We start from the raw sequence: 104063 nt of genomic DNA, 5'->3' as shown, positions 1-104063 counted from the left end.
GCCCCCTGGCTCGAGCACTACAACACTCAACGCCGTCACAGCGCACTCGGAGGCCACCCCCCAATCAGCCGCCTGCTACCAACGTGATGGCCGGGTACAGCTAGGGCGTGTCTCCTTGTCCTCGGCCGTCGCGAGCGCCGACGGGGCGGCGCGCAGCAGGCCATGGGATGAGGAGACACGCCCGAGGCCATCACCGGAAGGCGTTCTTGGCCCAGCTCGCCGAGAAGTTCCGCGGCGGCAGGTCGACGTACTCGCTGACGCGGTAGAGGTCGGGCGTGCCGACCCGCCAGGCCAGGACGCGGTACGCGCCGTCGGGCGCCGAAGCGGAGAAGAGCACGAAGTCGTGGCTGAACCACGCCATCGGTACGCAGCACATCTTGCTGCGGCCGTCCCCGAACGCGAGGAGCTCAGGGGCATCCGGCGTTCCGGCGGCCAGGAACTCCGGGTTGGCGTACTGACCGGGCTCGTTCGCCGTCGGCGCGCTCACCCCTTCGGCCATCCAGTCCAGCTCGGCGGCCGTGGCGTCGGGTCCGGCGACGGGGAAGGTCCACTGGTGGTCGCCGCGGTCCCACGGGTCGGGGCGACCGGAGCTCCTCGCCAGCCCGACGTGACCGTCGAGTGTCCACACGGATCTCTCGACGTCGTCGAGGCTCATCGGGACGGAGTCCCAGCTGTTCGTCGCCAGACTCCATACCTCGAGCCCGTCGGGCTGCCTGAAGAACACCCGGGTGCCGTCGGGCGAGACGCTCCCGTCCCCGAGGGGGCTGAACTCGTTGCCGCCCTCGTCGGCGACGGGTCCGAGCCGCCCGGACAGGTCGACGGAGACGAGCTGCTCGTCGGAGAACAGCAGGTACTGCTGCTTGCCCATCCCGAAGACGGCGTCCACGTGGTCCGGTGGGTTGTCGGCGTAGGGCGCCGTGCCCATCGACAGCTCCTCGGGAAGCCCGGGCACCTGGAGGACGGGCAGGTCGCCGTCGAGCGCCGCCGGCGGTGCCCACCAGAACGGCGCGCCGCGGAACTCGCCGGCGAGGGTGGCGCGCGGAGTCTCCGGGGCGGGTTCGGGAGTCGGCGGGGTGCTCGTCGGGCGACCACTCGGCGATCGCTCGATGGAGTCGCGCTGGTCCACCACGGCGACGGTGCCGGCCACCGCGACCATGGCCAGCGCGGCCACGCCCACCGCGACGGCCCGGCGCCGGCGGCGTACGCCGTCCGCCCGCTCCCACGCGAGACCGGCGAGGTCCGGGACGTCGATGTCGGCGACCCGCTCGTCGAGCAGGTCACGCAGCCGTTGGGTGGTCATCGGACCTCCTCGCCCAGGTACTCGGCCAGCTCCGGCGCCGCCTCCGCGAGCCGGCGCAGCGCCAGGTGGGTCTGGCTCTTGACGGTGCCGACGGCGACGCCGAGGGCGTCGGCGGTGGCCTGCTCGGTCAGGTCGTCGTAGTAGCGCAGCACCACGACCGCCCGCTGCCGCGGCGTCAGGGCGGCCAGCGCGCGGTCCAGCAGCAGCCGCCGTTCGGTGGAGTCGGTGAGGTCGACGGGCCTGCCCTCGGGCGGCTCGACCAGCACCTCGCGCCGGTGCTTGCGCCACCAGGAGATGTTGTCGCGCACGATGACCTGGCGGGCGTACGCCTCGGGCCGTCCGTCACGCAGGCGCCGCCAGCGCAGGGCCACCTTGACCAGGGCCTCCTGGACCAGGTCCTCGGCGCGCTGGTGGTCGCCGGTCAGCAACACGGCCGTGCGCAGCAGGCGGCGCTGCGCGGAGGCCGCCCACGCGCTGAACGCGTCCGCGTCGCCCGTCGCCCCGTCGGCGACGCGATCCGTGATGCCTCCTGGCACGACCTCCACACTCCCAGAACGCTCCGCGCCGGGTGGATGGTTGGAGGGTGCGCGGGTCAGAGCTGCGCGGTCGTCACGGTGTCGACCGCCTCGACGCGGTGCCGCGGGATCAGCAGCACCAGCGCGGCGGCGCCGATGCACATCCCCCCGGCGGTCATCCAGGCCGCGAAGTAGTCGCCGGCCTCCTGCCGCACCCACCCGGCGTACGACGCCGCGATCCCGGCGCCGACCATGTGGCTGGCGAAGACCCAGCCGAACACCACGCCCGCTCTCTCGACGCCGAAGTGCTGGCGACACAGGGCGACGGTCGGCGGCACGGTGGCCACCCAGTCCAGGCCGTAGAACACGATGAACACGAACAGGCTCGGGTGCACCGCGTCGGCGAGCAGCCACGGCACCACGAGCAGGGAGAGCCCGCGGAAGAAGTAGTAGGTGAAGAGCAGGTAGCGGCTGTCGACCCGGTCGGTCAGCCACCCGCTGGCGACGGTGCCCACGATGTCGAAGACCCCGATCAGCGCCAGCAGCGTCGCGCTGGTCGTCTCGGGCATGCCGTGGTCGTGGGCAGCCGGGATGAAGTGGGTGCCGATGAGGCCGTTGGTCGACCAGCCACAGATCCAGAACGACAGGAAGAGGCACCAGAACACCCGGCTGCGACTGCTCTCGCGCAGCGTCCGGATCGCCACCCGGGCGGCCGACTCGGTCGGGGGCGGTGGCGGTAGGTCGGCCTCGGTGGCGCCGTACGCCGTGGTGCCGGCGTCCGCCGGACGGTCGCGGAGCACCAGCCAGACGAGCGGCGCCAGCACCAGTGCGAACACACTGACCAGCCCCGCCGCCCAGCGCCAGCCAGGACCGTCGGCCAGGTGGGCGATCGCCGGCAGGAAGACGAGCTGGCCGGTCGAGGATGCCGCCGAGAAGACCCCGACGACCACGCCCCGGTGCGTGACGAACCAGCGGTTGGCGACGATCGCGCCGAACACCAGGGCCAGCGAGCCGGTGCCGATGCCGACCGCGAACCCCCACAGCACCCACAGCTGCCAGGCGCTGGTCATCAGGAGCGTCAGACCCGAACCGAGCGACACCAGGAACAGGGCGAGGGCGACCACGCGGCGTACGCCGAAGCGCTCCATCAGCGCGGCCGCGAACGGCGCGGTGAGACCGTAGACGACCAGGTTCAGGCTGACGGCCCCGCTCGTGGTGGCCCTCGACCAGCCGAACTCCGCCTCGAGGGGCTCCAGCAGCGCGCCGGTCGACGAGCGGAAGCCGGCCGCGGCGACCAGCGCGGCCATGGTGATGCCGGCGACCCACCAGGCCCGGTGGATGCCGCGCTTGGTGCTCGGCTCGAGGGTCGCGGTCACCGACGGATTCTATTTCCGCCGGCGGTACGTCGCCGCGCGCGATCCGGCCAACGGTCATCGACTCCCCGCCAGCATCACCCCTAGATTCCCGCCATGACCGCCGCGATCGACCGTCACCGCCTCGCCGCCCTGCGCACGGACGAGGAGGGGCGGTTCGCCCAGACGCACCCCCGCTCGGCCGCGCTGGCCGCCCGGGCGCAGGGCTCACTGCTCGCGGGCGTGCCGATGCCGTGGATGACCCGGTGGGCCGGCTCGTTCCCGGTGTTCGTGGACACCGCGAACGGCGCGCGGTGCGTGGACGTCGACGGGGTCGAGTACGTCGACCTGTGCCTCGGCGACACCGGCGCGATGACCGGGCACGCCCTGCCCGAGGTGGCCGAGGCGGTGGCGCGACGGGCGCGCAACGGCATCACCACGATGCTGCCGTCGGAGGACGCGATCTGGGTGGCCGACGAGCTGGGCCGCCGGTTCGGACTGCCGCGCTGGCAGTTCGCGATGTCGGCGACCGACGCGAACCGGTTCGTGCTCCGGTTCGCCCGGCACCTGACCGGCCGGCCGCGGATCGCGGTGATGGACTGGTGCTACCACGGCACGGTCGACGAGACCCTGGCCGTGCTGGACGGCGACCGCGTGGTGCCGCGCCCGGGCGCGATGGGCCCGCAGGTGGACGTGGCGATCACGACCGCGGTCGTGCCGTTCAACGACCTCGACGCCCTGGACCGGCGGCTGGCGCAGGGCGACGTCGCCTGCCTGCTGATGGAGCCGGCGCTGACCAACATCGGGATCGTGCTGCCGGACGAGGGGTACTCCGAGGGGGTCCGCGAGATCACGCGCAAGCACGACGTCCTGCTGGTCATCGACGAGACGCACACGCTGTGCGCGGGTCCGGGCGGCTGCACGGCCGCGTGGGGCCTCGAGCCCGACCTGCTCGTCGTGGGCAAGCCCATCGCGGGCGGGGTGCCGCTGGCGGCGTACGGCATGACCACCGAGGTCGCCCACCGGCTCGTCGGTCCGATGCTCACCGCGGAGGCCGACGTCTCCGGCGTCGGCGGCACGCTCACCGCGAACGCCCTCGCGCTGGCCGCGTCCCGGGCCGCGCTGTCGTCCTCGCTGCGCGAGGAGGACTTCGCCGTGGCGATCCCGCTGGCCGAGCGGTTCACCGCCGGCGTGGCCGGCGTGATCGAGAAGCACGGGCTCCCGTGGCACGTGCAGCGGCTCGGCTGCCGGGCGGAGTACGTGTTCTGCCCGCCCCCGCGCGACGGCGCCACCGCGGCCGCGGCCGTCGACGAGGAGCTCGAGGCGTTCCTGCATCTCTGGTGCCTGAACCGGCAGGTGCTGCTCACGCCGTTCCACAACATGGCGCTGTTCTCCCCCGCCCACTCCGAGGCCGACGTCGACCGCCACACCGAGGTCTTCGGCGAGGCGGTCGACGCGCTGGTCGGCTGAGCGGTCACGACGTCACGGCAGGTAGCGGAAGCAGACCGGCCGCGGGCCGTCCAGCGAGGTGTTCCAGCTGACGGGCCTGATGTAGCACGCGGTCGAGATCCGGGTGCTGTGGGAGGACTGCCCGACTCCCGTCTCGTCGACCCGCGTCGGAGCCGCGGCGGACGTGGCGGCCGTGGCCGCCACCAGGGTGGCGACGAGCCCACCCGCCAGGAGTCCGGTGACGGTGCTGCGGAAAGCGGTCGTGGTGGTGTTCATGGTGCTGCTCCCTCTGGTTGGGTCGGCGCCCCTTGTCGGTCCGACCCCCGAGTTGTGCACCCGCCCGGTATCTCGGTGCCGCCTCACCGGTATCTCGCCGGTATCTCCTCGCTTGACGGCACCTGGGGGCAGGTCGACAGTCGAGGAATGCGGATCTCCGTACTGGGTCCGCTGGAGATCGACGGCAACAGCGACAGCCTCGGGATGCGCGACCGGGTGGTCCTGGCGGCCTTGTCCATGAAGCCCGGTGCCGTGCTGACCGCCGAGCAGCTGTCGGACGCGATCTGGGGCGAGGCGCCGCCGGCGTCGGCAGCCAAGAACCTGCAAGGCTGCGTCAGCCGGCTGCGCAAGCGCCTGGGCACCGACGCGATCGAGACCACCGAGCTCGGCTACCGGCTCCGCCTGTCGGCCGACGACGTCGACACGAGCAGGTTCGTCCGCGAGGTGTCCCGGGCGCAGGAGCTCGCCACGTTGCGCGAGTGGGAACGGGCCACGTTCGTGGCCCACGAGGCACTGGACCTGTGGCGGGGTCGCCCGTTGGCGGACCTCGAGGAGTGGGAGCCTGCGATGGCCGAGGTGGCCCGCCTCGCCGAGCTGCGCACCGAGGTCGAGGAGCTCGCCGTGGTCGCGGCACTCGAGGCCGGGCACCACCACGAGGTCACGGCCCAGGCGCGTGCGCTGGTCGAGGCGGCACCGCTGCGCGAACGCCGCTGGATCCTGCTCGCCCGGGCCCAGTACCAGTCGGGGCGTCAGGCGGAAGCGCTGCGTACCCTGCGCCGGGCGCGCGTGGTGCTGCGCGAGGAGCTCGGCCTGGACCCCGGGCCGGACATCGTCAGCCTGGAACAGGCCATCCTCCAGCAGGACCCGGCGCTCCTCGTCGACGACGCCGCCGCTGCGTCCGAGTCCTGCCCGTACCCCGGCCTCGCGTCGTACGACGAGGAGGACGCCGACTCCTTCTTCGGCCGCGACGACGACGTGGCCGGCGCCCTGTCACGGATCCGGTCGGGCTCCCCGCTGGCGGTGGTCGGTCCCTCCGGGAGCGGCAAGTCGTCGCTGGTGCGCGCGGGGATCGCCCCAGCGTTGCGCCGCGACGGGCTGGACGTCCGCATCATCACGCCGGGGCGGCACCCGATGGAGGCGATCTCGGGGCTGCCGCCGCGGACCCGCGGCTCGGCCGCTCTGGTCGTCGACCAGGCCGAGGAGGTCTTCTCGCTCTGCCCCGACCAGCAGGAACGCCAGGAGTTCCTCAGCGCGGTCGCCAGGTACGCCGAGCACGGCCACGTGGTGGTCTGCTTCCGCGCGGACCGGACCGGCGACCTCGTGGCCCACCCCGAGTTCGCCCGGCTGGTCGAGCAGGGCCTGTGCCTGCTCGGTCCCCTGGGTCGCGACGACCTCCGAGCCGCCATCGAGCGACCCGCCCTGCAGGCCGGCCTCGTCGTCGAGCCCGGGCTGGTCGACCTGCTCGTGCGGGAGGTCGAAGGAGAGCCGGGGGCGCTTCCGCTGCTCGCGCACGCGTTGCGGGAGACGTGGCTGCGCCGTGAGGGCAGGACGCTGACCGTCGCCGGTTACCAGGCCTCGGGCGGCGTGCGCGGAGCGGTCGCCCAGTCGGCCGAGCACCTGTACGCCGACACCAGGGCCGAGGACAGGAACGCCCTGCGGGAGCTGATGCTGCGGCTGGTCGTCCCCGGGCCCGACGGCGAGGCGACGCGCGCGCGGATGTCGCGGCGTACGGTCGTCTCCCGCCCGGCCCAGGACGAGCTGGTCGACCGGCTGGTCGCCGCCCGCCTGGTGACCAGCGACGACGGCGTCGTGACGCTCGCCCACGAGGCGGTCGTCCGGTCCTGGCCGCGGCTCCAGGGCTGGCTCGAGGACGACGTCGAAGGCTTGCGGATCCTGCACCACCTGGCCGCGGCGGCCGACGCCTGGCAGGGACTCGGCCGGCCGGACAGCGAGCTGTACCGCGGGGTGCGACTCGAGCGCGCCCTCGCGTGGCAGGAACGCACGAACCCCGAGCTGACCGCGACGGAGCGCGACTTCATCGAGGCCGGCCACGCGGCGGCGGCGTCGGCGGCGCGGGTCGCCGCGGACCTCGCCCGGGCCCGCGGCGTGATGATCCGCCGGTTGCGGGTGGCGCTCGTGGGGGCGGCGGTGCTGCTGCTCGTCGCGCTCGGGACCGGGTTCGTCGCGGTGTCCCAGGGCCAGAAGGCCCTCGACGCCGCCACCGCCGCGCAGGCCCGGGGGCTCAGCACCGAGGCGCTGCGCAGCCGCGACCTCGCCGTCGGTGCGCTGCTGGCGGTCGAGGCGGTGCGCCTCGACGACTCCCCGCAGACCCGGAGCACACTCTCGACCTTCCTGTCGGGGCACCCGGACCTGCTGTCGACCAGCGACCGCGTCGGCCCTCTCGTGGGCGGTCCCCAGCTCAGCCCCGATGGCTCGGTCGTCGCGGTCTACGACGACGACAACGTGGTCTCGGAGGTCGACGCCGCCTCCGGCCACGTCCTCGCTCGCTACGACACCGACGGCGAGCAGCCCGACCTGCAGTTCTGGCCCACGCGGCCGCTGGCCTTCGCCCCCGACGGCGCGCAGCTCGCGGTCGGCCTGCAGACCTTCGGCACGACTCCCCTGGTGCTTCTCGACGCGAACACCTGGCAGCCGTCACCGGAGCAGCCGGCCGGGTTCCCGTCTGGAGAGACGAAGGCGATGAGCGTGACCTTCTCGGGCGACGGCAGGTACGTCGGGCTGGCCGTGAGCGAGCGCCGGCCGGGCAGCGTCGGTGACGCGGAGGCCGAAGGCGGCCCCCAGGTCGCCGTCGTCTGGGACCGCACCGACCTGCGGCACCCGGTCGCGACGGTCAGGTTGCGCAGGAGCGGGGAGTACTACCCCTTCCAGCGGGTCTTCTTGGACCGGCACGGTCACGTGCTCTACGGGAGCGACCCGATGACGGCATACCGGGTCCGTCCCCGAGCCGGACAGCCTCGCGAGGTCTGGCGCGCCCCCGGGATCAGCGCCGCCGACGTGGCCGACCTGAGCCCGGACGGCTCGTCGCTCCTCGTCTCCCACGGCGGGGACCACCCTGACCGGGTGGTCACCCTCGACGCGCGACGTGGTGCCGTGACCGCGAGGGCCGATCTCGACGGCGACGTCCAGGCCGTGGACTACGCGCCGCGAGGCAACGCGGTGCTGGTGGGGATCTGGCGAGGGTCGGCAGGCGGGGCCGTCGAGGTGCTCGACGCGAGGACGCTGGAGCAGCACAGCACCGTGGCCACCCAGCCCAGCGACTACGTGCAGCTCTCCGGCGACGGCACCGCCGCGGTGACGACGGCGGACACCGACCAGACGGTGGTGACGTGGGACCTGCGCGGCGACCGCGGCTTCCTGCGCGCCCTCCCCGTCGAGGCCGACGACACCTTCAGCTCCTCGTCGTTCCGGATGTCCTCGCCCGACGGGACCAGGATGGCCGTCTTCGGCGTCGACGGACGGTTCGGTCTGGCCGACCTCGCCACCGGGCACGTGACCCGAACACTGCTCATCGACGCCGGAGCCTTCACCCCGGGCGCGTGGGCGCCGGACGGCGAGCGCTTCGTGCTCGGCGCGGCCGACGGGTCCGTGCGGACCCTCGACCAGGACAACCGGGTCATCCGCAGCGCCAGCTTCTCCACGGACATGATCTCGGGGCTGGACTGGTCGGCCGACGGTTCGCGGATCGCCATCAGCGACATCCAGGGGTCGGTGCGGCTGGTCGACGCGGACACGTTCAGCCCGCTGGGTCACGCGGTGCACCTCCCCGGCTACGCCTCAGGCCTGACCCTGGCACCGGACGGGCGACGTGCCTTCGTGGTCGTCTCCAAGACCCGGAGGAACCCCGGCCAGCTGCCGCACTTCGACCAGTGGGCGCTGCTCGACCTGGAGACGGGGACGCAGCTGAGGTCCGGCACCCTTCCCGACACGGTGGTGAACATGGCCGACTTCTCACCCGACGGTCGCCACGTCGCGCTGGCCCTCTACTCCGGGAACATGAATGTGCTGGACACCGAGACCGGTCGGTTCGTCAGCGCTCCGGCTCCCCCCTCCTCGATCGGCGGTCAGGCCTGGTTGACCTACTCAGCCGACGGTGCGCACGTGGTGACGTCGGACTACGGCGGCTTCATCCGCCTGTGGGACCCCGACACCGCGGTCGTCGAGAACACCGTGCAAGAACCGCACGAGTCGTTCGCGTCCGCCCAGATCCGGCCCGGCACCTCGGAGGTGTGGTTCTACGGCTCGGGGACCCAGGCCTACGTCTGGGACACCCGCCTGGATCGGTCCATCGACTACGCCTGCCGGATGGCGGGACGGGACCTCACCGCCGACGAGTGGACGACCTACCTCGGCGACCGCGAGCACGAACAGGCCTGTCCCGGCTAGCGCCGCACGTACATCAGGTCGGTGATCGACCGGCCGGCCGCCAGGCCCTTGCGCTCGAACTTCGTCACCGGCCGCTCCTCCCAGCGGGGGACGACGCCGCCCTCCAGGCCAGGCTCGTCGTCGAGGACCTCGACCATCTGCTCGGCGTAGTCGGCCCAGTCGGTCGCCAGCCGCCACACCGCTCCGGGCGTCAGCCGGGACGTCGCCAGCGCCGCGAACTCCGGCGTCACCAGGCGACGCTTGTGGTGCTTCTTCTTGTGCCACGGGTCGGGGAAGAACGTCCACAGCTCGACCAGTCCCTCGGGCGCGACCAGGTGCTCCATCGACCAGACCGCGTCGACCGAGCAGAAGCGCACGTTGGTGGCGCCGGCCTCGGCGACCCGCCACAGCGCGTCCGCGACACCCGGGCGCCAGACCTCGAAGGCCAGGACGTCGTACGCCGCCCGCGACGGCGCCAGGGCGGCCGTCGCCTCGCCGACGCCGGAGCCGATCTCGACCACCAGCGGAACCTCGCGACCGAACCACGCGCTCCACGTGAACCCCGGCTCGTCGACCGCCTCGTCCGGGATCACCCAGTCCTCGTGGTGGGCCTCCCACGCCTGCTGCTGGCGCGGGGTGAAGCGGGCGCCGCGCCGGGAGTACGTCAGCACCTCGCGCATCCGCCGGCCGTCGGGGGTCAGCCGCTGGTGCGGACGCGCCGGGCGCACGCCACCCTCGTCAGCCATGCCCTCATCCAACCAACCAGGGGCACTAGTTTCGGGGCGTGGTGTGGATCAAGGCGCGCGTCGAGGTGGTCCACGCCGACCTGGAGCGCGAGACGGCCTTCTGGACCGGGGTCGTGGGCGGCCCGCTGCCGCCGCACCTGACGGTGCAGATGCCGGACCCGCCGTACGACTGGAGTGGCGGTCCGGGCGTCAAGGTCGAGGTCGTCCGCGACATCCCGGAGCCACCTGTGCCGCCGCCCGCCTCGTTCCCCGGGGTCCTTCGGACGCGGGTCTACCAGATCTGCGTCGACCGGCCCCACGACTGGTACTACGAGCACGGCGCGGAGGACTGGTCGCGGATGACCGGCGGGACCCTGGAGCCGTTCGACCGCCGACCCGAGTTCACCTGGGTGCGCATCCCCGGAGGCCCGCACCCGCTCGAGCTGCTCCTGCAGCGGGTGGGGACGAACGACCCGCTCCGGGCGCACCTCGACGTCGGTACGTCCGACCGAACGGCCGAGGTACGCCGTCACCTCGACCTCGGTGCCACGCACGTCGCCGACGAGGAGTTCTGGACGGTCTTGAACGATCCGGCGGGCTTCCCCTACTGCGTCACCGACCGCGACCCGGCGACGGGCGAGCTCACCGGATGATCCCGGCGGCACGCGCCGGACCGGCGTACGCCGCCGCCAGCGAGTCCACCGTCTCGTGGGCGTTGAGGCCGCTGGGATTGGGCACCACCCAGAGCTCGGCGGGGCCCATCGGCTCGGGTTGACGACCGGGCGCGGCCTTCGGCTTCCCGAACGCGGTGCGGTACGCCGTGATGCCCAGCATCGCGACCACGCGCGGCCGCACGTCCTCCACCAGCGCGAGCAGCCGCCGGCCGCCCTCGCGCAGCTCGTCGGCGGTGAGCTCGTCGGCACGGGCGGTCGCGCCGCGGACCAGGCTGGCGATGCCGATCCCGCGCTCGAGCAGCGCCGCCCGGTCGGCGTCCGTCATCGGGTCGCGCACGTCGACCGGATCCTCCACGATCCCGGCCTTCAGCAGCGCCGGCCAGAAGCGGTTGGCGGGGTTGCCGAAGTGGGTCTGGGTCGCCGCTGTCCGCAGGCCCGGGTTGATGCCGACGAAGAGCAACCTCGTGCCGGGGCCGACCAGGTCGGGCACCTCGACGCCGCGGTACGACGCCAGCTCGGCGCGGGTGAAGCTGACCACGGACCCACCCTGTCAGCCATTCCGGTTGTGGGCGTCGGTGGGCAGGCCTACCGTCGATCCATGAACGGCGGCGTGGTGCTCGGCATCGCGATCGTCGTCGCGCTCAGCTTCGCGAGCGCCGTGATGCTGCGGCTGCTGCTGAGCTCCCCGTCGATCATCGGCTGGGTCGGCGACAAGGGCGTCCCGGCCCTGCGGCGTCGCCTGCGCCGCCGCCGCATGGAGCTGCCGACCAGCCGCCCCATCGAGGAGATCGCGCACAACATCCGCCGCCTCGGCGGTGGCTACCACGGTGGCCACCCCGGCCGCTCGTGGGTGAAGTCGGAGGCGCTGCGCCGGGCCTACGACGAGGCGCTGGACGAGGGCTGCCGCGCCCTCGACATCAGCACCGACCTGCTCGACCTCGAGCCCGGCACCGAGCGCGACGCCGAGCGGATGCGCGTCGAGCACCTGCTGGCCACCGCCGGCCTGGTGATGCGACACCGACCGGCGGCATGATCGGGGACGCGCCAGCGGACCCGATCGTCGGTGGTCGAGCAGCGACCGCGCCCGAGCCTGCGAGGGCGCGACGGAGCGTGTCGAGACCCGGTGAGACGACCGCCGACAGGTGGCGAGGTCTCGACGCCGGCTCGACCACCATGCGACACGACGAGGCCCCGCCTCCCTGACGGGAAGCGGGGCCTCGCATGTGAAGCGCTAGATCACTTGGTGATCTTGGTGACCCGACCGGCGCCGACGGTGCGGCCACCCTCGCGGATCGCGAACCGCAGACCCTCGTCCATGGCGATCGGCTGGATCAGCTCGACGGCCATCTCGGTGTTGTCACCGGGCATGACCATCTCGGTGCCCTCGGGGAGGGTCACCACGCCGGTCACGTCGGTGGTCCGGAAGTAGAACTGCGGACGGTAGTTGTTGAAGAACGGCGTGTGACGGCCGCCCTCCTCCTTCGACAGGATGTAGACGTTCGCGTCGAAGTTGGTGTGCGGGGTCGTCGTGCCGGGCTTGATCACGACCATGCCGCGCTCGACGTCCTCGCGCTTGGTGCCGCGGAGCAGCAGCCCGACGTTCTCGCCGGCCTGGCCCTCGTCGAGCAGCTTGCGGAACATCTCGACGCCGGTGACGGTCGTCTTCTGCGAGCCCTCGCGGATGCCGACGATCTCGACCTCCTCGCCGACCTTCACGATGCCGCGCTCGATACGGCCGGTGATGACCGTGCCGCGACCGGTGATCGTGAAGACGTCCTCGACGGGCATGAGGAACGGCTTGTCCGTCTCACGCTCGGGGGTCGGGATCGACTCGTCGACGGCGTTCATGAGATCGAGGACCGACTGGCCCCACTTCTCGTCGCCGTTCAGCGCCGGGAACGCGGCCACGCGCACGACGGGGATGTCGTCGCCCGGGAACTCGTACTCGGAGAGGAGCTCGCGCACCTCCATCTCGACGAGCTCGATGAGCTCCTCGTCGTCGACCATGTCGCACTTGTTCAGCGCGACGACCAGGGCGGGCACGCCGACCTGGCGGGCGAGCAGCACGTGCTCACGGGTCTGCGGCATCGGGCCGTCGGTGGCGGCGACCACGAGGATCGCACCGTCCATCTGGGCCGCGCCGGTGATCATGTTCTTGATGTAGTCGGCGTGACCGGGGCAGTCGACGTGCGCGTAGTGGCGCGCGTCGGTCTGGTACTCGACGTGAGCGATCGAGATCGTGATGCCGCGCTGACGCTCTTCGGGCGCCTTGTCGATCTCGTCGAACGGCGTGAACGGGTTCAACTCCGGGTGCGCATCGTGCAGGACCTTGGTGATCGCCGCGGTCAGCGTGGTCTTGCCGTGGTCGATGTGCCCGATCGTGCCGATGTTCACGTGCGGCTTGGTCCGCTCGAACTTCGCCTTAGCCACTGGGGCTCCTCCTGGTTGTGATTACTTGTTGACTCGTAGGACTGATGAATGCCGAGGATCCGGACGAGAGCTACTCGCCGCGGACCTTCTTGACGATCTCGTCGGCGATGCCCGCGGGGACCTCGGCGTACGAGTCGAACTCCATCGAGTACGACGCCTGGCCGGAGGTCTTCGACCTCAGGTCGCCAACGTACCCGAACATCTCGGACAGGGGCACGAGGGCGTTGATGACCATGTCACCGTGACGCTCCTCCTGGGCCTGGATCTGCCCGCGACGGCTGTTGATGTCGCCGATGACCGTGCCGAGGAAGCTCTCGGGCGTGGTCACCTCGACGGCGAACATGGGCTCGAGCAGGACGGGCTTGGCCATCCGCGCGGCCTCCTTGAACGCCTGGTTGCCGGCGATCTTGAAGGCGAGCTCGGAGGAGTCGACGTCGTGGTACGCGCCGTCCTCGAGCGAGACCTTCACGTCGACCATCGGGTAGCCGGCGAGCACGCCGAACTCCATGGCGTCCTGGGCACCCTGGTCGACCGAGGGGATGTACTCCTTGGGGATGCGACCACCGGACACGTTGTTCACGAACTCGTAGCCGGCACCCAGACCGGTCTCGGGGTCGATGCTCGGCTCGATGCTGATGAGCACCTTCGCGAACTGACCCGAACCACCGGTCTGCTTCTTGTGGGTGTAGGAGTGCTTCTCGACCTTCTGCTTGATGGTCTCGCGGTAGGCGACCTGGGGCTTGCCCACGGTGGCCTCGACGCGGAACTCGCGCTTCATCCGGTCGACGAGGATCTCCAGGTGGAGCTCGCCCATGCCGGCGATGATCGTCTGCCCGGTCTCCTCGTCGGCCTTCACCGTGAAGGTGGGGTCCTCGTCGGAGAGCCGCTGGATCGCGGTGCCGAGCTTCTCCTGGTCGCTCTTCGTCTTGGGCTCGATCGCCACCTCGATCACCGGGGCGGGGAAGCTCATCGACTCGAGCACGACCGGGTTGTTGATGTCGCACAGCGTGTGGCCCGTCTTGGTGTCCTTCAGACCCATGACGGCCACGATCTGGCCGGCGCCGACCGACGCGATCTCCTCACGCTTGTTCGCGTGCATCTGGTAGACCTTGCCGATCCGCTCCTTGCGGCCGGTGACCGAGTTGAGCACGGTCGCGCCCGCCTCGAGCTTGCCGGAGTAGACGCGCACGTAGATCAGCTTGCCGAGGTGCGGGTCGCTCGCGATCTTGTAGGCCAGGCCGGAGAACGGCTGGTCGTCCGCGGGCTTGCGCTCGACCTTGACGTCCTCGTCGTTGACCTTGTGGCCGACGATCGCGTCGATGTCGAGCGGCGACGGCAGGTACTTGACGACCGCGTCGAGCAGGGGCTGCACGCCCTTGTTCTTGAACGCGGTGCCGCAGAGCACCGGGTTGAGCTTGTCGGCGAGCGTGGCGCGACGGATCGCCGCCTCGATCTCGTCGACGGAGAGGTCCTCGCCCTCGAGGTACTTCTCCATGATGTCGTCGTCGGCCTCGGCCAGCGTCTCGAGCAGCTTCTCGCGGTACTCGTCGGCCTGCGCCTGCAGGTCGGCCGGGATCTCCTCGATGGTGTAGTCCTCACCCATCGTGGTCTCGCCACGCCAGGTCAGGGCCCGCATCTGGACCAGGTCGACCACGCCGAGGAAGTCGTGCTCGGCGCCGATCGGCAGCTGCAGCACGAGCGGGGTGGAGTTCAGCCGCTCGACCATCATGTTCACGCAGCGGAAGAAGTCCGCGCCGGTGCGGTCGAGCTTGTTGACGAAGCACATCCGGGGCACGGAGTACTTGTTGGCCTGACGCCACACGGTCATGGTCTGCGGCTCGACGCCGGCCACGCCGTCGAAGACGGCGACCGCGCCGTCGAGGACGCGCAGCGAGCGCTCGACCTCGGCGGTGAAGTCGACGTGACCAGGGGTGTCGATGATGTTGATCTGGTGGTTCTTCCACCAGCAGGTCGTCGCGGCGGACGTGATGGTGATGCCGCGCTCCTGCTCCTGCTCCATCCAGTCCATCGTGGCTGCGCCCTCGTGGACCTCACCGATCTTGTAGGTGATGCCGGTGTAGAACAGGATGCGCTCGGTGGTGGTGGTCTTGCCGGCGTCGATGTGCGCCATGATGCCGATGTTGCGGACCTTGTTGAGGTCCGTGGTGATGTCGACAGCCACTGTCAGCGTTCCTTAGAAGAGTGGGTGAAACTGGCACCCCTCAGTACGCCGGCCGGTCGGGCCGGCGTACTGATGGAAGTCACCAGCGGTAGTGGGCGAAGGCCTTGTTCGACTCGGCCATCTTGTGCGTGTCCTCGCGCTTCTTCACAGCGGCGCCGAGGCCGTTGGAGGCGTCGAGGATCTCGTTCATGAGGCGCTCGTGCATGGTCTTCTCGCGGCGGGCCTGGGCGTAGCCGACCAGCCAGCGCAGCGCGAGCGTGGTGCCACGCGTGCCCTTGACCTCGATCGGGACCTGGTAGGTCGCGCCACCGACGCGGCGGGACTTGACCTCGATGGCCGGCTTCACGTTGTCCAGCGCACGCTTCAGCGTGACCACCGGGTCAATGCCGGTCTTCTCGCGGCAGCCCTCGAGGGCGGTGTAGACGATGCGCTGGGCGACCTGCTTCTTGCCGTCCATGAGCACCTTGGAGACGAGCTGGCTCACCAGCTGCGACCCGTAGACCGGGTCCATGTCGATCGGCCGCTTGGGCGCGGGTCCCTTGCGCGGCATGTCAGCTCTTCTCCTTCTTCGCGCCGTAACGGCTGCGGGCCTGCTTGCGGTTCTTCACGCCCTGGGTGTCGAGCGTGCCGCGGATGATCTTGTAGCGGACACCGGGGAGGTCCTTCACCCGGCCGCCGCGGACGAGCACGATCGAGTGCTCCTGGAGGTTGTGGCCGACGCCCGGGATGTACGCCGTGACCTCGACGCCGCTCGACAGGCGCACGCGGGCGACCTTGCGGAGGGCGGAGTTCGGCTTCTTCGGGGTGGTCGTGTAGACGCGGGTGCAGACGCCGCGGCGCTGCGGAGAACCCTTCAGGGCAGGCGTCTTGGTCTTCGACGCCTTGTCCTGGCGGCCCTTGCGGACCAACTGCTGGATGGTGGGCACCTGGGTGGTTCCCTTTCTGTTCTGCTCTCAGTACCCAGCGCCTTGCCGGGCACGATCGTGCTGCTACTACTGGTGTGCCTGTGATGGTGGGCACCGCACGAGCCTCTGAGCCGGAAACGCCCAGGTCACGCGGGCACGCACAACGGTCTGGTCGTCCCAGACACAAAGGTTGAGATTACTCTCGCGCGCCAAACAGGGTCAAAACGCGGGGTGAAGGTCCTTCTCCTCCGCGGCGCGCGCGTTGCTGCGGGCCAGGACCGAGCTCGCCAGGCCGGCGCCGACGATGACGAGGACGCCGCCGAGGATGAGCGTCCAGCGGGCGCCGAACGTCTCGCCGACCCAGCCGATGACCGGCGAGCCGATGGGCGTGCCGCCCATCACGATCGTCATGTAGAGCGCCATGACGCGGCCGCGGTACGCCGGGTCGGACTCGAGCTGCATGGTGGCGTTGGCCGAGTTGAGCAGCGTGATCGTGCAGAAGCCGATGAGCGGGCACATGACGGCGAACGCGACGTACGTCGGCATCAGCGCGGCGGCGATCTCGGCGCTGCCGAACCCGAGGGCGGCCAGCACCAGCAGCCGTACCCGGATCCGGGACCGCCGGGCCGCCATCAGGGCGCCGGCCAGCGAGCCGATCGCCATGAACGAGCCGAGCAGCCCGAACTCGCCCGCGCCCTTGCCGTAGACCTGGGTCGCCATCAGGGCGGAGGTGATCTGGAAGTTCATGCCGAACGTGCCGGCGAAGAACACCAGCACCAGGACCATCAGCATCTTGGGCTGGCTCCGGACGTACCTGACCCCGTCGAGGAGCATGCCCGGCGTGCGGGCGACCGGCTTCGGGCTGTGCAGCAGCGAGACGTCCATCCGCTGGAGCTGGGTGATGACGGCGGCGTACGACACGGCGTTGATGAGGATGACCCAGCCGGTCGCGTCCGCGCCGCTGCCCAGCGCGCCGATCATCAGGCCGGCCAGGCCGGGACCCATGATCCGGGCGACGTTGAACGCCGCGGAGTTGAGACCGACGGCGTTGGTCAGGTCGTCCTGGTCGACCATCTCGGAGACGAACGACTGGCGGGCCGGGGCGTCGAACGCCGACCCGATGCCGAAGACGAAGGCCAGGACGTACACGTGCCACACCTGCACCACACCGAGCACCGTGATCGTGCCGAGCACCAGCGACGCCGCGGCCATGGTGAGCTGGGTCAGCTGGAGCAGCCGCCGCTTGGGGAAGCGGTCGGCGATCACGCCGGCGTACGGCGACAGCAGCAGCACCGGCAGGAACTGGAGGCCGGTCGTGATGCCCAGCGCCGAGCCGCTGCCGGTGAGCTGGAGCACCAGCCAGTCCTGGGCGACGCGCTGCATCCAGGTGCCGGTGTTGCTGACGACGCTGCCCGCGGCGTACTTGCGGTAGTTCGGGTTGTGCAACGCCTTGAAGGTCGGTGACGTCGGTATCAGTCCTTGCGGGAGAGGGAGTCGATGATCGGGGCGGCCTGCCGGAGGACGGCCCGCTGCTCGGGCGTCAGCTCCGCCAGCCGGCGGGACAGCCAGGCGTCGCGGCGGGCGCGGTCCGCGCGGACCGAGGCGAGGCCGGAGTCGCTCAGGCTGATGACGACCTGGCGGCCGTCGGTGTCGTGCTTGCGGCGGGCGACGTAGCCGCGCGCCTCGAGGGTCTTGACCGTGCGCGTCATGCTCGGCGGCTGGACGCCCTCGGCGGTCGCGAGGTCGCCGACGGTCAGGTCCCCGTTGCGGTAGAGCTGGCCGAGCACCGCCATCTGGCTGAGGCTCAGCTCGTTGTCCGGGTGCCGTTCGGCCACCAGGCGTCGCCGGAGCCGCATCACGGAGATGCGCAGCTCGCTCGCGAGCCCGGAGTCGCTCCGGGCGGCCTTCTCGACGGTGGGCATGTCGTTAGCATAACTCATTAGCCGTGCTAACGATTCCTCGGCGACGGTTGTCCGGGCGACGCCCGGCGGCAGCGTCAGGTCAGCAGCTCGGTGACCGGGTGGATCGCGAAGTACACCAGGAACAGCACCGCGACGACCCACAGCAGCGGGTGCACGCTCCGGGCCTTGCCGCGGAACAGCTGGATCAGCGCGTAGGCGAGGAAGCCGGCGCCGATGCCGACGGTGATGGAGTAGGTGAACGGCATCAGCACGATCGTCAGGAACGCCGGGATGGCGATCTCCAGGTCGTCCCAGTCGATGCCCCTGACCTGCTGCATCATCAGGAACCCGACGAGCACGAGGGCTGGGACGGCGGCCTCGCTCGGGATCACGTCGACCACCGGCGACAGCAGGATCGAGATGAGGAACAGCACGCCGGTCACGACCGAGGCCAGGCCGGTGCGCGCGCCCTCCCCGACACCGGACGCGGACTCGATGTAGGAGGTGTTCGACGAGACGCCGCCCAGCCCGCCGGCGGCCGCGGCGACCGAGTCGACGATGAGGATCTTCTGCACGTCGGGCGGGTTGCCGTCGTCGTCGAGCAGGCCCGCCTCGGCGCCGATGGCGGTCATCGTGCCCATCGTGTCGAAGAAGTCGGCCAGCATCAGCGTGAAGATGAGCAGCAACGCAGCGACGACGCCGACCCGGTCGAACGAACCCAGCAGGTTGAACTCGCCGAGCGTCGAGGCGTCGGGGATGTCGATCACCTTGTCGGGAAGGGTCGGGATGTTGAGGCTCCAGCCGGTGGGGCTGTCCACGCTGGACCCGAGGTCGCCGATCGCCTCGACGATGATCGCCAGCACGGTCGTCGCCAGGATCGAGATCAGGATCGCTCCCTTGACGCGCAGCACCCACAGCGCGACGACGAGTGCCAGCCCGACGGCGAACACGACCGTCGGCCAGCCCGCGAGCTGGCCGTCGGGGCCGAGCTGGACGGGGACCGTGGTGCCGGCGACGTCCGGGATCCGGCGTACGAACCCGGCGTCGACGAACCCGATCAGCGCGATGAAGAGGCCGATGCCGACGGAGATGGCGATCTTGAGCTGGGCGGGTACGGCGTCGAACACCGCCTGCCTGAAACCGGTCAGCACCAGCACCAGGATGAGCACGCCCTCGATGACGACCAGGCCCATCGCGTCGGCCCAGGTCATCTGGCTGGCGACCGCGAACGCGATGAACGCGTTGAGTCCCAGGCCGGTGGCCAGCGCGAGCGGGTAGTTGGCGACGACGCCCATCAGGATCGTCATCACGCCGGCCACCAGAGCCGTGCCGGCGGCGATCGCCGGGAGGTTCGGGCCGTCGCCGCCGCCGAGGAAGTTGCCGTCCGCGTCCTGGGCGAAGCCGAGGATGAGGGGGTTCAGCACGATGATGTAGGCCATCGTGAAGAAGGTGACCACCCCGCCGCGCACCTCGCGCTCGATGGTCGAGCCTCGCGCGCTGATCTTGAAGTAGCCGTCGAGCCCGCCCCGCCGGGGCGCCTCGCTCCGTGTCTCCTGCTTGCCGCCAGCTGCATTCTGGTTGCTCACGAACGCAGCATGGCACTAGGCGAGCGCGTCCGGGAGTACGTCGGCTAGCGTGCCGGTGTGGAGCCGTTGCCCGAGCCGATCCAGCACGACATCGGCAACCGGACGTACTTCGTCGCCAACGTCGAGCCCCTCGACGTCGACGGCGTGCGCACCGTCCAGGTGGGCCTGGCGATCTGGTTCCTCACCTTCCTCGGCCTGCTCCCCTTCTGGTCTGCGCTCGCCGACGCCGACCGCACCTGGTGGCTGTGGACCTGCCTCGCCGGCTCCGGACTCGGCCTCTTCGGCCTCGAGTACTGCCGGCGCCGCCGGGCCGCGCGGGCCGAGGGACGCCCGTACCGGAATTAGGCCAGCGCTGGTCGAGGAGGTCGCGCAGCGACCGTCACGAGACCCGGTGAGAGGTACGCGGTCCGGTCACCGGGTCTCGTGACGGTTCCTAGCGGAACCTCCTCGACCAGCGGGCACGTTCTAGAACCCCTCGAACTCGTCGTCGGTGAGGGTGTCGTGGACGGGGTCGGGCAGGGGCTGGGGCTCGTGCTTGCGGGCCAGGCGTACCTCGGAGTGGGCGCCGCAGCCGTGGTCGAGGGACACCGCCCGGCCGTCGTCGTTGGCGTCGCCGTTGGCGCACACGCCGAAGGAGTCGGCCAGCGGGCCGGCGATGCGGATGAGGAAGCCGCAGCTGCGGCAGGTGTCCGGCGCGGCCTGGGCGAGGGGGGACGTGGGGCCGCCGTCGCCTTCGTACCAGCGCTGGGCGGCCAGGTCGCGGCCCTCGACGGACAGGGTGCGGACGCGGCCGAGGCCGAGCTCGGAGGCGACGCGGCGTACCTGGGCCTTCTCGTCGGTGTCCAGCGGGTCGTCGCCGAAGGAGTACGTCGGCACCAGCCGCGGGTCGTCGTCGGAGACGGGCAGCAGGTCGCCGGGCGAGAGGTCGCCGGGCTGGATCCGCTCGCGGTAGGGCACCCACTCGGGGGCCACGATCGCCTCGTCGCCGGGGATGAGCACGATCTCGCAGACGGTGACGGTCTTCTGCCGGCTCGCCCGCGTCACGGTGACCGACCAGCGCCAGCCGGCGTACCCGCGCCGGGTGCACGCGAACTGGTGGGTGACCAGACGCTCGCCCTCGACGACCGCGCCGAGGTGGTCGCCGACGTCCGCGGCGTCGACGTCCTCGAGGAGGGCGTCGCGCGCCGTGTCCACCGCAGCCATCGCCACGGAGTCGGGCTTGGCTCGCACCGTCGGTGCGGTCTTCAGTGCCGTTCCCTGGGCCGCGTTCACCGGCTCATCATCACTCATCGGGGCGTCCGTCGTCAGATCGGGCCAATGGTGGGTCGGTCGCGGCAGGATAGGCACATGAGCACCGCCGGGGGAGGTACGCCGACCGGGCGCGACCGCGCCCGGCGGGTCGGCCGCGCCATCGGCACGGGGGCCAAGGTCACCGGCCGGGGCGTCGCGGGGTTCGCGCGCGGCACCGGCAAGTTCAGCCGGTTCACGTTCCGGCAGGCGCGCCGCGCCGCCAACGCCCAGGGCGCCGACCGCTCGGGGCTCTCGCGGCTGATCGAGATGCACGCGTTCAACACCGCCGGCGACGCGGCGGTGGCCATCTCGCTGGCCGGCAGCCTGTTCTTCAAGGTGCCGTCGGGCGAGGCGCGCGACCAGGTCGCCCTCTTCCTCGCGCTCACGATGCTGCCGTTCGCGGTCGTGGCGCCGCTGATCGGGCCCTTCCTCGACCGGTTCGCGCACGGCCGGCGCTGGGCCATCGGCGGCACGATGGCGCTGCGGGCCTTCCTCTGCTGGGTGCTCGCCTCGTCTGTCGACAGCGGGTCCGCGCTCGTCTTCGCCTCCGCGCTCGGCGTGCTGGTGGCGTCCAAGGCGTACGGCGTCACCCGCGCCGCCGCCGTACCTCGCCTGCTGCCGGCCGACTTCACCCTCGTGAAGGCCAACGGCCGGGTCTCGTTGTCGGGCATCGTCGGGGCGTCGGTGTCCGCCCCGCTGGCCGGCCTGGCCTCGCTGTTCGGGTCGGAGTGGTCGCTGCGCTACGCCTTCCTGCTGTTCGTCATCGCCACCATCTGTGCCATCCGGCTGCCGGCCAAGGTCGACTCCAGCGAGGGCGAGGGCGAGATGAGCTGGCGCACGGGCAGCACCTCGCGCCGCGGCCGGACACGGACGCCGATCCCGGCGCCGGTCGCGTTCGCGCTCCGGGCGAACTGCGGGCCGTGGTTCATGTCGGGCTTCCTGCTGATGTTCGTGGCCTTCCTGCTGCGCAACGAGGACGTGCGGCCCGACAGCGCGTTCGGCGCGGGCGTGATGATCGGCATCGTCGTCGGCGCCGCCGGCCTCGGCCGGGTCCTGGGCACGCTGGCCGCCTCCGGCCTGCGCAAGGTCACGCCGATGGTCGCGGTCGTGCTGGCGCTCGTCGCCGACGCGGCGGCCGCACTGCTGGCCGCGCTGTTCTACGGCGTCTGGACGCTGGCCCTCCTGGGGCTGGTCGCCGGACTGTCGCAGGCGATCTCCAAGTTCTCCCTGGACGCCACCATCCAGCGGCACATCCCGCCGCGCGTGCAGGCCAGCGCGTTCGGACGCAGCGACACGACGTGCCAGCTGGCGTGGGTGCTGGGCGGTTTCGTCGGCATCGCGATCCCGCTGGACCCACCCCGGCTGGGGCTGTTCGTGGCGTTCGTGGTCGTGACCGCGTGGACCGGGTTCGTGCTGACGACCGTGCCCAAGAAGCGCGCGGGGGCCGGCACCGCCGTGACCCGGGTCGACCAGAGCGAGGTCGACACCCAGCCGATGAGCAGGCCCTAGGACTCGAGCTCGTCGGCGAGCGCGCGCAGCAGCTTGGCGGTGGGCGCTGCCGTGCGGCGGTCCGGGTGCCGGCCGTGGCGGTAGGCCTCGCCGACCTCGTCGAGGAGCCGGATCAGGTCCTCGACGATCGTGACCATCTCCTCGGGCTTCTTGCGCTGGGCGTTCCGCTGGGCGGTGCGCTGGTTGCGCGACACCGACGCGGGCGCCTCGAGCACCCGCACCTGCAGCGCCTGGTCGCCACGGCGGCCCTGGGCGATCCCGAACTCGACCCGCGTGCCGGGCTTGAGCGAGGTGGTCCCCTCGGGCAGGGCGTCGCTGCGCACGTAGACGTCGGGGCCCTCCTCCTGCGAGAGGAAGCCGAAGCCCTTCTCGGCGTCGAACCACTTCACCTTGCCAGTGGGCACGAGGGCACGTCCTTCGTCGGAACCTGTGGGGGGAGCCGCTCGTTGCGGCCCTCGGAAGCCTAGGCGGCCCACCCTGATCACCGCCAACGGGTTGGCGTGCCGTCAGACGCTCACGTACGCGTCCAGCCAGTCGGGGAAGACGGTGAGGTCGGCGAGCACCACGTCCGTGCCCGCCTCGACGAGCTCCTCCTCGGTGCAGCCGCCGGTCAGCACCGACACGCTGACCACGCCGGCCGCCTTCGCGCCCTCGACGTCGTGGACGTGGTCGCCGACCAGGATCGAGGCACCCTCGCGGCGCAGCACGTCGGCCTTGCCTGGTCCGACGACCATCCCGTGGACCAGGTCGACGTCGAGGGCGAGGTGCTCGACGTGGCGGCGGGCGTTCGGCTCGTACTTGCCCGTGACGACGAGGACCCGGCCGTCGTGGCGGCGTACGGCGGCGATCGACTCGGCCGCCCCCGGGAAGGCCTCGACGGCGTGGATCGCGTGCTCGACGTACAGGACGCGGAACCGGTCGACCGCCGCGCTCATCTGCTCCGCGGGGACGTACCCGTCGAGCAGCACGTCCAGCGGCGGACCCAGCCGCGCCGTGAGCTCCTCGACGGGCAGGTCGACGCCGAGCTCGTCGGCCAGCGCCGTGAGGGTCGTGGACATCCCGGGCGCGGTGTCGATGAGCGTCATGTCGAGGTCGAAGGCGACGACGAGGGACATGGGCCCACCTTAGGAGCGCCGCTCCTGGGCAGGCTCTGACACCATGGACGCTTGACCAGGTCCTGGTACTCCCGACGCGCGCTCGCCGGAGCGCTGACGGCTGCCGCCCTGCTGGCGAGCGGAAGCCTGGCCGTCACCGCGTCCGCCACGGAGAGCACCCGGGACCACGGCACCGACCTGTACCTCGTCACGCTCGTGGGACCGGGCACGGCCGGTGACCGGTCCGGGACCCCCGCCTACGACGTGCGGCTGGCCGAGACGGCCGCCCAGGACGCCACGCTGGCGGCCGTCGGCGCGGCCACGCCGGTGTACCGCTGGACGACCGCGCTCAACGGCTACGCCGTCCGGCTGACCCGCAGCCAGGCCCGGGCACTCGCGGAGAACCCCTCGGTGGCCGCGGTCGAGCGCAACCGGGTCCGCCGGCTCGCCGGCGTCCGAGCCCCGGCCGGCCTCGGCGTCCAGGACGTGCCCGGGCTCGGCGGGGCCGGCACCGTCATCGGCCTGGTGGACTCGGGCCTGTGGCCCGACAGCCCGCTGTTCGCCGACGTCCGCGGGCTGGGCCGGGCGCCCACGGCGTTCCGAGGCTCCTGCGCCTCCGGTCCGGGCTGGGCCACCGAGGTCTGTGACCGGAAGATCGTGGGGGCGCACTGGTACGTCGACGGCTTCGGCGCCGACCGCCTGCGCACCGGTGCCAGCCTCTCGCCCCTCGACGACAGCGGCCACGGCACGCTGGTCGCGTCGATCGCCGCCGGCAACAGCGGTGTCAGCGTCCATGTCCCGGGCCAGCGAGCGGGCACCTACTCGGGCGCGGCCCCGCAGGCCCGGCTGGCGGTGTACAAGGCGTGCTGGACCGCCCCCGACCCCCGCGACGACGGCTGCGCGAGCGCCGACCTGGTGACCGCCATCGACCGGGCCGTCGCCGACCGCGTGGACGTCCTCAACCTCTCGGTCGACGGCGGCCGCGCGGTCGACACCGTGGAGCGAGCCCTCCTCGGCGCGGCCGAGGCCGACATCGTCGTGGTGGGCGCCTCGGGCAACGCCGGCACGCGCGAGTACGCCGCGCACGCCTCCCCGTGGGTCACCTCGGTCGGCGGCACCACCGGCGTCACCCGCCGCGGCGAGGTGACCGGCGCCGGGCTGAGGCTCACGGGCGCCATGGCCGCGCGTCGCGCGACCCATCCGCGTCGCGTCGTGCTGGGCGCCCGGGTGCCCGCCGCCGGCAGCACCCCCGACAACTCGCGGTACTGCCTGCCCGGCAGCCTGGACGCGGGACGAGTGGCCGGCCGCATCGTGGTGTGCGAGCGAGGTCAGGTCGGCCGCGTCGACAAGTCCGCCGCGGTCCATCGTGCCGACGGCGCCGGGATGATCCTGCTGAACGTCACGCGCGGGCAGGTGGCCGCCGACTTCCACGCCGTACCGACCGTCCACCTGGCCAAGGACGACGGCCGGCTCCTGCGCGCCTGGCTGCGCGAGCACCCGCGTGGCCGGCTGTCACTGCGACCGGACGGTGTCAGCCGCACGCCCGACCGACTGGTCGCGTGGAGCAGCGCGGGCGACCCGACCGCGTCGTTCCTCAAGCCCGACGTCGTGGGCACGGCGGTCGGCGTGCTCGGGGCCACCCCGCCGTCGCCGTACGGCCGGCGCTGGGACCTCGGCTCCGGCACGTCGGTCGCCGCGGCGCGTACCTCGGGCATCGCGGCCACCCTGATCAGCCGGCACGACTGGACGGCCGCCGAGGTCCGCTCGGCCCTGGCCACCACCGCCGGCAACGTCGAGGGCGACCCGTCGCTGATCCGCCTCGGCGCCGGCCGCACCCGCGCCCGCGCCGCCGACCGGCCGGGCCTGGCGTTCGCCGTGCCGCCCGGCGACTACCGGGCGTGGCTCGACGGCGACCTGGCGGCGACCGACCTCAACACCCCGTCGCTGCTGCTGCACGGCACCGGCACGGTCACCCGCACCGTGACCAACGTCGGCACCCGCGGCATGTACTACTCCTCGGCGGCGCGTGGCTTCAGCAGGTACGACGTCTCGGTGACCCCGGCGGCGTTCAGCCTGGCGCCCGGCGAGAGCGCGACGTTCACCGTGACGGTCAACGGGCCGGCGGGAGCGCAGCCGATCGACGACGGCTACGTCATCTGGCGCGGGGCCAACGGCAACCGCGTGCGCGTGCCGGTCGTCATCGCGCGCTGACCCGATCCGATCAGGCCCAGCCCTCGCTGACCTCCGCGGCCATCCGCTGGCCCTGCTCACGCCCGGCGCGTGCCGCGCCCATCCGCATCGCGGGGTCCAGGACGTTGCGGCCGATCGCCCGCAGCGAGGGCTCGTCGGGCGCGATCCAGGCGGTCCGGCGGGCGCCGGTACGCCGCAGCTGCTCGGGCATCGAGTGCTTCTTGCCGAACGAGCGCCACAGCGGCACCACGGCGAGCACGACGTCGCAGCCGGTCGCCAGGTCGGCGTTGGCCGCGGAGCGCATCCCGCCGTCGACGTAGCGGCGGCCGCCGATCTCCACGGGCGGCCAGACGAGCGGGACCGCGCAGCTCGCGGCGACCGCGTGCACCAGGTCGACGTCGCCGTGCCGGTCGAACACGGTGAACGACCCGCTGTCCGCGTCCACCGCCGTGATCTTGAGGTCGCGCTCGGGCCAGGACGGGAGGGACCCGTCGGGCAGGCGCAACCGGTTCGCGAACACCGCGACCTGGTCGTCGGCCGGCCCGGGGTGCGCCCTCAGCGCGGCCCGGCCGATCCGGCGCCGCTTCGCGCGACCGTTGCCCGGAAGCAGCATCAGCCCGAGCAGGGTCACCGCCTCGCGCGTCCCGAACACCCCACCCGCGTCCTCCTTCGACGGCGGGCTGGTCTGCTCGGCGTACAGCTCCTCCAGGTCCTCCCCGCTGGCCACCACCGCCCCGACGGCCGAGCCCGCCGAGGTACCGACCACCAGGTCGGCGCCGCTGACGTCCGCGCCGCCGTCCCTCAGCCCGGCGAGCAGCCCGACCTCCCAGGCGATGCCGGTGACGCCGCCACCGCCGAGGACGAGTCCCGTTCGTGTCACGGTGGCGAGCCTAGGAGGCGGCTTCGGGTGGGACCTCAGAGGCCGAGCTGCTCGGCGGTCTCCTCGCGCATCTGCACCTTGCGGATCTTGCCGGTCACGGTCATCGGGAACTCGTCGACGACCAGGACGTACCGCGGGATCTTGTAGTGCGCGAGCTTGCCGGTCGCGAACGCCCGGACGGCGTCGGCGTCGAGCGGCTCCGCGCCGGCCCTCATCTTGACCCAGGCGGCCAGCTCCTCGCCGTACTTCTGGTCCGGGACGCCGATCACCTGCACGTCCTCGATGTCGGGGTGCTGGTAGAGGAACTCCTCGATCTCGCGCGGGTAGATGTTCTCGCCGCCGCGGATGACCATGTCCTTGATGCGGCCGACGATGTTGCAGTAGCCGTCCTCGCGCATCTCGGCGAGGTCGCCGGTGTGCATCCAGCCGTCGGCGTCGATGGCCTCGGCGGTCTTCTCGGGGTCGTCCCAGTAGCCGAGCATCACGGAGTACCCGCGGGTGCAGAACTCGCCGGTCTCGCCGCGCCCGACGGTCGCGCCGGTGTCGGGGTCGACGATCTTGATCTCGACGTGCGGGTGGGCGCGGCCGATGGTCGCCGTACGCCGGTCGAGGTCGTCGTCGGCCCGTGTCTGGCAGGAGACGGGCGAGGTCTCGGTCATGCCGTAGGCGATCGACACCTCCTCCATGTGCATGTCGGAGATGCAGCGCTTCATCACCTCGACCGGGCAGATGGAGCCGGCCATGATCCCGGTGCGCAACGTCGAGAGGTCGTGGTCGCGGAACGTCGGGTGGTTCTGCATGGCGATGAACATCGTGGGCACGCCGTACACGCCCGTGCAGCGCTCCTCGGCGATCGTGCGGAGGGTCGTCTCGGGGTCGAAGCCGGGCGCGGGGATGACCATCGTCGCGCCGTGGGTGGAGCAGCCGAGGTTGCCCATCACCATGCCGAAGCAGTGGTAGAAGGGCACGGGGATGCAGAGCCGGTCCTCGTGGGTGAAGTTGATGGTCTCGGTGACGAAGTACCCGTTGTTGAGGATGTTGCGGTGCGACAGCGTCGCGCCCTTGGGGTAGCCCGTGGTGCCGGACGTGTACTGGATGTTGATGGGGTCGTGCGCGTCCAGCTCGTAGGTGAGCGCCTCGGCCAGCGTGATGCCGGGGTCGTGGACGTTGTGGTCGGTCCACTCCTGGTCACCGAGGAACCAGACCTGCTCGACGGGCACCCGGTCGCGGACCTCCGCGACCATCGACCGGTAGTCGCTGGTCTTGAACTCCGGCGCCGAGATCAGCAGCTTCGTGCCCGACTGGTTGAGCGCGTAGGCCAGCTCGTGGGTCCGGTACGCCGGGTTGATGTTGACCAGGATCGCGCCGATCTTCGCGGTCGCGAACTGGACGATCGTCCACTCGGCGCAGTTGGGCGACCAGATGCCGACCCGGTCGCCCTTGGTGATCCCGGCACGGAGCAGGCCGAGGGCGAGGTCGTCGACATCGGAGTCGAGCTCGGTCCACGTCCAGCGTCGTCCCGACGCGACCTCGACCAGCGCCTCGCGATCCGGGTACGCCGCGACGGTGCGTTCGAAGTTCGCCCCGATGGTCTCCTCGAGGAGCGGGGTGTCGGTCTCGCCGGCCGCGTAGGACTCCACTCTGGGAACCTACGCCCGCACTCATCCCTCGCGGGAGACCCGCATGGTGCGGTCGCCGAACCGGACCACGTCGCCGTCCAGCAAGGTGGCCGGCTTGCCGCCGGACAGCGGTCGCGAGACACCCTGGCGGACCAGCACCGAGCCGTTGGTGGACCCGCGGTCCATCACGACCAGCGCGCCGTCGCCGGCCAGCCCCACCTGCGCGTGCGTCTTCGACAGCGACATGTCCGGGGAGGGGAGGGCGACGAGGCGGCGCACGGTCTCGCCGCCGCGGCCCTCCGGACGCCGGCCCACGAGGACCAGGCCGTCGACGGGGACCCGCTCGCCGGTGTCGAACGTGAGCACCCACCCCGAGGGCGGCCCGGTCGGCGCGACGACGGGAGCCCTGCGGGCGGTGCGGTTGGCGTCAGCCACGCCGGCCGGTACGGGCACCGGGGGCTGCGGCTGCGGCACCGGCACCGTGGACGGGGTCGGTGCGGCCCGCGGTGTTCGACGGGGGGCCTCGGGCTGCGGGGCGGGCGGAGCCGGGACCAGGCGCATCGCGGTCAGGTTGACGACGTGCCGCGGCCCGCTGTGCGCCCGGTCGACCTCGACCGGCTCGGGCCGCACGTCCACCTCGATCGAGCGGGCGACCTGGTCGTGCCAGCCCCGTCGCTGTCGGCGTGGGTCCATGAGCGCGGTCCAGGCCAGCGTGGCCAGGCCGATGCCGAACGTCGGGATCGTGGCCACCCCGAGCACCAGCCCTCGCAGCAGCGCGCGGCCCACGCCGATGGGGGCCCCGGTGCCCACACCGACCACCCGCAGCCCGACGGCGGCCTTGCCGGGGGTCGCGCCACTGGCACCGAGGGCGACCGCGAACAGCAGCCACACGAGCAGCACCGCCCCGGCGACGAGAGCGACGCCGCCCCAGACCGCGTCGTCGCGGAAGAAGAGGGCGTATGCCGCCCAGCCGGCGGCCCCGATCAGCGTCCAGCCGACCAGCCGGTCGATCACGAACGCGTAGAAGCGCCGGTCCAGCCCGGCCACCGGGTAGCCGGCGGCGGGTCGGTCGTGGGCGGGCTGCTCGCTCAGCTGTTGCCGACCTGGATCGTCACGCCGTCCCCGAGGTCGATGATCGCGCCGGGGATGAGCTGGACGGCAATGCCGGGCTGGAGGTCCTCCGGCGGCAGGCCGGGCTGGACGAGCACGGTGCCGTTGGTGGAGCCGAGGTCGGTGGCCACCGCCGACCCGTGGTCGGCCCCGGCGCCCGGACGGATCTCCAGGTGGGTGGAGGAGATCTCCTGGTTCGGGCTCGGCACCGTGACCAGGCGCGGCTGCTCGGTCGAGGTGAACCGCCGCGCCTCCGGCGCCCGGCCCACGATCACCGCCCGGTCGACCTCGACGACGTCGCCGCTGGAGAACGTCAGCTTCGCGACGGGGGCCGACAGCACGCTCGGCGCCGGCGGCTGACCGGGGATGCCGGGCTGGCTGCGCGCGAGCTCACCGGGCTCCCAGCTGCCGCCCTGGGTGTGCCCGTCATGCTCGGTCGACCCGGGTGACGGCGCCGACGCGGGTGCCGGGACCGGCTGGGGCGTCGGCTGGGGCGTCGGCTGGGCCCAGCCTGCCTGCTCGGTCAGCGAGGGCTCCTGCCGGTGCGTGGGCGGGTCGTCGAGCGGCGTCTCGAGGCCGAGCGGGTCGGCGCCGGGGATCGCGGAGTAGAACGCCGTCTCCTCCTCCGCCGAGGGCTCCGGCTCGGGGGTCGGCTCCGGGGTCGGCTCCGGCGCGGGGGTCGGCTCGGGAGTGGGCTCGGGATCGAGCGCGGGCTCGGGGGCGGCCGGCTCCGCGGCGTACGCCGGCCGGTCGGTGCGCCCGATCCGCACCAGGCCGCCGGGGATGGGCAGGTCGTCGGTGCCGTCGGTGTCCGCGACCTCGATGCGCATGGCGCGCACGTCACGCAGCGAGCGTTCGGCCCAGGTCGTCGCCGAGGACCCCTCCACCGTGACGGTCTCCTCGCCGCAGGTGAACTCGGCCTTGGCGGCGCCGCGGATGACGACCTTGGTCTCACCGTCGTCCTCGCTGACCAGCACGAACCCGGGCAGCTCGCGGAGCCCGTCGGAGATCAGCGCGTCGAGCACCTCGTCGAAGCCGGCGCCGTCGTCGACCAGGGCCCAGATCGCGGCGACCCGGGCCTTCTCGGTGGGTGGGAGGACGACGGTCGCGTGCTCGCCGAACACCCCGAACCAGTCGCCGGGGCGGTACGAACGAGACTCACTCACGGCAGGTCCCTCATGGCCGGGCTCCTAGCTTCATCTCCAGACTCACGCGCTGGCGCTCGGAGTCGTACCCGCTCTCGCTCTCCAATCCCATCACATCGACGACGACCGCCGTCGCGTTGTCACGCCCGCCGGCCGCGACCGCCGCGGCGACCAGCCGGTCGGCCGCGTCGCGCGGGTCCGTGGCGTCGGCGAGGATCGCCGCGACCTCCCGGTCGCCGATCATCTCGTTGATCCCGTCGGAACAGAGCAGCAGGCGTTCGGCGCTGGCCAGCGGCAGCAGGAAGTAGTCGGCGTCCTCGAGCTCGGGCCCGCCGAGGGCCCGGGTGACGACGTGCCGCGCGGGGTGGCTGGACATCTCCTCGCGCGTGATCGTGCCCTCGTCGGCCAGCTCCTGCACGAGGCTGTGGTCGACGCTGACCTGCTCGAGGTCGCCGTCGACGAACCTGTAGATGCGGGAGTCGCCGACGTTGGCCAGCAGCCACTTCGGCGCGCCGCCCTCCTGCGCGTCGTCCTCGACGAGCAGCGCGACCACGGCGGTGGTGCCGGCCTGGAAGTCCCGGCCGGTGTGGCGCGACTGCTCCTCGGCGTACTCGGTGATCCGGCGGTGGCAGGCGACCAGGGTCTCGGCGACGGCGATGCTGCCGCGTCGTGGGTCGTACCCCTCCTCGGCCAGCCGGGCGAACTCCTCGACCACGATCCGGCTGGCGACGTCGCCGCCGTCGTGGCCGCCCATCCCGTCGGCGACGACGAACACCGGCGGCGCGGCCAGGTACGAGTCCTCGTTGACCTCGCGCACACGGCCCACGTCGGTGGCCGCGCCGTAGTGCAGCTCGACGCGACTCATCGGACCGGTCCCGGACGCCCCGGTAGCGTGGTCGCGATGGCCAGATCGACCCCCAGGACGGGCAACCGGTCGTTGGCCGACCAGCTGCGAGGCTGGCCGGACGACCGGCTCTCCCGGCTGCTCCGCGAGCGTCCCGATCTCGCCACTCCTGCCCCTCAGGACTCGGGCCAGCTCGCGTCGCGAGCGGCGGCCCGGTCGTCCGTGCCTCGTGCGCTCGACCTGCTCACCAAGCTCGAGCTCTGTGTAGTGGATGCCCTCGTAGCCGCGGGTCAAACCACCCAAGCCGATCTGGTGTCACTGGTCAACGCCTCCGACGACGCCGTACGCCGGGCGGTCGAGCGCCTGGTCGACCTCGGCCTGGCCTGGGAGTCGACCGGCGGCCTGCGCGCGGTGGCCGGCATCGCCGAGCTGCCGCGCGGCACCGCGCTGTCCTCCTCGCTCGGCGGGCTGCGGCCGTTCTCCCCCGACGCGCCGTCGCCCGAGGAGGTCGCCGAGCGGCTGGCCGCGATCAGCCCGGCCGCGCGGGCGCTGCTCGAGCACGTCGACCAGAGCGGCGGCGAGGCCACCGCCGGGTCGGCCCGGCACACCGTGCTGCCCGACGATGCCACGACACCGGCCGAGGAGCTGCTGGCGCGCAAGCTGCTGGTGCCTCGGTCCGGCGGCCAGGTCTGGGTGCCCGGCGAGGTGAGCGTCGCGCTGCGCGGCGGCCACACGACGGTGGCGCCCGTGGACGACGTACCGGCGCTGGCCACCGCCGACCGCGACGCCGCGCTCGTCGAGCGGACGGCCGCCGGAGCCGCGTTCGACGTCGTGCGCCGGGTCGAGCTGCTGCTGGACCACTGGGGCGCGCAGCCGCCCGGCGAGCTGCGGGCCGGTGGTCTGGGCGTCCGCGAGCTGAAGGCGGCCGCCGCGCACCTGCACGTCGACGAGCGCCAGGCCGGCCTGCTCGTCGAGGTGGCCGCGGAGGCACGGCTGCTGGCCTCGCGCTACGACGAGGACGGCAACGCCGTGTACGCGCCCACCGACGCCTTCGACGGCTGGACCCGGCAGGCGGCCGCCGAGCGGTGGGCGACGCTGGCGACGGCGTGGCTCGGCACCCCGCGGTTGCCGGGTCTGGTCGGCCGCCGCGATGCCTCCGGACGGGCGATGGTGGCGCTGGCCCCGGAGAACACCAGCGCACACGCCGCGGAGACCCGGCGAGCCGTGCTCACCGAGGTCGCCGCCCTGCCCGACGGGCAGGTGCTCGCGACGGGCACCGGCCCGCCCACCCTGGTCGAGCGGCTGGCCTGGCTGCGACCGCGCCGGCCGCGTACGCGTGCGGACCAGGCGGTGTGGGCCCTCGACGAGGCGACCACCCTGGGCCTGGTCGCCCTCGGCGGCGTGCCGGCGTACGCGCGCCTCCTCCTCGACGGCGAGGTGGCCCGCGCGACCCTGGCCCTGGTGCCGCTGATGCCCGCACCCGTCGACCACGTGCTCCTGCAGGCTGATCTCACGGCCGTCGCGCCGGGGCCGCTCGAGCCGGACCTGGCCCGCCGGCTGCAGGTGGTCGCGCAGGTCGAGTCGCGGGGAGGTGCGACCGTCTACCGCTTCACCCGCGACTCCGTACGTCGCGCGCTCGACCTCGGCTGGAGCGCGGCGGAGCTGCACGGCTTCCTCGCCGAGGTCTCGCGGACGCCGGTCCCGCAGCCGCTGACGTACCTCGTCGACGACACCGCGCGGACCTTCGGCACCGTCCGGGTCGGCCACGCCGAGGCGTTCATCCGCGCCGACGACGAGACCGCGCTCTCCGAGCTGATGGCGCACCCCCAGGCGGCCTCGCTCGGCCTGCGCCGGCTGGCGCCGACGGTCCTGGTCAGCAGCACCCCGCTCGACATCCTGCTGCCGCGGCTGCGCGAGATGGGGGCCGCGCCGGCCGTCGAGGCGCCGGACGGCACGCTCCACGTCGCGCGCTCGGACCTGCTCCGCGCCCGCACGCCGAAGGAGCGGGGGTCGGCCGAGCGGGCGACCCGCGAGTCGGCGTCCCTCGCCCGGGTGGTGGCCGCGATCCGGGCCGGCGACCGGGCCGTGGCCGAGCGCCCGTCGGACCTACCGGCGTTCACGCCGACCGACTCGATGACGGCGCTGCGCCAGGCGGTGGCCGGCCGGGCGTCGGTGCTCATCGCCTACGTCGACAACCACGGCGCGAGCACCGAGCGTATCGTCGACCCGCTGGGCCTCGAGGGCGGCTGGTTGACGGCGCTGGACCACCGCAGCGAGGAGATCCGCACCTTCGCGGTGCACCGCATCACCTCGGTCAGCCCGGTCGCCATCGACTTGGGGGACATGCCCTAGCGTCTCGGGGTGCGCTACCTGCTGAGCGTCCCGCCGTTCACCGACCCCCGCGTCGTCGTCGACCTCGCCGTGCTCGCCGAGGAGAGCGGCTGGGACGGGTTCTTCCTCTGGGACCACCTGCGCTGGGACGACAAGCAGGAGGTGCACGACCCGTGGGTGCTGCTCGGCGCGATCGCGGCGCGCACCTCGCGCCTGGTCCTGGGCACCCTGGTGACGCCCCTGTCGCGGCGGCGACCCTGGGTGGTCGCCAAGCACCTGGTCACCCTCGACCACCTCGCACCGGGTCGGGTCGTCCTCGGTGTGGGCCTGGGGGACCCGCCCGACCTCGACTTCTCCGACCTCGGCGACGAGGGCGACCACCGCACCCGGGCGGCGATCCTCGACGAGGCGCTCGAGGTGGTCGCGGGGCTGGTCGCCGGCGAGCGGGTCGACCACGACGGCGAGCACCACCGCGTCCACGCGGCCATGCGGCCGGCCGCGAGCCGGGTGCCGATCTGGGTGGCCGGGCGGACGCCCAACAAGCGGCCGCTCGAGCGTGCGCGTCGCTGGGACGGCTACGCCCCCATCGGCGACGGCCTCGATCCGGCCTCCCTCGTCGAGCTGGTGGGCCCGCCACCCCGGCCCGGCTGGGACCTGGTCGTGCCCTGGGAGGACGATGCGCCGGCCCTGGACTACGAGGCGGCCGGGGTGACCTGGCTGGTGAAGTCCGTCTGGCCGACCGACGAGGGCTGGGTCGAGGAGCTGCACGACCTCGCCGGCCGTGACCCTCGAACCTAGGCTGGGTCCGTGGACTTCGTCAGGTACGCCGAGGCGTCGGCGCGGCTGCTGAACGCATCGCTCGACGGGCCCGAGGCGCTGGTCGCGATCCTGCCGGGACGCGAGTGGCTGCACCCGCAGGTGACCGAGCGCGACATCACCACGCTGCGCCGGTTCCAGAAGGAGCTGCGCCCGGTGTTCGACGCCGCCGACGCCGGCGACGTACGGGCCACGATCGACGGGCTGAACGACGCGATGGTGCGCCACCCGATCACCCCGCGGATCTCCGACCACGACGCCGACGACCTGCACCTCCACGTCGCCACCAAGTCCGCCTCGGTCGCCGAGCTGCTCATCGGGGAGGCCCTGCTCGGCCTCGCCACGCTGGTCTGCGACCTCGGCCCCACCCGTCTCGGCGTCTGCCAGGCCTCGCCCTGCACCAATGTCTTCGTCGACACCTCCCCCAACCACTCCCGCCGCTACTGCTCGGACCGCTGCTCCTCGCGCGCCAACGTCGCGGCGTACCGGGCGAGGCAGAAGGCCGCCGTTTCGCCGGTCGAGGAGGGACGAAGTCCCGTCACGAGACCACGCTGAAGGTCACGGGGGTCTCGTGACAGGCGCTGGCGCGCCTTCCTCGACCAGCGAGGCGGCGAACGTCAGTGCTTGCCGTTCCAGCTGTCCCAGAGCGCGGCGTACGAGCCACCGGCCTCGACCAGGTCGTCGTGGGAGCCGAGCTCGCTGATCTTCCCGTCCTCCACGACGGCGACCCGGTCGGCGTCGTGGGCGGAGAAGAGGCGGTGCGCGATGGCGATGACGGTGCGGCCGTGCAGGACGGCGGCCAGCGAGCGCTCGAGGTGACGCGCGGCGCGGGGGTCGATCAGCGACGTGGCCTCGTCGAGGACGAGGGTGTGGGGGTCGGCGAGGACGAGGCGGGCCAGGGCGACCTGCTGGGCCTGCGCGTCGGTGAGGTGCCGGCCGCCGGAGCCGACGACCGTGTCGAGGCCGGAGGGCAGCAGGTCGACCCAGGCCAGCGCGTCCACGGCGTCCAACGCGTCGCGCAGGGAGTCGTCCGCGGTGCCGGGCGGGGCCGCCAACGCGAGGTTCTCCCGCAACGTGCCCACGAACACGTGGTGCTCCTGGGTCACCAGGGCGACGTGGCCGCGCAGGTCGTCGAGCGGCAGCTCGACGAGACCGACGCCGCCGACCGTCACCGAGCCGGTGCGCGGCGGGTGGATGCCGGCGAGCAGCCGGCCGAGCGTCGACTTGCCGGCCCCGGACGGGCCGACCATCGCGATCCGCTCCCCCGGCGCGACCTGGAGGTCGACGCCGTGCAGGACGTCGCGGCCCTCGACGTAGGCGAACCGCACGTCGTCGGCGTCCAGCCGCTCACCCGAGGGCACCCGCCCGGTGGGCGTGCGGTCGTCGGGCACCATCGCGACTCCGAGCAGCCGGGCCAGCGAGGCCTGCCCGACCTGGAGCTCGTCGAGGATCGAGACGATGCGGTCGACGGGGTCGATGAGCATCTGCACGTACAGCGTCGCGGCCGTGACCTCGCCCAGCGTCGCCGAACCCTGCGTGTAGAGCCAGCCACCGAGCAGCAGCGTGCAGACGGTCGGGATGAGGTACGACAGCTCCATGTTCGGGAAGAACACGGTGCGCAGGTACAGCGTGTAGCGCTCCGCGGCGTACGACTCCGCGATGTCCCCGTCGATCGCGGCGACCCGCTCGCGCCCGAGCCCCAGCGCCTCGACCGTGCGCGCGCCCTCGACGGTCTCGGTGAGGGTCGCGTTCATCCGTGAGTAGGACGCCCCTTCACGGAGGTACCCCGCCTTCGCGCGCCGCAGGTACCAGCGCAGGCCGGCCGCCAGCGGCGGCAGGCCGAGCAGGCACGGCAGGATCACCCACCAGCCCACGCTGATCGCGGCGACGAACGTGACGACTGCCGTGACGACGGCGATCGTCCACTCCGGCAGCGCCCAGCGCACCGACCAGCCGAGCTGGTCGACGTCACGGCTGGTGCGGGTCAGCAGGTCGCCGGATCCCGCGGACTCGACCGTGCCGACCGGCAGCGACAGCGCGTTGCCGACGAAGTCCTCGCGCAGCCGGGCGAGCACCTGCTCGCCGAGCGCCTGGCTGACGTACCGGGCGTACCTGGTCAGCACGGTCTGGGCGACGAGGAACAGCGCGAGCACCAGCACGATCCGGTCGACGTGGCCCGTGGTGGTGCCCTCCTCGACCGCCTGCACCAGCCCACCGAGCAGCCGTGGCGCCGCCAGCGAGGCGAGTGCCGCACCGATGTGCAGGACCAGCGCGCCCCACAGCATCCGCGGGTACGTGCGCGCCAGCTGACGCACGTACCGGCGCAAGGTCGGCGCGTCGGCCACCGGCAGCGCCGTCGTCGCGCTCATGCCGGGACCTCCGTCTCGCGGGTGACGACGGCGCGGAAGTCCGGGCGCGTCGCCAGCAGGTCGGCGTACGTCCCCACCGCCGCGACCTGTCCACCGCTGAGGAACACCACCTCGTCGACGGCGTCGAGGACGAGCGGGCTGGAGCTGACCACGACCGTGGTGCGTCCGGCCCGGTGCGCCCGCAGCCGCGACGCGATCCGGGCCTCGGTGTGCGCGTCGACCGCGGACGTCGGCTCGACGAGCACCAGGACCTCCGGGTCCACCGCGAGGGCGCGCGCGAGCACGAGTCGCTGCCGCTGTCCGCCGGAGAACGTCCGCCCTCGCTCGGCCACGATGCTGTCGAACCCGTCGGGCAGGGCTTCGAGGATGTCCTCGGTCGCCGCGGTCGTCAGGGCCGCGTCGACGGCGCCGGACCCGCTGACGTCGAGCCGGTCCCGCAGCCGGCCCGAGAACAGCGTGGCGCCCGTGTCGGAGACGACGATGCGGCGGCGTACGTCGTCGCGCGCCAGCGAGGTCAGGGGTACGTCGCCGAGCGTGACGTCGTCGTCGACCTCGGCCGCGCACAGCCCGAGCCGGTCGGCCAGCGCGGCCGCCTCGTCGGGCAGGTCGCTGACGACGGCGGTCAGCAGCCCGGGACGGACGACCAGGCCGGTGCGCGCGTCCGCGAGCACGGCGCCCAGCGGCGGCGCCGGGGAAGGCTCTGCCGGGTCGAGGTGGTCGGGCGTCAGCGCCAGCACCCGGCAGACCCGGCGTGCGGCGACCCGGCCGCGGATCAGCTTGTTGGCGTACTCGGTCGCGGTGCGCAGCGGCATCATCAGGAACGCGGCGTACCCGTAGAACGCGACCAGCTCGCCGGGCGTGATCCGGCCCTGCACGGCGTACCGAGCCCCGAGCCAGACCACGACCACGACGAACAGCCCGGGCAGGAACACCTGGAGGGCGTCCAGCACCGACTGCACGCGCGCGACCTCGACGCCGGCGCGGCGGGTGGTCTGCGACTCGCGGCGGTACCGGTCGTGGAAGACCTGCTCCCCGCCGATCCCGCGCAGCACCCGCAGCCCGCCGACGATGTCGGTGGCGGTGTTGGACAGCTCGCCCATCAGGTGACGCTGGTGCGCGCTGCGGGCCTGCAACGGCCGCAGCAGCGGCGCGATCAGCAGCATCAGCACCGGGACGCCGATCAGCACCAGCAGGCCGAGCGGCACCGACGTGCCGAGCAGGATCACGGCCACCAGCACGAACGAGACGACGGCGCCGCTGAACCGCGCCGACACGTCCATCACCTGGCCGATGCTGGAGAGGTCGTTGGTGCCGATCGCGACGACCTCGCCGGTCGACACCTTGCGGGGCAGGGTGCCGCCGAGGTGCACCGTCTGGCGCGCGACCAGCTGCACGGTCCGGTACGCCGACGTCAGCCAGTTGGTCACCGCCATCCGGTGCCGCATGATCCCGCTGACCGCCTGCACGATGCCGATCAGCAGCATCAGCCCGGCGTACTCGAGCAGCGCGTGCCCGTCCTTGGCCGCGACTCCGCGGTCGATCGCGCGGCCGATCACGGCGGGCATCACGGCCTGCGAGCTCATCCAGACGATGCCGAAGCACATGCCCAGCACGAGGGTGTGCCACTGACCTTTGGCCATCCACCAGAGGAAGCGACCCGGCGACCGGACGTCGGCCGTCCCGGGGTCGTCGAGAGGGAGGCGGCGCACTCCCCCCAATGTAGGGACCACCGACTACAGCAGGCGACCGAGTTTTCGCTGGTCGAGGAGGGACGAAGTCCCGTCACGAGACCTGGCGAGGTCTCGTGGCAGGCGCCAGGGCGCCTTCCTCGACCAGCGGTACGGACGCGTCCGTAAACTCGGCGGGTGAACGACGGCCCCCTGATCGTGCAGAGCGACAAGACCCTGTTGCTCGAGGTCGACCACGAGCAGGCCACCGACTGCCGCAAGGCGATCGCCCCGTTCGCCGAGCTGGAGCGCAGCCCCGAGCACATCCACACCTACCGGCTCACACCGCTCGGGCTCTGGAACGCACGCGCCGCCGGCCACGACGCCGAGCAGGTCATCGACACCCTCCTCGCGTTCAGCCGGTACGCCGTTCCGCACGCGCTGCTCGTCGACGTCGCGGAGACGATGGCGAGGTACGGCCGGCTGCGGCTGGAGAAGCACCCCGTGCACGGACTCGTCCTGGCCTCGAACGACCGGCCGGTGCTCGAGGAGGTCCTGCGGGCCAAGCGGGTGCAGGGGATGCTCGGCAACCGCATCGACGAGGACACCGTCGTGGTGCACGCGAGCGAGCGCGGCAACCTCAAGCAGGCGTTGCTCAAGCTCGGCTGGCCGGCGGAGGACTTCGCCGGGTACGTCGACGGCGAGGCACACCCGATCGAGCTCAAGGAGGAGGGCTGGGCGCTGCGGGCCTACCAGCGCGAGGCCGCCGAGTCCTTCTGGCACGGCGGGTCCGGCGTGGTGGTGCTGCCGTGCGGAGCCGGCAAGACGCTGGTCGGTGCCGCCGCGATGGCCGAGGCGAAGGCGACCACCCTGATCCTGGTCACCAACACGGTCTCCGCGCGGCAGTGGAAGGACGAGCTGGTCCGGCGTACCTCCCTCACCGCCGACGAGATCGGCGAGTACTCCGGCTCCGTCAAGGAGGTCCGGCCGGTCACCATCGCGACCTACCAGGTGATGACCACCAAGCGCGGCGGCGTCTACAAGCACCTCGAGCTGCTCGACGCCCGCGACTGGGGCCTCATCGTCTACGACGAGGTGCACCTGCTGCCCGCGCCGATCTTCCGGATGACCGCGAACCTCCAGGCCCGTCGGCGCCTCGGCCTGACCGCGACACTCGTGCGCGAGGACGGCCGCGAGGGCGACGTGTTCTCGCTGATCGGGCCGAAGCGGTACGACGCGCCGTGGAAGGACATCGAGGCACAGGGCTGGATCGCGCCGGCCGACTGCGTCGAGGTGCGGGTGTCGATGACGTCCTCGGAGCGGATGGCCTACGCCACGGCGGACCCGGACGAGCGCTACCGCCTCGCGTCGTGCACGCCGTCGAAGACGCGCGTCGCCGAGCTGCTGGCCGAGAAGCACGCGGGCGAGCCGACGCTGGTGATCGGTCAGTACCTCGACCAGCTCGACGAGCTGGCCACCTACCTGGATGCCCCGGTGATCAAGGGCGAGACCCCGGTCAAGGAGCGTCAGCGGCTCTTCGAGGCCTTCCGCACCGGGGAGATCAACCTGCTCGTCGTCTCGAAGGTCGCGAACTTCTCCATCGACCTTCCCGAGGCCGCGGTCGCCATCCAGGTGTCCGGCTCGTTCGGCTCGCGCCAGGAGGAGGCCCAGCGCCTGGGCCGGCTGCTACGGCCGAAGTCCGACGGACGCACGGCCCGCTTCTACGCCGTCGTCGCCCGGGACAGCGTGGACGCCGACTTCGCGCAGAACCGGCAGCGCTTCCTCGCCGAGCAGGGTTACGCCTACCGGATCACCGACGCCGACGACCTCCTGACCTAACGGCCTATTGCCCTCCCGGTATCAGCGGAGGGAGGCTCTGCTCCTCACCAGCATCTCGGGTCCAGCCACGCATGCACGAAGGAGATGTCATGAGAGCACGTAGGGCCCGGTCATTCAGGGCCTCGGGAATGCTCGTCGCGGGGGTCGCGACCTTCAGTCTCGTCACGGCGGCGGCCGCCAACGCCGTCATCACCACCACCAACGACGCCCCCACGCTGGCGGGCGCCCTCGCGCCGGCCGGCCTGGTCACCGGCAGTGGGCTGGCGCAGGCCTACCCCTGCGTCGCCGACGACCCGGGCACGACGGACTTCGACGAGTCGCTCTGCCCGTCGGCGGTCTCGGACACCCCCTTGGCCGGCTTCCCGACCGAAGGCACGACGTACGACATCCTGACCACGGGCAACGCGGCGCTCGCCGACGACCCGAACGTCAGCCCGGACGACGGCTACGCGTGGACGACGTCCAACCCCGCGATGGGCTCGTCGGTGTACGACTGGCAGACCTACCGCTTCGACCTGGCGCCGGCGACCACGGGCTGCCTGGCGTTCGACTTCAAGTTCTTGTCCGACGAGTTCCCGGAGTTCATCAACTCGCAGTTCAACGACGCGTTCATCGCCCAGCTCGGTGGGGCGAACGTCTCCGTCGACCCGACCACCGGTGTCATCAACGCCCCGGGCAACTTCGCCGCGGGTGCCGGGGACATGATCTCCGTCAACGCCTCCGGCCCGAGCGCCACCAGCGCCGCCGCGTCGGCCGGCACGATCTACGACGGCTCGACGAACCTCCTGATCGCCCGGACCCCGGTGACCCCAGGTGCGCCGGTCTCGCTCTACCTGACGCTGTTCGACCAGGGCGACCACATCTACGACAGCGCCGTCTTCCTGGACAACCTGCGCTACGAGACGATCGCGCCGACCAAGTGCAAGTCGCTGGCTCTCGACCCCTACGAGGGGCTGACCGGGGTGACGCCCCTGGCCGCAGGGCCCGCTTTCACGGCCGGCTACACGGCGCTCAACCTGCCGCTCAGCTGCGACCTGCCGCCCGGCTCGGTCCAGTGCACGGTCAACGGTGCCGCGGCCTTCACCGCGACCGCCGGACGCACGGTCGCCCGCACGGGTCGTGACGCCCGGGCGATCATCCTCCCGGTCGCGCTGGCCGCAGGTTCGGCCACCATCCCGGCGAACACCAACGGCGTGCTGTCGATGCCGACGACGCCCGCGGGCGTCGCGGCCGTCAAGGCGGCCATCGCCAAGCCGGCACTGCTGAAGCACCAGGCCAAGCTGCTGAAGAAGAAGGCCAAGAAGCTCCTCAAGAAGGCCCAGCAGCTCCGCGCCGAGGGCAAGATCGCCAAGGCCAAGAAGCTGGAGAAGCAGGCGGCCAGGTTGATCAAGCGCGCCAAGCGGCTGATCAAGCGGGCGAACATCCTTCTGACGAAGCCGCTCGGCACGATCACGACCACGGTCACCAACCCCAGCAACGGAGCAGCTTTCACGATCACGTCCGTGCTGCCGCGTCCGTGACCTACGCTCGCTGAACCGCTCGACACGAAGGGCGGCTCCCGGCCGACAGGCCGGGGCCGCCCTTCGTGCGTCCGCTGGGAAACCGCCCGCCCCTCCTGACCGTCCGAGGTGTCATGGACTTCCTGCTGCTCTGGCTGCTCGGCTTGCTCTCGATCTTCTCCGCCTTCGGGCCGGCCGAGTACGAGGAGTCCTCGTCCTCGGAACCGAGCGTGAGCGCAGAGCCGTCGCCGGCGGCGTCGCCGGTGATCGACCCCATCGCGGAGCAGTTCTTCCAGCGCGCTCCCCTGCCGTCGTGCGGCGAGTACCAGGTGGAGCACGGCTACTACGAGCAGTCCGCCCAGCCCGGGTGGCAGTGCCTGCAGGACTCGGCGCAGGCCCAGGGAGCCGAGGCCACGTTCATCGCCCAGCTGACCGGGCAGGCTCCGACCTACTCGTACGTCCGGGTCGCCGACGGCGTCATGGAGATCTACGTCAACGACCCGTCGAAGGGCGACATGGGGCTGTGGACCTACGACACCTGCTCGGTCGCGGACTCGTCCTTCCGCCAGGGCTGCCCGTAACCCCCCGCCGTACGCTCGGGCCATGACCCCGGTCGCGCGCGTCCGGCACCGACTCGGTGCCGAGCTGTTCCGGCGCGTCGCCGGGCCGGACGGCGCGCGTCACCGCGAGCGGATCCACGGCACGCCGGGACCGCGGTGGTTCGAGGCGGGCAGCCCGATCGCGCGGGTGCACGGCGACGCGTCGATGTTCGTCGGCGGCATCCGGGCGGTGCTGCTGCAGACCATGCACCCCGCGGCGATGACGGCCGTGGCCGAGCACTCCGGGTACCGCGGCGACATGTGGGGCCGGCTGGCGCGCACCAGCCGCTTCATCGCCGTCACCACGTTCGGCACCGAGGCCCACGCGCAGCAGGCGGTCGACGCGGTGCGTGCCATCCACGAGCGGGTCACCGGCACGCTGCCCGACGGCACGCCGTACGTCGCCTCCGACCCGCACCTGCTGCTCTGGGTGCACGTGGCCGAGGTCCAGAGCTTCCTGCTCGCCCACCAGGTCTACGGCAAGCACCCGCTCGACCAGGCCGGCCGCGACGAGTACGTCGCCCAGACCGCCGTGGTCGCCCGCAGGCTCGGCGTCCTCGACCCGCCCACGACCGAGGCGGAGCTCGACGCCGCCGTCGAGTCCTTCCGGCCGGAGCTGGACGCGACCGACCATGCGCGCGAGGCCGTGTCGTTCCTCGTCTGGCACCCACCGCTGCCGATCGCGGCCCGGCCGCCGTACGGCGTGCTGGTCGCCGCCGCGGTGGGGCTGATGCCTGTCTGGACCCGGCGTCCGCTGCGGCTGCCGTGGCTGCCGGTCAGCGAGCGGACCGTCGTGCGCGCGCTCGGCAAGGCCGCGACCGGCACGGTCCGCTGGGCGCTGCGGCCGCCTCCCGAGTCTCAGCCGCCGGCGGCGACGAGCGCGTCGCCCAGCGCCGTCCGCCAGTAGAGGACCTCGCGGCCGGAGCGACGGCGGAGCACGACACCGGCCTCGAGCAGCACCTTGAGGTGCCCGCCCACCGAGCCCAGGGCCTGGCCGCTCAGCGCCACGAGCTGTGAGGTGCTGCGGGGCACGTCGAGCAGGGTCAGCAGCTCGGCGCGGTTGGCGCCGACGAGCGGGGCCAGCCCGGCGCTGCTGTCGGCGTCGACCTGGGCCAGCCGGCCCGAGACGGGGTAGTAGAGGGCGTAGCGGTCGGCGTGCCACCCCACCCACGTCCCGGCGGCGTGGGTCGGCACGAACAGCAGGGTGCTGCCCTCGTCGATGGTGTGGGTCGGCAGGTCGTACCGGTTGATGCGCAGCTGTCCGTCGCCGACCCACTCCCGGTCCCGGCCGAGGTCACGCAGCACCGCGCCCCAGCCGTGGCGGGCGAGCTGGGAGGTACGGGCGACGATGTCGGCGCGCAGGATGCGCTCGCGCCGGGCCCAGTCCGACTCGAGGGTGTGGGACCACAGCCAGACCGCCAGCTCCACCGCGACGTCGACGACTCCGGGCGCCATCAGCGTGGCGGCGAGCGGGGCCTGCGTGGTCTCCCGCAGGTCCGCCCTCAGCTCGTCGTCGGTCAGCCCCCGCAGGTGCGCGAGGCCCTCCTCGAACGTCTCGTCCACGCCGATCGGCGGGATGCTGAGGTAGTCGGCCAGCCAGCCGATCACGCCGGGCCGGGCAGGACGGTGGCTGGCGGCGACCAGGTCGGCCACGTCGGGGCGCCGGGCCAGCCAGGACCCGAAGGCTGCGCCGTGCGCCTCGCGGAACGCCCGCTGGTCCGGGCCGCTCGGCCGGGTCAGCGCGCTCAGTGCGCCGGTCACCTCGGCCATCGCCGATATCGCGAACCTGGTGCCCGCCATCACGTCCGCGGGCACCCGCCAGGTCCCCATGATGTTTCGCCTCCTCGCGAAACATTATGCGGTCACCTGCCGACCTGGGGAAGGTGTCGTCATGCGCACCTACCGCGAGCTGTTCTCGATCGGCGAGTTCCGGGTGCTGTTCACCACGACCTCGCTCAACGTGGCGGCGGGGTCGGTGGCCAGCCTGGCGCTCGGCACCCTGACCTACACCGAGACCGGGTCGCCGCTGCTGGCCGCGTTCGTGATGTTCGGCGGCCCGCTGGTCCGGCTGGCGACCTCCTGGTTCCTGCTCAGCCTGTCCGACCTCTGGCGCCCGAGGACCGCGCTGGTGCTTGCCGCCGGCATCGGGGTCGTGGCGGACCTCGCCCAGGCCGTCCCGGAGATGCCGATGGCGGTCCGCCTCGTCGTCCTGGTCATCCCGTGGATCCTGCTGTCCGCGATGGGCGGCAGCATGATCGCCCTCGTCTCCGACGTGGTGCCCGAGGGGACGTTCATCTTCGCCCGCGCCACCATCAACATCGCCGTCGGCGTGATGCAGATCGTGGGCTACGGCCTGGGCGGTCTGCTCCTGCTGGCCTTCACCACCAGCCAGCTCTTCCTGGGGGCCGCCGCCTGCTCGTTCCTGGCCCTGCTGCTCGTGCGCTTCGGGCTCGGCGACCACCCGCCGCGCGCGTCCGGCAAGGCGGTGGAGCGCAGCCGCGCGGTGAACCGGCTGCTGCTCGGCTCCCCCGTGCTGCGCCCGGTGTACCTCGCGCTCTGGGTCCCCAACGGCCTCGTCGTCGGCTGCGAAGCGCTGATCGTGCCGTACGCCGGGGAGCGGGCCGGCTTCCTCTTCGCCGCGACCGCCATCGGCATGCTGGCCGGCGACGTCCTGATGGGCCGCGTCATCGCGCCGGACCGGCGGGACCGACTGGTCGAGCCCGCCCGGTTCCTGCTGGCGATCCCGTGGCTGTTCTTCCTGCTCCAGCCCGGCCTGGTGGTGGCCTGCCTGCTGGCTGCGCTGGCCTCGGTCGGGTACTGCGCCAGCCTGCCGCTCCAGGAGCGGCTGGTCGGCCGCACCGCGCCCGACATCCGCGGCCACGTGCTCGGGCTGCACGGGCTGGGCATGATGTCGATGCAGGGGGTCGGCGCCCTGCTCGCCGGCGGCGTGGCCACCCTTCTCGGTTCGGATTCCGAGGCGGCGGGCATGGCGATCGGTGTGATGTCCGCCGGATCGGTGCTGGTCACGTTGTCGCTGGTCAGAGGCCTGCAGCGCAGCCGCGACGGCCGGTCACCCGACGTCATGGCGCTCCCCGTCCCGGCAGATCACTAGACCGGTCCAGACAAAAGCTGCGAAATCCGTCGTCAGATCGGCCGAGCCTCATAGCCCGAACGGGCCATCCGGAGCGTGTCGGGCCACGCCGCGGCGTTCGCGCTCCCACACTCGTGTCATCCCCCCACCAGCACCCCCCAAGCAAGAAGGTGACCCGCGATGACGATGACGCCGATCCGCCGGCACATGGAGCCGACGTACTCCGGGCTGCGTCCGCTCCTCGGCAGCGAGGTCACCGTGAGCGCGAGCGTGCTCGACGGCGGCGGCGTGGTGCCGCTGACCCTGGAGTACCTGTCCGACCCGGTCAGCTGGGGCGGCGCGATGACCTACAGCCTGCGCCTCACCGGCCCGGTCGACGCCCGCCTCTCGCCCGGCCGCTACGAGGTCGTGCACGCCGCGTGCTCGTTCGTGCTCTCGCTGTTCCCGGTGGCCGACGAGGTGCTGCACGTCCACTACGAGTCGTACCTCAGCGAACCCGTCTGACATCCCCCCGGTCGTCGCGCCGGCGAGGACTCCCCCCGACCTCGCCGGCGCGTACCGGCCACCCGTCACCATGGGCCTGTGGACCGCCAGTTGGCCGCCCTGGTTGCGGACCGCTTCGACCTCGGCCCCGACGCCCGGCTCGAGGTCGAAGCGGCGCGCGGTGAGCAGGGCCAGGTACGTCGCCTGGTCACCGCGCGTGGCTCGTACGCGCTGAAGGAGTCGTTCGGCGACGTCGACGCGGACGAGGCCGAGGCCACGGCGGCGTTCCAGGCACGGTGCCACGACGCCGGCGTCACCTGCCCGCGTCCACTCGCCGACCGCGACGGCCACTACCTAGCGAAGGTCGACGGCTCGCCGGTGCGCGTGCAGACGTGGGTGGACATCGCCGACGTCGACCCGCTGCTGGACCCCGCGACGGTCGGCGAGACGGTGGCCCGGCTGCACGCCGTGGTGCAGCCCGGGACGGAGCGGCCGCACGAGTGGCACACCGAGCCCGTGGGCGCCGGTGAGTGGCGCGCGCTGGTCAAGGCGGCGCGCGGGGCGGGCGCCCCGTTCGCGGAGTCGCTGGCGCGCCTCGTCCCGGACCTGCTGGCGGCCGAGGAGCTGCTGACCCCGATGGCCGGCGAGCAGTGGCTGCACCTCGACCTGTGGGCCGACAACGTGCGCGCCGGCCCCGACGGATCGGCGTTCGTGATCGACTTCGACAACGCCGGCCCGGGCGAGCCGACCCGCGAGCTCGCCATGGTGCTGTTCGAGTTCGGCCGCGACGACCCGGCTCGCACGGCCGCAGTGGTGACGGCGTACGAGGCGGCGGGCGGTCCCGGTCGGGTCCGCTCCCCGGAGGACTTCGGCGTGACGGTCGCGCAGCTGCACCACATCGCGAGGTACCAGGTGCTGGGCTGGCTGAACGCGCGCGACCCGGAGGCCCGCGCCCGCGCGCACGCCGGCGTGCGCGAGTTCGTGGACGAGGCGCTGACCGTGCCGTGGATCCAGCGACTGGTGTCCTGGGCGTCCTAGGCTGCGCGCATGAGCCCCCGCGCCGCTCGCGCCTGGCACCTGCTGACGTTCCTGGTGGCGGCGTTCGCGCTGGTGTTCCAGCTGGTGCTGGTGCTCCGCGGAGGCCGCGTCCTCGACGAGACCAACGCGCCGAGCACCGGCGAGCACGTGCGGCGGTACTTCTTCTACTTCACGATCCAGAGCAACATCGCTGTCGCGTGGGTGACGGCCCTGCTGGCCGCCGGCCGCGAGAGCGACACCCGCTCCTTCCGCGTGCTGCGGCTCGACGCCGTGCTCGCCATCGCGGTCACGGGGGTCGTCCACTTCGTGCTGCTGCGACCCTTGCTCGACCTGCACGGTGCGGACTACGTGGCCGACAAGCTGCTGCACATGGCCGTGCCCGCGCTGGCCGTCGTGGGCTGGCTGGTGTTCGGGCCGCGGGGCCTGCTGGCGCGCCCGGACGTGCTGCCCGCGCTGGTGTGGCCGGTCCTCTACCTGCTGCTCATCCTGACGACCGGTCCGGTCTTCGACTGGTACCCGTACCCGTTCCTCGACGTGGCCGAGCACGGCCTGGGCGTCGTGCTGCTGAACTCGCTGGGCATCACGGTGCTGTTCGTGGCCTTCGCCTCCGGGCTGGTGTGGCTGGACGGCCGGCTACCCGGGATCAATTCGGGTGACAGGGAGGGCGCCCGGGCGTAACGTCGCCCGGCTTCCACTACTCCAGCCGCTACCGCGGAGGTTCCGTCATGCCCGTAGGAGACCCCGACCCCGACGATCCGCAGGCGGCCCTCGCCGCCGAGCAGCACCACCTGGCCGAGTCCCGCGAGCAGCTCGCGCGGATGCGCGCCCGGACCGCGGCGATGGACGCCTCGGCCGGCGGCGACTGGGTCAGCCGCGAGTACCTCCAGTCCACCTTCGCCCTGCGCATGAAGCAGCTGGCCGACGACCCGACGATCCCGTTGTTCTTCGGCCGGCTGGACTACAGCGACGACTCGGCGAACGACGGCGGCAGCTTCCACATCGGCCGCCGCCACGTCAGCGACCTCGAGGGCGACCCGCTCGTCATCGACTGGCGGGCGCCGGTGTCGCTGCCGTTCTACCGGGCCACCCGCACCGAGCCGATGGGCGTCGACCGGCGCCGCCGGTTCGGGTTCCAGCACGGCACGCTGACGTCGTACGAGGACGAGGACCTCACCGCGGCGACCCCCGAGGCCGAGTACTCCGCGATCCTCGAGCAGGAGATCGAGCGGCCGCGCGTCGGGCCGATGCGCGACATCGTGGCCACCATCCAGCCCGAGCAGGACGTCATCGTCCGCTCCGACCTGTCGCAGTCGATCTGCGTGCAGGGCGCCCCGGGCACGGGCAAGACGGCGGTCGGCCTGCACCGCGCGGCGTACCTGCTCTTCGCCCACCGCGAGCAGCTGACCCGCCAGGGCGTGCTGGTCGTCGGGCCGAACGCGAGCTTCCTGAGGTACATCCGCGACGTGCTGCCCGCCCTCGGCGAGGTGGAGGCCAAGCAGTCGACGATCGAGCAGCTCGCGCTCGGGACGCTGCGCGACCTCAACCCGAAGTGGAGCGTGCGCGGTGTCGAGGCCGCGGACGTCGCGACGCTGAAGGGCGACGCGCGGATGGCCGAGGTGCTCTCCCGGGCGCTGTGGTCGCACGTGACGATGCCCACCGAGGGGCTGGTCGTGCCGCGCGGGGCGCGGCGGTGGCGGGTCGCGGCGTACGAGGTCGAGGAGCTGGTGCGGTCCCTGCGGTCGCGTGGGGTGAGGTACGGCGCGGCGCGGGCGATGGTCCCGCAGGCGCTCGCGCACCGGATCCTGGTGCGCATGGAGCTCGCCGGCGACTCCCCCGACGACCGCGTGCAGTACGCCGTGGCGCGCAGCAAACCGGTGAAGGACTACGCCGCCGCGGTGTGGCCGGCGGTCGAGCCGGCCCGGCTGGTCTGGCGTCTCCTGTCCGACCCCGTGTTCCTGGCATCGGCCGCCTCGGGGGTGCTGACCGAGGAGGAGCAGGCACTGCTGCTCTGGCCACGGCCGAGCAAGAGCCCGGCCTCGACGCCGTGGACCCTGGCCGAGGCGATCCTGGTCGACGAGGCGTGCGACCTCGTCGAGCGCACCGGCTCGGTCGGGCACATCGTGGCCGACGAGGCGCAGGACCTGTCGCCGATGATGCTGCGCGCGCTGGCGCGGCGTTCCTCGACCGGCTCGCTGACCGTGCTCGGCGACCTCGCCCAGGCCACCACGCCGTGGGCCTCCCGCTCGTGGGCCGAGGCGCTCGGCCACCTCGGCAAGCCGGACGCGCACGTCGAGCAGCTGACCCGCGGCTTCCGGGTGCCCGGCGAGGTGATCGAGTACGCCGCTCGCCTGCTGCCGGTGATCGCCCCGGGGCTGGAGCCGCCGACGTCGGTCCGCCGCACGCGCGGCGAGCTCGAAGTGGTCGCCGGTCCTGCTCTCGACGCGGTCGCGGCCGCCGTCGGGCGCGAGGGCTCGATCGGCGTGATCGCGCCGGACGCGTCGATCGACGGGCTCGCGGCGTCCCTGACGTCGGCCGGTGTCCGGTTCGGGATCGTGGGTCGCGACGAACCCGCGTCTCCCGACCAGGTCGAGACGGAGTTCGACCAGCACCTCGACCTGGTACCGGCGTCGCTGGCGAAGGGCCTGGAGTTCGACCACGTCGTCCTGGTCGAGCCCGCTGCGGTCGTCGCGGCCGAGGCCGACCGCGTGACCGGACTGCGCCGCCTCTACGTCTGCCTGACCCGGGCGGTCACGTCGCTGGTCGTCGTGCACGACCAGCCGTTGCCCGAGGAGCTCGGGGCCACCCCGGACCTCAGTGCCGCGGCATCCCGGGCAGGCCTGACGGCGTGACCCACACGTAGCCGCCCACGACCCGGCGACCGACCGACAGCGCGTTGCGCAGGGAGGGCTGGTTGTCGGGATGGATCGTCCCCCACAGCACGTCCCCGTCCGCGGCCGGCAACGCGTCGACGAGTCGCTGGACGACGCCCGCCGCCAGCCCGCGACCCCGTGCCGCGGCGTCCAGGCAGATCTCCTCGACGCCGAACCCGCTCATGCCGTGCCGGTCGTCGCGGATCGCAGCGACCACGCCCGCGCTCGTGTCGTCGACCACCACCTCGAACAACAGACCCTCGTCGGCGCAGTGCGCCAAGGACTCCTGGTCCTCCGGGGTGGCCCAGGTGTCGCGTCCCCGCGGGAGGGCGGCGTAGATCCCGGCGGCCCGGTCCGCCAACGGTCCGGGCTCGCCCGGACGCAGCGCGACGGCGTCGTACGACGCGGCGCGTGGCCACCTCCTGAGCTCGTCGACCCGGCCGGCCACGACGTGCTGGTCGACGCGTCCGTCGATCGCGGACGGGTCCGGTGGCTCGACCCGCAGGCACAGCGGGGCGAACGGGCCGAAGTACGGGAGGACGGCATCGGCCACGGCCGCGAGCCCGTCGTCGGTGGGAGGGGCGGTGGTCGCCACGATGTCGACGAACGGGCGCGCGACGTCGAGCGCGCGGAACCGGATGCCGGCCACCGACCAGCCGCCGTCGGGGAGCCTGATGCGCCGGTTCGCCCACTCGAGCGGGCTCGTTCCCGGGTGCAGCCCGACGTCGTCGCGGAAGGACGCCCCGAACTCCTCGTCGTCGACGCGTCCGGCCTCGTCTGCCAGACCGTCCGCGAGCTGGCGCAGCAAACGGTCGTCGTCGTACCACGCGCGGATGGCGGGCGCGGTCCACGCCAGCCGGGCGTGCGCCATCTCCTCGACCAGGTCGTCCATGACGCCCGACCCTAGGAGGCTCGTTGAGCGACGAGGAATGGCCGCTCTTCGCCACAGAGGTCACCCCGGTGTGAGCTGCCCTCACGTCCTGCGGTGGAAGGTGGTGGATCCGTTGGCGTGGTGGTGGGTCTGCCAGGCGGGGTCGTGGGCGCGGTGGTGGTGGAAGGGGCAGAGGAGCTTGCCGTCGGCGAGGTTCGTCTTGCCGCCCCTACTCCAGGGTTGGTTGTGGTGGTGGGCTTCGCACCAGGCGGCGGGGATGGTGCAGCCGTCAGCGGTGCACTGGCGGTCGCGGAGGGCCATGGCCTTGCGTTGGGGTCCGGTGAAGAGGCGCTTGCTGCGGCCGAGGTCGAGGATCTCGCCCTTGCCGCCGAGGACGACGGGGATGATGCCGGCCTGGCAGGCCAGCCGGCGGGTCTGTTCGGCGGTGACCCGGTCCCCGGTGGAGGTCTCGGCCAGACCCGTACCGGTCTTCAGGGACTCGAGGTCGATCATCACCATCACGCTGGTGGCGGTCCCGCCGTGCTTGGGCAGGGCGTTGGCGGGGAGGTTCTCCAGCAGGGCGCAGAACGCCTCCCCGCGGCGTCGGGGTGCGGGCAGCTGGTCGACGTCATCCCCGAGCGCGTCGCCGAGCGGTCCGCGGCGTGGTGCGGTGTAGGACTCCAGGTAGGTCTGGCACCGCCGCGCGACCGGCGTGGGGACGCGGGCGTAGAGGTCGGAGGACCCGTCGCCGCGGTGCCGGATGGTGACCTTGGTCGCGGCCCGGGCCCTACGGTCCTCGGCCAGGAGTCGCTGGTACTCGGCCTCCTCGGCGTCCTCGGGGGCGATGACCTCCAGCAGCCTGGCCCCGAGCCGCCTCAGCTCGGGTGGTCCGAAGTGGGCGGCCTCTCCGATCAGGTAGGCCTCGCCCTTGTCGCGGAGCTCGGGGTCCAGGTTCTTCGGCAGCCGTGCCAGCGCGTCGACGATCTCCCGCGCCTGGGCCACGTTGACCGCACCTTCACCCATCGCGGAGGTGGTGCGTCCGCCTGCACCGGCGAGCTTCTCGCGGAGCCGGATCTGTCCGATGCCGTCGCGGGTCTCGGCGGCCAGCCAGTGGGCGGTGGACCGGGCTCCGGTCTCGACCGCGATGTCCTCAGACACGGCCAGGACACGAAGGCGATCCGCTTCGGCCTTCGCGATCACCTGCGAAATAGCAGTCAGCCGCGTCTTCCGCTCGGCCACCGTCTGGTAGATCGGGTCCACGCCGGCGAGGTCGTCGAGGGCGGCGTTGATCGCCGCGATCGGGGTCTCGGACCGGCTGGACATGGATCAATCCAAGCATCGACCACCGACAGTGGTCGGGCCTCAGAACCCCTTGTCCACAAGGGATTCCGAGAATCTGGCCAACCATCTTCAGGAGGTTGTTTCGGGCGGTGACCACAGCGGTCGACCCTCCACGGACCTGCCAGCGCGCACGGCCTCCAGCTGGCCACCGCCACCACCTACGGCGACCAGCCACCCCTGTTCGTTCTTCACCACCGCAACCCCTGCGGCGGGTGAGCCGACGTCGGGGTCGCTGGGTCTCGTGACGGGACTTCGTCTCTCCTCGACCAGCGGTGGTGGCCGGGTCTCGTGACGGGACTTCGTCCCTCCTCGACCAGCGGTGGACCTCGCCCTCCTCGACCAGCGGAGGTCGACGGGTCTCGTGACGGCACTTCGTCCCTCCTCGACCAGCGGTGGACTTCGTCCCTCCTCGACCAGCGTTGGAGTTCGTCCCTCCTCGACCAGAAGGCGACCGAGCTGTCGGATTCGTACCCGGCCGTTCGTGGCAAGGTCACACAACCCACTCCACGAGAGGACCACTGACATGAATGCCACCATCGCCGCCCACGAGTTCATCTCCGCCGACGGGGTGTTCGAGTCGCCGAGCTGGACGTTCGAGTTCGGGTTCGACCCGAAGATGGGCGAGACCCTCGCCGCGATCACCGGGAGCTCGAGCACGATCCTGCTCGGCCGCAAGACGCACGAGATGTTCGCGCCGGCCTGGCGCGACCGGACGGCCGCGGAGGACCCGGGAGCGCCGTTCTTCAACGAGACCGAGAAGTTCGTGGTCGGCGCGCACGAACCCGCCGAGGAGTGGGCGAACACGACCCGACTCGGTGCGTACGACGCGGACGCGATCCGCCGGCTGAAGCAGGAGCGCGACGGGGTCATCTACGTCTCCGGCAGCGGGCAGCTGGTCCGCCAGCTCGTCAGGGACGGGCTGATCGAGGAGATCCACCTGTTCGTGTACCCGGTATCGCTCGGCCGGGGCGACCGCTTCTGGGCCGAGGGTGAGCAGACCACGCTGACGCTGAAGGACCACGACGTGTACGACAACGGCGTGGTGCACCTCTGCTACGGGCCACCGACCGCGTAACCGCCGTACGCTGGCGGCGTGGAGGTCCGCTTCATCGGCGCAGAGGGCGTCCGTACCTGCGAGCCCGAGGACGTCGTGGAGCTCTTCTCCCACGACGACGGCTTCTACTGGATCGACGTACCCACGTGGGACGACGCCGCGGAGGCGTTGCTGAGCGGGCTCGGCTGCCACTCCCTGGTCCTCGAGGGCTGCCGGCAGCGCAACTACGTGCCGACGGTGCACGCGTACCAGGACCAGGTCTTCATCACGTCCCAGTCCCCCTACCTCGGCCACGCCGGGCACGTGCACCTGCTCGAGCTCGACCAGATCATCGCGGCGTCGTTCCTGGTGACCGTGCACGGCCCGATCAACCCCGAGCTCGACGTCTCGGTCTCCCTGGTCGAGACCCAGGGCGTGCTCGCGCGCCTGGAGAGCGGACGCTTCCACCCGAAGACGCCGACCGAGCTGGCGTACGCCGTCACGTCGGCCATCGCGCGCCGGCAGCGGGCCGCCATCGGCGAGGTGTCGCTGAAGCTGCCCGGCCTCGAGAAGGAGGTGATGGGCTCCAAGCTGACCGACCCCGAGCTGCTGCTGGAGACGATGTTCCTGATCCGGCACGAGCTCATCACGACGCGCACGATGGCGGCGCAGTGCCACGACGTGTGGATGCGGCTGGCCGGCATCGGCCGGATGAGCGACGACGTCGACGCGGCGTACGCCCGCGACATCGCCGACCAGTTCGACCGCGTGCGCTCGATCGCCGACGGGGAGTCGCAGTTCCTGTTCGGCGTGATCGAGCTGTACCAGACCAAGGTGCACACCAAGATGACCGTCGCGATGGAGCGGCTGGCGGTGATCGCGGCGGTCACCCTGCCCGTCACCGCTATCGCGTCCGTCTACGGCATGAACGTGATCGTGAACTCCGCGACGCACTGGACGCAGCTGATCATCGTCCTGGTGGTGATGGTCGTGATGAGCGGGGCGCTGCTGACCTGGGCCCGGCGCCAGGGCTGGTGGTGACCGGCTAGGGAACGCGCCGTTCCCAGTGGGGCGTGCGCACCTCCGGGTCCACGGCACCCTGTCACGATGGAGACGTGCGCTTCGTGCTCAACGTCCTGTGGCTGGTCCTGTGTGGTTTCTGGATGGCCATCGGCTACGCCGTCGCCGGCATCGTCTGCTGCGTGCTGGTCGTGACCATCCCGTTCGGCATCGCGTCGTTCCGGATCGCGAACTACGCCCTGTGGCCGTTCGGACGCACGATCGTGCAACGGCCCACGGCCGGCGCGCCGTCGGCGATCGGCAACGTGATCTGGTTCGTGTTCGCCGGGATCTGGCTGGCGATCGGGCACCTGATCACCGGCATCGCGCTCTGCCTCACGATCATCGGCATCCCGCTGGGCATCGCCAGCTTCAAGATGATCCCGATCTCCCTGACCCCGTTGGGCCGCGAGATCGTCGACAGCCGCACCGCCGCATGGTGACCTGGCCGCTCGGCGAGGACCTGACCGACGTCCGCGACGCACTGCTGGCGGCGTACGCCACCGGCCGCGGCTACCACGACACCCGCCACCTCGCCGAGGTGCTCGACCGCGTCGACGAGCTGCGCGCCGCCGGCGAGAGGTTCGACGTTCTCGCCGTCCAGCTGGCCGCGTGGTTCCACGACGCCGTGTACGACGGCCAGGACGGCGCCGAGGAACGCTCGGCGCAGTGGGCCCTCGACGCCCTGCGCGGACGCCCCGGCGCGGAGGAGGTGGCCAGGCTCGTGCGGCTCACCGAGCACCACCGGCCCGCGGACGACGACGCGGAAGGCTGCGTGCTCTCCGACGCCGACCTGGCGATCCTGGCCGCGTCACCCGAGCGCTACACGGAGTACGCCGCCGACGTCCGCCGCGAGTACGCCCACGTCCCCGACGACCTGTTCCGCGCGGGTCGCGCGGCCGTGCTCGGCGACCTCCTCGCGAAGCCGTCGCTGTTCCACACCCGGCACGCGCGCGACCACTGGGAACCGCGCGCCCGCGCCAACGTCGCGGCCGAGCTCGCCGACCTCGCTCAGGTGTAGAGGCAGAACGGGTGGCCGGCCGGGTCGAGCATCACCCGCACGTCCTCCTGCGGCTGGTGGTCGGCGACCCTCGCCCCGAGCTCGACGGCGTGCTCGACGGCCGCGGCGAGGTCGTCGACCTCGACCTCGATGTGCATCTGCATGCCCTGCCTGCCCGGCTCGGGCGGCCACACCGGAGGTTCGTAGACCTCGGCCCTCTGCACGGTGAACGAGCCGACGCCCTCGCCGAAGTCGAGGGAGCCGCCGTTGTCGTCGATGTCGTAGATCGGGACGCCGAGGATCTCCGACCAGAACCGCAGCAGCGTGGGCGGGTCGGGCGCTTCGACGTTCACGCCCCACCAGTCCTTGCGCTCCCAGCGGTCCGTGCTCGCGTCCTTGTTGGTGCGTCCACGCATCGTTGTGTCCTACCGCGCCCGCTTCCGGCGCCGCAACCCTGCCCGCACCAGCATCACGACGAGGTCGCGCGAGGACATGGGGACGGCCCCGAGCGCGATCGCCGCGTCGTACAGCTCCGCCGGCACGTCGTAGTGGTCACGGTCGAAGCCGCGCGGCGGGATGCCGAGCTCGGCGGCGAAGACGTGCAGCTCCTCGTACGACGTGTCGCTGGCCAGGTGGGACCAGGTGCGGCCGTACCGGGGCACGGCCGGTGGGTCGATGACGATCACCGGCGCGCTCAGATCCTGGCCATCGCGTCGTCGAGGAGGGTCCGCCAGGACCGCACGTACCCGCCGTCGACGTAGGCCTTCGCGGACCCGCCCGGACGTACCTGCGGCCCGACGTGGAAGGCCCGGACGCCCTGGCGCACCAGCCAGGGCACGTGCTCGGCCGTCAGCCCGCCGCCCGCCATCAGCCTGGCCGCGACGAGCGGGTCGGACTCGGCGGTGGCCAGCAGGTCGTCGTACCCGACCTCCATCCCGCGCGGCGACCCGGCCGACAGCACCTGCTGCAGCCGCGGCAGCGGCAGCAGGCGGCGCCAGGAGCGACGCGGGTCGAGGGTGTGGTCGACGGCGTGCGTGAACGTCCACGGCACCTCGGGCAGCCGGTCGGCGAGCGCGGTGCACGTGGCCACGTCGATCTCGAGGTCGCTGTCGAGGAAGCCGAACGCCACTCCGGTCGCGCCGCACGCCAGGTAGTCCTCCGCGAGCCCGACCAACCGCTCGAGCTCGCCGCCGGTCGTCGTCCAGGAGTCGTTGAGCCGCAGCAGCACGTACATCGGCAGCTCCGACTCGCGGCCGATCGCCGACACGGTGCCCGGCTCCGGCGACAGCGCCACCGGGTCGCCGGGGGCGAGGACGTGCAGGCGGTCCGCCCCGCCCTCGGCCGCCCCTGCCACGTCGCGCGGTTGGATCACGACCACCTCGAGCAGCGGCCGAGGCAGCCCCGCCAGCCCTCCCATGGCCACACTGTAGAAGGCGCACCGGTCAGGGTGCGCGAGGCAGAATCGGTCGGGTGGACGCATCCGTGATCTTCGCGGCCCGCGCGCTCGTGCTCGCCGACCTCCAGGCCCGCGGCCGCGCGACCCCCGATGCCGTCTCCGTCCTCGAGGACGCCATGTCCCAGCGCACGTGGTGGGCCGAGCAGTGGCCGGAGGGCGAGGCGTACGTCGCGGGGCTGGTGGCGCAGGACGTCCAGGACGCCCTCTTCGAGACCACCGGCCGCTGGCCGCTCTGCACGGGCTGCAACGGGCCCGAGCACGCCCTCTACATCCAGCCCGACCTCGGCGGCCCCGACCCGATGTGGGTGTGCGAGGAGACCGGTGAAGCGGTCGCCCCGTTGGGACACCTGTAGAGATCGCTGGTCGAGGAGGGACCAGGTCCCCTCACAAGACCACGGCGAGATCGCTGGTCGAGGAGGGACGAAGTCCCGTCACGAGACCACGCTCGCAGGCGAAGCTCACCGGGTCTCGTGACAGGCGCCAGGGCGCCTTCCTCGACCAGCGGTGGCGGTCGCTAACCCTCCACGCCGAGCTGGACGCGCAGGGTGTAGCGGTCGGCGCGGTAGCAGGAGCGCGAGACCTCGACGACCGCGTCGCCGGCGAGCGCGCGACGGGTCTGACGGAGGACGGCGGTGCCACCGGCGATGCCGAGCAGGTCGGCCTCGTCGGGGCTGGCGACGTCGGCGGTCACGGTGTCCTCGGCCCAGGTGGGACGCAGGCCGCGAGCACCGAGCTCGTCGTACAGGCTGGCCGGCAGCGGCGCCTGCAGGAAGCCGGGGAGCATGACCTCGTTGAGGTAGGCGTCCTCGATGGCGATGACCTCGCCGTCGGAGCAGCGCAGCCGCTTCCAGTGGATGACGGCGTCGCCGGCGGTGATGCCGAGGGCGCGGGCCACGCCGGGACCGGCCTGGCCGAGGCGGGCGTGCAGGGTCTGGTTCTCCGAGGTGAGACCGACGCGGTGCATCTCCTCGGTGAAGCTGGTGAGCCGGCCGACGCCGCGACGCGGCCGGGCGACGAACGTGCCGCGACCGGGGATGCGCTCGAGGAGCCCCTCGGTGACGAGGGCGTCCATGGCCTGCCGGACGGTCATCCGGGCCACACCGAACTGCTGCACGAGCTCGCGCTCGGACGGCGCCGGTGAGCCTGGCTCGGCGTCGCGCACGAGGGCGCGAACGTATTCGCGCACCTGTACGTGCTTCAGCGCGCCGCTTCCCGCGGCGTGGAGCAGTTGTTCCACAAGAGGGACGATAGGACCCTGCGTGTCCCCGCGTCACAGGATCGCCGAGACTATGGCCTATCGGTGTCACCGGCATGGCGCCAGATGACTAGGACCTACTAGTCGGTAGCGATCGCCCGGAGGACGTCGAGACGGGCCGCGCGGCGGGCCGGGAGGACGGCCGCGAGCACCCCGATCAGCACCGCCGCGACGAGGAACAGGCCCAGCTGGCTCCACGGCACGCTGATGACCTCGAGGCCCTGGTCGCGCAGCTTGTAGAGCATCGCGACGCCGAACCCGATGCCGAGCAGGACGCCGAGCAGCGCTCCCAGCACGGCGATCACGACCGACTCCAGCGTGATCATCCACCAGAGCTGGCCGCGCCCCAGCCCGATGGCGCGGAGCAGCCCGACCTCGCGGGTGCGCTCGATGACCGACAGCGCCAGGGTGTTCACGATGCCCAGGGCGGCGATCACGACGGCCAGCCCCAGCAGCGCGAAGATCATCGCCACGATCTGGTCGATCGGCTCCCGCTGCTCGGCCGCGAAGCCCGCCTGGTCCTTCACGGTCACGATCGGCAGCTTCGCCACGACCGCGTCCAGGTCGTTCTTGATCCCCAGTCGGTGCTGCGTCACGAGGATCAGGGCGTTGTCCGAGGTCGGGTACCCCTGGTCCTTCAGCGTGTCCAGCGTCGTGACGGTCGGGAAGAAGATGACGGGGTTCTTCTCGAAGATGCCGACCACGCGCAGTCGCAACGGGCCCTTCGGCGTCTTGTCGATCGTGTAGGTGTCGCCGACGGACAGGTGCTCGTGCTCGGCCCAGTCCTCGTCGACCAGCATGGTGCCGTCGGCGAAGTCGGCGGTCGCCCCGTGCACCAGCCGGATGCCCAGGAACTCGGTGTCGCGGGGGTCGACGCCGGCGAACCCGAAGAAGTCGCCGTCCCGCTCGCCCTGAGCCCACCGCTGGCGGACGATCCGCTCGACGCCCGGCACCTTCGCCATCTCGGTGGCGATGCTGCGCGAGAACGGCTCGCCGAACACGCTGCTGACGACGTAGTCGCCCTTGAAGTTCTTCTTCACCGCATCGTCGACGCTGGCCTTGGCCGACGAGCCGATCATCGCCATCAGGCAGCCCAGGGCGAGCCCGATCATGAGGGCGGATGCCGTGGCCGTCGTACGTCGCGGGTTGCGCAGCGAGTTCTGGCCGGCGAGGTTGCCCACCGAGCCGAACGCCCGTCGGTACGTCGCCTGCGCGGCCGCCAGGAACGGCCGGCTGATCACCGGGCTGACCGCCGTGACCCCGAGCAGCACCGCCAGCGTGCCGGCGCCGAGGACGTACCCGCCCTTCGGCACCGAGCCGAACAGCCCGAGGAACATCATCGCCACGCCGAGCAGGACCCCGAGGACACCGAGCAGGAGCCGGCGGTGGATCGAGGTCTCGGGCAGCGCGATGTCGTCGCGCAGCGCCTGCACCGGGGCGATGCGGGCGGTACGACGCGCCGGCAGCCACGCGGCCGCCATGGTGACGAGCACGCCGACGACGTAGCAGGCCAGCACCGTGCGCGGCGCGAAGATCAGTGGCTGGCCGGTGAGGTCGAGCCCGAAGTTCGCGAACAGTGCCCGGATCCCCATGGCCAGCACGACGCCCAGGCCGACGCCCAGGGTCGCGCCGATCATCCCGACGACCAGCGCCTCGACCAGCACCGATCGGGTCACCTGTCTGCCGGAGGCCCCCAGGGCCCTCAGCAGCGCGAGCTCGCGGCTGCGCTGGGCGACCAGGATCGAGAACGTGTTGACGATGAGGAAGGCGGCGACGACGACCGAGACGCCGGCGAAGATCAGCAGGAAGGTCCGCAGGAAGCTGATCGCGTCCAGCAGGTCGGTGGCAGCCTCCTCCGCCGCGTCGTCTCCGGTCACCGCCTCCAGGTCGGCCGGCAGCGCCGCGGCCACCTCGTCGCGCAGCTGCTGCTGGGAGACGCCGTCCCTCGCGGTCACCCAGATCTGGGTGAAGGCGTCCTTGCCGTCGAGGAACAGGTCCTGCGCGCGCGCGGTGTCGAAGCCGGCGTACGTCGCGCCGTTCAGCGTGCCGCCGTCCGGGAAGCCCATCAGGCCCACCAGCGTCGGCGTGATGAGCGCCTGGTCCCCGGCCGTGACGATGTGCACCTTCTCGCCGAGGAAGTACCCGGACCGCTGGGCGGTCTTGGTGTCGAGCACGACCTCGTCGGGGCCCTCGGGCGGTCGGCCCTGCACGAGCGTCAGGCCGGTGAGCCCGTGGCCGGCCGGCGCGTCGGAGTACGACCCGCCGAACGCCGGCGGACCCTGGCCGCCGACGACCTTGTTGTCCTTGTCCACGACGTACACGCCGATCGCCCGGATCCGGCCGTCCACCCGCGCCGCGTCGGGCACCTTCTCCTCGAGCGTGCGCACGACGTCGGCCGGCATCGACACGGTCGAGGCGCCCAGGTTGTCGGCGCCGTCGGCGGGGCGGACGACGACGTCGCCGACCGTCGAGGCGAACAGCGCGGTGAAGCTGCGGCCGAGGGTGTCGGAGAAGATCAGCGAGCCGCCCACGAACGCGACCGACAGCACGATCGCGAACGTGCTCATCAGCAGGCGCACCTTGCGCCCGAGCAGGCTCTTGAGGGCGGCGCGGAACAACCTGCGTCCTCAGATCGATCCGGAAGGCGCGATGTCGGCCGCGGCGGTCATCCGGGCCATGACCTCCAGCACCCGCTCGCGGTCGGGGTCGCGCAGCTCGTCGACGATCCGGCCGTCGGCGAGGAAGACGACGCGATCGGTGTACGCCGCGGCGACGGGGTCGTGGGTGACCATCACGACCGTCTGCGCGTGGTCGACGACGCTGCTGCGCAGCAGCTCCAGCACCTCGGCCCCGGACCGCGAGTCCAGGTTGCCGGTCGGCTCGTCGGCGAAGACGATGCGCGGCCGGCTGACCAGGGCCCGCGCGACGGCGACCCGCTGCTGCTGGCCGCCCGACAGCTCGCTCGGCTTGTGCGAGAGGCGGTCCCCGAGACCGACGGTGGCGATCACGCCGGCGTACCAGTCGTTGTCCGGCTTGCGCCCCGCGATCGCGAGCGGCAGCAGGATGTTCTCCTCCGCGGTCAGGGTCGGCACCAGGTTGTAGGACTGGAAGACGAACCCGATCTGGTCGCGCCGCAGCCGGGTCAGCGCCTTGTCCTTGAGCCGGGTGAGGTCCTGGTCGCCGATGAACACCGAGCCGCTGTCCGCGCGGTCGAGAGCCGCGCAGCAGTGCATCAGCGTCGACTTGCCCGAGCCGCTCGGCCCCATCACCGCCGTGAACTCGCCCTGGGCGATGTCCAGGCTCACCTCGTCCAGCGCCGTGATCCGCGCCTCGCCCGTGCCGTAGGTCTTGGTCAGGGCGACGACCCGGGCCGCGACCTCCCCGCTGCTCATGGCGCAAGCCTGCCAGGGCCGTCACGCTCGAACATCTGTTCGACTTTGTCGTACACTCCCGACATGGACTTCCAGAGCAGCCTCTTCGGGGCGGTCGCGACCTCTCCCGGGGTGCGCCCGCTCGACGGTGCCCCCCACGGTGTCGAGCGCACCACCCTGACCCGCGGCGCCTGGGTCGACGTCCTGCGCAACTTCGTGGTCGGCGCCGACGACGTCCTCGAGCGGCTCGTCGAGGACGTGCCGTGGCGGGCCGAGCGTCGTCCGATGTACGACCGCGTCGTCGACGTGCCCCGGCTGGTGCACACCTACGTCGTCGGCGAGGAGCTCCCGCACCCGCTGCTGACGACCGCTCGCGACGCCCTCTCCGCGCACTACCTGCCCGAGCTCGGCGAGCCGTTCGTGACCGCGGGCTGCTGCTTCTACCGCGACGGGCGCGACTCGGTCGCCTGGCACGGCGACACCATCGGCCGCGGCAAGCACGCCGACACGATGGTCGCGATCGTCTCGTTCGGGGACCCGCGACGGCTGGCGCTGCGGCCGCGCGGCGGCGGCGAGTCCATCGGCTTCGAGATGGGCCACGGCGACCTGGTCGTGATGGGCGGCTCGTGCCAGCGCACGTGGGAGCACGCCGTCCCCAAGGTGGCGCACGCCGGCCCCCGGATCTCGGTGCAGTTCCGGCCGCTCAACGTGTTCTGACCGCGTCCGCCATGGCGGACCGATTCGCCCAGGCGTTAGCCTCACCGCAGATCCGCCGGCCCCGGCGGCGTACCCGTCCCGGAGGTCGTGGCGCATGCGCATCCTCTTCGCCGACCGGCTGCCCGACAAGACGCTGGCCGACCTCGAGTCCCACGGTCATGAGTGCGTCATGGAGCCGGCGCTCACGGCCGACGACCTGGCCGGCCGGATCACCGGCTTCGAGGGGCTGGTGGTGCGCAGCACGAAGGTGCCGAAGGACGTCTTCGACGCCGCCGACCGGCTGGCGCTGGTGATCCGCGCGGGCGCGGGCACCAACACGATCGACACCGACGCCGCGGCCGGGCACGGGGTCTTCGTCTGCAACGTGCCGGGCCGCAACGCCGTCGCGGTGGCCGAGCTGACGATGGGTCTGCTGCTCGCGCTCGACCGGCGCATCCCCGACAACGTCGCCGACCTGCGCGAGGGGCGGTGGGACAAGACGACCTACGGGAAGGCCGAGGGCCTGCTCGGCTCGACGATGGGCATCATCGGCCTCGGCTCGATCGGGTTCGCGGTGGCCGAGCGCGCGGCGGCGTTCGGGATCCGGCTGCACGCCCAGGCCAGGTCCGGCCGATCGGCGGAGAGCCTGGCGCGTGCCGAGGAGCTGGGCATCACGATGTGCGAGACGCTGGAGGAGCTGGTCGGCTCCTCCGACATCGTGTCGCTGCACGTGCCGGCCGGACCGGACACCAAGCACCTGGTCGACGAGCGGTTCCTCGGGTGGATGAAGCCGGGAGCGATCCTGCTCAACACCTCGCGAGGCGACGTGGTCGACGAGCCGGCGCTGCTGGCGGCGCTCGACGCCGGCCGGCTGCGCGCGGGCCTCGACGTCTTCGCCGACGAGCCGGGAGCCGGCCAGGGCCCGTGGGAGTCGGCGCTCGCGCAGCACCGCAACGTCGTCGCCACCCACCACATCGGCGCCTCGACCAACCAGGCGCAGCGGGCGATCGCCGACGGCGTCGCCGAGATCGTGGACGCGTTCGTGGCCGGCGAGGCCCGGCACTGCGTCAACCTCGCCCCGCACCGGCTCGGGTCGGCGACGCTGACCGTGCGCCACCTCGACCGCGTCGGCGTGCTCGCCAAGGTCCTCGAGCGGCTGAGCGTCGAGCACCTGAACGTCGAGCACATGGTCAACCGGGTGTTCCGCGGCGGCGACGCCGCCGTCGCGTCGATCGACGTCGAGGGTCACCCGTCCGAGGAGCTGCTCGCCGACCTGCGCCAGGTGCCGCACGTGCTCGGGGTGACGGTCGTCGAGCTGGGCGCGAGCCGCGCGTGAGCCCCCCTGGCAGCAGCGTCCGCCTGTTCCCCGCCCGCGTGGTCCGTCCCGAGTGGGCCCGGAAGACCGTGACGGCCCTCTCGGACTCCGTCGACGAGTCCGGCATCGACCTGTACCGCGTCGCGGTCGATCCCGACGCGTACGCCGACACCCCGGTCTCCCTGTACGTCTACCGCCAGACCGTGGGCGGCGCGTCGTACTCCGGCGTGGTCTGCGAGGTCTCGGTGCAGGCCGTGGCCGACGGGCGGGTGCGCGGCCACGAAGCGGTGCACCCGCAGCGGGTCGAGGCCCTGGTGTGGCACCACGCGACCATGGACGGCCCGCCCGCCCTCGTGGAGCTGCTGCACCGCGCCGGGCCGGAGTACACCCGGACGCTCGATGAGGTGCAGCGCAGCGAGCCGCTGCTGGACTTCATCGGCCCGCACGGCATCCAGCAGACGGTGTGGCGGCTGCCGGAGGGCGACGCCACCAGCGCGCTCGCCGAGGAGCTGGGTGCGACCGACTTCTACATCGCCGACGGCCACCACCGCGCCACGGCGGCTCTCGAGGAGTGGGAGACGGCCGGCAAGCCCGCGGACGCCGGCCTCCTCTGCGTGGTGCACCCGATGGACGGGCTGCGCCTGGACTCCTTCCACCGCCGGGTCCCCGGCCCGGTCGACCCCGACGCGCTGATCCGGCTGGTGTCGGAGGGCTTCGACGTCCGGGAGACCGGTCGGCCCACCGTCCCGGTGAGCGGGGCGATCGGGATGTACGTCGGTCACCGCTGGTTCGAGCTCACCGACGACGAGGAGCGCCCCGCCGGCGTGGCCGGCCTGGACGTCGCCGTGCTCCAGGCCCGCGTGCTCGACCGGCTCGACCCCGCACCCGGGGGCCGGACCCGCGAGGTGGAGACCATCCCGGCCACCGCCTCGGTCGACCAGCTCGCCCTGCGCTGCGACGTCGACTCCGGTGCCCTCTTCACGCTCGCTCCACCGTCGACGGACGCGCTGGTCGCGGTCGCCGACGCCGGCGAGGTGATGCCGCCGAAGACGACGTACTTCGACCCCAAGCCGGCCACCGGGATCTTCCTGCGCCGCTGAGGATCGCGGCGACCGGCATCCCGGTGGCGGGTAGGTTCGGTGCCGTGACGGTGCTGACTGCGGGGCAGGAGTGGACGGTCGCCGACGGCGACGGACGGGCGCTGACGCGCGTCCGGATGGGGATCGGGTGGGACAAGGACCCGACCGCGGGCGCCATCGCCAGCGGCCGCGCTGACATCGACCTCGACGCCACCGCCATCCAGTTCGCCGAGGGTCAGCTGTTCGACATCGCGTTCTACAACAACCTCGCGACGCGCGACGGCTCGGTCGTGCACCAGGGCGACAACCAGACCGGCAGCGGTGCCGGCGACGACGAGACCGTCCACGTCGACCTGGACCGCGTGTACGCCAAGGTCGACACGATCCTGTTCCTCGTCAGCAGCTACCAGGGCCACGACCTCACGTGGGTCAACAACGCCTACTGCCGGCTGCTCGACGAGGATGACGTCGAGCTCGCGAGGTTCACGCTCACCGGCGGTACGTCCCAGACCGGCATGGTGATGGCCAAGCTGGTGCGTGCGGGGGACGGGTGGACGCTCGTGGCCATCGGGGAGGGCGTGGCCGTCACCGTCCCGACCGAGGCGATCGCCAAGGTACGTCGCTTCGTCTGACGCCGGTCGACCCGCCGGGCATCGGACATCGTCACGCGACCGTGGTAGCGGCTGCTTCTCGGCTCACCGGGTTTCGAGACGAGCTCCGCAGCCCCTCGCTGCGCTCGGGTCTGCGGGGCTCTCCTCAACCTGACCCGCTCATCCAGCCTTCGCAAGCTCAGGCTGGGCGGGTCAGAACTCGACGCGGGGTACCTCGGTCGAGCCGGCGGGCGCCTCGTAGAACTCGCGGGCGTGCACGCCGGCGATGCCGGTGAAGAACAGCCACGGGATGGTGCGGCACAAGGTGTTGAGCTTGGCGACGGCGTCGTTGTAGTACTGGCGCGCGAAGGAGATCTGGTTCTCGGTGTCGGCCAGCTGCTTCTGGAGGTCGAGGAAGTTGGTGTTGGCCTTGAGGTCCGGGTAGGCCTCGGCGACGGCGTTCAGCCGGACGAGGGCTCCCTGGAGGGCGGCGTCGGCGGCGGCCTTCGCGGGGACGTCGCTGCCGGCGGCCGCGGCCTGGACCTGCGAGCGGGCCTTGGTGATCTCCTCGAAGACCTCGCGCTCGTGCGCGGCGTACCCCTTCACCGTGTCCACCAGGTTGGGGATCAGGTCGGCGCGGCGGGTGAGCTGGACGTCGATGCCGCCGAGCGCCTCCTGGGCGCCCACGTCGGTGGTCCGGAGCTTGTTGAACCCGGTGACGCCGAAGGCGATGAGGGCGAGGACGATGACGCCGCCGATGATGAGTCCGGTCATGAAGGGATCCCCTGTTCTGGATGACTTGAGCAGATTGTGGGGCACGGGCTCACCAGGAGCCACCTCCCCCGCCGCCGCCACCGCCGCCGCCGGAGAACCCACCGCCCCCGCCGCCGGACGACGAGGAGGACTGGGTGGCGGCGTACGCCGAGATGGCGCTGTTCACGGTCGAGGAGAAGCTGTTGACCATCTGGTCGGTGTAGTTGCCGGTGTGCGAGCCGGCGTACCCCGGGAAGTACGCGGGCACGGGAGGCTCCTCGCCGGTCTCGGCGCGGTACTTCTTCGCCCACTCGTCGGCGCAGTCGAACGCGACGGCCCACGGGATGTACTGCGTGTAGAGCTCGCGCCGTCCGGAGAAGTCGAAGCGGTTCTGGCTCGAGGGCGTCGACAGCACGCGGTAGAAGCCACCGACGCGCGACCAGAGGTCGCGGCCGGTGGCGGTGCGCTTGGTGCTCGCGCCGGTCGCCAGCACCGGCCCGGCGCCCGCAGCCAGCAGGCCGGGGACCAGCGCGATGATGCCCATGTCGAACCAGTTGGCGCCGGCGATCGCGAGGGCGAGGATGCCGCCGCCGATCACGAACAGCCCGCCGAGGCAGCCGAGACCGGCGCTCTGCATGAACCCGGCCTCCTTCGCCCAGCTCTTGGTGGCGGTGTCGAAGCTCGACAGCTCGCTCTGCAGCGTCTGCCCCGCACTGACGTCCTTCGTCGATGCGGTGAACGACTCGTGCGGCCCCCCGGTCAGCCGGGCCACGCGCTGCGTCACCGGGTCGAGGCCCGCCCACCCCTGCGGCCCTTGAGTGTCGGTCACGGTCCACGACTTGTCGTCGGGCTTGTCCATGGTGACCGCGCCCTTCTCGGCCGCCTGCATGATCGAGGCGACGTACGCGCGCTTGTCGGTGCGCTCGGTCATGATGTAGACCCCCTGGGCCGGGCCGATGCCGTCCGGCGGCGCGTACATCAGCGGGTACGGCGGGGTCTTCTCCTTGACGCGACGCGCCTGCACGGCGCCGAACCCTCCGGCCAGCAGCGCGAGCAGCAGCACGATCGCCAGGTTCCGCGGGCTGCGCCCCAGCACCGGGTCCAGCCGCGCCGGCCACGGCACCGACGTGCCGGCGTCGGGCGTGGGCATGTCGAGGCCGACCTTCACGGTGATCGGCGTGTTGGCCGCGAGGGACTCGGCGTCGACGGTGAGCTGCTTGGTCCCGTCGCCCTTGACCGTGCAGCCGCTGTCGGCGCCGACGCCGCGGGCGCACTGCACACCGCTGGCCGCGACCGGCAGGGTGACGGTCAGGTGGGCCTTGTCGATGCTCTGGAGCCAGCCCGACGGGATGAGGTTCCAGTAGAGCTGCGTGCGCTGGCCGGTCGTGCCCGGCTCGAGCACGCCGTCGATCTGGTAGTCGATGACGTAGGTGTGCTCGCCCGGGTCCAGGAAGACGTCGGCGTCACCGATGCGCACGTTGGTGAACCGCCCGTTGCGCTCGTCGAGCAGCGTGAACGGCTCCGACGAGCCGTCGCGGGTGACCGAGATGTCGTGCGGCACGCGCCGGGCGTGCGTGGCGCTCTGGTCGGCCTCGTCGAAGAACCGGAAGATGCCGTGCTTGCCGCCGCTCGGGAAGTCCACGACGAGGGTCTCCACCGCGTGCAGGTCACCGTCGTCGTCGATCGTGAACGCCGCGTCGTACGACCGGATCGTCGTCTCCTCGTACGCCGTCTGGCCGGTCGACCAGTTGTAGGAGACGGCCGGCCACGACATCACGCCGACGAGGACGAGGAGCCACACGACAACCCCGACGACGCGCTTCACGCGAGGAGCCTAAAGGTCGCCTACCCCGCGTCTCGCCGACGCGCCCTGACTGGTCCAGACACCCTCAGAGGGCGGCGATCAACCAGATGATCAGGACGATGACGACGAGCGCGACGAGGGCTTGCTTCCAGTAGCTCTTGAACAGCACCGGCAGCACGGTGGAGCCCAGGTTGATGGCGTCGTCGCTTCTCCGGGCACCGCCTGAGGGAGCGGAGACCGGGGCCGGCGGCGGCGTCACCGCCGGCACGGGGGCCGGCGGCGGGACCTCGACCGCCGCCGGCGCGGACTCGTCGGCCAAAGTGTCTGTCGGCGTCGGCTCGGGCTCGGCCGCGGGGGGCGCAGGTGGCGGCGTCTCGACCGGTGCGGCCGCGGCGGGCGTGGGCTCCTCGAGCCGCTGCTCGAGGCAGGCGACGAACTGACCGAGCAGCTTGTCGGAGACGTCCTGCATCACCCCGCGGCCGAACTGCGCGGGCTTGCCGGTGATCGCCAGGTCGGTGACGACCTCGACGTCGGTCGAGCCGCCCGCGGCCGTCATCTGCATGGTCACGAGCGCACCCGCCGTACCGTTACCGCGCTTGTCCTTGCCCTTGGCGTCGACCACCATCCGGTGGGCCGTCTCGTCCTTCTCGGTGAAGGTGCCCGACCCGTTGTAGACCAGCGCGATGGGACCGAGCTTGACCTTCACCGACCCGTGGAACGTGTCGCCCTCGGCGGAGGTGACCGTGGCGCCCGGGAAGCACTCCGCGACCGAGGAGATGTCGTTGAAGTGCGCCCAGGCGTCGTCGATCGGGACCGGGACGGTGAACCGGTGGGTGAGATCCATCAGCCGCCTGCCGCTGCAGCCACCGCACGGCGGGTGAGGACCGTCGCGAGGTGCCTGCGGTACTCCGCCGACCCGTTGAGGTCCGACGGCGGGTTGGTGCCGTCGGCGGCCTTGGCCGCAGCCTCGCGTACGCCGTCCTCGGACGCCGTCGCACCGGCCAGGGCTTCCTCCACGCCACGCGCGCGCAGCGGGGTGGAGCCCATGTTGGTCAGCCCCACGCGGGCCTCGGAGATCGTGCCGCCGTCCGCCTTGACCGTGGCGGCGACCGCGACGATCGGCCACTGGTGGGCGACCCGCACGAACTTGGCGTAGTGCGCGCCCCAGCCGGTGTGCTTCGGGATCCGGACCTCGGTGAGGATCTCGTCCTCGCCGATCGCGGTCTCGAACAGGTCGACGAAGAAGTCGTCGGCCCCGACCGTGCGCGTCCCGCCCGACCCGGCGATGACGAACTCGGCCCCGAGTGCGAGCGCGGGAGCGCCGAGGTCGCCGGCCGGGTCGGCGTGCGCGAGCGCGCCGCCGAACGTGCCGCGGTGCCGTACCTGGGCGTCCGCCACCTCGGTGGCCGCCTTCTTGATCAGCAGCGCGTGCTCCTCGACGAGGGCGTCGTGCATGACGTCGTGGTGCGTGGTGAGCGCGCCGATGACGATCGCGTCGCCGTCGTCGCGGATGCCACGCAGGGCATCGATCTTGCCGAGGTCGATGACCCACTCGGGGGCGTTGAGGCGCATCCGGAGCACCGGCAGCAGGCTCTGCCCGCCGGCGAGGATCTTGGCCTCGTCACCGTGCTCGGCCAGGGCCTGGAGGGCCTCCTCGACGGAGGTCGGGGCGACGTAGTCGAACCGTGCGGGGATCACTGGTTGTCCTCCTGGTTTCCGCCGTCGAAGTGCGGCATGGCGCCCTCGACCGTGTCCTTCCCCGGATCCGAGCCGTGGATCGCGGACCAGACCCGCTCCGGCGTGCACGGCATCAGGATGTCGTTGACGCCGAACTGCCGGACCGCGTCGACGACGGCGTTCACCACGGCCGGCGTCGAGGCGATGGTGCCGGCCTCGCCGACGCCCTTCGTGCCGAGCGTGTTGGTGGTCGACGGGCTGGTCGTGTGGTCGATCTCGAAGTTGATCGTGTCGGCCGCGGTCGGCAGCAGGTAGTCGACGAACGAGCCGCTCACGAGCGTCCCGGAGTCGTCGTACACCGCCTCCTCCCAGAGCGCCTGGGCGATGCCCTGGACCAGGCCGCCGTGCACCTGGCCCGACACGATGAGCGGGTTGATGATGTTGCCGATGTCGTCGACGCAGACGTACTTGCGCAGCTTGACCTGACCGGTCTCGGTGTCCACCTCCGCGGCGCACAGGTGCGTGCCGTGGGGGAAGGAGAAGTTGACCGGGTCGTACGTCGACTCGGCGTCGATGCCCGGCTCCATGCCCTCCGGGTAGTTGTGTGCGGCGAACGTCGCCAGCGCCACCTCGGCGATGCCGATGCCCTGGTCGGTGCCCTTCACGGAGTACCGGCCCGCGCTGAACTCGAGGTCCTCGGCATTGGCCTCGAGCAGGTGCGCCGCCAGCGGCTTGGCCTTCTCGATCACCTTGTCGGCCGCGAGGACCAGCGCCTCACCACCGACCACGAGCGACCGCGAGCCGTAGGTGTCCAGGCCCTTGTGGGACACCTGGGTGTCGCCGTGCAGGATCTCGACGTCCTCGAACGGCACGCCGAGCCGGTCGGCGACAATCTGGCTGAACGCCGTCTCGTGGCCCTGGCCGTGGGCGCTCGCGCCCGTGATCACCTCGACCTTGCCGGTCGGCAGCATCCGCACCGTCGCGTGCTCCCAGCCGCCCGCGCCGTAGTTGAGGGACCCCAGCACCCGGCTGGGTGCCAGCCCGCACATCTCGGTGAACGTCGAGATGCCGATGCCGAGCTGGACCTTGTCCCCGCTCTCGCGGCGCTGCTTCTGCTCGGCGCGCAACGCGTCGTACCCGAACATCTCCTTGGCCTTGGCCGTCGCGGCCTCGTAGTTGCCGGAGTCGTAGGTCATGCCCGCGACCGTGGTGAACGGGAACTCCTCGTGCTTGATCCAGTTCATCTCCCGGATCTCGAGGGGGTCCTTGCCGACCTCGACGGCGAGCTCGTCCATGAGCCGTTCGATGGCGTACGTCGCCTCGGGGCGGCCGGCGCCGCGGTAGGCGTCGACCCACGTCTTGTTCGTCAACACAGGCGTGCAGTTGAACTGGTAGGCGTCCCACTTGTAGATCGCGTTGAACATCCACGCGCCCAGCACGGGTACGCCGCCACCGACCACGCCGACGTACGCCCCGAGGTCGGCGAGCAGGTCGACCTTGAGACCGGTGACCTTGCCCTCCTTGGTGGCGGCCAGCGTGAGCTTCTGCCACTGGTCGCGGCCGTGGTGGGCCGAGATGAGCGACTCCGAGCGGGTCTCGGTGTACTTGCAGGGCTTGCCGATCTTGCGGGCCGTCGCCCAGGTAATCCACTCCTCGGGCGTGGTCTGCAGCTTGCCGCCGAACCCGCCGCCCACGTCGGGGGCGATAACACGGATCTTGGACTCCGGCACGCCGGTCGTCGCCGCGAGCAGGAACCGCGTGATGTGCGGGATCTGGGTGGCCGACCACATGGTGATCTGCTCACCGGTCGGGTCCACGACGACCGAGCGGGGCTCCATGAACGCCGGGATGAGGCGCTGCTGGCGGTACTCCCGCTCGATGACGATGCCGTCGGCGCGGGCCTCCTCGATGACCTCGTCGATCGCGCGGCCCGTGCCCTGGCCCGCGGAGTCGAGCTGCCAGAACGCGGTCTTGTTGGTGCCGAGGCTGGGGTGCGCCAGCACCTTGTCCTCTGCGGCCTCCTTGAGGTCGAGGACCGCCGGGAGCAGCTCGTACTCGACGTCGACCAGCTCGGCGGCGTCGCGCGCCTCGGCCGCCGTACGAGCGGCCACCACGGCCACGATCTCGCCGGCGAAGTGGACCTCGTCGATGGCCATCGGCAGGTGGTCGGGCGTCTTCTGCTCGGTCGTGATCGGCCAGGCGTTGACCACGACGCCCTGGGTCTCGGCGAGGTGCTTGCCGGTGAAGACCTCGTAGATGTTCAGCGACTTGTCGGCCGCCTCGATGTCGATGCTGAGGATCTTCGCGTGCGCGTGGGGGCTGCGGACCATGGCCAGGTGCAGCATGCCGGGCAGCGCGATGTTGTCGGTCCAGCGGGTGCGGCCGGTGATGAGGCGCTGGTCCTCCTTGCGGCGGCGGTCCTTGCCGATCTCGGGGGCAGCGGGCGGGGCTTCCTCGATCGTGGTCATGCGTTCGCCCCCCTCTTGTTCAGCTCGGCGGCGTACAGGACCGACTTCACGATGTTGTGGTAGCCGGTGCAGCGACAGAGGTTGCCCTCGAGCCCGAGCCGGACCTCCTCCTCGGTGGGGTCGGGGTTCTCGTTGAGCAGGTCGACCGACTGCATGATCATCCCCGGCGTGCAGAAGCCGCACTGGAGGCCGTGGCACTCGCGGAACGCCACCTGCACGGGGTGCAGCGTGCCGTCGTCGTCGGCCAGCCGCTCGATGGTGTCGACCACGCCGCCGTCCGCCTGGACGGCCAGCACGTTGCAGGACTTCACCGATCGCCCGTTGAGGTGCACGGTGCAGGCGCCGCAGTTGCTGGTGTCGCAGCCGATCACGGTGCCGGTCTTCCCGAGCTTCTCGCGCAGGTACTGCACCAGCAGCATCCGCGGCTCCACGTCGTCGGTGACGTTCTCCTGGTCGACTCTCACGCTGATCTTGGTCATGCACGCGCCTCCTGGGCCGTTGTGATGGCCCTCACGCTAGGACCGCCCAGGTTGGTTCCCCGTTGGTCCTCAGCCAGCTGGTCGAGGAAGGCGCGCTCGCGCCTGTCACGAGACCCGGTGAGCGGTCAAGCGGCCCCGACGAGCGCCGGTTGCTTCGGCTTGTCGAACGACCGGAAGGACGGGATGGCCAGCGGCAACATCGTCGCGGCGAAGTAGGAGAAGCCGACGACGAGGAGGGCCGCGACGATCCCGAACGACTCGGACAGCACGCCGCCGAGCAGTCCGCCGAAGGGCATCAGCGACCAGCAGAGCGCGCTGTTGATCGTGGTCACCCGGCCCATCACGGCCGCCGGCACGCGCTCGTAGAAGACGGCGCCGAGGATCGGGTTGAGGAAGCCGGAGGCGAACCCGCCGACCAGGCAGGACGCGATGACGACCCACCACGGCACGCCGAGCGCGAGCAGCACGAACCGCGGGAGCCCGGCGACGAGGAACGCCCAGAGATACACCTGGAACCGCGGCAGCCGCTCGGCCGCCCAGGCGGCGACGGCGGACCCGGCGGCCGAGGACAGCGCCCAGACGGCGAAGTACGCGCCCATCACGCCGACGCTGTAGCCGCTCTCGTTGATCCAGACGGGCAGCAGCACGGCGGAGAAGGCCAGGTCGAGCAGGTTCGTCACCGCGACCATCCCCGACATCGCGACCAGGACGGAGTCCTTGCGCAGGAAGGTCCAGCCCTCGCGCAGCTCCTCGACGTACGTCGTGCCGACCGGTCGCTCGTCGACCTGCTCGGCGCGCATGGCCGAGGTCGACCACGCGAACACCGCCGCGCACACGCCGAACGAGAGGGCGTCGACGACCAGCGCGTTGGCGGCGCCGAGCAGCGCGACCAGCGCGCCCGCGACGGCGGCTCCGGCGAAGCTCGCCGTGCGCTCGATGGCGGAGGCGAGACCCGTCGTACGTTCGAGGGAGACCTCGGCATGGGCGGTCAGCGCCGGCACGAACGCGCTCTTGGCGCCGTCGCCGGGGCCGCGCAGGCCGCCGCCCACAGCGACGAGCGCGAGCAGCGCCGGGAACGACAGGACGCCGGCGAGGTGCAGCAGCGGGACCAGGCCGACCACGACCATGCTCAGCACGTCGCAGGTGATGGCCACCCGGCGGGCGCCGATGCGGTCGATGAGCGGGCCGGCGAGCGCCTTGACGACGACCAGCGGCAGCATCTCGGCGAACGCCACCAGGCCGGTCTGCGCGGCGGACCCGGTCGTGGTCAGCACCAGCCACGGGATCGCGATCATCGAGACCCGGGTGCCGACCAGCGAGATCGCGTCGGCGACGAGGAAGCCGTAGAGCGGCGTACGGCGGCTCATGACTCCTCCCCTCCGACCTGACCCGCAGGACCGGACACGTGGCCGGGCCGCGGGAACGCCTGGAACTGGAAGACGAAGTCGACGGCGTCCGGGTCGTCCTCGTCGTCCTCGCGCAGCTCCATGAAGAGCTCGTGCATCTTGGTGGTGAGCGCCTCGGCGTGCTTCGCCGTGACGCGGACGTGGTAGTCGCTGAGGGTCGAGGCGTCGCGCCACTCGGTCGGCAGCAGCGGCATCTCCTCGACGGCGGCCTGGAGCTGCTGGGTGTAGATCACCGCGACCGTCTGGATGTAGGCGTCCATCGCGTCCTGGTCCTCGGGCTTGCGCGGCACGGTGTTGGCCAGCGTCGACTGGTGGGCGGCCTTCCACCAGCGCTCCCGCCCGTTGCCGCGCTCCTCGTCGTCGACGACGAAGCCGTGGTCGGCGAGCTGGCGCAGGTGGTACGACGTCTGGCCGGTGTTGATCCCCAGCCGCGTCGCCAACGAGGTCGCCGTCGCCGGCCCGTCGATGCGCAGCAGGCCCAGCATCCGCAGCCGCGTCGGGTGGCTCAGCGCCTTCAGCCCCGCGACGTCCGGGGTGATCGAGGTGAGGTCCATACCTCACCGTAGAACCGCAAAGGTTCCTTTGCAAGTGTTTCTTTGCAAAGAGTTGCTTGCGGTTCTCGCGAGCCGGAAGAACGAGTCAGCCCCCGGCGACGGCGAGGCGCCCCTTGAGGAGGGGCTTGCTGGGGTGGGGACGATCGCCGAGGCGGGCGAGGCAGACCTCGAGGACCTCGGCGTCGTACGGCGCGAGCTCGCTGTAGCGGACCACGGCCTCGGGCCGTGGATCGGCGAGGAGGGCCTCGCGGACGGCGACCGCGACGTACTCGCCCAGCTCGGCGAGCGCGGGTGAGTTGGTGCCGGGCATCAGGTCGCCGCGGTAGGCCGTCAGCGCGGCGGACACGTCGCCGCGGCCGACCGCGGCCAGCACCGACTCCACGTCGGTGGCGACGGGCATGGTCAGGCGGTACGGGCGGGAGGTCAGCTGGCCGCCGAGGGCCGAGCGCAGGTGCGACACCTCGGCCTTGAGCGTGGACAGGGTGACGCCCTGGTCGCCGTACACCAGGGCGTGCAGCCGCTCGAGCGAGACCCCGTCGGGGTTCATGGCGAGCAACGCCAGGATCTCGGTCTGCCGGCGGTTGAGCAGCAGCCGGTTGCCGTCGAGGTGCGCCTCGGCGGTGCCGAGCAGGCGGAGCGTGAGGCCGTCCTCCTCCGGCGAGGCCGGCGAGACCAGCTGGCCCGGGTGCTCGTGCGACCGGGGCATCGCCTGCTCGATCAGCCGGGCCATCACCCGCGCCGTCGCCAGCCCGATCGGGTGCGTGCGGTCCCAGGTGGTCGACAGGTCGATGACCCCGAGCGGCTGACCGGTCACGGGGTCGTTGACGGGCGCGGCCCAGCAGACCCAGTTGTGCACGATGGAGGCGTAGTGCTCGGCCGAGAACACCATCGCCGGCCGGCTCAGCCGGTTGGCCAGGTCGAGGGCGTTGGTGCCGACGCTCTCGTCGTCCCATCGCCCGCCGGCCACGAAGTTCACCGTCTCGGCCTTGCGGCGCATCACCCGGCCGCCGTAGGTCCACAGGATCCGGGTGTCGGCGTCGGTCACCGCGAGGACGAGGTCGCCGTCCTCGGCGGTCCGCCGCAAGTCGTCCTCGACCCGCGACACCGCGATCTGCAGCGGCGAACCCCGCCAGAACGTCTCGGTGTCGCCCTCGTCGGCCAGCGGCGCGAAGCGGACGTCCGTGGTGATCGATGCTCCGGACCTCTCCCAGCTGGACAGGATCTCCGGGCGCACCAGTCGTGCGGCCTCGTCGCCGTGCTCGACGAACGCCGTCCACGCGCGCACGGCCTCCAGCCGGCGCGCGGACAGGTCGCCCTTCTCGACGGTCATCCCCCTGCTCCTCTGCCGGCCGTTCCTCGACGCTCCCCGCTGGTCACGCTAGCCCTTGGCGGCAAGCACGGGCAGGGCGGTCCGCACCGCCTCTTGGGGGGAAGCGGCGTACAGTCGAGGGCACCTAGGCCCCGTCATCCGGACCCGGTCCGGAAGACACCAGGAGATCCCCATGGATCTGCATGCCCTCTGCCAGGGTCGATCGATGCTGTTGGCCCGGGGAGCCGCGGCCTTCCTCATCGGCGTCGTCGCCTCCAACAACGCCAACCTGACCGCCGGCGCGCTCGTCACGCTGTTCGGGGTGTGGACGCTCCTCGACGGCGCGGCCACCGTCTGGCAGGCCTACCAGCCGACCGGCCCTGACCGCAGCGCCGAGCTCACGCCCGCCGTGCGCATCGTCGGCGGCATCGGGATCCTGGTCGGTGTCCTGGCCGTGCTCGACCCCGGCTTCTCCGACGCCGTGTTGACCTGGGTGCTGGCGGCGTGGTTCGCCTTCCGCGCGGTCACCGAGATCGCCGTCGTCGCCTCCCGCGTTGCCGGCCGCATCCGGGTGGTCCTGACGCTCGTGGCCGTCGCCGACCTGGGGCTCGTCGCCCTGCTCGTCACCCACACCTCGGGCAGCGTGGCGGACGTGTCCCTCTTCGGTGGCGGGCTGGCTTCGGTGTGGGGCCTGCTGCTGTTCTTGCTCGCCGCGTTCGCCGGCAAGACCCTCAAGCGCGAGGACGTGGGCCCGCGCCTGCTGGCCCCGCGCTGAGCTGTCTCGTCGAGCTCCGCTCGAACTGTCGAGCTCCGCTCGACCGGACTAGTGATGGATTCTCCCGTCCCGCTCGATGAGCCGGTCGCCCGTACCGCCCCACTGGAGCGCCACGATCTCCGCGGCGATGGAGATCGCGGTCTCCTCGGGGGTGCGCGCGCCGAGGTCGAGGCCGATGGGGCTGGAGAGCCGCGCGATCTCCTTCTCGGTGAGCCCGGCCTCGCGCAGGCGCTCCAGCCGGTCGTCGTGGGTACGCCGTGAGCCCATGGCGCCGACGTAGGCGACCTCGGGCAGCCGGAGGGCGACCTCGAGCAGGGGTACGTCGAACTTGGGGTCGTGGGTCAGCACGGTGATCACGGTCCGCTGGTCGATCCGACCGGCGTCCTGCTCCGCCTGGAGGTAGCGGTGCGGCCAGTCGACGACCACCTCGTCGGCGTCGGGGAACCGGCTCCTGGTCGCGAACACGGGCCGGGCGTCGCACACGGTCACGTGGTACCCGAGGAAGGCGCCGACCCGCGCCACCGCGGCGGCGAAGTCGATGGCGCCGAAGACCAGCATCCGCGGCTTGGGCGCGAAGGCCCAGACGAACACCCGCATGCCCTCGCCACGACGCTCGCCGTCGGGGCCGTAGGTCAGCGTGGCGTTGGTGCCGCTGGCGAGCAGCCCGATCGCGTCGTCGTGCACCGCGTCGTCCATCCGCGAGGAGCCCAGCGACGCACGGGCCGGCTCGTCGGGGTGCACGACGATGCGCCGCCCGAGGATGGCCGGGTCGGGGTGCTCGATGACCGTGGCCAGCGCAACGGGTCGGCCGGCCTCGATGTCCGCGGCCACCTCGGCGAGCTCCGGGAACGTCTCGCGCGACACCTTCTCGACGTACACGTCCAGGATGCCGCCACACGTCAGCCCGACGGCGAACGCGTCGTCGTCGGAGATGCCATACCTCTGCAGCACCGGCTGCCCGGACTCCACGACCGACTGCCCCAGCTCGTAGACCGCGCCCTCGACGCAACCGCCGGACACCGAGCCGACCGCGGTCTCGTCGGGCCCGACGAGCATGGACGCGCCGGGCGGTCGCGGCGCGGACTGGAACGTCGCCACCACCGTGCCGACGCCGACCGTCTCGCCCTGCTCCCACCAGGCCAGCAGCTCCGGCAGCACCTCACGCATGCGAGACCACCTCCGCCAGCTCGGAGTACGTCGCCAGCGAGTGGCCGGCGACGAAGTCGTCGACGAACGGCAGGGCGGCGAGCACTCCCTGCTGCACCGCCTCGTACCCGGCCTTGCCGCGGTGCGGGTTCACCCAGACGACCCGGTGCGCGACCCGGTGCAGGCGGGCCATCTGCTCGGCCAGCAACGACGGGTCGCCGCGCTCCCACCCGTCGCTGAACACGACGGCGACGGCGCCGCGAGCCATGCCGCGCTGACCCCAGCGGTCCATGAAGAACCGCATCGTCTCGCCGAGCCGGGTGCCGCCGGACCAGTCGGGCACCGTCTCGCCCGCCGCGACCAGCGCCCGCTCGGGATCGCGCATCCGCAACGCCCGCGACACGTGGGTGAGCCGCGTGCCGACGGTGAACGTCTCGACCACGCCCCCCTGCGCGCGCAGCGACACCGTCAGCCGGTGGGCCAGGCGCAGCAACGCGTCGGCGTAGGAGCTCATCGAACCGGACACATCCAGCAACAACACCACCCGCCGCGGCTTCATGCCCCGGCGCCGCCAGCTGATCCGCGCCGGCTCACCCATCCGGCGCAGGCTGGTGCGCAGCGTCCGCGACGCGTCGACCTGGCCGCGGTGCCAGCGCTGGTGACGGGCAGTACGCCGCATCGGCGGCCGCGGGCGGATGGTCGCGAACATCGCCGCCAGCCGCGCGCGCTCGCCGGTCGTCAGCGACGCGACGTCGCGGTGCCGCAGCACCTCGGCCTCGCTGGCGCTCGCGAACACCGTCTCGGTCTCCGCGTCGAAGTCGTCGCCGTCGCGCTCGGACTCCGGGAACGGCGTGGTCTGCGGTGGCGAGGGCACCGTCGGCCGCGGCCGGGGCAGCCCGTCGCGGGCGTTGAAGAAGGCCTCGAACACGGCGTCGAACCGCACCAGGTCGTCGGGGCTGGCGCACAGCGTCGACCGGCCCGCCACCCACGTCGCCCGCTCGTCGGCCAGGTCGAGCACGGCCATCGCCGCGAGGAACCCCTGGGAGCGGTCCTGCGTCACCGGGACGCCGGCGGCGCGGACCGCCCGGGCGAAGGCCAGCAGGATCTCGTCACCCCCACGGAGGTCGACGCTCATGACCGCAGCATCTGGTCGAGGGCGTGCCTGACCTTCTCGCTGTCCTCGCGGTACTTCACCAGCGCCCCGAGCGTCGCGGCCGCGGTGTCCAGGTCGAGCTCGGCGGTGCCGAGGTGGTGGATGGCGCGCGCCCAGTCGAGGGTCTCCGCGACGCCCGGCGGCTTGGCGAGGTCGTCGCGTGCGCGCAGCTGCTGGACCACGCCGACGACCTGGCGCGCCAGCTCCTCCGACACCTCCGGGGCGCGCGACCGCACGATCTGCACCTCGCGCTCGAGGCCGGGGTGGTCGATCCAGTGGTAGAGGCAGCGCCGCTTCAGGGCGTCGTGCAGCTCGCGCGTGCGGTTCGAGGTCAGGACGACGACGGGCGGGGTCGCCGCCTTCACCGTGCCCAGCTCGGGGATGCTCACCTGGTAGGTCGACAGCACCTCGAGCAGGAAGGCCTCGAACTCGTCGTCGGCCCGGTCCACCTCGTCGACCAGCAGGACCGCCGGGCTCTGCTGGAGCGCGGCCAGCACCGGGCGGGCGAGCAGGAACCGCTCGTCGTACAGGCTCTTCTCGGCCTCCTCGGCGTCCGTCCCGCCGGCGGCCTCGAGCGCCCGCAGGTGCAGGATCTGGCGCGGGAAGTCCCAGTCGTAGAGCGCCTGGGTGGCGTCGATGCCCTCGTAGCACTGGAGCCGCACCAGCGGCAGCTCCAGCGACTCCGCGATGGCCTCGGCCAGGGCGGTCTTGCCGGTGCCCGGCTCGCCCTCGAGCAGCAGCGGGCGCTGCATCCGGAGCGCGAGGAACGTGACGGTCGCGAGGTCGCCGTCGCAGAGGTAGCCCGTGGTCGCCAGGCGTGCGGCGACGTCGGAGGCGGACTCCGGTTCCATGCCTCCAGGCTACTGGCCGGTCAGTTGGCGTCCGGTTGGTGCCGAACCATCCACCTCGATCACCCAGGCCATGGCGCCACCCTGGCATGCTCGGGACGGTGGACCGGGAGGCGCTTCTCGAGCTCTGGCGCGCGACGTACGCCGAGCCCACCCGCGGCTGGGACTTCTCGACGATCGACGCGGTGGTCGAGGGCGAGCCGCCGTGGTCCTACGACGGCCTCGCTCGGCGGGCGCTAGCCGGCGCGACGTCGGCGCTCGACATGGGCACCGGCGGCGGAGAGGTGCTGCTGACGTTCGCGGACGCCCTGCCTCCGGACACGGTCGCGACGGAGGGCTGGCCGCCGAACGTCCCGGTCGCGACCGAGGCGCTGGCTCCGCACGGCATCCAAGTCGTCCGCTACGACTCCGAGATCGACGCGCGGATGCCGTTCGACGACGGGCGCTTCGACGTCGTGCTGGACCGGCACGAGTCGTACGTCACGGCCGAGGTCTTCCGGGTGCTGCGGCCCGGCGGCGTCTTCCTGACCCAGCAGGTCGACGGCGGCGACTTCGCCGAGTCGCAGGAGCTGTTGGGCGGCTCCACGGCACATCCGCTGGTGACGCTCGGCCACCTGCGCGCCGAGGCCGAGGAGGCTGGGTTCGTGGTCGAGGAGGAGGGCGACTGGACCGGCACCATGCGCTTCCCCGACGTAACGGCGTTCGTGTCCTACGTGCGGCTCGTCCCCTGGGAGGTGCCCGAGGACTTCTCGGTCGACCGGTACGCCGACGTGCTGCTGCGGCTGACGCCGGAGGACCTGGTCTTCACCCAGCGTCGGTTCGTGCTGGTGTGTCGACGTCCCGCCCGGTAGCCAGGTCCCCGCACTCGACCAGCGTCACGTCGTGCGCCGCGAGGTAGTCGCGCGCGCCCGTGTCCCCCGCGACCGTCCCCTGGACGCCCGTCCAGTGGTCCTTCCCCAGCAGGACCGGGTGTCCGGGTCGGCCGGCGTACGTCGCCCGCACCAGGTCCGCGGGTCCGGTCGCGGCAGCGACCACGCGGCGTACGACCTCGGCCGTCACGTCCGGCAGGTCCACGAGCGTGACGACGACGGCGTCCGCGTCGGGGTAGGTGCCGGCCAGCCCGGCGCGCAGCGACGCACCCATGCCCTCGGCCCAGTCGTCGGCGACCACGAGCCGCGCACGGCCCGACGGCGCCTGCGTCAGCAGCCAGCCCGACTCCTTGGCGGCGGCGCCGAGCACGACCGTCACGCGCTCGCAGCCGCCGTCGTGCAGCGTCTGCAACGTCGAGTGCAGCCACGGCACGCCGTCGTCCCCGACGACGAGCGCCTTCGGCTTGCCCATCCGGCTGCCGGAGCCGGCGGCGAGGAGGAGACCGTCGACACGCACGTGCTCCAGGCTAGGCCGCCGGTCCAGGCGACGGCCTAGGCGCCGAACGCCTCGTCGTACATCGCGGCCAGCTCGGCGGAGTACGGCGCGGTGAACCCGCACACCGTGACCGAGCCGCCGGTGGCCGACACGAGGTACCGCTGGCCGACCTTGAAGTCCGCGGCCAGCACCAGCGCCTGGAGATCGGCGGGCGGGGCCTGCACGGTGACCTGGTCAGCGTCGCCGCCGAGGTACCAGTGGCTCACGTCGAGGGTGACCAGGCCGTCCGAGATCGAGCTGACCGTGCCGTCGAAAGCGACCTCCTGCTGCTGCAGGACCGCGGGGCTGACCACCATGCACTTGGCCGTGCTCGGCGGGCGGGCGGACAGGGTCATCACCGACGGCGGCGGCTCCTTCGCCGTCGGCACGGCGGGATCGTCGCCGCCCAGGAACGCGAAGGCACCCACGCCCGCGATCACCAGCACCGCCGCGGCGGCGACCAGCCAGGCCAGCGGTGACCGCTTGCGGACCGGGGTGTCCTGGTCGGCGTGCGTCTCGACATCGTGGGTCATGGCGTCCTCCAGGAGGCGGGCGGTCCGGCCGGGGTCGGCCGGAGAGAGGTCGGCGGCGGGGTCGGCGGCACGCAGCCGCGCGAGCAGCTCGTCGTGCTCGGGCTGGTCTGCTGGGGTCATCTCCGCCTCCCTCCGTTCGTCTCCTCATGTCCGGCGGCGAGCTCGTCCTTTCGGGTCTCGAGCGACTTCTTCAGCTTCTCCTTCGCCCGGAGCAGCCGGATGCTCACGGCGTTCGCGCTGACGCCGAGCACGGTGCCGATCTCCGCGGGTGTCAGCTGCTCCCAGGCCCACAGGCGGAGCAGCTCGGCGTCCTCGTCGCGCAGGCCGGCCAGCGCCTCGGCCAGCTCGGGGTCGCCGTCCTCGCCGGGGCCGGGCGTCGTGGCGGTCGGCGGGTCGACCACCGCGATGCGGGACGCCAGCCGCTCCTGGCGACGTACGCCGCGCCTGGCGTTGGCCAGGCAGTTGCGGGCCACGCCGTACGCCCAGGGCAGCGCCTCCTCGGGGAGGTCGTCGAGCCGGCGCCAGCAGACGAGGAGCGTCTCGGCGAGGACGTCGTCGGCCGTGGCGGCGTCGGTACGGCGGGCCAGGTACCGCCGCAGCGGCTCCACGAGCGCGGGCGCGACCGCCTCGAAGCGCTGCCTCCTCGCCGCGTCGGACATGGTCCTCACGGTGTCACATGTCCGGGAACGGGCCTGTCCTTTCCGGGTGGCAGAGTCGGCGCATGCACCCCTACCTCAGCGCCGTGGACTCGATCGTCGACCTGCTCGGCCGGTCCGAGGTGGCCGCCGCGTGGGACTCGCCGAGCGCACTGGCCGAGTGGACGGTCGGCGGGCTCGCCGGGCACCTCGCCGGGCAGGCGTTCTCGGGCGTGACCCTCATCGAGGCCGAGCCGAGCGACCTGGCGCCGATCACGCTGGACGAGCACTACGAACGGGTGTCCTGGATCGGCGCGGCGGTCGACGACGACGTCAGCGTGGGCATCCGGTCCGGGGGCGACTCCAACGCCGCCGAGGGAGCGGAGGCGCTGGTGGCGAGGGTCGTCTCGGCGCGATCACGGCTGGAGGTGCTGCTGGCCGAGACGTCGCCCGACCGGCCGGTCCTCGTGCCCTGGCAGGGCTGGGCGCTGCGGCGCGACGACTTCCTCGTGATGCGGATGATGGAGATCGTCGTGCACTCCGACGACCTCGGGGCATCGGTCGGCATGACCGCGCCGACCGTCGGGCCCGCCGTCCTCGATCCGGTGCTGGCCCTGCTGACGCGGCTCGCCGTACGCCGCCACGGCCAGTCCGCCGTCGTCGCGGCCCTCACCCGGGCCGAGCGGGCCCCGGCCCGGATCAACGCCTTCTGAGCCACGATTGGTCACAAACGCCAGTCGTGGGGCCGGTTTCGATGGCGTTTGGGACCAAACGCCATCCCCTCAGCCCAGCACGATCGCGGCGATGCCGCCGGCGACGACCGCCGATCCGACCAGCCGGTGCAGGGGGCGGGACTCCTTGAGGACCAGCCAGCCGAACAGCGCACCCACGACGATGCTGCTCTCCCGGGCGGCGGCCACCAGGGCGACCGGCGCCTCCTGCATCGCCTCCAGCACGAAGATGTAGGCCAGCGGCGACAGCAACGCGACGACCAGCGCGGGCCGGCGCAGGGCCGGCCAGGCCCGGCGTACCTCCCGCAGCTTCCCGTTGGCCATCACTGTCAGCGCCGGCACCTGGCACAGCAGGCCGAGCACGAAGTACGTGACGGGCGGTACGCCGAGGTCGGTGACGCTGTGGCTGTCCCAGAGGGTGTACGCCGCGATGGTCACCCCGGTCAGCGCGCCCCAGAGGACGCCCGCCCCGGCGCCGGGCCGGTGCCTGCGGCGGGGCACGTAGGAGATGAGCAGCACCCCGGCCACGACCAGCAGCACGCCGACCGCCCCGACCACACCGGGTCGCTCGCCGAGCACCGCCACCGCGACCACGAACGTCAGCAACGGCCCCGTGCCGCGGGCGATCGGGTAGACGAGGTTGAGGTCCCCCTCGGCGTACCCGCGCTGCAGGACCAGCTGGTAGGTGATGTGCATCGACGCACTCACCGCGGCGGCGCCCAGCCACGTCCACGTCGGCCGCTCGTCGTGCACGACCACCCACACCAGGGCGATCGGCAGCCAGATGGCCGCGCTCAGGGCGGCGTACAGCCAGATGAACACCACCCGGTCCTCGGTGATGCCCTTCGCCGCCAGGTTCCACAGCGCGTGCAGCACCGCCGCGCTCAGCACCAGCGCCAGCGCCCCCGGACCCACGCCTGCACGCTCCCACACCCGTGGCCCGCGATTCGTCAGCGCTCCTCCGGGTGCACGCCGCGAAGGGATCGCTGACGAATCGCGAGTACGGCGTCCCGGGGACGGCACGAGGCCCCCGTCCTAGGACGGGGGCCTCGTGGAGAAGCGTCAGGCGGTCGGACCGATCAGAAGTCCATGCCGCCCATGCCACCGGACGGGTCGCCGCCCATGGCGGGAGCCTTCTCGGGCTTGTCCGCGACGACGGCCTCGGTGGTGAGGAACAGCGCGGCGATCGACGCGGCGTTCTGCAGCGCCGAGCGGACGACCTTGGTCGGGTCCGGGATGCCGGCCGCGAGCATGTCGCCGTACTCGCCGGTCGCGGCGTTCAGGCCGTGACCGACGGGGAGACCGGCGACCTTCTCGGCCACCACGCCGCCCTCGAGGCCGGCGTTGACCGCGATCTGGCGGATCGGGGCAGCCAGCGCGACCTTGACGATGTTGGCACCCGTGGCCTCGTCGCCGACCAGGTCGAGCTTCTCGAACGCCGTGTTGCCGGCCTGCACGAGAGCCACGCCGCCACCGGCGACGATGCCCTCCTCGACCGACGCCTTGGCGGCGCGGACGGCGTCCTCGATGCGGTGCTTGCGCTCCTTGAGCTCGACCTCCGTGGCCGCGCCGACCTTGATGACCGCAACACCGCCGGCCAGCTTGGCCAGGCGCTCCTGCAGCTTCTCGCGGTCGTAGTCGGAGTCGGACTTCTCGATCTCGGCGCGGATCTGGTTCACCCGGCCGGCGATCTGGTCGGCGTCGCCGCCACCCTCGACGATGGTGGTCTCGTCCTTGGTGATGACGACCTTGCGCGCGGTGCCGAGCAGCTCGATGCCGGTCGACTCGAGCTTGAGGCCGACCTCCTCGCTGACGACCTGGCCACCGGTCAGGATCGCGATGTCCTGGAGCATGGCCTTGCGACGGTCACCGAAGCCCGGAGCCTTGACGGCGACGGACTTGAAGGTGCCGCGGATCTTGTTGACGACCAGCGTGGACAGAGCCTCGCCGTCGGTGTCCTCGGCGATGATCAGCAGCGGCTTGCCGGCCTGCATGACCTTCTCCAGGAGCGGCAGCAGGTCCTTGACCGAGCTGATCTTCTGGTTGGCCACGAGGATGTAGGGGTCGTCGAGCACGGTCTCCATGCGCTCGGGGTCGGTGACGAAGTAGGCCGAGATGTAGCCCTTGTCGAACCGCATGCCCTCGGTGAGCTCGAGGTCGATGCCGAAGGTGTTCGACTCCTCGACGGTGATGACGCCTTCCTTGCCGACCTTGTCCATGGCCTCGGCGATGATGTCGCCGACGCTCTGGTCGCCGCCCGCGGAGATGGCCGCCACCGAGGCGATCTGCTCCTTGGTCTCGACGTCCTTGGACGCGGCGGTCAGCGCGTCGGAGACGGCCTCGACGGCCTTCTCGATGCCGCGCTTGATGCCCATCGGGTTCGCACCCGCGGCCACGTTGCGCAGACCCTCGCGGACCATCGCCTGGGCGAGGACCGTGGCGGTCGTCGTACCGTCACCGGCGACGTCGTCGGTCTTCTTGGCGACCTCCTTGACGAGCTCGGCCCCGATCTTCTCGTAGGGGTCCTCCAGCTCGATCTCCTTGGCGATGCTCACACCATCGTTGGTGATGGTGGGCGCGCCCCACTTCTTCTCGAGCACGACGTTGCGGCCCTTGGGGCCGAGGGTGACCTTGACGGCGTCGGCGAGCGTGTTCATGCCACGCTCCAGACCGCGCCGGGCCTCCTCGTCGAAAGCAATCAGCTTAGCCATGCGTTGCGATTCCTTCAGCGTCTTGGTGGCCGGCTCACTGCCCGCGACGGACGGCCCCGGCTGACCCGGCGAACCCTGCTCGCCGGCGCCCTGGACCTCAGCTCACCGGTCCGGAATGTTGTCACTCTCATGTCGAGAGTGCCAGCGTCATGTTTAGCACTCGCACCCTGCGAGTGCAAACGTTGTCGACGGCCGGCCGGCCTCCTCGTCATCCCCCTGACACACTCACCGCGAGACAGGAGAGACCCATGACCGACAGCACCAGCGGGGACCTCAGGAAGTACGTCGTGTTCGTCGTCGAGGACGAGCCGGCCTGGGAGGCCAAGTCCGACGCCGAGCGGCAGGACACCTACGACGCCGACTACCGGTTCGGCCAGGCCCTGGAGAAGCGGGGTGGGCGGGTCGTCGGCGGCTCCGGGCTCGCCCACACGTCCCGGTGGCAGATCCTGGAGAACGTCGGCGGCGTCACCAGGCGCTCCGACGGCCCGTACGCCGAGTCGGTCGAGCAGCTCGGTGGCTTCTACGTCGTCGAGAGCCCGAGCATGGAGGCGATCGTCGAGTCCGCCGAGGAGATGATGCCGGTGCACGTCCGGTTGGAGATCGCCCCGGGATTCGACGAGTAGCTGTCGATTCCGGCGTACCTCGCCCGTCATCGGGGTGTCAGACTCCCAAGAACCAGGAGGAACACCATGACCGAGTACATCGTGCTGCTCCCCGGCGACGAGGCCGCCTGGGCGGCCGCGACCGAGGACCAGCGCCAGGCGACCTACCAGAAGCACCGCGAGTTCGCGAAGCTCCTCGAGGAGCGCGGGCTGCGCGTCACCGGCGGCTCCGAGCTCGCCCACTCGGGCGAGGCCAAGACCCTGCGGACCGGCTCCGACGGGAAGCAGTCGGTCACCGACGGCCCGTACTCCGAGGCGGTCGAGCAGCTGACCGGCTTCTACCTGATCGAGGCCGCGAGCATCGACGAGGTCGTCGACGCCTGCCGGGTCCTCGGCGAGGGCGAAGGCCTGATCGAGGTACGCGCCTGCAAGGGCATGTGAGCCGGTGAAGTTCTTGGTGCTGATGGCCGAGGAGGACACCTGGAACCGGTGGAGCGCCCTCTCCGACGCCGAGCAGGAGCAGGTGTTCGACCAGTTCACCGCCTTCACCGAGGCCGTCAAGGCGCGCGGCAGCGTGCTGGCCGGCGAGGCCCTGGACCGGCCCGAGAGCGGGCGCACCGTCCGTCCGGGACCGGACCGCGCCGTCACCGAGGGCCCGTACGCCGAGACCGTCGAGCAACTGGGGGGCTTCTGGCTGGTCGACCTCCCCGACCTCGACGCCGCGGTCGAGGCGGCCACGCTGCTGCCGGCGGCGTACTCCGTCGAGGTGCGGCCCGTCGTCGACATGGGGGACTGAGGTCAACACCACCGTCGAGGACGTCTGGCGCGACGAGTGGGGCCGCTTGCTGGCCCTGCTCGTCGCCCGGTACCGACGCCTCGACCTGGCCGAGGACGGGCTCGGCGACGCGTTCGAGGCCGCGACCCGTACCTGGCCCACCGACGGCCCGCCGGCCAACCCCGCCGGCTGGCTGCTCACCGCCGCCCGCAACCGCATCCTCGACCGCCTGCGCGCCGAGGCGGTCGCGGCCAGGAAGCTGCCCGTGCTCGCCGTCGAGGCCGAGCTCACCGAGGAGGCCCAGCGCGTCATGGCCGACAGCGGTGACCCGACCAGCGGCAGCCCCGAGCGGTACGACGAGCGGTTGCGGCTGGTCCTGCTGTGCGCGCACCCGGCGCTCGCCGCGGAGTCCGCGGCCGCGCTGACCCTGCGGCTGGTCATGGGCGTGGCCACCGAGGACATCGCCCGGCTGTTCCTGGTGCCGACCACCACCATGGCGGCCCGGCTGACGCGGGCCCGCAAGCGGCTCGCCCACGAGACGTTCGGGCTCCCCGTCGGTCGCGACCTCGAGGCGCGGCTGGCCCTCGCCGCGGACGTGGCGTACCTGGCCTTCACCTCCGGCTACGCACCGGGCTCCGGTGACGACGTGCTCCGTCCCGGCGCGGCCGCGGAGGCGATCCGGCTCGCTCGGGTGCTGCGCGACGTGGCGCCCCCTGGCAACGTCGAGCTGGACTCGCTGCTCGCGCTGATGCTGCTCCAGCACTCGCGCCGCGACGCCCGCGTCGACGCGGCCGGCGACCTGGTGCTGCTCCCCGACCAGGACCGCGGACGCTGGCACCACGAGGACATCGACGAGGCGGTCGCCCTGCTGACGCCGTGGACGAACGCGCCCGGCTCGCCGTACCTGCTCCAGGCGCTCATCGCGGCCGAGCACGCCATCGCCCGCAGGGCCGACGACACGGACTGGCCGCGGGTGGCCGCGAGGTACCTCGAGCTCGAGCAGCTCACCGGCTCTCCCGTCGTCCGGCTGAACCGTGCCGTCGCGGTCGCCGAGGCCGACGGCCCCCTCGCCGGGCTGGCGCTGCTCGACGGCCTGACGCTGGCCGGGCACCGGCTGCCCGCGGTGCGCGGTCAGCTGCTGCTGCGCCTCGGCCGCACCGACGAGGCCCGCACCGAGCTGGAGCGCGCCATCGAGCTGTGCGGGAACGACGCCGAGCGGGCGACCTTGCGGCGGCTGCTGCCCGACTGAGCTGGTCCCGGGTACGCCACCCAGGTTGAGTACGCGGACGCATCCGCAGTCCCGTCCGGGGTGGAGAGCCTGGCCGCATGACCACTGTGTCCACCGGCCCGTCTCCGACGGCCGCACCTCACACCCGTCCCGCGACACCGGCCCAGCTCGCCTGGCTGGCCGACGAGCTCCCTCTCTGGCGGGCCGCCGGACTCGTCGACGACCGCAGCGCGTCGACGATCCTCGCCGGGTACCACCCCTCCCGCCGCTTCGACCTCTCCCACTTGCTGCTCACCCTCGGCGCCGCCTTCGTCGGCGTCGGCATCATCTGGCTGGTCGCCAGCAACCTCGACCAGCTGCCGCCCGCGACGCGCTTCGCCGTGGTGGCGGCGTTCTGGCTGGCCTTCCTCGCCGGCGGCGAGCTCCTCGCCCGCACCCGCGCCCACGGCGGACCGGTCCCGTCGCCCGTCGTCGGCGCCGTCCGCGTCCTGGCCGCCCTCACCTTCGGCGCGGTCGTGTTCCAGGCCGCGCAGAGCCTGCAGGTGCCGGCGTACGAGCCCGCCCTCGTCGCCTGGTGGGGTCTCGGCGCCCTCGTCCACGCCTACGCCGTGCGCGGCACCGGCCCGCTGGTGGTCGGGCTGCTCGGCCTGGGCTCCTGGGTCACCTGGCAGGCGGTGGACGGCAACGACTCGGAGCTCACCGTGCTCCTCGTGCTGTTCGGCGCGGGGGTGGTCGCGGCCGCCGCGGCCGCCCTGCACACCCGCTGGCTGCCGTCGTTCGCCGGCGCCTGGCGCGTGGTCGGCGCGGCCCTGAGCCTCGGCGCCCTGTACGCCGCGGCGCTGCCGTACGTCACCACCGACGGCTTCGACCGCACGCCGTTCCTGGTCGCCGCGCTCGTCGCCGCGGGCCTCGCCGCCACCGCGGGTGCGGCCCTCGCCGAGGGCGACGCCCGCTTCGAGCCCCTGCTCGCGGTGGCGATCGGCGCGGCCGGCCTGCTCCTCGTCGAGTGGGAGGCCGACCGGGACAGCTGGACGCACGCGAGCGTCGGTGTCGTCGTCTTCGTGGCCGCCGCCGGCTGGTTCGCCGTGCTCGGGGTGCTTCGCGACAGCCGCCTGCTGACGTTCGTGGCCACCGCGTCGCTGGTCCTGTTCACCACCGTCCAGGCGTTCTCGGTGTTCGCGCCGATCTTCACCGGCGCCTGGCTGTTCGTCCTGCTCGGCTTGGTGTTCGTCGGCACGGGCTACCTCGCCGACCGCGCACGCCGTCAGCTCACCCGCACCCTCCACGAGCAAGGAGCCACCCGATGAGGACGAGCCTGGTGAAGGTCGGCGCCGTGGCGCTGGTCCAGCTCGCGCTGGTCGGTGCCGCCGTCGCGCCGCGACTCTCCGCACGGCTGACCGGGGACGAGTACCGCCTCCGGGTCGCCCCCGTGGACCCCATCGACCCGTTCCGGGGCGCGTACGTCGACCTGTCCTACCCGGGCCTGCGGGACGTTGACGACGAGGTCGGCTCGGGAAGCGGACCGGTGTACGTCACGCTCGTGCGCGACGGTGACGTCTGGACGGCGGGCAGCGCGAGCCGCGAGCGGCCCGACGGCGCGCCGTACCTGGCCTGCGACGACCGCGACTGGCGCCTGCGGTGCGGCATCGAGAGCTGGTTCCTCCCGCAGGACGAGGCGGCGGCGATGCAGGAGCGCGTCGACGGCGGCTCGATGGTCGCGGTGGTGAAGGTGGACGGCCGCGGGCACGCGGCGCTGGTCCGTGTCGAGCCCTCGTGATGCCTGCGGGCGCGCGCTCCGTGGTTTACTGTAGTAAATCACTCGACTTTATGAACCCCGTCTGCCGGGGTCCGCGCGGCGCGCAACGCTCGGGACGGGGCGCGCTTTCCCGGCAGACGGTCCTGCGCCCCACCCGCCGAGGTACGCCTGCGGCGGGTGGGGCGGACGGGATACCCGCGACGCGCCGGGGTCAGCCGCCGGCGACGGCCGGGATGACGGAGATCTGGGTGCCGTCGGGCGTCGGTGTCTGGAGGTTGTCGAGGAACCTGACGTCGTCGTTGCCGACGTAGACGTTCACGAACCGCCGCAGCTGGCCCGCCTCGTCGAGGATCCGGCCCTTGATGCCCTCGTAGTTCGTGTCGAGGTTCTCCAGCACGGCCGCCAGGTCGGCGCCCTCCGCGGACACCTCGGACTCGCCGCCGGTGTAGGTGCGCAGGATGGTGGGGATCCGGACGGACACGCTCATCGGGTTTCGCTCTCCTCGGGTCTCGTGGGGTCGGGCGGGTTCAGTCTCGCGCGCCGATGCCGGTGGCGGTGAAGGCGGCGTACGACGGGTCGATGGTCGCGGCCGGGCCGACGGCGTCGCTGACGGCGTCCAGGGTCTTGAGCCCCATGCCCGTGTTGATGATGACGGTCTCGAGCGTGGGGTCGAGCAGGCCGTTCTCGACGAGCTTCTTGGTCACGCCGACGGTCGTGCCGCCGGCGGTCTCGGTGAAGATGCCCTCGTTGCGCGCGAGCAGCAGGATGCCCTGGCGGACCTCGTCGTCGGAGACGTCCTCCACGGCACCGCCGGTGCGGCGGCAGATGTCCAGCACGTAGATGCCGTCGGCCGGGTTGCCGATCGCCAGGCTCTTGGCGATGGTGTCCGGCTTGACCGGGCGGATGGCGTCGGTGCCCTCCTTGTACGCCGCGGAGACCGGCGAGCAGCCGGTCGCCTGGGCGCCGAAGATCCGGTACGGCTTGTCCTCGACCAGCCCGAGCCCGACCAGCTCCTGGAACGCCTTGTCGACCTTGGTCAGCTGGGAGCCGGACGCGACCGGGATGACGACCTGGTCGGGCAGCCGCCAGCCCAGCTGCTCGGCGATCTCGAAGCCGAGCGTCTTGGAGCCCTCGGCGTAGAACGGGCGGACGTTGACGTTCACGAACGCCCAGCCCTCCTCCTCACCGGCGATCTCCGAGGCGAGCCGGTTCACGTCGTCGTAGGTGCCGTTCACCGCGACCAGCGAGTCGGTGTAGACCGCGGAGTTCACCTGCTTCGGCTTCTCCAGGTCGCTCGGGATGAACACGACGGTCTTGATCCCGGCGCGGGCCCCGGCCGCGGCGACGGCGTTGGCCAGGTTGCCGGTGCTGGGACACGCGAACGTCGTGGCGCCGAGCTCGCGGGCCGCGCTCAGCGCGCAGGCGACGACCCGGTCCTTGAAGGAGTTCGTCGGGTTCGTCGAGTCGTCCTTGACCCAGAGGGTCTCGATGCCGAGGACCCTGCCGAGGTTGTGCGCGCGCAGCAGGCGGGTGAAGCCCGGCTCGGTGTTGGGGCTCTGCTCGATGTCGTCCGGCACCGGCAGGAGCGCCTTGTAGCGCCAGATGTTGCTCGGTCCAGCCTCGATGTCGGCCCGGGTCACCCGGGCGCGGGCCTCGTCGTCGTACCCGACCTCGAGCGGACCGAAGCACTCCGGACACGCGTAGTGGGGGCCGAGCTCGACCTCGTGGCCGCACTCCCGGCAGACCAGGGCCCGGGCGTGGCCGAAGGCGCCGGCGCGGAAGGTACGAGGCTTCTCACTGATGACCGCGCTCAAGGAATGACCTCCCTCATCTTCCCCGTGGCGACTCTCGCCGCGGGCCGGAATTGGCACCGTGTTGTTGCATCCGGTTGCCGGGACGTCTCAGGGCCGTTCCCTCAGTCCCTCTCGATGAGCAGGACCCAACGTACCGCCCGCCGTCTCAGCATGCGTACGGCGAGTCCAGATGTTGGTCAGGAGGCGTCGGTGGTCAGGGTGCGGAGGAGGTCCAGGACGCCGGCAGGACCGTCGACGACGACGTCCGCGAGGTCCCGGAGGGTGGGCTCCTCGCGGGAGGCGGAGCAGACGAGGAGGGTGGGCAGGCCGCGGCGGCGCAGGTCGAGGACGGCCTCGAAGGCCTCCACGTCGCCGAGGTCGTCGCCGGCGAACAGGAACCCGCCCGCTTCGAGGTGCTCCATCAGCCAGTCGACGACCAGGCCCTTGTGCATCCCGTGCGAGCGCACCTCGAGCACCTGGCGCCCGGGCTCGACGGACAGGCCGTGCTGCTCGGCCAGCTCGGTGATCGGCTTGACCAGCCGGTCGAAGGCACCGTCGGCGTCGTCGAGGCGGCGCGTGTGCACGGCGACCGCGAGGCCCTTGTCCTCGACGTAGGCCTCGGCGGCGTCCGCGCCGCGCAGCACGCGAGGCAGGTCCCGCTCGAACGTGGCCAGGCCGGCCGGCGGGCGCGGCGTGACGATCCGGCGGTTGGTGGAGGACCAGCGCTCGTTGCCGTACTGCCCGAACAGGTACAGCTCGCGGCCGACGTCGCCGATCGCGTTGCCGACCTCGTCCAGCCCGCCGAGCGCCAGCGCCTGCCGCGCGGGCCGGCCGGTGATGACGGCGACCGCGCGTACGGCGGCGGCCAGGTCGGTCAGGACCCCCCCGGCGTCCGGGTGGATGTGCGCGGCGTCCGGGTCGTCGACGATGGGCGCCAGCGTGCCGTCGAAGTCCAGCCCGACGACCACGTCCGCGGCGCGCGCGACGACCTCGGCGTACCGCTGCTCACCTTCCGACGACGTGAACTCCACGCCCCCACCCTGGCACGACCAGGGTCCGAGGCTCAGGCGTGGTCGGAGGTCAGGATGACCGTCAGCCGGTCCAGCTTCATCGGGTCGACGGCCAGGACGGTGCGGCGGATGCCGAGGTCGAGGGCCAGCGCCTTCGCCGCTCGCTTCAGCTTCGCGGGGTAGTAGACGGTCGAGGCGGGGATGGTGCCGTACCAGTTGTCGGAGCCGACGACCTTCCAGCCCGCCTGCGTCGCGGTCGTGGCCACCCGGCCGGCCAGGCCGCTGACGCCGGAGTTGTTGTAGACCTCGACGTACACCTGGCCCTTGTCGACCGCGGGCTTGGCCGGCTTCGGCTTCGCGGTCGGCATCGACGGCGTGGGCGTGGGGCTGGGCGAGGACTCGGCCGCGGTGATCGTCACCTCGCGCTCGGTGGGCGGTTTGCCCTGGGTCGCGAGGTACGCGACGCCGGCGGTGAAGATCGCGACGATGGTCAAGATGACGACCGGCGAGGGGAAGACGACACCTCGCTCGGTGCGGATCCTGGGGCTGAGGGGCCGTGACGGGGAAGTCGGCCGCATGGGGTGCTCCTAGACCTCGAACCCGAGGCGACGAGCGGAGCGCTGTCGCTGGCGGGCGGCGCGAAGGCGGCGCAGGCGGCGGACCAGCAGCGGGTCCACCTCGAGCGCCTCGGGACGGTCGATCAGGGCGTTGAGCACCTGGTAGTAGCGGGTCGCCGACATGTCGAACTGCTCGCGGACGGCGGTCTCCTTGGCGCCGGCGTACTTCCACCACTGGCGCTCGAACTCGAGGATCTCGCGGTCGCGGTCGCTCAGGCCCGTGGTCTCGACCTGCTGGCCGGAGAGGTGAGTGGCGGCGTCCATGCGGACACTGTAGGCGATGAATCACAGCGATGTCATTCGGTCCCGGCGCGTCGCGCCGGCGAATGTCCAGCCTGACGCTATGGCATCCGCTGCGGCCGCCCCGGTCAGCTGCGCGGTCTCCCCGGGCTTCGGCGACCCGTCTCGGAATCCAGTCAGTTCTAGGGTCGCAGCATGACCACCCGTTGGGGCATCCTCGCCACCGGCCGCATCGCCCGCAGCTTCGCCGACAACCTCCGGGAGGTGGACGGCGCCGTGATCGCCGCCGTCGGGTCCCGGTCGGCGGAGTCGGCCGGGGCGTTCGCGAGCGAGTACGGCGCTCGCGCGCACGCCTCGTACGAGTCGCTGGTCGCGGACCCGGACGTCGACGTCGTCTACATCGCCACGCCGCACTCGATGCACCTCGAGAACGCCCGGCTGGCCTTCGCGGCCGGCAAGCACGTGCTCTGCGAGAAGCCGCTGACGCTGAACCTCGCCGAGGCTGAGGCGATGGTGGCCGCGGCCCGCGAGGCCGGCCTGTTCCTGATGGAGGCGATGTGGATGGCCTGCCACCCGGTCGTCCGGGCGATCGTCGAGGGGATCGGCGAGGGCAGGTACGGCGAGCCGCGCCAGGTGCACGCCGACCTCGGGTTCGTGGTGCCGCCCGGCGCGTCGGCCCGGATGGTCGACCCGGCGCTCGGCGCGGGAGCCCTGCTCGACATGGGGATCTACCCGCTGACGTTCGCGCACCTGGTCCTCGGCGAGGCCGACGAGCTGGCGGCGACCGCCCGCGTGAACGAGCACGGCGTCGACCTGGACGTCGCGATCGCCGGCCGGCACGGGGACGCCGTGTCCGCGCTGACGGCGTCGATGACGGCGGTCTCGCCGCGGACGGCCACGATCGCGACGACGACCGGCCGCATCGACGTACCCGCCGACTTCCACCACCCGGCGTACGCGACCTGGACGCCGACCAACGGGGAGCCCGAGCGCATCGAGGGGCTCGGGCCGCTGATCGGCTCGGGCCTGGGCAACGAAGCGGCCCACGTGCAGGAGTGCCTGCACGCGGGCCGTCTCGAGAGTCCGCTGGTCCCGCTGGGCCGGACGCTGACCCTGATCCGCCAGATGGACGAGGTCCGTCGGCAGATCGGGGTCAGCTACGCCTCCGACTCGTAGCGGGTGCTACCCGGGGTGGTTCACCACGGGAAGCGCATCACCTTGCCCTTGGGGGTCTTGCCCGTCGGGACACCGTTGGTGGTGATGTACAGCGCGTCCTTGGTCCACTCGACGGCACCCGGCAGGGCCGCGGGCATGAAGTCCTTGGCCTTGTCGGAGCCCGCCTTGATCTTGGAGATCATGCCGGCGAACAGCTGCGCGACGTAGATGTCACCGTTGCGGGCGACGGCCAGGTCGACCGTGCCGAGGAACCCGCTGGCGACCAGCTTCACCTTGCCGCTCTTCGGGTTGACCTTGTAGACGCGGCCGTTCATGCCCAGCGAGTCGTCCTCGGGACCACCCGGGAGGCTGGAGACGTACAGCCAGCCGTCGGGGCCGAGCTCGACGTCGGTCGGCACGGGCTCGAGGCGGTACTGCGGGCCGACGCACGCCGGGGCGTGGAACTCGTCGGCCGCCGCCTGGGTCACGGTCACCTCGGTCGGGGGCAGGATCGCGACGGTCTTGACCTTCCCGTCGTTGCCCACCCAGAGGATGCTGTTGCCGCCGGCCTCGCCGACGTAGACGCCGTCGGCCGTGGTGTACGTCGAGTAGGGGTGCGAGTCGACGATGCCGGTGTAGGTCGGCGGACCGGCCTGCTTGACCGGCCACTGGGCCGCGCAGTCCGCGGTCGGGGCGACGAAGCCGTACTCCTGCGCCTTGTCGGGGTTCTTCGTGGTCTCGTAGGCGGTGAGGTTGGCCAGCTTGGTCGGCTTGGCGGCACCCACCCTCCACTGCATGAGGATGTTCTTCTTCTCGTTGGCCGCGAAGGTGACCTTCTTGCCGTAGGTCGACACCGCGCCGACCTCGGCGTTCTTCACGGTCGACTTGCTCGATCGGGTATGAGAAGCACCTTTCACGGGTGAAGTCACCTATCCCTGCCGGAGCCGTGTCCACGGCGACCACCTAGGGTGGTCAACGTGCCCGCCGAGCTCGTGATCGTCGCCAACCGGCTGCCGGTCGACCGTGTCACCGGGCCCGACGGCGAGCCCGAGTGGCGCGCCTCCCCTGGCGGGCTGGTCACCGCCATCGAGCCGGTGCTGCGGGCCAACAACGGCGTGTGGATCGGCTGGCCGGGCGGCACCGACAGCGGGCTGGAGCCGTTCGAGCACGACGGCCTGACGCTCGACCCGATCGCGCTGTCGGCCGAGGAGATCGAGGGCTTCTACGAGGGCTTCTCGAACGCCACCCTCTGGCCGCTGTACCACGACGTCGTCGCCAAGCCGGAGTTCCACCGGGAGTGGTGGGACTCGTACGTCGACGTGAACCGACGCTTCGCCGAGCACGCCGCAGCGCGCGCCGCCAAGGGCGCGATGGTGTGGGTGCACGACTACCAGCTCCAGCTGGTGCCGCAGATGCTCCGCGAGCTGCGACCCGACGTCCACATCGGCTTCTTCCTGCACATCCCCTTCCCGCCGGCCGAGCTGTTCCAGCAGCTGCCGTGGCGCCGGCAGATCCTCGAGGGACTGCTCGGCGCGGACCTGGTCGGCTTCCAGCTGCCCGGCGGCGCGCAGAACTTCGTGCGCCTGGTCCGCCAGCGGGTGGGCCACAAGACGCACCGCGACCTCGTGTACCTCCCCGACGGGCGAACGGTCCGCGCCTCCGCGTTCCCGATCTCCATCGACGTCAAGGGCTTCGAGAAGCTGGCGAGGCAGGAGTCGGTCACCGCACGGGCCAAGGAGATCCGCGAGGCGCTCGGCGGGCCGCGACGGATCTTCCTGGGCATCGACCGGCTCGACTACACCAAGGGCATCCACGCGCGACTGCGTGCGTTCAGCGAGCTGATCGCCGAGGGCGAGCTCGACGTCGAGGACGCCGTGTTCGTGCAGGTCGCCACGCCGTCGCGGGAGCGGGTCGAGCAGTACCGCGTCCTGCGCGACGACATCGACCGCCTGGTCGGCCGCATCAACGGCGACCACGGCCGCATCGGCACCCCGGCGATCAGCTACCTGCACGCGTCGTACCCGCGCGAGGAGATGGCCGCGCTCTACCGGGCCGCCGACATCATGGTCGTCTCGCCGTACCGCGACGGCATGAACCTCGTCGCCAAGGAGTACGTCGCCTGCCAGTACGACGACGGCGGCGCGCTGATCCTCTCGGAGTTCGCGGGCGCGGCCTACGAGCTGCGCCAGGCCTGGCTGATCAACCCCTACGACCTCAACGGCATGAAGGCCGCCCTGCGCGAGGCCTACCACGCCGACGCGAAGGACCTCTCCCGGCGGATGCGGGCCATGCGCAAGACCATCAAGTCGGCCGACATCACCGCCTGGGCCCGGTCGTTCCTCCAGGCCATGGACGAGGTGCGGCCGGCGCACGGCAAGACGCTGCTGCCCGCCGACAGGGACTGACCGACCGATGGGCGTGCGCGTCTCCACCGATGACTCCCTGCTGGACGTCGACCTGATCCACCGCTGGCTGAGCGAGGACGCCTACTGGTCGCTGGGCCGCTCCCGGGCGGCCGTCCAGGAGTCGCTGAGGTACTCGGTGAACGTCGGCGCGTACGACGCGGACGAGCAGGTCGGCTTCCTGCGCCTGGTCACCGACCGGGCGACGTTCGCGTGGATCTGCGACGTGTACGTCGACCCCTCGGCCCGCGGCCGGGCCGTCGGCAAGGCGCTGATGGAGGAGGCGGACCGGCTGCTGGCGTCGTACGGCGTCACGCGGGCGCTGCTGGCCACCGCCGACGCGCACGGGCTGTACGCGCAGTACGGCTTCGTCCCGCTGGCCGACGACGGCCGCTGGATGGTCCGCACCTACGAGCCGGCGCCCCAGTAGTCAGCCGGTCACCCGGAAGGTGGCACCCGGCCGGGCCGGCCGACGACCCCCGACCCGACCCGGCCACCCCGGTCGGCCTCCGGCGGGCACTGCCTGGCCGACCGGGGTGTTCGGGTGCACACGCCTCCAACGACGGGAGGCGGCCGGGGTTACACGGGGTGCCCGTTGGTCGAGGACGGCCGTCAAGGGCCCGTCGGCGCAACCTCCTCGACCAGCGGGGAGCTCAGCGCGTCGGCGACGCGTCCGGGACCTCCTGGACGCACATGAGGTCGACGATCTCCTTCTCCAGCCGCGGGCCGAGCCGGCCCCAGTCCGGCAGGTAGCCGTAGACGTCGCGCAGCGTCCGGTGCTCGGTGAGCCCGTCGAGGATGTCGACGTCGTCGGGCGAGATCAGGCCGGGGTGCACGACGCCGACCGCCTCGGAGATCTTCCAGAGGTCGCGGCGCATGGACTTCACGTAGTTGGCCGCGCGCACGGACTTCAGCTCGGGGTCGAGGCCGCGGACCAGCCACGGGTTCTGGGTGGCCACACCGGTCGGGCAGTGGTCGGTGTGGCACCTCTGGGCCTGGATGCAGCCGATCGACATCATCGCCTCGCGGCCGACGTTGACCATGTCCACGCCGAGGGCGAAGGCGACCACGGCGTTCTCGGGGACGCCGAGCTTGCCGGCCCCCATGAACGTGACCTCGTCGGTGAGGCCGGCGGCGGCGAACCGGCCGTACACCAGGGCGAACGCGATCCGGAACGGGAACGCCACCGCGTCGGAGAACAGCAGGGGCGCCGCTCCGGTGCCGCCCTCGCCGCCGTCGACGTTCACGAAGTCCACTCCGCGCCGGCCGTTCCCCTGGCCGCCGGACATGGCGGCGACCAGGTCGTCCCAGAAGCCCATCGACCCGACCGCCGACTTGATGCCGACCGGCAGGCCCGTCTCGGCGGCCACCTGCTCGACGAAGTCGAGCATCGAGTCGACGTCGTGGAACGCCGTGTGCCGGCTGGGCGAGGCGCAGTCCACGCCGGGCTTGATGCCGCGGATCTGCGCGATCTCCTCGGTGACCTTGGCGCCGGGCAGCATGCCACCGAGTCCGGGCTTCGCGCCCTGCGACAGCTTGATCTCGATGGCCCGCACCGGCGCGCCGGCCACCAGGTCCTTGAGCCGCTCGAGGGAGAACTGGCCGTGCTCGTCGCGGCACCCGAAGTACGACGTGCCGATCTGGAAGACCAGGTCGCCGCCGTTGCGGTGGTACGGCGAGAGCGCGCCCTCGCCCGTGTCGTGCATGCAGCCGGCGAGCGCCGCCCCGCGGTTGAGCGCCTCGATGGCGTTCTTCGACAGCGACCCGAAGCTCATGCCCGAGATGTTGACGACGGACTCAGGCCGGAACGCGTGGGTGCGGCCGCGCGGGCCGCCGAGCACCTTCGCGGACGGCAGGTACACCTCCTCGCCGGCGTGCCGGGCACTCGGCGCGCCCTCGCCCTTGAACGTGCGGTGCTTGATGATCGGGTACCCGTTGGCGTGCTCGACGTCGTTGTCGGTGCCGAAGCCGAAGTAGTTGTTCTCCAGCTTGGAGGACGCGTAGATCCAGCGCCGCTGGTCGCGGCTGAACGGCCGCTCCTCGTCGTTGTTGGTGACGATGTACTGGCGGAGCTCGGGCCCGAAGCGCTCGAGGAAGAAGCGCAGGTGCCCGATGATGGGGTAGGTGCGCAGGATCGCGTGGTGGCGTTGCGTCACGTCGCGCGCGGCGACGACACCCAGCGCCGCGACCGCGAGGCCGGCGGACTTGGCCAGCTTGGATCCGGCTCCCATGGACCTGTGTGTAGCCCTGCGGCCCGCGCTTGTCGATAGCCTCCGGGGGTGTCCCAGACGGTGGCCCAGACGCTGCCCCGGTCCGTGCGTCTCGGCTACGGCTCCGGTTCGGTGGCCACCGGGGCGTTCGGGACGGTTCCGGGGCTGATGCTCCTGCCCTACCTCACCGACTCGCTGGGGATCGCCGCCCTCGCGGCCGGCGCCATCGTGCTGCTGCCGAAGGCGTGGGACGTCGTGCTCAACCCGGTCGCCGGACGCGTCAGCGACCGGACCGTGGACGAGCGGGGGCCGCGGCGGCCGTGGCTGCTCCGCGCCGGGCTGGTGCTCGCGGTCTGCTTCGCACTGATCTTCGCGGCTCCCGAGATGGCGACCGGGCTCGAGGCCGCGTGGGTGCTGGTGTTCTTCCTGGCCGCCGCGTCGGCGTACGCCTTCTTCCAGGTGCCCTACGTCGCGATGCCGGCCGAGATCACGCCGTCCTACGACGAACGCACCCGCCTGATGACCTGGCGGGTGGCGATCCTGGCCTTCACGATCATGCTCGCGGGCGCCACGGCGCCGGTGATCCGCGACGCCGTCGGCGGCTCTGCCAATGATCGGGCCGGGTACCGCGTGATGGGCGTCGCGATGGCCCTGGTCATCGTCGTCGGCGTGGTGGCGGCGTACGTCGGCACCCGCAACGCCCCGGTCGGGCGGGTCGAGCCGGGCCCGGGGACGTTGGGCGACCAGCTGCGGATCGTGGCCGGCGCCCGCGACTTCCGGATGCTGCTGACCACGTTCGTCCTGCAGGCGCTGGCCACCGGCTGCATGCTCGCGGGCGTCGACTACCTCGCCGAGGACGTGCTCGGCCGCACGGGGGCGACCACGGTGCTGTTCGTCTGCTTCGTCGGGCCGGCCCTGCTGCTCACGCCGGCGTGGGCGGCGCTGGGCCGGCGGGTGGGCAAGCGCACCGGGTACGTCGCCTCCTCCGTCGTGCTGGCGCTGGGCGCGTTCTGCGCGGCCGGCGCCCGGACCGCACCCGTCGGCGTCGTGTTCGCGGCGGTGGCGCTGGTCGGCGTCGGGTACGCCGGCTGCCAGGTCTTCCCGCTCGCGATGCTCCCCGACGCCGCCGCCGTGGACACGCGGCGGACCGGGTCCAGCCGCGTCGGCGTCTACACCGGGGTCTGGACCGCCGCCGAGACGCTCGGCCTGGCGCTGGGTCCTGGGCTCTTCGCCCTGGTGCTGGCCCTCGGCGGCTACCAGTCCTCGACGGACGGCGACGTCGTCCAGTCCGACCTGACGGTCGCCGCGATCACCTACGGCTTCTCGGTGCTGCCCGCCATGCTGGTCCTGGTCTCGCTCTGGTGGCTGTCGCGCTACACGCTGGACGCGCGGCAGGTGGAGGAGGCCCGATGACCGACGTGCTCGCCCTCCTCCGTGAGATGCAGGCCGGGGACCTGCCGGTGCACGGCGGGCGCACCCTGGCCTACGTCTACGACTCCGGCCTGACGGAGGTCGACCGCATCGGGCGCGAGGCGGTGGCGGCGTACGCCGCGTCCAACGGCCTGGACCCCACGTCGTTCCCGAGCCTGCTGGCGATGGAGAACGAGCTGGTCGGGTTCGCGTGCGACCTGCTCGACGCGCCACCGTCGGCCGTGGGGACGGTGACCTCGGGAGGGACGGAGTCGGTGCTGCTCGCGGTGCAGGCCGCGCGCGACGGCGCCCCGGACGTCTCCTCGCCGAACATCGTGGTGCCGACGACCGTGCACGCGGCGTTCCACAAGGCGGCGCACTACTTCGGCGTCCCGGTGCGCGCGGTGCCGGTCGACGCGTCGTTCCGCGCGGACGTGGCGGCGATGGCCGACGCCGTCGACTCCTCGACCGTCCTGGTGGTCGGCTCCGCGCCGTCGTACGCGCACGGCGTCGTCGACGACATCCCCGCACTGGCGGCCCTCGCGGCGTCCCGGGGCATCCGCTGCCACGTCGACGCGTGCATCGGCGGGTGGGTGCTCCCGTACGCCGCCCGGCTCGGGCGGTCGGTGCCGCCGTGGACGTTCGCGGTGCCCGGGGTGACGTCGGTGTCGGTGGACACCCACAAGTACGGCTACGCGCCGAAGGGCACCTCCCTGCTGCTGCACCGCTCGTCGCAGCTGCGGCGGCCGCAGTTCTTCGCGTCGGCGGACTGGCCGGGGTACACGATGCTCAACGCCACCATGCAGTCGACCAAGTCCGGCGGGCCGCTGGCGGGTGCCTGGGCGGTGATGCGGCACCTCGGGACCTCGGGCTACGAACGGCTGGCGGCCGAGGTGTTCGAGGCCGTCGACCGGATCGTCGCAGGGCTCCCGGCCGGCCTCACGGTCGTCGTACCGCCCGACTCGACGCTGGTGGCGCTGGCGTGCGACGCGTCGATGGACGCGTTCACGGTGTGCGACGAGATGAAGCTGCGCGGCTGGTACGTCCAGCCGCAGATGTCGTACGCCGGCGCGCCGCCCACCATCCACCTGTCGGTGTCGGCGGCGACATTGGCGCACGTGGACGAGCTGCGGTTGTCGCTGGCGGAGTCGGTCTCGGCGGCGCGTAGGTCGAGGCCGGTCGAGGTCGGCCAGGGCGTGGCGGACTTCATCGCCGCGCTCGACCCTTCTGCCCTGTCCGACGACGACTTCGACGGGCTGCTGGCCGCGTCCGGCCTGCTCACCGACCCCTCCGCCGGCCTCGCCCTCCCCGAGCGGATGGCCCCCGTCAACGCGATGCTCGACCTCGCCTCCCCGGCCCTGCGCGAGGCCCTGCTCATCGCGTTCCTGGACCGGCTCTCGCGGCCGGCGCGGCCCTGACGGTCAGCCCAGCCCTCGCTCGGCCAGCCACTTCTGCCGCGCTCGTACGCCGGCGCGGGCCAGCCAGGCGTCGTACACGACCTCGGCCAGCTCGTCGGCCGTGAGCTCGCCGATCCGGCTGCCGCGGAGCAGCACGGACGGATGGCCGTCGAAGTGCGGGGTGGTGAAGAACGGCGTCGACTCGTCCGCGACCAGCGCCTGCTTGTCGACGTCGTCGGCGACCCAGAACACGATGACGTCGTCGTACCGCTCCCCGGTCTCGGGGTCGAACGCGTCCGGGCGGGGGTTGCGGAAGAAGATGAAGCTCTTCCGGCTCACCTGGTAGACGGGGTTCGTGCCCGCGCTCTCGACCGTGACGCCGGGCATCGAGAGGGCGAGGTCGTGGACCTGCTGCACGGTGGCGCGCTTCGGGCGAGGCACGAGGAGAACGTACGCCGCTACCCTCGCCGCATGAGCGCCCTGGCCGGACTCGTGGACAAGGGGCTGGTGGCTCCGGACTGGGCCGCGGCGCTGGCTCCCGTGGACGACCGGATCGCCGCGATGGGGCAGTTCCTGCGGGCCGAGCTGGCGGCCGGCCGCCCGTACCTTCCGGCCGGCGACCGCATCTTCCGAGCCTTCCAGCGGCCGCTCGCGGACGTGCGGGTGCTGATCGTCGGCCAGGACCCGTACCCGACCCCGGGCCACCCGATCGGCCTGAGCTTCGCCGTGGACGCGCACGTGCGGCCGCTGCCGGGCAGCCTGCGCAACATCTACCAGGAGCTCGGCACCGACCTCGGCCTGACCATGCCGGGACACGGCGACCTCACCGCCTGGGCGGACCGCGGCGTGATGCTGCTCAACCGGGTGCTCACCGTGCGGCCGGGCGAGTCCGCCAGCCACCGCGGACGCGGCTGGGAGGAGGTCACCTCCTGCGCGATCGACGCCCTGGCCCGCCGCGGCGGCCCCATGGCCGCCATCCTCTGGGGCCGCGACGCCCAGTCCCTCAAGGCCCAGCTGGGCCCGGTCCCCTGGGTCGAGTCCGTCCATCCCTCTCCCCTGTCCGCCGCCCGTGGCTTCTTCGGCTCCCGCCCCTTCTCCCGCGTCAACACGCTGCTGGAGGGCCAGGGCGGTACGCCGCTCGACTGGTCGTTACCGGAAAGTTGAATGTTGAACTACCATGGATGACATGAACGACCGCATGCCCGCGCTGTACATCGGCCACGGGGCCCCGCCACTCCTCGACGACCCGCTGTGGTCGGGGCAGCTGGCGCAGTGGGCCCAGGACCTCCCGCGCCCGACGGCGATCCTGATCGTCAGCGCGCACTGGGAGTCGGCGCCGGTGATGCTCAGCGCCAACCAGGCCCCGCTGGTCTACGACTTCGGCGGGTTCGCCCCGCGGTACTACCAGATGACCTACGAGACCCCCGACAGCTCGGCACTGGCGCAGCGGATCGCCGCGATGATGCCCAGCACCGAGCCGGTGCACCAGCACCCGAGCCGCGGGCTCGACCACGGCGCCTGGGTCCCGCTCAAGATCATGTACCCCGCCGGCGACATCCCGGTCCTCCAGATGTCCCTGCCGACCTCGGACCCCGCGCGGCTCCTCGAGCTGGGCCGGCGACTGCGGCCGCTGCGCGACGAGGGCGTGCTGATCATCGGGTCCGGGTTCCTGACCCACGGGCTGCCGTTCCTGACCGAGTTCCGCATCGACGCGGCGGCTCCCGGCTGGTCCAAGGACTTCGACGCCTGGGCCGCCGACGCGCTGGCCCGCGGCGACGTCGACGCGCTGGCCAACTACAAGGCCGAGGCGCCGGGCATGCCCTACTCGCACCCGACCGTCGAGCATTACACGCCGCTCTTCGTCACCCTCGGCGCGGCCACCGACCCGGAGGCGCCGGGCGAGCAGGTCATCGACGGGTTCTGGATGGGGCTGTCGAAGCGCTCGCTGCAGGTCGCCTAGGTGTTCTAACCACGGACGTTAGGCACGGCGTTTCTGCTTGGCGATGACGAAGACCTCCGAGTGAGGTGTGGAGCTACCACGCAAACCACTCCTCA

102 protein-coding genes and 1 riboswitch are annotated in these 104063 nt (G+C 72.1%); of the genes, 45 read left to right on the top strand and 57 right to left on the bottom strand.

Translation table 11 applies throughout. From position 1 onward, the window contains the following. The coding region (locus tag ISU07_RS21410) for an integrase core domain-containing protein (protein WP_194708884.1) at nucleotides 1-87 on the top strand (87 nt) is incomplete at its 5' end. A gap of 103 nt (nucleotides 88-190) precedes the next feature. Here the strand turns inward: ISU07_RS21410 and ISU07_RS21405 are convergent. From ISU07_RS21405 to ISU07_RS21395, 3 genes are read right to left on the bottom strand one after another with little or no spacing between them, the layout of a single operon-like run. Beyond that, nucleotides 191-1300, bottom strand: coding sequence for a hypothetical protein (locus ISU07_RS21405; protein ID WP_194708872.1), 1110 nt, complete (start codon nucleotides 1298-1300; stop codon nucleotides 191-193). After that, nucleotides 1297-1836 carry a SigE family RNA polymerase sigma factor gene (locus ISU07_RS21400; protein WP_323742747.1) on the bottom strand — a complete coding sequence of 180 codons (540 nt, stop codon included), beginning with the start codon at nucleotides 1834-1836 and terminating at the stop codon, nucleotides 1297-1299. Before ISU07_RS21400 ends, ISU07_RS21405 begins: the two co-directional genes overlap by 4 nt. 56 nt (nucleotides 1837-1892) lie before the next feature. Beyond that, the gene (locus ISU07_RS21395) at nucleotides 1893-3191 is read right to left on the bottom strand and encodes an MFS transporter (protein ID WP_323742746.1); all 1299 of its coding nucleotides are present in this window, start codon (nucleotides 3189-3191) and stop codon (nucleotides 1893-1895) included. A gap of 93 nt (nucleotides 3192-3284) precedes the next feature. Between ISU07_RS21395 and ISU07_RS21390 the strand changes: the two genes are divergently transcribed. Beyond that, nucleotides 3285-4637 carry an aspartate aminotransferase family protein gene (locus ISU07_RS21390; protein WP_194708871.1) on the top strand — a complete coding sequence of 451 codons (1353 nt, stop codon included), beginning with the start codon at nucleotides 3285-3287 and terminating at the stop codon, nucleotides 4635-4637. Between the two features lie 12 nt (nucleotides 4638-4649). On the opposite strand, the gene ISU07_RS21385 is transcribed toward ISU07_RS21390, so the two are convergent. After that, entirely contained in the window at nucleotides 4650-4892 is a 243-nt protein-coding gene (locus ISU07_RS21385; protein ID WP_194708870.1) for a hypothetical protein, read from the bottom strand. Between the two features lie 147 nt (nucleotides 4893-5039). Here ISU07_RS21385 and ISU07_RS21380 point away from each other — a divergent pair, with 147 nt between their 5' ends. Next, a complete protein-coding gene (locus ISU07_RS21380; RefSeq protein ID WP_194708869.1) occupies nucleotides 5040-9296 on the top strand; it encodes an nSTAND1 domain-containing NTPase in 4257 nt (1418 codons plus the stop codon). Here the strand turns inward: ISU07_RS21380 and trmB are convergent. Then, on the bottom strand, nucleotides 9293-10021 hold the full coding sequence (trmB, locus tag ISU07_RS21375) for a tRNA (guanosine(46)-N7)-methyltransferase TrmB (protein WP_194708868.1): 729 nt from the start codon (nucleotides 10019-10021) through the stop codon (nucleotides 9293-9295). The two genes, ISU07_RS21380 and trmB, sit on opposite strands and share 4 nt — an antisense overlap. A 38-nt stretch (nucleotides 10022-10059) precedes the next feature. On the opposite strand from trmB, the gene ISU07_RS24975 reads away from it, so the two are divergent. Further along, the gene (locus tag ISU07_RS24975) at nucleotides 10060-10653 is read left to right on the top strand and encodes a VOC family protein (protein WP_194708867.1); all 594 of its coding nucleotides are present in this window, start codon (nucleotides 10060-10062) and stop codon (nucleotides 10651-10653) included. On the opposite strand, the gene ISU07_RS21365 is transcribed toward ISU07_RS24975, so the two are convergent. Then, nucleotides 10643-11212: a mismatch-specific DNA-glycosylase gene (locus ISU07_RS21365; RefSeq protein ID WP_194708866.1), complete on the bottom strand. Its 570-nt coding sequence runs from the start codon at nucleotides 11210-11212 to the stop codon at nucleotides 10643-10645. The genes ISU07_RS24975 and ISU07_RS21365 overlap by 11 nt on opposite strands. 60 nt (nucleotides 11213-11272) lie before the next feature. Between ISU07_RS21365 and ISU07_RS21360 the strand changes: the two genes are divergently transcribed. Beyond that, nucleotides 11273-11707, top strand: coding sequence for a hypothetical protein (locus ISU07_RS21360; RefSeq protein ID WP_194708865.1), 435 nt, complete (start codon nucleotides 11273-11275; stop codon nucleotides 11705-11707). A gap of 203 nt (nucleotides 11708-11910) precedes the next feature. Here ISU07_RS21360 and tuf read toward each other — a convergent pair whose 3' ends face one another. The 7 genes from tuf to ISU07_RS21325 all read right to left on the bottom strand — a co-directional run bounded on the left by tuf (nucleotide 11911) and on the right by ISU07_RS21325 (nucleotide 19678). Then, entirely contained in the window at nucleotides 11911-13104 is a 1194-nt protein-coding gene (tuf, locus tag ISU07_RS21355) for an elongation factor Tu (protein ID WP_194708864.1), read from the bottom strand. Nucleotides 13105-13174: 70 nt separating this feature from the next. Beyond that, nucleotides 13175-15286 (bottom strand): elongation factor G, encoded by a 2112-nt coding sequence (fusA, locus tag ISU07_RS21350; protein ID WP_194708863.1) that lies wholly within the window; start codon nucleotides 15284-15286, stop codon nucleotides 13175-13177. 79 nt (nucleotides 15287-15365) lie between these two features. Then, a complete protein-coding gene (rpsG, locus tag ISU07_RS21345; RefSeq protein WP_194708862.1) occupies nucleotides 15366-15836 on the bottom strand; it encodes a 30S ribosomal protein S7 in 471 nt (156 codons plus the stop codon). 1 nt (nucleotide 15837) lies between these two features. After that, complete coding sequence (rpsL, locus tag ISU07_RS21340) at nucleotides 15838-16212, bottom strand: 30S ribosomal protein S12 (protein ID WP_194708861.1); 375 nt, start codon at nucleotides 16210-16212, stop codon at nucleotides 15838-15840. Nucleotides 16213-16410: 198 nt separating this feature from the next. Beyond that, the gene (locus ISU07_RS21335) at nucleotides 16411-17637 is read right to left on the bottom strand and encodes an MFS transporter (protein ID WP_228522347.1); all 1227 of its coding nucleotides are present in this window, start codon (nucleotides 17635-17637) and stop codon (nucleotides 16411-16413) included. Nucleotides 17638-17663: 26 nt separating this feature from the next. Beyond that, nucleotides 17664-18113: a MarR family winged helix-turn-helix transcriptional regulator gene (locus tag ISU07_RS21330; protein ID WP_228522346.1), complete on the bottom strand. Its 450-nt coding sequence runs from the start codon at nucleotides 18111-18113 to the stop codon at nucleotides 17664-17666. Nucleotides 18114-18187: 74 nt separating this feature from the next. Beyond that, complete coding sequence (locus ISU07_RS21325; protein WP_194708859.1) at nucleotides 18188-19678, bottom strand: NCS2 family permease; 1491 nt, start codon at nucleotides 19676-19678, stop codon at nucleotides 18188-18190. A gap of 57 nt (nucleotides 19679-19735) precedes the next feature. On the opposite strand from ISU07_RS21325, the gene ISU07_RS21320 reads away from it, so the two are divergent. Further along, entirely contained in the window at nucleotides 19736-20023 is a 288-nt protein-coding gene (locus tag ISU07_RS21320; RefSeq protein WP_323742745.1) for a DUF2530 domain-containing protein, read from the top strand. Between the two features lie 120 nt (nucleotides 20024-20143). Here the strand turns inward: ISU07_RS21320 and ISU07_RS21315 are convergent, their stop codons facing one another. Beyond that, nucleotides 20144-20968 carry a DUF3027 domain-containing protein gene (locus ISU07_RS21315; RefSeq protein WP_194708858.1) on the bottom strand — a complete coding sequence of 275 codons (825 nt, stop codon included), beginning with the start codon at nucleotides 20966-20968 and terminating at the stop codon, nucleotides 20144-20146. Between the two features lie 57 nt (nucleotides 20969-21025). Here ISU07_RS21315 and ISU07_RS21310 point away from each other — a divergent pair, with 57 nt between their 5' ends. Continuing rightward, the gene (locus ISU07_RS21310; RefSeq protein ID WP_194708857.1) at nucleotides 21026-22477 is read left to right on the top strand and encodes an MFS transporter; all 1452 of its coding nucleotides are present in this window, start codon (nucleotides 21026-21028) and stop codon (nucleotides 22475-22477) included. On the opposite strand, the gene ISU07_RS24970 is transcribed toward ISU07_RS21310, so the two are convergent. Both ISU07_RS24970 and ISU07_RS21300 read right to left on the bottom strand, forming a co-directional pair. After that, nucleotides 22474-22881, bottom strand: a complete 408-nt coding sequence (locus ISU07_RS24970; RefSeq protein WP_194708856.1) for a cold-shock protein — start codon at nucleotides 22879-22881, stop codon at nucleotides 22474-22476. The two genes, ISU07_RS21310 and ISU07_RS24970, sit on opposite strands and share 4 nt — an antisense overlap. Before the next feature lie 102 nt (nucleotides 22882-22983). Beyond that, the gene (locus ISU07_RS21300) at nucleotides 22984-23592 is read right to left on the bottom strand and encodes an HAD family hydrolase (RefSeq protein ID WP_194708855.1); all 609 of its coding nucleotides are present in this window, start codon (nucleotides 23590-23592) and stop codon (nucleotides 22984-22986) included. 51 nt (nucleotides 23593-23643) lie between these two features. Here ISU07_RS21300 and ISU07_RS21295 point away from each other — a divergent pair, with 51 nt between their 5' ends. After that, a complete protein-coding gene (locus tag ISU07_RS21295; RefSeq protein WP_194708854.1) occupies nucleotides 23644-25782 on the top strand; it encodes a S8 family serine peptidase in 2139 nt (712 codons plus the stop codon). A gap of 10 nt (nucleotides 25783-25792) precedes the next feature. On the opposite strand, the gene ISU07_RS21290 is transcribed toward ISU07_RS21295, so the two are convergent. From ISU07_RS21290 to ISU07_RS21270, 5 genes are read right to left on the bottom strand one after another with little or no spacing between them, the layout of a single operon-like run. Continuing rightward, nucleotides 25793-26641: a patatin-like phospholipase family protein gene (locus ISU07_RS21290; protein ID WP_194708853.1), complete on the bottom strand. Its 849-nt coding sequence runs from the start codon at nucleotides 26639-26641 to the stop codon at nucleotides 25793-25795. A gap of 35 nt (nucleotides 26642-26676) precedes the next feature. Continuing rightward, complete coding sequence (locus ISU07_RS21285; protein ID WP_194708852.1) at nucleotides 26677-28281, bottom strand: AMP-binding protein; 1605 nt, start codon at nucleotides 28279-28281, stop codon at nucleotides 26677-26679. 21 nt (nucleotides 28282-28302) lie between these two features. Then, complete coding sequence (locus ISU07_RS21280) at nucleotides 28303-29307, bottom strand: RDD family protein (protein WP_194708851.1); 1005 nt, start codon at nucleotides 29305-29307, stop codon at nucleotides 28303-28305. Between the two features lie 41 nt (nucleotides 29308-29348). Next, nucleotides 29349-30536: an FHA domain-containing protein gene (locus tag ISU07_RS21275; RefSeq protein WP_194708850.1), complete on the bottom strand. Its 1188-nt coding sequence runs from the start codon at nucleotides 30534-30536 to the stop codon at nucleotides 29349-29351. Between the two features lie 10 nt (nucleotides 30537-30546). Continuing rightward, nucleotides 30547-31380, bottom strand: a complete 834-nt coding sequence (locus tag ISU07_RS21270; protein WP_194708849.1) for a PP2C family protein-serine/threonine phosphatase — start codon at nucleotides 31378-31380, stop codon at nucleotides 30547-30549. 36 nt (nucleotides 31381-31416) lie between these two features. On the opposite strand from ISU07_RS21270, the gene ISU07_RS21265 reads away from it, so the two are divergent. The 3 genes from ISU07_RS21265 to ISU07_RS24965 are packed head-to-tail and all read left to right on the top strand — an operon-like array spanning nucleotide 31417 to nucleotide 35061. Beyond that, a complete protein-coding gene (locus ISU07_RS21265) occupies nucleotides 31417-33711 on the top strand; it encodes a helicase C-terminal domain-containing protein (protein WP_194708848.1) in 2295 nt (764 codons plus the stop codon). Between the two features lie 9 nt (nucleotides 33712-33720). After that, nucleotides 33721-34488: an LLM class flavin-dependent oxidoreductase gene (locus ISU07_RS21260; RefSeq protein WP_194708847.1), complete on the top strand. Its 768-nt coding sequence runs from the start codon at nucleotides 33721-33723 to the stop codon at nucleotides 34486-34488. Between the two features lie 9 nt (nucleotides 34489-34497). Beyond that, the gene (locus tag ISU07_RS24965) at nucleotides 34498-35061 is read left to right on the top strand and encodes a CGNR zinc finger domain-containing protein (protein ID WP_194708846.1); all 564 of its coding nucleotides are present in this window, start codon (nucleotides 34498-34500) and stop codon (nucleotides 35059-35061) included. A 62-nt stretch (nucleotides 35062-35123) separates the two neighbouring features. On the opposite strand, the gene ISU07_RS21250 is transcribed toward ISU07_RS24965, so the two are convergent. After that, complete coding sequence (locus ISU07_RS21250) at nucleotides 35124-36875, bottom strand: ABC transporter ATP-binding protein (RefSeq protein WP_194708845.1); 1752 nt, start codon at nucleotides 36873-36875, stop codon at nucleotides 35124-35126. Continuing rightward, nucleotides 36872-38584, bottom strand: coding sequence for an ABC transporter ATP-binding protein (locus ISU07_RS21245; RefSeq protein ID WP_323742744.1), 1713 nt, complete (start codon nucleotides 38582-38584; stop codon nucleotides 36872-36874). Before ISU07_RS21245 ends, ISU07_RS21250 begins: the two co-directional genes overlap by 4 nt. 156 nt (nucleotides 38585-38740) lie before the next feature. Between ISU07_RS21245 and ISU07_RS21240 the strand changes: the two genes are divergently transcribed. The 4 genes from ISU07_RS21240 (at nucleotide 38741) to ISU07_RS21225 (ending at nucleotide 43386) form a co-directional block, all read left to right on the top strand. Continuing rightward, nucleotides 38741-40381, top strand: coding sequence for a DNA repair helicase XPB (locus ISU07_RS21240; protein WP_194708844.1), 1641 nt, complete (start codon nucleotides 38741-38743; stop codon nucleotides 40379-40381). Nucleotides 40382-40470: 89 nt separating this feature from the next. Further along, nucleotides 40471-41901 carry a choice-of-anchor L domain-containing protein gene (locus ISU07_RS21235; protein WP_194708843.1) on the top strand — a complete coding sequence of 477 codons (1431 nt, stop codon included), beginning with the start codon at nucleotides 40471-40473 and terminating at the stop codon, nucleotides 41899-41901. A gap of 113 nt (nucleotides 41902-42014) precedes the next feature. After that, nucleotides 42015-42461: a hypothetical protein gene (locus ISU07_RS21230; protein ID WP_194708842.1), complete on the top strand. Its 447-nt coding sequence runs from the start codon at nucleotides 42015-42017 to the stop codon at nucleotides 42459-42461. 22 nt (nucleotides 42462-42483) lie between these two features. After that, nucleotides 42484-43386, top strand: coding sequence for an oxygenase MpaB family protein (locus tag ISU07_RS21225; RefSeq protein WP_194708841.1), 903 nt, complete (start codon nucleotides 42484-42486; stop codon nucleotides 43384-43386). On the opposite strand, the gene ISU07_RS21220 is transcribed toward ISU07_RS21225, so the two are convergent. After that, the gene (locus ISU07_RS21220) at nucleotides 43338-44309 is read right to left on the bottom strand and encodes an ArsR/SmtB family transcription factor (RefSeq protein WP_194708840.1); all 972 of its coding nucleotides are present in this window, start codon (nucleotides 44307-44309) and stop codon (nucleotides 43338-43340) included. The genes ISU07_RS21225 and ISU07_RS21220 overlap by 49 nt on opposite strands. A 61-nt stretch (nucleotides 44310-44370) precedes the next feature. Between ISU07_RS21220 and ISU07_RS21215 the strand changes: the two genes are divergently transcribed. The 5 genes from ISU07_RS21215 (at nucleotide 44371) to ISU07_RS21195 (ending at nucleotide 49940) form a co-directional block, all read left to right on the top strand. Beyond that, nucleotides 44371-45591, top strand: a complete 1221-nt coding sequence (locus ISU07_RS21215) for an MFS transporter (protein ID WP_194708839.1) — start codon at nucleotides 44371-44373, stop codon at nucleotides 45589-45591. A 159-nt stretch (nucleotides 45592-45750) separates the two neighbouring features. After that, nucleotides 45751-46074 carry a DUF6916 family protein gene (locus ISU07_RS21210; protein WP_194708838.1) on the top strand — a complete coding sequence of 108 codons (324 nt, stop codon included), beginning with the start codon at nucleotides 45751-45753 and terminating at the stop codon, nucleotides 46072-46074. A 78-nt stretch (nucleotides 46075-46152) separates the two neighbouring features. After that, nucleotides 46153-47091, top strand: coding sequence for a phosphotransferase enzyme family protein (locus ISU07_RS21205; RefSeq protein WP_194708837.1), 939 nt, complete (start codon nucleotides 46153-46155; stop codon nucleotides 47089-47091). Nucleotides 47092-47100: 9 nt separating this feature from the next. Continuing rightward, nucleotides 47101-47769, top strand: a complete 669-nt coding sequence (locus ISU07_RS21200; protein WP_194708836.1) for a Pr6Pr family membrane protein — start codon at nucleotides 47101-47103, stop codon at nucleotides 47767-47769. A 47-nt stretch (nucleotides 47770-47816) separates the two neighbouring features. Further along, entirely contained in the window at nucleotides 47817-49940 is a 2124-nt protein-coding gene (locus tag ISU07_RS21195) for a HelD family protein (RefSeq protein ID WP_194708835.1), read from the top strand. Here the strand turns inward: ISU07_RS21195 and ISU07_RS21190 are convergent. Together ISU07_RS21190 and ISU07_RS21185 are read right to left on the bottom strand one after the other, a co-directional pair. After that, nucleotides 49903-50853, bottom strand: a complete 951-nt coding sequence (locus ISU07_RS21190; RefSeq protein ID WP_194708834.1) for a GNAT family N-acetyltransferase — start codon at nucleotides 50851-50853, stop codon at nucleotides 49903-49905. The two genes, ISU07_RS21195 and ISU07_RS21190, sit on opposite strands and share 38 nt — an antisense overlap. A gap of 81 nt (nucleotides 50854-50934) precedes the next feature. After that, on the bottom strand, nucleotides 50935-52155 hold the full coding sequence (locus tag ISU07_RS21185; protein ID WP_194708833.1) for an HNH endonuclease signature motif containing protein: 1221 nt from the start codon (nucleotides 52153-52155) through the stop codon (nucleotides 50935-50937). Nucleotides 52156-52696: 541 nt separating this feature from the next. On the opposite strand from ISU07_RS21185, the gene ISU07_RS21180 reads away from it, so the two are divergent. The 4 genes from ISU07_RS21180 to ISU07_RS21165 all read left to right on the top strand — a co-directional run bounded on the left by ISU07_RS21180 (nucleotide 52697) and on the right by ISU07_RS21165 (nucleotide 55286). Continuing rightward, nucleotides 52697-53248: a dihydrofolate reductase family protein gene (locus tag ISU07_RS21180; RefSeq protein WP_194708832.1), complete on the top strand. Its 552-nt coding sequence runs from the start codon at nucleotides 52697-52699 to the stop codon at nucleotides 53246-53248. A gap of 18 nt (nucleotides 53249-53266) precedes the next feature. Beyond that, nucleotides 53267-54247 (top strand): CorA family divalent cation transporter, encoded by a 981-nt coding sequence (locus ISU07_RS21175; protein WP_194708831.1) that lies wholly within the window; start codon nucleotides 53267-53269, stop codon nucleotides 54245-54247. A 74-nt stretch (nucleotides 54248-54321) separates the two neighbouring features. Next, nucleotides 54322-54708, top strand: coding sequence for a YccF domain-containing protein (locus ISU07_RS21170; RefSeq protein ID WP_194708830.1), 387 nt, complete (start codon nucleotides 54322-54324; stop codon nucleotides 54706-54708). Beyond that, nucleotides 54702-55286 (top strand): HD domain-containing protein, encoded by a 585-nt coding sequence (locus ISU07_RS21165; protein ID WP_194708829.1) that lies wholly within the window; start codon nucleotides 54702-54704, stop codon nucleotides 55284-55286. The genes ISU07_RS21170 and ISU07_RS21165 overlap by 7 nt, the downstream gene beginning before the upstream one ends. On the opposite strand, the gene ISU07_RS21160 is transcribed toward ISU07_RS21165, so the two are convergent. The 3 genes from ISU07_RS21160 to ISU07_RS21150 are packed head-to-tail and all read right to left on the bottom strand — an operon-like array spanning nucleotide 55277 to nucleotide 56682. After that, nucleotides 55277-55681: a VOC family protein gene (locus tag ISU07_RS21160; RefSeq protein ID WP_194708828.1), complete on the bottom strand. Its 405-nt coding sequence runs from the start codon at nucleotides 55679-55681 to the stop codon at nucleotides 55277-55279. The genes ISU07_RS21165 and ISU07_RS21160 overlap by 10 nt on opposite strands. 9 nt (nucleotides 55682-55690) lie before the next feature. Continuing rightward, nucleotides 55691-55951, bottom strand: coding sequence for a DUF4031 domain-containing protein (locus ISU07_RS21155; RefSeq protein WP_194708827.1), 261 nt, complete (start codon nucleotides 55949-55951; stop codon nucleotides 55691-55693). Nucleotides 55952-55959: 8 nt separating this feature from the next. Beyond that, nucleotides 55960-56682, bottom strand: coding sequence for a copper homeostasis protein CutC (locus ISU07_RS21150; RefSeq protein WP_194708826.1), 723 nt, complete (start codon nucleotides 56680-56682; stop codon nucleotides 55960-55962). A gap of 53 nt (nucleotides 56683-56735) precedes the next feature. On the opposite strand from ISU07_RS21150, the gene ISU07_RS21145 reads away from it, so the two are divergent. Next, nucleotides 56736-57074, top strand: a complete 339-nt coding sequence (locus ISU07_RS21145) for a hypothetical protein (RefSeq protein ID WP_194708825.1) — start codon at nucleotides 56736-56738, stop codon at nucleotides 57072-57074. Between the two features lie 161 nt (nucleotides 57075-57235). Here the strand turns inward: ISU07_RS21145 and ISU07_RS21140 are convergent, their stop codons facing one another. The 3 genes from ISU07_RS21140 to ISU07_RS21130 form a co-directional block, all read right to left on the bottom strand. Then, nucleotides 57236-57907, bottom strand: a complete 672-nt coding sequence (locus ISU07_RS21140) for a GntR family transcriptional regulator (protein ID WP_323742742.1) — start codon at nucleotides 57905-57907, stop codon at nucleotides 57236-57238. Between the two features lie 149 nt (nucleotides 57908-58056). Next, nucleotides 58057-60594 (bottom strand): ABC transporter permease, encoded by a 2538-nt coding sequence (locus tag ISU07_RS21135; protein WP_194708824.1) that lies wholly within the window; start codon nucleotides 60592-60594, stop codon nucleotides 58057-58059. A gap of 9 nt (nucleotides 60595-60603) precedes the next feature. Then, complete coding sequence (locus ISU07_RS21130; RefSeq protein WP_194708823.1) at nucleotides 60604-61368, bottom strand: ABC transporter ATP-binding protein; 765 nt, start codon at nucleotides 61366-61368, stop codon at nucleotides 60604-60606. Between the two features lie 63 nt (nucleotides 61369-61431). On the opposite strand from ISU07_RS21130, the gene ISU07_RS21125 reads away from it, so the two are divergent. The 4 genes from ISU07_RS21125 to ISU07_RS21110 all read left to right on the top strand — a co-directional run bounded on the left by ISU07_RS21125 (nucleotide 61432) and on the right by ISU07_RS21110 (nucleotide 65069). After that, complete coding sequence (locus ISU07_RS21125; RefSeq protein WP_194708822.1) at nucleotides 61432-62064, top strand: alpha-ketoglutarate-dependent dioxygenase AlkB; 633 nt, start codon at nucleotides 61432-61434, stop codon at nucleotides 62062-62064. A 94-nt stretch (nucleotides 62065-62158) separates the two neighbouring features. Then, entirely contained in the window at nucleotides 62159-63379 is a 1221-nt protein-coding gene (locus ISU07_RS21120; RefSeq protein ID WP_228522344.1) for a phosphoglycerate dehydrogenase, read from the top strand. Continuing rightward, nucleotides 63376-64458: a DUF1015 family protein gene (locus ISU07_RS21115; RefSeq protein ID WP_194708821.1), complete on the top strand. Its 1083-nt coding sequence runs from the start codon at nucleotides 63376-63378 to the stop codon at nucleotides 64456-64458. The genes ISU07_RS21120 and ISU07_RS21115 overlap by 4 nt, the downstream gene beginning before the upstream one ends. Before the next feature lie 44 nt (nucleotides 64459-64502). After that, nucleotides 64503-65069, top strand: coding sequence for a TerD family protein (locus ISU07_RS21110; RefSeq protein WP_194708820.1), 567 nt, complete (start codon nucleotides 64503-64505; stop codon nucleotides 65067-65069). Between the two features lie 171 nt (nucleotides 65070-65240). Here ISU07_RS21110 and ISU07_RS21105 read toward each other — a convergent pair whose 3' ends face one another. From ISU07_RS21105 to ISU07_RS21065, 9 genes are all read right to left on the bottom strand, one after another. Then, complete coding sequence (locus ISU07_RS21105; RefSeq protein ID WP_194708819.1) at nucleotides 65241-65801, bottom strand: LemA family protein; 561 nt, start codon at nucleotides 65799-65801, stop codon at nucleotides 65241-65243. Nucleotides 65802-65850: 49 nt separating this feature from the next. Further along, a complete protein-coding gene (locus tag ISU07_RS21100; protein WP_194708818.1) occupies nucleotides 65851-67605 on the bottom strand; it encodes a DUF2207 domain-containing protein in 1755 nt (584 codons plus the stop codon). Between the two features lie 64 nt (nucleotides 67606-67669). Then, entirely contained in the window at nucleotides 67670-68428 is a 759-nt protein-coding gene (locus tag ISU07_RS21095) for an SRPBCC family protein (protein ID WP_194708817.1), read from the bottom strand. Next, nucleotides 68428-69282, bottom strand: coding sequence for an FAD binding domain-containing protein (locus ISU07_RS21090; RefSeq protein ID WP_194708816.1), 855 nt, complete (start codon nucleotides 69280-69282; stop codon nucleotides 68428-68430). Before ISU07_RS21090 ends, ISU07_RS21095 begins: the two co-directional genes overlap by 1 nt. Next, the gene (locus ISU07_RS21085) at nucleotides 69279-71729 is read right to left on the bottom strand and encodes a xanthine dehydrogenase family protein molybdopterin-binding subunit (RefSeq protein ID WP_194708815.1); all 2451 of its coding nucleotides are present in this window, start codon (nucleotides 71727-71729) and stop codon (nucleotides 69279-69281) included. Before ISU07_RS21085 ends, ISU07_RS21090 begins: the two co-directional genes overlap by 4 nt. Beyond that, nucleotides 71726-72208 carry a (2Fe-2S)-binding protein gene (locus ISU07_RS21080; RefSeq protein ID WP_194708814.1) on the bottom strand — a complete coding sequence of 161 codons (483 nt, stop codon included), beginning with the start codon at nucleotides 72206-72208 and terminating at the stop codon, nucleotides 71726-71728. Before ISU07_RS21080 ends, ISU07_RS21085 begins: the two co-directional genes overlap by 4 nt. A gap of 125 nt (nucleotides 72209-72333) precedes the next feature. After that, complete coding sequence (locus ISU07_RS21075) at nucleotides 72334-73575, bottom strand: MFS transporter (RefSeq protein ID WP_194708813.1); 1242 nt, start codon at nucleotides 73573-73575, stop codon at nucleotides 72334-72336. Beyond that, nucleotides 73572-74168, bottom strand: a complete 597-nt coding sequence (locus ISU07_RS21070; protein WP_194708812.1) for an ArsR/SmtB family transcription factor — start codon at nucleotides 74166-74168, stop codon at nucleotides 73572-73574. Before ISU07_RS21070 ends, ISU07_RS21075 begins: the two co-directional genes overlap by 4 nt. Nucleotides 74169-74253: 85 nt before the next feature. Beyond that, a complete protein-coding gene (locus ISU07_RS21065) occupies nucleotides 74254-75498 on the bottom strand; it encodes a sigma-54-dependent transcriptional regulator family protein (RefSeq protein WP_194708811.1) in 1245 nt (414 codons plus the stop codon). A 172-nt stretch (nucleotides 75499-75670) separates the two neighbouring features. On the opposite strand from ISU07_RS21065, the gene ISU07_RS21060 reads away from it, so the two are divergent. After that, nucleotides 75671-76252 (top strand): DUF308 domain-containing protein, encoded by a 582-nt coding sequence (locus ISU07_RS21060; protein WP_194708810.1) that lies wholly within the window; start codon nucleotides 75671-75673, stop codon nucleotides 76250-76252. 48 nt (nucleotides 76253-76300) lie between these two features. On the opposite strand, the gene ISU07_RS21055 is transcribed toward ISU07_RS21060, so the two are convergent. Genes ISU07_RS21055 through ISU07_RS21045 form a run of 3 tightly spaced genes read right to left on the bottom strand, consistent with a single transcriptional unit; the run spans nucleotide 76301 to nucleotide 79402 of the window. Beyond that, nucleotides 76301-77419 carry an XdhC family protein gene (locus ISU07_RS21055; RefSeq protein WP_194708809.1) on the bottom strand — a complete coding sequence of 373 codons (1119 nt, stop codon included), beginning with the start codon at nucleotides 77417-77419 and terminating at the stop codon, nucleotides 76301-76303. Further along, complete coding sequence (locus tag ISU07_RS21050; RefSeq protein ID WP_194708808.1) at nucleotides 77412-78533, bottom strand: vWA domain-containing protein; 1122 nt, start codon at nucleotides 78531-78533, stop codon at nucleotides 77412-77414. Before ISU07_RS21050 ends, ISU07_RS21055 begins: the two co-directional genes overlap by 8 nt. After that, the gene (locus ISU07_RS21045) at nucleotides 78530-79402 is read right to left on the bottom strand and encodes an AAA family ATPase (RefSeq protein WP_194708807.1); all 873 of its coding nucleotides are present in this window, start codon (nucleotides 79400-79402) and stop codon (nucleotides 78530-78532) included. The genes ISU07_RS21050 and ISU07_RS21045 overlap by 4 nt, the downstream gene beginning before the upstream one ends. Nucleotides 79403-79488: 86 nt before the next feature. Here ISU07_RS21045 and ISU07_RS21040 point away from each other — a divergent pair, with 86 nt between their 5' ends. Then, nucleotides 79489-80250, top strand: a complete 762-nt coding sequence (locus ISU07_RS21040; protein ID WP_194708806.1) for a class I SAM-dependent methyltransferase — start codon at nucleotides 79489-79491, stop codon at nucleotides 80248-80250. Here the strand turns inward: ISU07_RS21040 and ISU07_RS21035 are convergent. Genes ISU07_RS21035 through ISU07_RS21025 form a run of 3 tightly spaced genes read right to left on the bottom strand, consistent with a single transcriptional unit; the run spans nucleotide 80204 to nucleotide 81995 of the window. Beyond that, a complete protein-coding gene (locus ISU07_RS21035) occupies nucleotides 80204-80785 on the bottom strand; it encodes a nucleotidyltransferase family protein (protein ID WP_194708805.1) in 582 nt (193 codons plus the stop codon). The two genes, ISU07_RS21040 and ISU07_RS21035, sit on opposite strands and share 47 nt — an antisense overlap. A gap of 35 nt (nucleotides 80786-80820) precedes the next feature. Next, a complete protein-coding gene (locus ISU07_RS21030) occupies nucleotides 80821-81456 on the bottom strand; it encodes a hypothetical protein (RefSeq protein WP_194708804.1) in 636 nt (211 codons plus the stop codon). Then, complete coding sequence (locus ISU07_RS21025) at nucleotides 81453-81995, bottom strand: RNA polymerase sigma factor (RefSeq protein WP_194708803.1); 543 nt, start codon at nucleotides 81993-81995, stop codon at nucleotides 81453-81455. Before ISU07_RS21025 ends, ISU07_RS21030 begins: the two co-directional genes overlap by 4 nt. A 62-nt stretch (nucleotides 81996-82057) precedes the next feature. Here ISU07_RS21025 and ISU07_RS21020 point away from each other — a divergent pair, with 62 nt between their 5' ends. Continuing rightward, nucleotides 82058-82684 (top strand): maleylpyruvate isomerase N-terminal domain-containing protein, encoded by a 627-nt coding sequence (locus ISU07_RS21020; RefSeq protein WP_194708802.1) that lies wholly within the window; start codon nucleotides 82058-82060, stop codon nucleotides 82682-82684. A 69-nt stretch (nucleotides 82685-82753) separates the two neighbouring features. Here ISU07_RS21020 and ISU07_RS21015 read toward each other — a convergent pair whose 3' ends face one another. Together ISU07_RS21015 and groL are read right to left on the bottom strand one after the other, a co-directional pair. Beyond that, complete coding sequence (locus ISU07_RS21015) at nucleotides 82754-83617, bottom strand: EamA family transporter (protein ID WP_194708801.1); 864 nt, start codon at nucleotides 83615-83617, stop codon at nucleotides 82754-82756. Nucleotides 83618-83781: 164 nt separating this feature from the next. Beyond that, nucleotides 83782-85413, bottom strand: a complete 1632-nt coding sequence (gene groL, locus ISU07_RS21010) for a chaperonin GroEL (RefSeq protein ID WP_194708800.1) — start codon at nucleotides 85411-85413, stop codon at nucleotides 83782-83784. A gap of 248 nt (nucleotides 85414-85661) precedes the next feature. Between groL and ISU07_RS21005 the strand changes: the two genes are divergently transcribed. The 6 genes from ISU07_RS21005 (at nucleotide 85662) to ISU07_RS20980 (ending at nucleotide 89795) form a co-directional block, all read left to right on the top strand. Next, nucleotides 85662-86036, top strand: coding sequence for a YciI family protein (locus ISU07_RS21005; RefSeq protein WP_194708799.1), 375 nt, complete (start codon nucleotides 85662-85664; stop codon nucleotides 86034-86036). A gap of 66 nt (nucleotides 86037-86102) precedes the next feature. Next, nucleotides 86103-86456 (top strand): YciI family protein, encoded by a 354-nt coding sequence (locus ISU07_RS21000; protein WP_228522343.1) that lies wholly within the window; start codon nucleotides 86103-86105, stop codon nucleotides 86454-86456. A 4-nt stretch (nucleotides 86457-86460) separates the two neighbouring features. Beyond that, a complete protein-coding gene (locus ISU07_RS20995; protein WP_194708798.1) occupies nucleotides 86461-86811 on the top strand; it encodes a YciI family protein in 351 nt (116 codons plus the stop codon). 46 nt (nucleotides 86812-86857) lie between these two features. After that, nucleotides 86858-88039: an RNA polymerase sigma factor gene (locus ISU07_RS20990; protein WP_194708797.1), complete on the top strand. Its 1182-nt coding sequence runs from the start codon at nucleotides 86858-86860 to the stop codon at nucleotides 88037-88039. Nucleotides 88040-88116: 77 nt separating this feature from the next. Beyond that, entirely contained in the window at nucleotides 88117-89325 is a 1209-nt protein-coding gene (locus ISU07_RS20985) for a DUF2157 domain-containing protein (protein WP_194708796.1), read from the top strand. After that, nucleotides 89322-89795, top strand: a complete 474-nt coding sequence (locus ISU07_RS20980; RefSeq protein WP_194708795.1) for a GDYXXLXY domain-containing protein — start codon at nucleotides 89322-89324, stop codon at nucleotides 89793-89795. Before ISU07_RS20985 ends, ISU07_RS20980 begins: the two co-directional genes overlap by 4 nt. Nucleotides 89796-89985: 190 nt before the next feature. On the opposite strand, the gene ISU07_RS20975 is transcribed toward ISU07_RS20980, so the two are convergent. The 5 genes from ISU07_RS20975 to ISU07_RS20955 form a co-directional block, all read right to left on the bottom strand. Further along, a complete protein-coding gene (locus tag ISU07_RS20975; RefSeq protein WP_194708794.1) occupies nucleotides 89986-90261 on the bottom strand; it encodes a MoaD/ThiS family protein in 276 nt (91 codons plus the stop codon). A gap of 40 nt (nucleotides 90262-90301) precedes the next feature. Next, nucleotides 90302-91588, bottom strand: coding sequence for a threonine synthase (gene thrC / locus ISU07_RS20970; RefSeq protein WP_194708793.1), 1287 nt, complete (start codon nucleotides 91586-91588; stop codon nucleotides 90302-90304). Nucleotides 91589-91598: 10 nt separating this feature from the next. Further along, nucleotides 91599-91709: riboswitch (SAM riboswitch) on the bottom strand. A gap of 55 nt (nucleotides 91710-91764) precedes the next feature. After that, a complete protein-coding gene (otsB, locus tag ISU07_RS20965; protein ID WP_194708792.1) occupies nucleotides 91765-92598 on the bottom strand; it encodes a trehalose-phosphatase in 834 nt (277 codons plus the stop codon). A gap of 32 nt (nucleotides 92599-92630) precedes the next feature. Next, nucleotides 92631-93155, bottom strand: coding sequence for a LytR C-terminal domain-containing protein (locus ISU07_RS20960; RefSeq protein WP_194708791.1), 525 nt, complete (start codon nucleotides 93153-93155; stop codon nucleotides 92631-92633). A 9-nt stretch (nucleotides 93156-93164) separates the two neighbouring features. Next, nucleotides 93165-93458 carry a DUF3263 domain-containing protein gene (locus tag ISU07_RS20955; protein ID WP_194708790.1) on the bottom strand — a complete coding sequence of 98 codons (294 nt, stop codon included), beginning with the start codon at nucleotides 93456-93458 and terminating at the stop codon, nucleotides 93165-93167. Nucleotides 93459-93629: 171 nt separating this feature from the next. Here ISU07_RS20955 and ISU07_RS20950 point away from each other — a divergent pair, with 171 nt between their 5' ends. Next, nucleotides 93630-94610: a Gfo/Idh/MocA family protein gene (locus ISU07_RS20950; protein WP_194708789.1), complete on the top strand. Its 981-nt coding sequence runs from the start codon at nucleotides 93630-93632 to the stop codon at nucleotides 94608-94610. Nucleotides 94611-94630: 20 nt separating this feature from the next. Here ISU07_RS20950 and ISU07_RS20945 read toward each other — a convergent pair whose 3' ends face one another. After that, nucleotides 94631-95467 carry a ScyD/ScyE family protein gene (locus ISU07_RS20945; RefSeq protein WP_194708788.1) on the bottom strand — a complete coding sequence of 279 codons (837 nt, stop codon included), beginning with the start codon at nucleotides 95465-95467 and terminating at the stop codon, nucleotides 94631-94633. Between the two features lie 90 nt (nucleotides 95468-95557). Here ISU07_RS20945 and ISU07_RS20940 point away from each other — a divergent pair, with 90 nt between their 5' ends. Both ISU07_RS20940 and ISU07_RS20935 read left to right on the top strand, forming a co-directional pair. Then, nucleotides 95558-96994, top strand: a complete 1437-nt coding sequence (locus ISU07_RS20940) for an alpha,alpha-trehalose-phosphate synthase (UDP-forming) (protein WP_323742741.1) — start codon at nucleotides 95558-95560, stop codon at nucleotides 96992-96994. Nucleotides 96995-97001: 7 nt separating this feature from the next. Further along, nucleotides 97002-97421, top strand: coding sequence for a GNAT family N-acetyltransferase (locus ISU07_RS20935; protein ID WP_194708787.1), 420 nt, complete (start codon nucleotides 97002-97004; stop codon nucleotides 97419-97421). Nucleotides 97422-97644: 223 nt separating this feature from the next. On the opposite strand, the gene ISU07_RS20930 is transcribed toward ISU07_RS20935, so the two are convergent. Continuing rightward, nucleotides 97645-99222 (bottom strand): FMN-binding glutamate synthase family protein, encoded by a 1578-nt coding sequence (locus ISU07_RS20930; protein WP_194708786.1) that lies wholly within the window; start codon nucleotides 99220-99222, stop codon nucleotides 97645-97647. 48 nt (nucleotides 99223-99270) lie between these two features. On the opposite strand from ISU07_RS20930, the gene ISU07_RS20925 reads away from it, so the two are divergent. Both ISU07_RS20925 and ISU07_RS20920 read left to right on the top strand, forming a co-directional pair. Next, nucleotides 99271-100614 (top strand): MFS transporter, encoded by a 1344-nt coding sequence (locus ISU07_RS20925; protein ID WP_323742740.1) that lies wholly within the window; start codon nucleotides 99271-99273, stop codon nucleotides 100612-100614. Further along, nucleotides 100611-102029, top strand: a complete 1419-nt coding sequence (locus ISU07_RS20920; RefSeq protein WP_194708785.1) for a pyridoxal phosphate-dependent decarboxylase family protein — start codon at nucleotides 100611-100613, stop codon at nucleotides 102027-102029. Before ISU07_RS20925 ends, ISU07_RS20920 begins: the two co-directional genes overlap by 4 nt. A gap of 3 nt (nucleotides 102030-102032) precedes the next feature. Here the strand turns inward: ISU07_RS20920 and ISU07_RS20915 are convergent, their stop codons facing one another. Further along, on the bottom strand, nucleotides 102033-102449 hold the full coding sequence (locus ISU07_RS20915; RefSeq protein WP_323742739.1) for an MmcQ/YjbR family DNA-binding protein: 417 nt from the start codon (nucleotides 102447-102449) through the stop codon (nucleotides 102033-102035). A gap of 30 nt (nucleotides 102450-102479) precedes the next feature. Here ISU07_RS20915 and ISU07_RS20910 point away from each other — a divergent pair, with 30 nt between their 5' ends. Together ISU07_RS20910 and ISU07_RS20905 are read left to right on the top strand one after the other, a co-directional pair. After that, nucleotides 102480-103172 (top strand): uracil-DNA glycosylase, encoded by a 693-nt coding sequence (locus ISU07_RS20910; RefSeq protein ID WP_194708784.1) that lies wholly within the window; start codon nucleotides 102480-102482, stop codon nucleotides 103170-103172. A 22-nt stretch (nucleotides 103173-103194) separates the two neighbouring features. After that, nucleotides 103195-103968, top strand: coding sequence for a dioxygenase family protein (locus tag ISU07_RS20905; protein ID WP_228522342.1), 774 nt, complete (start codon nucleotides 103195-103197; stop codon nucleotides 103966-103968). Nucleotides 103969-104063 lie beyond the last annotated feature (95 nt).

Source organism: Nocardioides islandensis, assembly GCF_015352455.1.
In the GTDB taxonomy this organism is placed as follows: domain Bacteria; phylum Actinomycetota; class Actinomycetes; order Propionibacteriales; family Nocardioidaceae; genus Nocardioides; species Nocardioides islandensis.
The sequence above is the reverse complement of the archived record's forward strand: the minus strand, read 5'-3'. Positions and strand labels throughout refer to the sequence as shown.

Coding starts and splice junctions, on each gene's coding strand:
- ISU07_RS21405 (WP_194708872.1), bottom strand. CDS start 1,300: ATGACCACCCAACGGCTGCGTGACCTGCTCGACGAGCGGGTCGCCGAC.
- ISU07_RS21390 (WP_194708871.1), top strand. CDS start 3,285: ATGACCGCCGCGATCGACCGTCACCGCCTCGCCGCCCTGCGCACGGAC.
- ISU07_RS21385 (WP_194708870.1), bottom strand. CDS start 4,892: ATGAACACCACCACGACCGCTTTCCGCAGCACCGTCACCGGACTCCTG.
- ISU07_RS21380 (WP_194708869.1), top strand. CDS start 5,040: ATGCGGATCTCCGTACTGGGTCCGCTGGAGATCGACGGCAACAGCGAC.
- trmB (WP_194708868.1), bottom strand. CDS start 10,021: ATGGCTGACGAGGGTGGCGTGCGCCCGGCGCGTCCGCACCAGCGGCTG.
- ISU07_RS21360 (WP_194708865.1), top strand. CDS start 11,273: ATGAACGGCGGCGTGGTGCTCGGCATCGCGATCGTCGTCGCGCTCAGC.
- rpsG (WP_194708862.1), bottom strand. CDS start 15,836: ATGCCGCGCAAGGGACCCGCGCCCAAGCGGCCGATCGACATGGACCCG.
- ISU07_RS21330 (WP_228522346.1), bottom strand. CDS start 18,113: ATGCCCACCGTCGAGAAGGCCGCCCGGAGCGACTCCGGGCTCGCGAGC.
- ISU07_RS21315 (WP_194708858.1), bottom strand. CDS start 20,968: ATGAGTGATGATGAGCCGGTGAACGCGGCCCAGGGAACGGCACTGAAG.
- ISU07_RS21310 (WP_194708857.1), top strand. CDS start 21,026: ATGAGCACCGCCGGGGGAGGTACGCCGACCGGGCGCGACCGCGCCCGG.
- ISU07_RS21300 (WP_194708855.1), bottom strand. CDS start 23,592: ATGTCCCTCGTCGTCGCCTTCGACCTCGACATGACGCTCATCGACACC.
- ISU07_RS21270 (WP_194708849.1), bottom strand. CDS start 31,380: ATGAGTCGCGTCGAGCTGCACTACGGCGCGGCCACCGACGTGGGCCGT.
- ISU07_RS21265 (WP_194708848.1), top strand. CDS start 31,417: ATGGCCAGATCGACCCCCAGGACGGGCAACCGGTCGTTGGCCGACCAG.
- ISU07_RS21250 (WP_194708845.1), bottom strand. CDS start 36,875: ATGAGCGCGACGACGGCGCTGCCGGTGGCCGACGCGCCGACCTTGCGC.
- ISU07_RS21235 (WP_194708843.1), top strand. CDS start 40,471: ATGAGAGCACGTAGGGCCCGGTCATTCAGGGCCTCGGGAATGCTCGTC.
- ISU07_RS21230 (WP_194708842.1), top strand. CDS start 42,015: ATGGACTTCCTGCTGCTCTGGCTGCTCGGCTTGCTCTCGATCTTCTCC.
- ISU07_RS21225 (WP_194708841.1), top strand. CDS start 42,484: ATGACCCCGGTCGCGCGCGTCCGGCACCGACTCGGTGCCGAGCTGTTC.
- ISU07_RS21220 (WP_194708840.1), bottom strand. CDS start 44,309: ATGGGGACCTGGCGGGTGCCCGCGGACGTGATGGCGGGCACCAGGTTC.
- ISU07_RS21215 (WP_194708839.1), top strand. CDS start 44,371: ATGCGCACCTACCGCGAGCTGTTCTCGATCGGCGAGTTCCGGGTGCTG.
- ISU07_RS21210 (WP_194708838.1), top strand. CDS start 45,751: ATGACGATGACGCCGATCCGCCGGCACATGGAGCCGACGTACTCCGGG.
- ISU07_RS21200 (WP_194708836.1), top strand. CDS start 47,101: ATGAGCCCCCGCGCCGCTCGCGCCTGGCACCTGCTGACGTTCCTGGTG.
- ISU07_RS21195 (WP_194708835.1), top strand. CDS start 47,817: ATGCCCGTAGGAGACCCCGACCCCGACGATCCGCAGGCGGCCCTCGCC.
- ISU07_RS21190 (WP_194708834.1), bottom strand. CDS start 50,853: ATGGACGACCTGGTCGAGGAGATGGCGCACGCCCGGCTGGCGTGGACC.
- ISU07_RS21185 (WP_194708833.1), bottom strand. CDS start 52,155: ATGTCCAGCCGGTCCGAGACCCCGATCGCGGCGATCAACGCCGCCCTC.
- ISU07_RS21180 (WP_194708832.1), top strand. CDS start 52,697: ATGAATGCCACCATCGCCGCCCACGAGTTCATCTCCGCCGACGGGGTG.
- ISU07_RS21165 (WP_194708829.1), top strand. CDS start 54,702: ATGGTGACCTGGCCGCTCGGCGAGGACCTGACCGACGTCCGCGACGCA.
- ISU07_RS21160 (WP_194708828.1), bottom strand. CDS start 55,681: ATGCGTGGACGCACCAACAAGGACGCGAGCACGGACCGCTGGGAGCGC.
- ISU07_RS21150 (WP_194708826.1), bottom strand. CDS start 56,682: ATGGGAGGGCTGGCGGGGCTGCCTCGGCCGCTGCTCGAGGTGGTCGTG.
- ISU07_RS21130 (WP_194708823.1), bottom strand. CDS start 61,368: ATGAGCAGCGGGGAGGTCGCGGCCCGGGTCGTCGCCCTGACCAAGACC.
- ISU07_RS21125 (WP_194708822.1), top strand. CDS start 61,432: ATGGACTTCCAGAGCAGCCTCTTCGGGGCGGTCGCGACCTCTCCCGGG.
- ISU07_RS21120 (WP_228522344.1), top strand. CDS start 62,159: ATGCGCATCCTCTTCGCCGACCGGCTGCCCGACAAGACGCTGGCCGAC.
- ISU07_RS21105 (WP_194708819.1), bottom strand. CDS start 65,801: ATGACCGGACTCATCATCGGCGGCGTCATCGTCCTCGCCCTCATCGCC.
- ISU07_RS21095 (WP_194708817.1), bottom strand. CDS start 68,428: ATGGATCTCACCCACCGGTTCACCGTCCCGGTCCCGATCGACGACGCC.
- ISU07_RS21085 (WP_194708815.1), bottom strand. CDS start 71,729: ATGACCACGATCGAGGAAGCCCCGCCCGCTGCCCCCGAGATCGGCAAG.
- ISU07_RS21080 (WP_194708814.1), bottom strand. CDS start 72,208: ATGACCAAGATCAGCGTGAGAGTCGACCAGGAGAACGTCACCGACGAC.
- ISU07_RS21075 (WP_194708813.1), bottom strand. CDS start 73,575: ATGAGCCGCCGTACGCCGCTCTACGGCTTCCTCGTCGCCGACGCGATC.
- ISU07_RS21070 (WP_194708812.1), bottom strand. CDS start 74,168: ATGGACCTCACCTCGATCACCCCGGACGTCGCGGGGCTGAAGGCGCTG.
- ISU07_RS21065 (WP_194708811.1), bottom strand. CDS start 75,498: ATGACCGTCGAGAAGGGCGACCTGTCCGCGCGCCGGCTGGAGGCCGTG.
- ISU07_RS21060 (WP_194708810.1), top strand. CDS start 75,671: ATGGATCTGCATGCCCTCTGCCAGGGTCGATCGATGCTGTTGGCCCGG.
- ISU07_RS21055 (WP_194708809.1), bottom strand. CDS start 77,419: ATGCGTGAGGTGCTGCCGGAGCTGCTGGCCTGGTGGGAGCAGGGCGAG.
- ISU07_RS21050 (WP_194708808.1), bottom strand. CDS start 78,533: ATGAGCGTCGACCTCCGTGGGGGTGACGAGATCCTGCTGGCCTTCGCC.
- ISU07_RS21045 (WP_194708807.1), bottom strand. CDS start 79,402: ATGGAACCGGAGTCCGCCTCCGACGTCGCCGCACGCCTGGCGACCACG.
- ISU07_RS21040 (WP_194708806.1), top strand. CDS start 79,489: ATGCTCGGGACGGTGGACCGGGAGGCGCTTCTCGAGCTCTGGCGCGCG.
- ISU07_RS21030 (WP_194708804.1), bottom strand. CDS start 81,456: ATGACCCCAGCAGACCAGCCCGAGCACGACGAGCTGCTCGCGCGGCTG.
- ISU07_RS21025 (WP_194708803.1), bottom strand. CDS start 81,995: ATGTCCGACGCGGCGAGGAGGCAGCGCTTCGAGGCGGTCGCGCCCGCG.
- ISU07_RS21020 (WP_194708802.1), top strand. CDS start 82,058: ATGCACCCCTACCTCAGCGCCGTGGACTCGATCGTCGACCTGCTCGGC.
- groL (WP_194708800.1), bottom strand. CDS start 85,413: ATGGCTAAGCTGATTGCTTTCGACGAGGAGGCCCGGCGCGGTCTGGAG.
- ISU07_RS21005 (WP_194708799.1), top strand. CDS start 85,662: ATGACCGACAGCACCAGCGGGGACCTCAGGAAGTACGTCGTGTTCGTC.
- ISU07_RS21000 (WP_228522343.1), top strand. CDS start 86,103: ATGACCGAGTACATCGTGCTGCTCCCCGGCGACGAGGCCGCCTGGGCG.
- ISU07_RS20985 (WP_194708796.1), top strand. CDS start 88,117: ATGACCACTGTGTCCACCGGCCCGTCTCCGACGGCCGCACCTCACACC.
- ISU07_RS20980 (WP_194708795.1), top strand. CDS start 89,322: ATGAGGACGAGCCTGGTGAAGGTCGGCGCCGTGGCGCTGGTCCAGCTC.
- ISU07_RS20975 (WP_194708794.1), bottom strand. CDS start 90,261: ATGAGCGTGTCCGTCCGGATCCCCACCATCCTGCGCACCTACACCGGC.
- ISU07_RS20960 (WP_194708791.1), bottom strand. CDS start 93,155: ATGCGGCCGACTTCCCCGTCACGGCCCCTCAGCCCCAGGATCCGCACC.
- ISU07_RS20955 (WP_194708790.1), bottom strand. CDS start 93,458: ATGGACGCCGCCACTCACCTCTCCGGCCAGCAGGTCGAGACCACGGGC.
- ISU07_RS20950 (WP_194708789.1), top strand. CDS start 93,630: ATGACCACCCGTTGGGGCATCCTCGCCACCGGCCGCATCGCCCGCAGC.
- ISU07_RS20935 (WP_194708787.1), top strand. CDS start 97,002: ATGGGCGTGCGCGTCTCCACCGATGACTCCCTGCTGGACGTCGACCTG.
- ISU07_RS20930 (WP_194708786.1), bottom strand. CDS start 99,222: ATGGGAGCCGGATCCAAGCTGGCCAAGTCCGCCGGCCTCGCGGTCGCG.
- ISU07_RS20920 (WP_194708785.1), top strand. CDS start 100,611: ATGACCGACGTGCTCGCCCTCCTCCGTGAGATGCAGGCCGGGGACCTG.
- ISU07_RS20910 (WP_194708784.1), top strand. CDS start 102,480: ATGAGCGCCCTGGCCGGACTCGTGGACAAGGGGCTGGTGGCTCCGGAC.
- ISU07_RS20905 (WP_228522342.1), top strand. CDS start 103,195: ATGAACGACCGCATGCCCGCGCTGTACATCGGCCACGGGGCCCCGCCA.